Origin of the sequence: Sphingobium sp. B10D7B, from assembly GCF_025961955.1 — a bacterium.
In the GTDB taxonomy this organism is placed as follows: Bacteria; Pseudomonadota; Alphaproteobacteria; order Sphingomonadales; family Sphingomonadaceae; genus Sphingobium.
Genome location: NZ_JAOQOQ010000001.1, coordinates 2720641 through 2835983 on the forward strand (window position 1 = coordinate 2720641; position 115343 = coordinate 2835983).

82 protein-coding genes and 1 riboswitch (2 of these 83 only partly in view) are annotated in these 115343 nt (G+C 64.7%); of the genes, 49 read left to right on the forward strand and 33 right to left on the reverse strand.

The window, feature by feature from the left end:
- The 6 genes from M2331_RS12930 to M2331_RS12955 all read left to right on the forward strand — a co-directional run.
- Window positions 1-395: the 3' portion of a spinster family MFS transporter gene (locus tag M2331_RS12930; RefSeq protein WP_181560652.1), read on the forward strand. The gene continues 940 nt to the left of window position 1, outside the view; 395 of the gene's 1335 nt are visible here — the last part of the coding sequence; the start codon falls outside the window, past its left edge; it ends in the stop codon at window positions 393-395.
- Window positions 396-559: 164 nt separating this feature from the next.
- The gene (locus M2331_RS12935; RefSeq protein ID WP_181560653.1) at window positions 560-2947 is read left to right on the forward strand and encodes a DUF1592 domain-containing protein; all 2388 of its coding nucleotides are present in this window, start codon (window positions 560-562) and stop codon (window positions 2945-2947) included.
- Window positions 2947-3804, forward strand: coding sequence for a VOC family protein (locus M2331_RS12940; RefSeq protein WP_181560654.1), 858 nt, complete (start codon window positions 2947-2949; stop codon window positions 3802-3804). The genes M2331_RS12935 and M2331_RS12940 overlap by 1 nt, the downstream gene beginning before the upstream one ends.
- A 52-nt stretch (window positions 3805-3856) precedes the next feature.
- Window positions 3857-5179 (forward strand): DUF1552 domain-containing protein, encoded by a 1323-nt coding sequence (locus M2331_RS12945; RefSeq protein WP_181560655.1) that lies wholly within the window; start codon window positions 3857-3859, stop codon window positions 5177-5179.
- The gene (locus tag M2331_RS12950) at window positions 5179-6783 is read left to right on the forward strand and encodes an ankyrin repeat domain-containing protein (protein ID WP_181560656.1); all 1605 of its coding nucleotides are present in this window, start codon (window positions 5179-5181) and stop codon (window positions 6781-6783) included. The genes M2331_RS12945 and M2331_RS12950 overlap by 1 nt, the downstream gene beginning before the upstream one ends.
- A 42-nt stretch (window positions 6784-6825) precedes the next feature.
- A complete protein-coding gene (locus tag M2331_RS12955; RefSeq protein ID WP_181560657.1) occupies window positions 6826-7668 on the forward strand; it encodes a c-type cytochrome domain-containing protein in 843 nt (280 codons plus the stop codon).
- A 207-nt stretch (window positions 7669-7875) separates the two neighbouring features.
- Here the strand turns inward: M2331_RS12955 and M2331_RS12960 are convergent, their stop codons facing one another.
- Window positions 7876-10317 carry a TonB-dependent receptor gene (locus M2331_RS12960; protein WP_181560658.1) on the reverse strand — a complete coding sequence of 814 codons (2442 nt, stop codon included), beginning with the start codon at window positions 10315-10317 and terminating at the stop codon, window positions 7876-7878.
- Window positions 10318-10624: 307 nt separating this feature from the next.
- A complete protein-coding gene (locus M2331_RS12965) occupies window positions 10625-11605 on the reverse strand; it encodes a MarR family winged helix-turn-helix transcriptional regulator (RefSeq protein ID WP_181560659.1) in 981 nt (326 codons plus the stop codon).
- Between the two features lie 192 nt (window positions 11606-11797).
- On the opposite strand from M2331_RS12965, the gene M2331_RS12970 reads away from it, so the two are divergent.
- From M2331_RS12970 to M2331_RS12990, 5 genes are all read left to right on the forward strand, one after another.
- Window positions 11798-12700 carry a 3-keto-5-aminohexanoate cleavage protein gene (locus M2331_RS12970; RefSeq protein ID WP_181560660.1) on the forward strand — a complete coding sequence of 301 codons (903 nt, stop codon included), beginning with the start codon at window positions 11798-11800 and terminating at the stop codon, window positions 12698-12700.
- Between the two features lie 133 nt (window positions 12701-12833).
- The gene (locus tag M2331_RS12975; protein WP_181560661.1) at window positions 12834-15023 is read left to right on the forward strand and encodes a TonB-dependent receptor; all 2190 of its coding nucleotides are present in this window, start codon (window positions 12834-12836) and stop codon (window positions 15021-15023) included.
- Between the two features lie 68 nt (window positions 15024-15091).
- Window positions 15092-16261: an MFS transporter gene (locus M2331_RS12980; protein WP_181560662.1), complete on the forward strand. Its 1170-nt coding sequence runs from the start codon at window positions 15092-15094 to the stop codon at window positions 16259-16261.
- Window positions 16262-16285: 24 nt separating this feature from the next.
- Window positions 16286-17062, forward strand: a complete 777-nt coding sequence (locus M2331_RS12985; RefSeq protein ID WP_181560663.1) for a helix-turn-helix transcriptional regulator — start codon at window positions 16286-16288, stop codon at window positions 17060-17062.
- An 802-nt stretch (window positions 17063-17864) separates the two neighbouring features.
- Window positions 17865-17940: riboswitch (cyclic di-GMP riboswitch) on the forward strand.
- 484 nt (window positions 17941-18424) lie between these two features.
- The gene (locus M2331_RS12990; RefSeq protein WP_181560664.1) at window positions 18425-24964 is read left to right on the forward strand and encodes an autotransporter-associated beta strand repeat-containing protein; all 6540 of its coding nucleotides are present in this window, start codon (window positions 18425-18427) and stop codon (window positions 24962-24964) included.
- Between the two features lie 726 nt (window positions 24965-25690).
- Here the strand turns inward: M2331_RS12990 and M2331_RS12995 are convergent.
- Both M2331_RS12995 and M2331_RS13000 read right to left on the reverse strand, forming a co-directional pair.
- Window positions 25691-26671, reverse strand: coding sequence for an MBL fold metallo-hydrolase (locus tag M2331_RS12995; protein WP_181561523.1), 981 nt, complete (start codon window positions 26669-26671; stop codon window positions 25691-25693).
- 283 nt (window positions 26672-26954) lie between these two features.
- Window positions 26955-28142, reverse strand: a complete 1188-nt coding sequence (locus tag M2331_RS13000) for a hypothetical protein (RefSeq protein WP_181560665.1) — start codon at window positions 28140-28142, stop codon at window positions 26955-26957.
- Window positions 28143-28385: 243 nt separating this feature from the next.
- Between M2331_RS13000 and M2331_RS13005 the strand changes: the two genes are divergently transcribed.
- Both M2331_RS13005 and M2331_RS13010 read left to right on the forward strand, forming a co-directional pair.
- Entirely contained in the window at window positions 28386-29114 is a 729-nt protein-coding gene (locus M2331_RS13005) for a GntR family transcriptional regulator (protein ID WP_181560666.1), read from the forward strand.
- A gap of 196 nt (window positions 29115-29310) precedes the next feature.
- On the forward strand, window positions 29311-30162 hold the full coding sequence (locus M2331_RS13010; protein WP_264592454.1) for a helix-turn-helix domain-containing protein: 852 nt from the start codon (window positions 29311-29313) through the stop codon (window positions 30160-30162).
- Window positions 30163-30231: 69 nt separating this feature from the next.
- On the opposite strand, the gene M2331_RS13015 is transcribed toward M2331_RS13010, so the two are convergent.
- Genes M2331_RS13015 through M2331_RS13025 form a run of 3 tightly spaced genes read right to left on the reverse strand, consistent with a single transcriptional unit; the run spans window position 30232 to window position 34839 of the window.
- Complete coding sequence (locus M2331_RS13015; RefSeq protein ID WP_181560668.1) at window positions 30232-30978, reverse strand: SDR family oxidoreductase; 747 nt, start codon at window positions 30976-30978, stop codon at window positions 30232-30234.
- 34 nt (window positions 30979-31012) lie between these two features.
- On the reverse strand, window positions 31013-32218 hold the full coding sequence (locus tag M2331_RS13020; RefSeq protein WP_181560669.1) for a cobalamin-independent methionine synthase II family protein: 1206 nt from the start codon (window positions 32216-32218) through the stop codon (window positions 31013-31015).
- Between the two features lie 59 nt (window positions 32219-32277).
- Window positions 32278-34839: a TonB-dependent receptor gene (locus tag M2331_RS13025; protein ID WP_181560670.1), complete on the reverse strand. Its 2562-nt coding sequence runs from the start codon at window positions 34837-34839 to the stop codon at window positions 32278-32280.
- A 197-nt stretch (window positions 34840-35036) separates the two neighbouring features.
- Between M2331_RS13025 and M2331_RS13030 the strand changes: the two genes are divergently transcribed.
- Window positions 35037-36092: a mandelate racemase/muconate lactonizing enzyme family protein gene (locus M2331_RS13030; protein ID WP_181560671.1), complete on the forward strand. Its 1056-nt coding sequence runs from the start codon at window positions 35037-35039 to the stop codon at window positions 36090-36092.
- 15 nt (window positions 36093-36107) lie between these two features.
- Here the strand turns inward: M2331_RS13030 and M2331_RS13035 are convergent, their stop codons facing one another.
- From M2331_RS13035 to M2331_RS13045, 3 genes are all read right to left on the reverse strand, one after another.
- Window positions 36108-36824: a ThuA domain-containing protein gene (locus tag M2331_RS13035; protein ID WP_181560672.1), complete on the reverse strand. Its 717-nt coding sequence runs from the start codon at window positions 36822-36824 to the stop codon at window positions 36108-36110.
- Window positions 36824-37852, reverse strand: coding sequence for a 6-bladed beta-propeller (locus tag M2331_RS13040; RefSeq protein WP_181560673.1), 1029 nt, complete (start codon window positions 37850-37852; stop codon window positions 36824-36826). The genes M2331_RS13035 and M2331_RS13040 overlap by 1 nt, the downstream gene beginning before the upstream one ends.
- A gap of 142 nt (window positions 37853-37994) precedes the next feature.
- Window positions 37995-38294 (reverse strand): antibiotic biosynthesis monooxygenase family protein, encoded by a 300-nt coding sequence (locus tag M2331_RS13045; protein WP_181560674.1) that lies wholly within the window; start codon window positions 38292-38294, stop codon window positions 37995-37997.
- Between the two features lie 240 nt (window positions 38295-38534).
- On the opposite strand from M2331_RS13045, the gene M2331_RS13050 reads away from it, so the two are divergent.
- The 8 genes from M2331_RS13050 to M2331_RS13085 all read left to right on the forward strand — a co-directional run bounded on the left by M2331_RS13050 (window position 38535) and on the right by M2331_RS13085 (window position 47780).
- Window positions 38535-39686 carry an iron-containing alcohol dehydrogenase gene (locus M2331_RS13050; RefSeq protein ID WP_181560675.1) on the forward strand — a complete coding sequence of 384 codons (1152 nt, stop codon included), beginning with the start codon at window positions 38535-38537 and terminating at the stop codon, window positions 39684-39686.
- Between the two features lie 50 nt (window positions 39687-39736).
- Window positions 39737-41134, forward strand: coding sequence for a spinster family MFS transporter (locus M2331_RS13055; RefSeq protein WP_181560676.1), 1398 nt, complete (start codon window positions 39737-39739; stop codon window positions 41132-41134).
- Window positions 41135-41172: 38 nt separating this feature from the next.
- Window positions 41173-42081, forward strand: coding sequence for an amidohydrolase family protein (locus M2331_RS13060; RefSeq protein WP_181560677.1), 909 nt, complete (start codon window positions 41173-41175; stop codon window positions 42079-42081).
- A gap of 4 nt (window positions 42082-42085) precedes the next feature.
- Window positions 42086-43450, forward strand: a complete 1365-nt coding sequence (locus M2331_RS13065; RefSeq protein WP_181560678.1) for a hypothetical protein — start codon at window positions 42086-42088, stop codon at window positions 43448-43450.
- 17 nt (window positions 43451-43467) lie between these two features.
- Window positions 43468-43737 carry a hypothetical protein gene (locus tag M2331_RS13070; RefSeq protein WP_181560679.1) on the forward strand — a complete coding sequence of 90 codons (270 nt, stop codon included), beginning with the start codon at window positions 43468-43470 and terminating at the stop codon, window positions 43735-43737.
- 116 nt (window positions 43738-43853) lie between these two features.
- Window positions 43854-44999, forward strand: a complete 1146-nt coding sequence (locus M2331_RS13075) for an isopenicillin N synthase family dioxygenase (RefSeq protein ID WP_220128561.1) — start codon at window positions 43854-43856, stop codon at window positions 44997-44999.
- Between the two features lie 550 nt (window positions 45000-45549).
- Window positions 45550-47598 (forward strand): carbon starvation CstA family protein, encoded by a 2049-nt coding sequence (locus M2331_RS13080; RefSeq protein WP_181560680.1) that lies wholly within the window; start codon window positions 45550-45552, stop codon window positions 47596-47598.
- Window positions 47595-47780, forward strand: coding sequence for a YbdD/YjiX family protein (locus M2331_RS13085; RefSeq protein ID WP_181560681.1), 186 nt, complete (start codon window positions 47595-47597; stop codon window positions 47778-47780). Before M2331_RS13080 ends, M2331_RS13085 begins: the two co-directional genes overlap by 4 nt.
- A 1-nt stretch (window position 47781) precedes the next feature.
- Here the strand turns inward: M2331_RS13085 and M2331_RS13090 are convergent, their stop codons facing one another.
- The 4 genes from M2331_RS13090 to M2331_RS13105 all read right to left on the reverse strand — a co-directional run bounded on the left by M2331_RS13090 (window position 47782) and on the right by M2331_RS13105 (window position 50773).
- The gene (locus M2331_RS13090) at window positions 47782-47991 is read right to left on the reverse strand and encodes a hypothetical protein (protein ID WP_181560682.1); all 210 of its coding nucleotides are present in this window, start codon (window positions 47989-47991) and stop codon (window positions 47782-47784) included.
- Window positions 47992-48077: 86 nt separating this feature from the next.
- Complete coding sequence (locus M2331_RS13095) at window positions 48078-48428, reverse strand: DUF2200 domain-containing protein (protein ID WP_181560683.1); 351 nt, start codon at window positions 48426-48428, stop codon at window positions 48078-48080.
- Between the two features lie 114 nt (window positions 48429-48542).
- Window positions 48543-49724, reverse strand: coding sequence for an MFS transporter (locus M2331_RS13100; protein ID WP_181560684.1), 1182 nt, complete (start codon window positions 49722-49724; stop codon window positions 48543-48545).
- 14 nt (window positions 49725-49738) lie between these two features.
- Window positions 49739-50773 carry an aldo/keto reductase gene (locus tag M2331_RS13105; protein ID WP_181560685.1) on the reverse strand — a complete coding sequence of 345 codons (1035 nt, stop codon included), beginning with the start codon at window positions 50771-50773 and terminating at the stop codon, window positions 49739-49741.
- A gap of 87 nt (window positions 50774-50860) precedes the next feature.
- Between M2331_RS13105 and M2331_RS13110 the strand changes: the two genes are divergently transcribed.
- Window positions 50861-51766 carry a LysR substrate-binding domain-containing protein gene (locus M2331_RS13110; RefSeq protein ID WP_181560686.1) on the forward strand — a complete coding sequence of 302 codons (906 nt, stop codon included), beginning with the start codon at window positions 50861-50863 and terminating at the stop codon, window positions 51764-51766.
- 145 nt (window positions 51767-51911) lie between these two features.
- Window positions 51912-52145, forward strand: coding sequence for a hypothetical protein (locus M2331_RS13115; RefSeq protein ID WP_181560687.1), 234 nt, complete (start codon window positions 51912-51914; stop codon window positions 52143-52145).
- Between the two features lie 21 nt (window positions 52146-52166).
- Here the strand turns inward: M2331_RS13115 and M2331_RS13120 are convergent, their stop codons facing one another.
- Complete coding sequence (locus M2331_RS13120) at window positions 52167-53174, reverse strand: alcohol dehydrogenase catalytic domain-containing protein (RefSeq protein ID WP_181560688.1); 1008 nt, start codon at window positions 53172-53174, stop codon at window positions 52167-52169.
- 171 nt (window positions 53175-53345) lie between these two features.
- On the opposite strand from M2331_RS13120, the gene M2331_RS13125 reads away from it, so the two are divergent.
- A complete protein-coding gene (locus tag M2331_RS13125) occupies window positions 53346-53969 on the forward strand; it encodes a class I SAM-dependent methyltransferase (protein WP_181560689.1) in 624 nt (207 codons plus the stop codon).
- Between the two features lie 164 nt (window positions 53970-54133).
- Here the strand turns inward: M2331_RS13125 and glf are convergent, their stop codons facing one another.
- Window positions 54134-56395 carry a UDP-galactopyranose mutase gene (gene glf, locus M2331_RS13130; protein WP_264592391.1) on the reverse strand — a complete coding sequence of 754 codons (2262 nt, stop codon included), beginning with the start codon at window positions 56393-56395 and terminating at the stop codon, window positions 54134-54136.
- Window positions 56396-56588: 193 nt separating this feature from the next.
- Between glf and M2331_RS13135 the strand changes: the two genes are divergently transcribed.
- Window positions 56589-58757 carry a sugar nucleotide-binding protein gene (locus M2331_RS13135; RefSeq protein WP_264592392.1) on the forward strand — a complete coding sequence of 723 codons (2169 nt, stop codon included), beginning with the start codon at window positions 56589-56591 and terminating at the stop codon, window positions 58755-58757.
- Window positions 58758-58778: 21 nt separating this feature from the next.
- On the opposite strand, the gene M2331_RS13140 is transcribed toward M2331_RS13135, so the two are convergent.
- The 3 genes from M2331_RS13140 to M2331_RS13150 form a co-directional block, all read right to left on the reverse strand.
- The gene (locus M2331_RS13140) at window positions 58779-61205 is read right to left on the reverse strand and encodes a PAS domain-containing sensor histidine kinase (RefSeq protein WP_181560691.1); all 2427 of its coding nucleotides are present in this window, start codon (window positions 61203-61205) and stop codon (window positions 58779-58781) included.
- Window positions 61205-62698 carry an ATPase domain-containing protein gene (locus M2331_RS13145; protein ID WP_220128562.1) on the reverse strand — a complete coding sequence of 498 codons (1494 nt, stop codon included), beginning with the start codon at window positions 62696-62698 and terminating at the stop codon, window positions 61205-61207. Before M2331_RS13145 ends, M2331_RS13140 begins: the two co-directional genes overlap by 1 nt.
- 196 nt (window positions 62699-62894) lie before the next feature.
- Window positions 62895-64430 carry a right-handed parallel beta-helix repeat-containing protein gene (locus M2331_RS13150; protein ID WP_181560693.1) on the reverse strand — a complete coding sequence of 512 codons (1536 nt, stop codon included), beginning with the start codon at window positions 64428-64430 and terminating at the stop codon, window positions 62895-62897.
- A gap of 270 nt (window positions 64431-64700) precedes the next feature.
- Between M2331_RS13150 and M2331_RS13155 the strand changes: the two genes are divergently transcribed.
- From M2331_RS13155 to M2331_RS13200, 10 genes are all read left to right on the forward strand, one after another.
- The gene (locus M2331_RS13155) at window positions 64701-65825 is read left to right on the forward strand and encodes a DUF47 family protein (protein ID WP_264572309.1); all 1125 of its coding nucleotides are present in this window, start codon (window positions 64701-64703) and stop codon (window positions 65823-65825) included.
- A 12-nt stretch (window positions 65826-65837) separates the two neighbouring features.
- Entirely contained in the window at window positions 65838-66851 is a 1014-nt protein-coding gene (locus M2331_RS13160) for an inorganic phosphate transporter (protein WP_181560695.1), read from the forward strand.
- Between the two features lie 232 nt (window positions 66852-67083).
- A complete protein-coding gene (locus M2331_RS13165) occupies window positions 67084-68316 on the forward strand; it encodes a glucose-1-phosphate adenylyltransferase family protein (protein ID WP_181560696.1) in 1233 nt (410 codons plus the stop codon).
- Window positions 68313-70463: a glycogen debranching protein GlgX gene (gene glgX, locus M2331_RS13170; RefSeq protein WP_264592393.1), complete on the forward strand. Its 2151-nt coding sequence runs from the start codon at window positions 68313-68315 to the stop codon at window positions 70461-70463. Before M2331_RS13165 ends, glgX begins: the two co-directional genes overlap by 4 nt.
- Window positions 70460-72190 carry a malto-oligosyltrehalose trehalohydrolase gene (gene treZ, locus M2331_RS13175; protein WP_181560697.1) on the forward strand — a complete coding sequence of 577 codons (1731 nt, stop codon included), beginning with the start codon at window positions 70460-70462 and terminating at the stop codon, window positions 72188-72190. Before glgX ends, treZ begins: the two co-directional genes overlap by 4 nt.
- Before the next feature lie 2 nt (window positions 72191-72192).
- Window positions 72193-74472: a malto-oligosyltrehalose synthase gene (gene treY / locus M2331_RS13180; RefSeq protein ID WP_181560698.1), complete on the forward strand. Its 2280-nt coding sequence runs from the start codon at window positions 72193-72195 to the stop codon at window positions 74470-74472.
- Entirely contained in the window at window positions 74462-74743 is a 282-nt protein-coding gene (locus tag M2331_RS13185; RefSeq protein WP_181560699.1) for a DUF2934 domain-containing protein, read from the forward strand. The genes treY and M2331_RS13185 overlap by 11 nt, the downstream gene beginning before the upstream one ends.
- A gap of 11 nt (window positions 74744-74754) precedes the next feature.
- Window positions 74755-76725 carry a 4-alpha-glucanotransferase gene (malQ, locus tag M2331_RS13190; RefSeq protein ID WP_264592394.1) on the forward strand — a complete coding sequence of 657 codons (1971 nt, stop codon included), beginning with the start codon at window positions 74755-74757 and terminating at the stop codon, window positions 76723-76725.
- Window positions 76726-76790: 65 nt separating this feature from the next.
- Window positions 76791-77054: a DksA/TraR family C4-type zinc finger protein gene (locus M2331_RS13195; protein WP_181560700.1), complete on the forward strand. Its 264-nt coding sequence runs from the start codon at window positions 76791-76793 to the stop codon at window positions 77052-77054.
- Between the two features lie 16 nt (window positions 77055-77070).
- Window positions 77071-77640, forward strand: coding sequence for an alpha-ketoglutarate-dependent dioxygenase AlkB (locus tag M2331_RS13200; RefSeq protein WP_181561528.1), 570 nt, complete (start codon window positions 77071-77073; stop codon window positions 77638-77640).
- 25 nt (window positions 77641-77665) lie between these two features.
- Here M2331_RS13200 and M2331_RS13205 read toward each other — a convergent pair whose 3' ends face one another.
- Genes M2331_RS13205 through M2331_RS13215 form a run of 3 tightly spaced genes read right to left on the reverse strand, consistent with a single transcriptional unit; the run spans window position 77666 to window position 81869 of the window.
- Entirely contained in the window at window positions 77666-79039 is a 1374-nt protein-coding gene (locus M2331_RS13205; RefSeq protein ID WP_181560701.1) for an efflux transporter outer membrane subunit, read from the reverse strand.
- The gene (locus M2331_RS13210) at window positions 79039-80199 is read right to left on the reverse strand and encodes an HlyD family secretion protein (protein ID WP_181560702.1); all 1161 of its coding nucleotides are present in this window, start codon (window positions 80197-80199) and stop codon (window positions 79039-79041) included. Before M2331_RS13210 ends, M2331_RS13205 begins: the two co-directional genes overlap by 1 nt.
- Entirely contained in the window at window positions 80196-81869 is a 1674-nt protein-coding gene (locus tag M2331_RS13215; protein ID WP_264592395.1) for an MFS transporter, read from the reverse strand. The genes M2331_RS13210 and M2331_RS13215 overlap by 4 nt, the downstream gene beginning before the upstream one ends.
- Before the next feature lie 368 nt (window positions 81870-82237).
- Between M2331_RS13215 and M2331_RS13220 the strand changes: the two genes are divergently transcribed.
- Genes M2331_RS13220 through M2331_RS13245 form a run of 6 tightly spaced genes read left to right on the forward strand, consistent with a single transcriptional unit; the run spans window position 82238 to window position 90104 of the window.
- A complete protein-coding gene (locus M2331_RS13220; RefSeq protein WP_181560703.1) occupies window positions 82238-82327 on the forward strand; it encodes a potassium-transporting ATPase subunit F in 90 nt (29 codons plus the stop codon).
- A gap of 15 nt (window positions 82328-82342) precedes the next feature.
- Complete coding sequence (gene kdpA, locus M2331_RS13225; RefSeq protein ID WP_181560704.1) at window positions 82343-84046, forward strand: potassium-transporting ATPase subunit KdpA; 1704 nt, start codon at window positions 82343-82345, stop codon at window positions 84044-84046.
- Between the two features lie 13 nt (window positions 84047-84059).
- Window positions 84060-86093: a potassium-transporting ATPase subunit KdpB gene (gene kdpB / locus M2331_RS13230; RefSeq protein WP_181560705.1), complete on the forward strand. Its 2034-nt coding sequence runs from the start codon at window positions 84060-84062 to the stop codon at window positions 86091-86093.
- A gap of 11 nt (window positions 86094-86104) precedes the next feature.
- Window positions 86105-86695: a potassium-transporting ATPase subunit KdpC gene (gene kdpC, locus M2331_RS13235; RefSeq protein ID WP_181560706.1), complete on the forward strand. Its 591-nt coding sequence runs from the start codon at window positions 86105-86107 to the stop codon at window positions 86693-86695.
- Window positions 86692-89361 carry a sensor histidine kinase gene (locus tag M2331_RS13240; RefSeq protein WP_181560707.1) on the forward strand — a complete coding sequence of 890 codons (2670 nt, stop codon included), beginning with the start codon at window positions 86692-86694 and terminating at the stop codon, window positions 89359-89361. Before kdpC ends, M2331_RS13240 begins: the two co-directional genes overlap by 4 nt.
- Window positions 89358-90104 carry a response regulator gene (locus M2331_RS13245; RefSeq protein ID WP_181560708.1) on the forward strand — a complete coding sequence of 249 codons (747 nt, stop codon included), beginning with the start codon at window positions 89358-89360 and terminating at the stop codon, window positions 90102-90104. Before M2331_RS13240 ends, M2331_RS13245 begins: the two co-directional genes overlap by 4 nt.
- A gap of 249 nt (window positions 90105-90353) precedes the next feature.
- Here the strand turns inward: M2331_RS13245 and M2331_RS13250 are convergent, their stop codons facing one another.
- The 6 genes from M2331_RS13250 to M2331_RS13275 form a co-directional block, all read right to left on the reverse strand.
- On the reverse strand, window positions 90354-92048 hold the full coding sequence (locus M2331_RS13250) for a tannase/feruloyl esterase family alpha/beta hydrolase (protein ID WP_264592396.1): 1695 nt from the start codon (window positions 92046-92048) through the stop codon (window positions 90354-90356).
- Window positions 92041-93642 carry a carboxylesterase/lipase family protein gene (locus M2331_RS13255; RefSeq protein WP_181560710.1) on the reverse strand — a complete coding sequence of 534 codons (1602 nt, stop codon included), beginning with the start codon at window positions 93640-93642 and terminating at the stop codon, window positions 92041-92043. Before M2331_RS13255 ends, M2331_RS13250 begins: the two co-directional genes overlap by 8 nt.
- 59 nt (window positions 93643-93701) lie before the next feature.
- Window positions 93702-96551, reverse strand: a complete 2850-nt coding sequence (locus tag M2331_RS13260; RefSeq protein WP_181560711.1) for a TonB-dependent receptor domain-containing protein — start codon at window positions 96549-96551, stop codon at window positions 93702-93704.
- Window positions 96552-96916: 365 nt separating this feature from the next.
- Window positions 96917-98497, reverse strand: coding sequence for a glutamine-hydrolyzing GMP synthase (gene guaA / locus M2331_RS13265; RefSeq protein WP_181560712.1), 1581 nt, complete (start codon window positions 98495-98497; stop codon window positions 96917-96919).
- A gap of 53 nt (window positions 98498-98550) precedes the next feature.
- Window positions 98551-99126, reverse strand: a complete 576-nt coding sequence (locus M2331_RS13270) for a hypothetical protein (protein ID WP_181560713.1) — start codon at window positions 99124-99126, stop codon at window positions 98551-98553.
- 50 nt (window positions 99127-99176) lie between these two features.
- Window positions 99177-101516, reverse strand: a complete 2340-nt coding sequence (locus tag M2331_RS13275) for a prolyl oligopeptidase family serine peptidase (RefSeq protein WP_181560714.1) — start codon at window positions 101514-101516, stop codon at window positions 99177-99179.
- Window positions 101517-101653: 137 nt separating this feature from the next.
- Between M2331_RS13275 and M2331_RS13280 the strand changes: the two genes are divergently transcribed.
- Complete coding sequence (locus tag M2331_RS13280) at window positions 101654-102262, forward strand: flavodoxin family protein (protein ID WP_181560715.1); 609 nt, start codon at window positions 101654-101656, stop codon at window positions 102260-102262.
- Window positions 102263-102383: 121 nt separating this feature from the next.
- Window positions 102384-103964, forward strand: a complete 1581-nt coding sequence (locus M2331_RS13285) for an SLC13 family permease (protein WP_181560716.1) — start codon at window positions 102384-102386, stop codon at window positions 103962-103964.
- Here the strand turns inward: M2331_RS13285 and dinB are convergent.
- A complete protein-coding gene (dinB, locus tag M2331_RS13290) occupies window positions 103961-105058 on the reverse strand; it encodes a DNA polymerase IV (protein WP_181560717.1) in 1098 nt (365 codons plus the stop codon). The two genes, M2331_RS13285 and dinB, sit on opposite strands and share 4 nt — an antisense overlap.
- A gap of 48 nt (window positions 105059-105106) precedes the next feature.
- On the opposite strand from dinB, the gene M2331_RS13295 reads away from it, so the two are divergent.
- A complete protein-coding gene (locus tag M2331_RS13295) occupies window positions 105107-105535 on the forward strand; it encodes a GFA family protein (protein WP_181560718.1) in 429 nt (142 codons plus the stop codon).
- Window positions 105536-105628: 93 nt separating this feature from the next.
- On the opposite strand, the gene M2331_RS13300 is transcribed toward M2331_RS13295, so the two are convergent.
- The 3 genes from M2331_RS13300 to M2331_RS13310 all read right to left on the reverse strand — a co-directional run bounded on the left by M2331_RS13300 (window position 105629) and on the right by M2331_RS13310 (window position 107272).
- A complete protein-coding gene (locus M2331_RS13300; protein ID WP_181560719.1) occupies window positions 105629-106084 on the reverse strand; it encodes a GNAT family N-acetyltransferase in 456 nt (151 codons plus the stop codon).
- Window positions 106085-106200: 116 nt separating this feature from the next.
- A complete protein-coding gene (locus M2331_RS13305; RefSeq protein WP_264592397.1) occupies window positions 106201-106752 on the reverse strand; it encodes a YceD family protein in 552 nt (183 codons plus the stop codon).
- 4 nt (window positions 106753-106756) lie between these two features.
- Complete coding sequence (locus M2331_RS13310) at window positions 106757-107272, reverse strand: ubiquinol-cytochrome C chaperone family protein (protein ID WP_181560721.1); 516 nt, start codon at window positions 107270-107272, stop codon at window positions 106757-106759.
- A 178-nt stretch (window positions 107273-107450) separates the two neighbouring features.
- On the opposite strand from M2331_RS13310, the gene M2331_RS13315 reads away from it, so the two are divergent.
- Together M2331_RS13315 and M2331_RS13320 are read left to right on the forward strand one after the other, a co-directional pair.
- On the forward strand, window positions 107451-107927 hold the full coding sequence (locus tag M2331_RS13315; RefSeq protein ID WP_181560722.1) for an outer membrane protein assembly factor BamE: 477 nt from the start codon (window positions 107451-107453) through the stop codon (window positions 107925-107927).
- 113 nt (window positions 107928-108040) lie between these two features.
- Window positions 108041-108808: a hypothetical protein gene (locus tag M2331_RS13320; RefSeq protein ID WP_181560723.1), complete on the forward strand. Its 768-nt coding sequence runs from the start codon at window positions 108041-108043 to the stop codon at window positions 108806-108808.
- A 60-nt stretch (window positions 108809-108868) separates the two neighbouring features.
- Here the strand turns inward: M2331_RS13320 and M2331_RS13325 are convergent, their stop codons facing one another.
- Window positions 108869-111130 (reverse strand): NADP-dependent malic enzyme, encoded by a 2262-nt coding sequence (locus M2331_RS13325; protein ID WP_181560724.1) that lies wholly within the window; start codon window positions 111128-111130, stop codon window positions 108869-108871.
- 195 nt (window positions 111131-111325) lie between these two features.
- Here M2331_RS13325 and mutS point away from each other — a divergent pair, with 195 nt between their 5' ends.
- Both mutS and M2331_RS13335 read left to right on the forward strand, forming a co-directional pair.
- Entirely contained in the window at window positions 111326-113911 is a 2586-nt protein-coding gene (mutS, locus tag M2331_RS13330; protein ID WP_181561530.1) for a DNA mismatch repair protein MutS, read from the forward strand.
- A 60-nt stretch (window positions 113912-113971) separates the two neighbouring features.
- Window positions 113972-115343 carry the 5' portion of a [protein-PII] uridylyltransferase gene (locus M2331_RS13335; protein WP_181560725.1) on the forward strand. Its footprint extends 1415 nt past the window's final position, so 1372 of the gene's 2787 nt are visible here — the first part of the coding sequence; its start codon is at window positions 113972-113974; its stop codon lies off the right edge, out of view.

Here is a 115343-nt window from a genome sequence, read left to right on the forward strand (position 1 = left end):
GGGTCGGCATTCCGGCGCTCGCCTGCCTGGCGATCGGCCCCGCGGAACTGCTGTTTCTGCTCGGCGAGGAGACCGCGATCTGGGTGCTGGGCTTTGCCGGCGCCAGCTTCTTCACTCTGCTGCATCAGGGGCCGATCTACGCCGCCGTCGTCAATGTGGTGGCGCCCGACCAGCGCGCGCTGGCCATCGCGATGCTGCTGCTGGGCGGCGGTCTCGTCGGCAACATCATTGGCCCGACGGCGGTCGGCATTTTGAACGATGTGCTGGCCGCGGACTTCGGCCAGTCCGCCATCCGCTATTCCCTGCTGCTCATCGCGATCACGCCGCTCTGTGCCGGCGCCTGCTTCTGGCAAGCCTCGCGCCTCTACGTGCGCACCGCGAATGAGGAGGGTTAAGCAGCACCGCGCCACGAGTTGATTTCGAAAATGATTTTTGCTGCTCTATGCCGCCGCGCCATCCTTCCATATATCAGAAATCCTGCCTTCATCGCGTGACAAAAGAAAATTGATTTTGTATACCGAGAATCATGAAGGGGATTTCTGAAACGGCGCGCAAGAGAATGAGCGCGATGGCAGGAGAGGCAGCCCGGTTCGGCGGATCACGCCAGGGCGCTGCTGTGATTCTTGCGGCGGGCGCAGTCTATCTGGCCGCGCTCGGCGCTGCCTTCCCTGTGCAGGGCGACGAGCCGACTGCCGTGGCGGAGAATGCACCGCACCCGATGATCGGCAAATACTGCATGTCCTGCCATGATTCGGAGGAGCGGGTCGCCGGCCTCTCCTTCGAGGGCATGGACTTCGACCATACCGGCAAGAATGCGGCCATTTGGGAAAAAGTGGTGCGCAAGGTGAGCGCGGGCGCCATGCCGCCGCTCAACAGCCCTCGGCCCGAGGCGGGCGAACTGGCCTCCTTTCTGGGCGAACTGACCGACCGGCTCGATTCCACGCCCGCGCCACTCCCCTCGGCCAACCTGCGCCGCCTGAACAGAACCGAATATGCCAATGCCGTGCGCGATCTCATCGGGCTGGAGATCAATCCGGCGGACTTCCTGCCACCCGATGCCGCGACCGGCGGGTTCGACAATATCTCCAGCGTGTTGACCACCTCCCCGGCGCTCATCCAGGGCTATCTCAATGCCGGACTCAAGATCAGCAGCATCGCCACAGGCGCTTCAACGCTCGAACTGACGCGGACTGTTTACAACGCGCCCGGCAAACTCGTGCAGACCAAGCATCTGGAAGGGCTGCCGCTCGGCACGCGGGGCGGGATGCGGGTCAACCATTTCTTCCCGGTGGACGGCACATACGAGATCAGCGTGCGCACCAGCACGGGCGGGTTCATCGCCGGACGCCGGGCGCCGGCCCCCATGCCGGCCGTCAACCTCACCATCGATGGCCGCCGGGTCGCGCTGGGCAAGGGCGACAAGGTCCGCGTGAAGCTGGGCGCCGGGCGGCGCACGATCACGGCGGCGCTGCTCGACGAGGTCGCCGGTGCAGGCGTGAACGACATCTATGCCAATTATCTGACCAAGGGCCTCGTCCTCAACGTCGCGGTCAACGGGCCGTTCACGACACAGGGGCCGGGCCGCAGCGCGCCCCGCGCCACGGTCTTCTCCTGCCGCCCCAAGAGCTGGATGGAGGAAAAGCCCTGCGCCCGCGCGATCCTGACGCGCCTCGGCAGCCTTGCCTTCCGCCGCCCGCTCAAACCGATGGGCGGCGAGGTGGACGCGATCATGAAGATGTATGATGCGGGCCGGGCGCAAGGCACGTTCGAGGACGGTGTCCGCGCCGGCCTCTCCTACATTCTCGTCGATCCCCGCTTCATTTACCGGTTCGAGCAGCCGGTCGCGCAGGACAAGTTCGCGATCAGCGATCTCGACCTCGCCTCGCGCCTCTCCTTCTTCCTGTGGAGCAGCATCCCCGACCAGCAATTGCTCGATCTGGCGGCGCAGAACAAGCTCAGCGACCCGGCCGTGCTGGACCAGCAGGTCAACCGCATGCTCTCCGACCCCAGGGCGGAAGCGCTGGTCGACAATTTCGCGACCCAGTGGCTGCATCTGCGCGAATTGCGTTCGGTCCAGCGCGAGAGCCCGGCGTTTGACGACAATCTGCGCGTCGCCTTCGAGAATGAGACCAAGGGCCTCGTTCGCTATGTGATGCTGCAGAACCGCCCGATCCGCGATCTGCTCGATGCCGACTACACGTTCGTCAACGAGCGGCTGGCCCAGCATTATGGCATTAGCGGCGTGCGGGGCGACTATTTCCGCAAGGTCAGCCTGCCCAAGGACAGCGTGCGCCGTGGCCTGCTCGGGCAAGGTGCGATCCTCACCGTCACCTCCGTCGCTAACAGGACCTCGCCGGTCATTCGCGGTGCGTGGGTACTGGAGAACATCCTCGGCGTGAAGCCGCCGCCGCCGCCGCCCGGCGTCGAGACCAATCTCGACGCGAATGCCGAGGCGACGAGCCTGCGCCAGCGCCTTGCCGTGCATCGCGAGAACAAGGTGTGCGCCTCCTGCCATAATATGATGGACCCCATCGGCCTGGCGTTGGAGAATTACGATCTCGTCGGCCAGTGGCGCACCAAGGACGGCGCCTTCCCGGTCGATGCCTCCGGCGTGATGTCCGACGGCACCAAGATCAATGGCCCGCGCGATCTGCGCAACGCCATCCTCGCCCGCTCGGACGCCTTCACCCACACCTTCATCGAGAAGCTGATGACCTTCGCCATCGGCCGCGAACTTACCTTTGCCGACATGCCGGAAGTACGCCGGATCGCCCGGACCAGCGCCGGCAATGGCGATCGTTTCCAGACGATCCTGCGCGGCGTCGTCACCAGTCGGCAGTTCAGGATGCCGGCGGGCAGCCAGAAGGATCGGCTGCGCGTGTCGCCCAGCCAGTTGACCTGGAATACCAGCCGGCAGCCGCCCGCCATGATTGGGAGAAAGAAGTGATGAACGGCGATGATTTTTCAGGCGATGGCGCGGGCATATTCGACCGGCGCAGCGTGATCGCAGCCGGCTCGCTGCTTTCGCTGGCTCTCTCGTCGGGTGTGGCGATGGCCGCGGAAGCCCTGCGTGGTGACGAACTGCCGCTGCGCACCACGGGTCTGGAACATATCGGCATGCTGGTGCCAGACGTGACGAAGGCCGCGCAATTCTATGGCCGGCTGTTCAATCCGGCGGTCCACAAGGAGGCCGATCCGCCGCTGCGTTATTATGTCGTGCTGGGCAAGGGCTATATCGCTCTGGGATCGCGCGCCACCGCGCCCGATCCGGCGATCGACCATTATTGCGTGCTGCTCGAGAAATACGACCGCAAGGCCATGGATGCGCGCCTCGAGCGCGAAGGGCTGGCCCCTGCCATGCGCGGCATCGTCTACGATCCCGATCACATTGGCCTGCAATTGCTGGAAGAGCCGGCCGGCCTCGCCAGCACGACGGTGCCTGCCGGAAACATCGTGGAGGGCGCGCCCCTCGTCACCCCGCTCAAGATGGAAAGCATCCTGCTGCGCGTCAGCGATCTGGCTGCCACCAGCAAGTTCATGTCGCTCTTCTTCAAGGAGATGCGCGCGCCGGTGCCGGGCCAGCGCTGGTTTGCCGCGGCGAACACGCCCATCGCCATCCGCCAGACGGTCGGCCGGGAAAAGCCGGCCGTGGATGACTGGACGGTGAGTTGCCGCCGCTTCGACAGTGGCAAGGTCGCCGCCGCGCTCGCGCAGATGGGGGCAGTGATCCTGCCTTCCGCGCCCGGCACGCTGCGCCTGCTCGATCCCAATGGTTTGCCGCTCACGATGAAGATGGCCCGCTGATGCGCCGGCCTGCCCCGCCTTTTCCGCTTGGCTCTGAGGTCTGGAGACGTCGATGACCTACCTTACCCGCAAATCGCTTTCGCGCCGGACTGTGCTTCGCGGGGCCGGCGCCTGTCTTGCGCTCCCCTTCCTGGAATCGATGATACCCGCAGCATCATCCGGGCTGCCACCGGCGCGGACGCGGCTCGGCTTCTTCTATGTGCCCCATGGCGCGGTGATGGACAGGTTCCGGCCGGCGACGCTGGGCGCCGGCTTCGAGCTGTCGCCCACGCTGCGCCCGCTTGCGGCCTTTCACGACAAGATCAACGTCATCAGCGATCTGACGCTGCCGCTCGCCTACACACAGGATGCCTCGGCTGCGGCCAATCACAGCAGCTCCTCCGCCGTCTACCTCTCCGGCACGGCGATGACCAAGAATGTGAACAAGCTCGGCATGACCGCGGACCAGGTCGCCGCCAAGCATCTCGGCCAGGATACGCCGCTGCCCTCGCTCGAACTCGGTATTGAGGAGCCCTCGGCAATCTGCGGCGAAGGGTGGAGCTGCGCCTATCGCGATACGATCAGCTGGCAGGACGCCAACACACCGCTGCCGATCCAGCGCAACCCGCAACTGCTGTTCGAGCGCCTGTTCGGCGCCGGTGGCACGCCGGAGGAACGCGCCGCGATCTGGAGTGAATCGCGCAGCATGCTGGATACGGTGACCGACCAGACGCGCAAGCTCTCAGCCGATCTGCCGGCCGAGGACCGGCGGCGGCTCGACCAGTATCTGACCGACGTGCGCGAGGTCGAACGGCGACTGGAACTGACTCAGGCACAGACCAGCCACGATATCGTGGTGCCGGAAAAGCCAATCGGCATTCCCGAGGATTTCGAGACGCACATCAAGATGATGTTCGATCTGCAGGTGCTGGCGTGGCAGACGGAACTGACCCGCATTTCCACATTGATGCTGGCCGTCGAGAACAGCAACCGCATCTACCCGGGCAGCGGCGTGATGGAGAGCTTCCATCCGCTCTCGCACCACAGCAACGTGCCGGCCAACAAGGACCGGCTGGCGCAGCTCAACGCCTATCACGTCTCCATGTTCGGCTATCTGCTCGACAAGATGGCCAGCACGCCCGATGGCAATGGCTCGCTGCTCGACAACAGCATCCTGATGTGGGGCAGTGGGATGAGCGATTCCAACGTCCATAATCACGGCCCCCTGCCGATCGTCCTCGCGGGCGGCGGCTCGGGCAAGATCGCCGGCAAGCGCCACATCAGCGGCGGCGTCGGCAAGGATCGTCCGCTCTCCAACCTGCTGCTCTCCATCCTGCAAAAGGCGGGCGCACCGGTGGAAAGCTTCGGCGACAGCGACGGCACGATCGACATCTGATGCCCGCCACAAGCAAACGCATCGCGCTGGCAGGCCTGGCGCTCCTGGCGCTCGCCCTTGTCGCCTTCCTGCTGCTGCGTCCGCAGCGCCCCGTGCTGCCGCCGGCCAAGGCGCAGGAGCTGGGCGTGCAGATGGCCTCGGCGGCGCGCGACAATCAGCTAAAGCGCATGTACGAGCTGGTCGATAGCGGCGCTAATCTCGATGCCCGCTCGCCCGACGGCACGCCCGCGCTGCACTGGCTGGCGCGGCGCAACCTCGCGGACGATGTCGACCGCCTGCTTGATCTTGGCGCCAATGCGGGGCTCGCGAACGAATATGGCCTGACGCCCTTGCATGTGGCCGCCGAGTTCGGCGCGTCCGCAGTGCTGCGCCGCCTGCTCAAGGCCGGCGCGCCTGTGGATACCCTCTCCCACACCGGCCAGACCGCGCTCATGATCGCCGCGGGCGAAGGGGACGGCGCCAACGTCAAGGCGCTGCTTGCGGCCGGTGCGAACCCGAATTTCACCGACAAGGCCTATGGCCAGACCCCGCTGATGCTCGCGGTGCGCGGCGGCAGCGTGGAGGCAGTGCAGGCGCTCATCGAGGCCGGCGCCAACGTCAATGCGGCCACGAAGCTGGGCAGGAAGCCGGAGTTCCGCGCGCCGGGCGAAGGCGGCGGCTCACATGGCGACGGCATCGTGCGCGGCGGCGTGCCGCCCGAGGGCTCGCGCGCCGAGTGGCCCGGCAAGATCACCCCGCTCCACCTCGCCGCGCGCGAGGGCACGGTCGAGATGGCCAAGGCGCTGGTCGAGGCCGGCGCGAAGATCGAGCAGCCCGAGGCCAATGATGCGCGCCCGCTGCTCGTGGCGGTGCTCAATGACAATGTGCCGGTCGCCCAATATCTGCTCGACAAGGGCGCCGACCCCAACGCCGCAGACTGGTACGGCCGCACGCCGCTCTGGGCCGCTGTCGACGTCCGCAACATGGAGCTGGATACCGACACCGCCAAACAGAAGGGCGTGGATCGTCCCCGTGCGCTCAAGTTCGTCAGCGCGCTGCTCAACAAGGGCGCCAACCCCAATGCGCGGGTGATGCGCTATCCGCCGACCCGCTTCTGGCTGCTGACGGCTGGCTCCCTGTCCTGGGTCGATTTCACCGGGCAGACAGCGTTTCTGCGTGCAGCCCTTTCCGGCGATGTGGACGCCATGAAGCTGCTCGCCAGCAAGGGCGCCGACCCCAATATCACGACGAACAACGGCACCACGCCGCTCATGGCCGCCGCCGGCATCAACTGGGTGTTCTTCCAGACCTTCGACGAGGGCGAGGACAAGCTGCTCGACGCCGTGAGGCTTTGCCACGAGCGGTTCGGGCAGGATCTGAATGCGACGAATGCCATGGGGCTGGCCGCTGTTCATGGGGCTGCCAATCGCGGATCGAACAAGATCCTGGCCTATCTGGCGAGCAAGGGCGCGCGCTTCGATGTTCGGGATGCCGAGGGCCGCACGCCCTACACCTGGGCGAAGGGCGTGTTCCTGGCGACGACCGCCGCAGAACCGAAGCCGGAGTCCATGAAGCTGATCGAGCAGGTCTGCACGCGTACCGGGCAATCCTGCGGCATCAACTGACATCGTCCGGACACAGCGGACCGCATCATTCGGGGGATTTTCGTGCAGGACTTCATCTTCTTCCTCGGTCGCTTCCACGTTCTCGTGCTGCACCTGCCGATCGGCATTCTGATGCTGGCGATCGGGCTGGAGATCGCGACGCGCTGGCCGCGCTTCGCCGCCCTGCGTCCCGCGGTATCCGCGACATGGCTGATCGGCGCGCTCTGCGCCTTCCTCACGGTGACATTGGGCTATATGCACGCAAGCGAGCCCGGCTTCACCGGCGAGGCGGTCAACTGGCACCGCTGGAGCGGCGTGCTGCTGGCAGCCAGCGCGCTGCTAGTCTGGGCCTGGCAGCGCGAATTCCCGAACATCTATGACCGAGGCTGGCCGCTTGCCTGCCTTGTCACGGGCGGGCTGCTCGTGGCCACCGGCCATTTCGGCGGCAATCTGACGCACGGCCCGACCTACCTCACCGAATTCGCGCCCGGCCCACTGCGCTCCGGCCCTGGTGGCCGGCCTCCGGTGACCAATGTTGCCGATGCGGATATCTTCCTCGATGTGGTCCACCCCACCCTGCAGACGCGCTGCGCCTCCTGCCACAATGATGACAAGCGCCGCGGCGCCCTCTCCATGGCGACCTACAAGAGCCTGATGGAAGGCGGCGAGAGCGGCGCGGTGATCGATCCCGGTGAAAAGCAGCGCAGCGACCTGTATCGCCGCATCACCCTGCCCGCCGATCATAAGGACTTCATGCCCAAGAACGGCCGCACGCCGCTCACCCCGGATGAAGTTGCGGTCATCGGCTGGTGGATCGAGGCCGGCGCCCTGCCGGAAGGCACGGTGGGCAAGCTGAACGCGCCTGAGGACATCCGCGCCAAGATCGCCAAGGTGCTCGGCCTTTAACCGCAAGCGGCCAGGCGAGACCCGCCGGGCTTGTCTTCAAAATCTCACAACGATCCCGCTGGCGGATGTGGGCCCCTGCCGATCCACGCCCCGCCGCTCGTGCAATGGCCCAGCCGTTCCAAGCCCAGCCTCATAAAAAACGGGCGGATCGATTACCCGATCCGCCCGCCGCAATGTTGTTAGCGGGTGCCGGGGCACCCGCCCCCGTCAGAAGTCGTAACGGATCGACGCGCCGATCATGCGTGGCTTTCCGCGCACCACCGAGAGCATGTTGCGCGGCGGCGCGCCCACGCCGGTGGGCGTGAAGCTGTCGAAATACGCGCCGCCGAAGCGGGTGGCGCCCGTCGCATAAGTCTTGTCGAACAGATTGTTCGCGAAGACCGAGATCACCACCGGCACGTTCTTCGGCATGAAGCGAACGCGGGCGTTGACGAGGCTATAGGCCGGAAGCTGATACTTCGAATCTGGGTTGTCGAGGTTCAGCGTGGCCTGATCGTCGGTGTAGCTCCAGTTCATGTTGACCGTGAACTCGCCGAATTCGGCTGGCACATTGAGCGTTCCGCCGAGGCTCAATTGCTTGCGCGGGATATCCGGGAAGAGGAAGGGCCCGCCATTACGAACCGGATCGAGCTTGACGCCGGTCAGCGAGCCGCTGGCATCGAGCGAGAAGTTCCGCGAGAGGCGCAGGCGGCTATCCAGTTCAAGTCCGTAAACGTCGATGTCGCCGGCGTCGACAACCTGAAGGTTGAACCCCAGCGGGCAGGACGGCCCCGTCGTGCAGGTCACGCGACGCGCTGACTGCCGGTTGCCCCATTGCATGTAGAAGACGGTCGGATTGACGATGAACGCCCGGTTGAAGAGCGCCATACGCAGGCCGACTTCATAGTTACGGACGGTCTCGGGCGGCACGGTCGGCACGCCGTCGCCGCTCTGCGCCGGGCCGGGAATGTTGTCGGCGATCGAGAAGCTGTAGAGGCCCGCCTTGTACGCCTTGGAAATCGTCGCATAAGCGAGGATATCCGGCGTGATCTTGTAATCGATGGTCGCGCGATAATCGACCTGCTGCCAATGTCGCGAACTGTCCACGAAGGTCGATGTTGTGCCGGGCGCCGGCGTGAAGTCCGACGAGGCATATTCGATCGATTCGATCCGCTTGCGATCATACGCATAGCGCAGGCCGCCCGTGAAATTGAGCCGGTCGGTCATATGCCAGGTCGCACTGACGAAGGCACCGAAAGAGTTGGCCACCTGCGTCGTGTCGGCGTCCTGCCGGCGGACCAGACCGCCATCGGCATTGCCGTTAGTGCTGTTCGGATAGACGCTGGTGCCCTTGCGGGTAATGGTCAGGCCCTGCTCGTCCGACTTTTCGTAGAAATAATTGAGGCCACCGACGACATCGAGCGCGCCACCGAACGGCGCCGCGTTGAGCTGCAGTTCCTGATAGAAAACCCTCGACCCGGTATCGAGCTTGCGATTTTCCGTGCCCAACTGCTGATAATCGATCACCCCGTTGAAATCGAGCTTCGACAAGCCCGAGGTCGAGGACAGGGTCACATCATCGGACAGCTCGTAGGACATTCGCAGATCGGCCTGCCAATAGACCGACGTGTTCCGCTGCACGCACTCTTCGCCGAAGTCGGGATTGAAATCATCGAGCAGGCAGATGTCGTGCTGGCGATATTTGTCGCCGGTCACCACGCGCGGATCGTTATAAGGCGCAATCGGCGCCTGACCGACGGACTTGAAGGCATCGTTGAGCCAGTCGCCATAATTGCCCTGAATGCCGACAAAGCCCGGGGCGGGCTCGATGCCCGGTCGCAGATCGAGCTCCTCGGTGACGATCGGCGACCCGTTGGCGCGGGAATCGGTGTAGAGAAAACCCAGCGTGGCACTGAAGCGGTCATTGGGTTCGTACAACGCCTGCACGCGCCCGACATAGTCCGTGGACGCGCCGTTCTTCTCGGTACCGCGCTGCACCCATCCGCCCTGATGCAGATAGGCGCCCTGCGCGCGCACGGCCAGCGTATCGCCGATGGGAATATTGATCGCGCCGACGATATCCGCCCGGTCATAATTGCCGGCCGTCACCTGCGCATAGCCTTCCGTCTCGCCGAGGCGCGGCTGCTTGGTGAAGTAACGCACCGCACCGCCCGTGGAGTTGCGGCCGAACAGCGTGCCCTGCGGGCCGCGCAGCACCTCGATCCGGTCGATATCGATCACTTTGAGAACCGAGCCGGCGGTGCGCGGCATGTAGATGCCGTCGATATACAGGCCCACGCCGCGCTCGCCGAGTGCGCCACCGCCGCCGCCGATGCCGCGGATCGTGAAGGAGGGGGTGGATGTGCTGCCGCCGCGCTGCGGGGCGATGCTGAGATTGGGTGTCTGGTTGGCCAGATCCTCCAGATCCTCGATGCCGCGGGCTTCCACCATTTCTTCGTTCACGGCGACGATCGAGAGCGGGGTATCCTGCAGGTTCATCGCGCGCCGCTCGGCGGTGACGACGATGTCATGGATGACGGAGGTCTTGTCCTCATCGTCATTATCAACGTCTTGCGCGGAAACCGGAGAGACGCCGCCCGCCCCCATCAACGCGGCGCCAGCCAATAGCAATCCATTGCGCCGCAAGGGCGCCCGTCGAACGATCTGCATGTAACCTCCCCTAGATGGAAACCTCTGGCTTCCGGCCCCGCACCTTGTCGGTGACCGAAGCAGGGAGGGGTATTGCAGGCCAATTATCGATGCACAAGAGTTTTGTTGATTTTGATAACGAAAGGGATCATCCGTTCAGGCAGATAACTTGAAGAGGTGCCGAACAGCCAGAACAGTTCCCCGAAAACAACCGGAATTACGGCCAGAAATCCCACGTCGCACACATATGCGCGGCGCGTTTCTGCCTAAATGCCGTTGTTGATTTGAATACCGCCGAATGATCGCCGGGGACCGGTTGATCGATCGATCAGCCGCGCGCCATCGCGCGGGCATTTTCCATCAGCAAAGTGAGGACGGCGCGATAGCGGGCCTCTTCTCCGGGCTCCAGAACCCCCAGCAACCGCGCGTCGCGATCAGCCTCTGCGGTGGTCAGCAGGCGCCACAAACCCCGCCCCTCCACCGAAAGATCGAGCAGGATATCGCGGCGGCCAGGCACTCTCGTGCGGTTGACCAGCCCGATGCTCTCGATGCGCGTCAACGCGCGCACGATCTGGCTCTTGCTGGCACCCGTCGTGCGCGTCAGGCTGAGCTGGGTCATCGGCTCGTTCTTGCCGATCAGCACCAGCATATCCGCTTCGAAAGACGAAATCGCTCCGACCCGCTTGGCCAGCAGGGTGGCGGTGCGGTTGAGATAGGAGGCCAGCGTCGTCAGCGGCGGCAGAACCATCACATGGACGCGCGCATCGGCAATGCCCGGCTCGTTCCGCTCATTGGGGCGCCGCTCCGACTTGCGCTCGGCTCCCAGCTCCTGTGTCCCGCCGGACAGCTGGATTTCCGCGTCGAGCATCGCCGCCGCCTCGTCGATCATGAAGCGGGTCGCGCGGATGAAAAAGTCCCGCGTCGGCGCGTCGAGCCCGCCGCAGACCTCCACATTGCGAGCAATGGCAACCGCGAGGATCTCCTCGTAGACCGCCCGGCCCTTTTCGGTGAACTCCGCCTTGGAGCGCACGTCGGGGCGGTGGACGAGGCCCTTGGCGGTCAGGTGTGCCAGCGACCGACTGATCTGCGCGCGCTGAATGCCCGAGAGCCGCGCGATCTGCGTGAAGGTCACCTTGCCACGTCGACCGATCAAGGACAGCAACCGCCGATCGAGATTGGCCAGATCCAGCTCGGCATCGATCTGCCGCGCGCTGGACATCTGCGCGGTCGCCAGAAGACTGTTGATCAGCCTGCCAAAAGGCGTGCGCTCGGGCGCCTTGCCAGCGGATAATTCCGGTTCTCGCGACATGATGCGCGTTATGCAATGAAACGCGCCAAAGCCAACCGGAAATCGCGAGCGCGGGGAGATCAGGCGGGACACTGGGGTAGCGAACGTACTGGTTGGTCCCGGCTCATCGCCCTGATCCTGTCCTTCATCCGAAGGACAGACGGCGCGGCGGCGCTTCCATATTGCTCCAGACATCATCTGGAGAAGAGCGGAATGCTGGCTGACAACAAGGTCATAATTACAGTCGCGATCAACGGCGGAATGCAGCAGGACCGCGACGGAGCGGTGGTGCCCAAGCAGCCGGTCGAGATTGGCGAGGCGGCCGCGCGTTGCTATGAGGCAGGCGCGGCGATGGTCCATTTCCACGCACGCGGCCCCGATGGCATGAACAGCGGTGATCCCGCGATCTATGCCGAGGCAATCCGTGAAATTCGCGCCCGTTCGCCGATCCTTGTGCAGACCACTAACGGCATTGGCGTTCGCCGAGACAAGCTAACCGGGCAGTTGCACTGGCCATCGGACAAGGAGCGGCTCGGTATTCTCGCCATTGAGCCGTCGCAGGACTTGTTCGGCATTGCCGCGGGCTCGGCGGATTTCTACAATCCGGGCGGCAATTATCCGGGCGAAACGCCCTATGTGAATTCGCCCGAACTGCTCAAGAGCACGATCAAGGCGGTCTATGAACGCGGCTCGGCACTTGAATATGAAGTGGTGGAAGCCAGCGCCCTCCATCGCCTGTTGCGCTATGCCAATGAGGGCATTTTCGATCGTGATCGGGACAATATGTGGCTGCTCCATGGCGGTGGCTTCGGGGCAACGCCGGCCATCGCCCGCAATGTGATCTTCTCGATCGATGAGGGCCTGCGGCTTTTCCCCAAGGCCATCGTCGGCGTCACCGCCACCGGGCAGGACATGTTCCGCTTCGTCACCTTGGGCATCGCCATGGGGTGCGATCTCGTGCGCGTCGGCCTGGAAGACAGCCTGTACATGCCGGACGGCTCGATCGCGCGGGACAATACCGACATGGTGCGCGCCGCCGCGCAGATCGCGGCGCTCTATGGCGCAAAGCCCGCGACGGTCGAGGAAGCCCGGGCAAGGTTCGGCCTCAAATCATGAGGCCGCCTGTCCTTCGGATGAAGGACATATTTCCGCCCGCGGAGCCGCTACGTCGCAAGAATAAACAGAAACAAAGGGAGATTGTATGTCGAGCCGGCTAATCGCGCTGTTATCGGGCACAGCCCTGAGTATCATGCCCACATTCGCGCACGCGCAAACCGTCACTGCTGATCGAGCGATTGCCTCGTCCGCCCGGCAGGACGCTGCGACGGGCCTGGAGGATATCGTCGTCACGGCGCAGCGGCGGGAAGAGAATCTGCAGCGCGCGGCCGTCTCTGTCACCGTCCTTTCCGGTGAAAATCTGACGACGCGAGGCGTGACCACGGCAGCGGCGCTGACCCAGGTGGCTCCTGCGCTGCAGGTAACGGCAGGAACCGGACCCTATACCGTCCTGACGGTCCGGGGCGTCAGCAACTTTGGCGGCAATGCCTTTTCCGACCCGGCCATCGCCGTCAATTTCTCAGGCGTATATCTTGCCAGTCCCACGGCGGTGCAGGGCCTGTTCTATGATCTTGAGCGCGTCGAGGTGCTGAAAGGCCCGCAGGGCACATTATATGGCCGCAACGCGACGGGCGGCGCCATCAACATCCTGCCGCAGCACGCCCGCATCGGTGAACGTGGCGCGCAACTCAATTTTGAAGTCGGCAATTATGCGCGGGTTGCCGCGTCCGGCGCTGTCAACCTCCCGGTCGGCGAGAACAGCGCCTTCCGCGCCGCGTTCCAAATCCTGCAACGCGATGGCTTCTTCTCGGACGGGCTCGACGATGAGCGCGGTCAGGCCGTCCGTCTCTCCTACCGGCTCCAACCGAGCAGCGCCGTCACCATCGACATCGTCGGGGATTATACCCATCAGGGCGGCCGCGGGGGCGGCTCGACGGTGCGCAAGCGCTGCGGGCCGGACATCTGCTATTTCGGCGACCCACGCACCAGCCTTTCCCAGCAGGATGCGGCATTCGCCCCCCTCGCGCGGCAGACCGACAATTCGTTCATCGACAGCGACTATTATGGGCTGCTCGCCAATGTGAATGTCGAGACCGATGCCGGCACGCTGACGCTGATCCCCGCTTATCGAACATCCAGGCTGAGCTACAACAGCGCCCAGACCGGCTTCCAGATCATCGAGCAGCAGCAGCCCGAGCAGATTTCGATGGAAGCGCGGTTCGCCTCGCCATCGGGCAATCGCTTTGGCTGGCTGATCGGGGCCTACTATCTCGACACGCATGTCACCGCCCGCTCGAACACGGAAAGCGCGGCCGCCCTCACCTACAGCGATCAGATCATCGACACATCGGGCAAGACCGCTGCCGGCTTCGGCCAATTGACCTTTGCGATCGTGCCCGCATTCCGCGTGACCGGGGGCTTGCGCTACACCTGGGAACGCAAGACCAGCGACAGCGAGCGATACACCATCCGCAATGCCCCCGGACCAGACCCGGTCATTCCGCTCGTCCCGGTCGGCGCGCCGGCATTTGTCGTCGACCGATCGCTGACGTTCGAAGCCGTCACCTGGCGCGCCGGCCTCGAGTTTGACGCGGGACCGCGCTCGCTGGTCTACGCCAACGTCGGCACCGGTTTCAAAGCGGGCGGCTTCTTCCTCGGTCCACCGGGCGCCAACAGCTTCGAGCCGGAAAAGGTGACCGCCTATACCATCGGCACGAAGAACCGCTTCCTCGACAACCGCCTGCAACTCAACGTGGAGGCGTTCCTGCTGGATTATAAGGATCAGCAGCTCGGCTATGTGAAGCTCATTCCCCCGGCCGTGGTTCTGGTGACGGAGAATATCGGCCAGGTTCGCACCAAGGGCGTGGAGGCCGAAGCAGAACTGCTGGTCACTCCGTCCACCCGGATCGGGCTGCAGGCCCAATGGCTGGATGCCCGGGTGAAACAGCTCGTCTATAATTCGGTTTCGACCCCCGGCCCGACCTCACAATGCCGCACCTCCGGCACGACGGTCGATTGCAGCGGGCTTCGCGCGCTCAAGTCGCCTGAGTGGGTGGTCGCCGCCTCGCTGGAACAGAGCTTTACGGTCGGATCGGGCGACCGCATCATCGCGAACATCTTCAGCCGCTATGAAGGGCCGCGCGAGCTGGATCTGGCCTACACGCCGGAAACGCGCGTTGGCGGATCGACCCGGACGGATGCAGTTCTGACCTATGCGTTCGAGGGCAAGGGCCTGAGCATCAGCGCATTCGTCAACAACATCGAGGATGACGTCGTCGTCAACAATGTGGCGCCAAACCCGGCCTATTCGACCATTGGTGTGGTCGCGACGTCGCTGCGCCCGCCACGGACCTACGGCGTGCGACTGTCGGGAACCTTTTGATTTCACCCGCATCACTCCAACGGCCAAATGCGAAAGCCTCGACGCTTCTGATCGTGTCGATCTGTGCGATGGTCTATTTTCTGGACGGGCTGGTCCACACGATCATGGGGCCGCTCGCTCCCGAATTCGCGCCGATGCTCGGCCTTGGTGATGCCGATCTCGGTCCGATCTTTTCGGCCAACCTGATCGGCCAGTGCATCGGCCTGATTGCGTTTCCTCCGCTGGCCGCGAGATTTGGCGACCGGTGGACGGTGGGGCTGACCCTCGCCGGCTTTGGCGCCGCTCAGGCCTTGACGGGTCTGGCGAACAGTGGCGAGCAGTTGTTCTGGATGCGGCTGATAACCGGCGTCCTGTTGGGTGGCTGTCTGCCGAGTTGCCTTGCAATCGTCACCGCAGCCGCCCCCGTTCAACGCCGCGGCCTGGCGATCACCTTCCTGTTCACCGGCTACGGCCTCGGCGCCACCATCGCGGGCATCGTCGCCATCGCCTTTACCGGACTAGGCGGCTGGCGCGTAGCGATGGGCGCGGTGGGACTGCTCTGCCTCGCGACATCCGTCATCACCATCATGGTTCTGCGGGATGCCGAGGACACAGCATCGCAAAGCCACGCGCCCCAACCCAGGGCCAACCCCTTGAACCTTCTGGCGCCCGACTATCGGCTGGGCACGCTGATGCTGTGGCTCGTCTTTATTGCCATGCTGACCATCAGCTACTGCCTCAGCTCGTGGCTGCCGGTTCTGCTCGTCCGGCTCGGCTATGCGCCGGCCTTCGCAGCCATGGCGCTCTCCATCTTTTCCTTCGGCGGCATCGCTGCGGCGCTATGCATGGGGCTTTTGATCGACCGTTACGGCGCCTGTCGCGTTCTCGTCTCGTCCCTGCTCATCGCCGCAGCGTTCTTCTTCGTGGCCGGCCAGATTGTGGGCGCGTCCTCGGCCTTGGTCCTTCAACTCGTTCTGGCAGCCTGCGGCTTCTTTGCCCTCGGCGCTTATGGCGGCGTAAATGTCATCCTCGCCAGCTTCTACCCACCGCACCTGCGATCGACTGGCATCGGATGGGCCAAGAGCGTCGGCCGCATCGGGACGGTCGCGGCGCCGGTGCTGATTGGCGCGCAGCTTGAGGCGGGCATTGCGGAGACCACCATTCTGGCCTCCTTTGCGGTGCCGGCTATCGCGGCAGCGATTGCGTTGACGGCCATGAAGGTGTTCAAGAGGCGTGGAGTCGCGACTGAGGGGCTATAATCCCAGAGGCGGCAGGAGAGCTGAATGTCCTACATCCGCAAGATCGAGGAATGGCGCGCCCCCGTCTCCATGGGTGCCATCTATGAACGCTTGCTGGAAACCGCCGGGACCGACCAGTTCGGCACCGCCGTCCATGATTCGGTGATGACGGTCACCGGTGGGGCGCGCAGAATTTACCTGTTCGAGGCGACGGGCAGAGAAACCAGCGAACTGCAATATTTCTTCGGCGAACCACGCGTGGAAGCAATGCTGCCAGCCTACAGCCAGCATTATCACAATATCGACCCGGTGTGCGACGCCTATAGCGCAGCGCCGTGCGTGAGCGACCTTGCCATCCAGCGCATCCGGCCGCCGGACATCAGCTCCGATGAGTTTCGCAGGCGCTTCTTCGATCAGGCCGGTATCGTTGAGCGCGTCTCGATCATCCAGCGCGGACCACAGGCCTGGCGCGTCATCAATGTCGCGCGCCATCGCTCCACCGGCCTGTTTACGGACGGCGAGCTGGACGCTTTGGTCGGCCTGGCTCGGCTGGCGCTGCCGATGCTGCCCCTCAACCGCCGGCGCGCCCTTTCCTGCTTCTCCTCCGCCCAGCACATCGAAAGCCGACTGCGGCACTTGTTCCCAAATCTGACCCGGCGCGAGCGGCAAGTCTGCGCCCGGGCGACCGCCGGCATGTCGGTCGAGGCAACAGCGCTGGATCTGGGTATCGCGAAAACGAGCGTCATGACCTATCGAAAGCGCGCCTATCAGCGACTGGGGATCAGCAGCGTGCCGGAATTGTGTGCGCTGGCAGCGCACTGATCTGGTGAGGAAAGGCGCTGCGAAAGGCTGGCGGAGAATTACGCGGACGTCTGTTATCGCGCTAATACTAAACCTTCCGGGAGCATATATAAGCCTCAAAGATGAATGACGAAGCCGGCGTCGGCTATTTAATGATAATATATCAAATACCTACATTATATCTAATGATGGCAATCATGCCCCCACACTTGCAATTATATTGCCCATGCGAGACGCCAGCCCTGGCGCCCGAACATTCGGTACGTCTCGCTTCCCACTACTGGGTTCAAGTGGCGGATGCCCCCCGCAGCTTCGATGCTGAAAATTATAAGTTAGCCAACTTCAAGTTGTGCGACCTGCGCCGCTCTGTCGCCTTTCAGTGCCCTCGCAATTACCGTCCTGATCACCAACTCGATCGCCGATAAAGTGGCGCCGCTCACCGTAAGTGGCTTTGACCAAGCATCTGCGACGACGGCCGTCTTTTGGCCCAGGCCAACGAGAAATTGGGACGCCCATCTTGCTCTGGCGACAGCGGGTGAACAAGCCACCCGCCGTTTAGGGGCCGTTCTTTAAAAATGGGGCACGCGGCCGCACGGCCATTTCAGCCCGAAGATTGCGCTGATGGAACGACCATCCTTTTTTGTCGCGTTCAAAATGTCAATGCCACGTTAGCGCGAGCGGCCGTTTCCTTAACAATCAACGCGGTACCGCAGCGCATTAACCATCTCTTTTTCCTACGAGATGATTTTATTGCTGTTAATTTTCGTAAATTGCATCTAAGGGCCGGTTAATGCGAGTCTTCTTGAAAGAAAATCAGCATTAAACCCGACAATGGCAAACCATCGGCGACGATGGGACGCAAAGCTTCCGGTCTCGAAAGAGATAGCGGGGATGCCGAAGGAACAAAAAGTGCCCGACATATCTTGTCGTGTAGTTGCGCCATCTCTCTCTAGACTTCAGCGCCCTGCTCTACAAAAATATGAGTTCAGCCTTTCCTGCATATTTTCGTGCAGCGGGCAGCGCGATACTATATACGCCGTGCCTTCTAAGGTAGGCGTGACAAGCGCCAATGCCTCAGCCACATATCTCGGCCACAGTCCGCTCGCCCACCGCGCCCTGCATCGCTCGGCCCCGCCTGCGATCGCGCTGAGCACCCAAGTCTTTCCGCGGAGGGAGACTGGCCTTTCTGTCACAGCGGATTGGGCAACCACGCAGCCAACTGGAACGCGGCGGGCAGCCTCAGCGGGGGCGCTGAGGCCAAAGCCTTGGCCAATCGACCACAGCACTCGCTGAAAAACCAACGGGGCAGAAGCGGCGCTCTACGCCCTGCTGCTGCCGCGCGCAACGATTACATCTAGATTTTTCAATACTTTGGGGGAAATCATGAATAAGCAAGCCAAGTTTCTCGTGTCGGCCGGTGTCACGGCCTTGTTGGTGGCGGCTTCATCCGCCGCGTCTGCCCAGAGCAGTGATCCGATCATCGTCGATGGGCAGAACGGCACCGGAAAAGTGGTCTCCGGCAACGCGGCGCTGTCCGGCAATAGCAACGTGGTCGGGAACAGCGTCGCTGTCGGAGAGGCTGATCGCCAGACGGTTTACACCAACTTCCGCACCGAAGGCGGCGCCGGCTCGGGCGGTGGTGCCGGTCTTGGCGGCGTGTTCTTCATTGATAGCGGCGCAACCCTAACGCTGAATAATGTGAGCTTTGCGAACAATCACGTCAAAGGCGGCGAAGGCGGTGGAATTGCCACGTCGTCGGTCGCGCCGATCGCGGTTTCAGTCGTCGGCGCCTCGGCAGATGCGTCCGCTGCCAGCATTCTGCAGCCGACATTGAGCGACGTGACTTACAATGGAAACGGGCAGTTCGTCGTCAACAAGATCATTTCTATCGGAGACAATACGCTCATTCAGGCCGGCGCAGGTATTGCCCAAAAGCTCGGTGACGGCTCGGTCGGCCAGGTGAACGCGACGATCACGGAGATCAATCCCGCGGGCAGCAACGCTTATGGGACGCTTAATGAAATAAGTCTGTCAGGCGGCATCGCGATCGATTCCTCCAACGTCGTCAGCGGCCTGCTGAGCGGCGGCAACACCGTCACTCTGAACGCCCCGGTGGCGGCTGCCGATGTGATGAGGGGCCAGACGGTCTATTACAAGGACACCAATAACGTCACGCGGACTGCTACGGTCAGTCAGGTCAACTATAACAGTGACAACAAAGTCACTTCCTATGTGCTCAATGAGTCGATTTCCGCGAACGGCCCGATCGACACGCCGGCTGTATCGGCCTTCGCGGTAACACGTTTCCAGTCGGCCTCCAGCTCGACGCTTTCGAACACGATTACGCCAACCGGACCGCTAGGCGGCTTTGCCGTGGGCATGACCGTCCAGGGCGCTGGCGTTCCGGCCAACACCGTCGTTACGGCTGTCGATCTGAACAGCGGTGTCGTCACCCTTTCGAACGCGATCGACCTCCAGCAGGTGACGTCGCTGAAGGCATCTTTCAGCCCCCTGATCTCGAACGGGAGCGGCAGCGCGACCATCCAGGTGGGCTCCATCGCGGGCTTCGCGGTGGGTCAGACCGTTTCGGGAACCGGCATTCCAGCCGGTACGACGATCACCGGGATCGACCCCGATACCAAGCAGGTGACGCTGAGCAACGTCATTGGCGCCAACGGCGTCTCGGCGATCACCGCCGGCAAGTTCGTGCTCACCAGCGATCCGGTGCTGAGCGTAAATAGCGGGGCAAAGACCATCCGCCTCGCCTCGGTTTCCGGCCTCACCGTTGGCAGCTTGCTGGTCGGGGATTCGGCTATTCCGGCCAACGCGGTGATTACCGCGATCGACACCGCAACCAATACCGTCTCCTACCGGATCGATCCGGAGGCAGCCAATCTCAACAAGGGCGGTGCCATGAACGGCCTGACCGCCTCGGCGCCCGCGGGCTCCAACGGTGGCAACGGTCAGTCGGGCAGTTCCTTCAACTCCATCCTCGTCGATGGCGAAGGGTCCGCCGGAACCAATGGCTATAACGGGGGCGCAAGTGCCAACGGTGCCGGCGGCGATGGCGGCAAAGGTGGCAGTGGCAGCAGTGGCAAGCCCTTCAACACCAGCCTCATCAATGCGGTTGCACAGGACGGCATCAACCTGGGGCTGAAGATTGCGCAAGGGGCCGCGGCTCTTGCCAACTTTCCGCCTGCAGCAGCGCTGTCGGCGTCATTCTACGTCGAGGTCGCCGCAGTCGGCGTGCAGCTTGCGCTTAACACCGCCAATCTCGTCACCTGGAATATCGACCTCGCGCAAGGCAAGGTCGGCCATGGCGGCAGTGGCGGCCAGGGCGGGAAAGGCGGCAACGGCGGCACCTTCTTCGGCGGTGGGGCCGGCGGCTCGGGCGGCTCGGGCGGTGCCGGCGCGACCGGGATCACGGACGGCGGCGAAGGCGGTTCCGGCGGCAACGGCGGCACGGGAGGCTTCGGCGCAGGCGGTGGTTCCGGCGGCGCGGGTGGCGCTGGCGGCCAGAACGGCCAGAGCATCGAAGGATCTGATGGCGATGGCGGCACGGGCGGGTTCGGCGCCGGCAATGGCTCGTCGGCTGGTGTTGGCGGCGGCGGCGGTTCCGGCTTCGGCGGTGCCATTTTCGTCCGCGAGGGCGGCACGCTGTTCATTCAGGGTAACTCGATCTTCGAGAACAATTCGTCTGTGGGCGGCTCAAGCACCAATGGTGGTGCGGCAGGCCAGTCCGCGGGTGGCGCGCTCTTCATGATGCGCGGTTCCTCCGTCACGCTGTCCCCCGGTGTCGGAAACACCATCACTTTCCGGGACTCGATTGCGGACGACAGCGCCACCAGCATCTCCGGAACCAGCCTTGCGGCCGGGAACGGCGCAGGCATCCGCATTGCGGGTGGCGGTCTGGTTCAGTTCCAGGCGGCAAACACCTATAGCGGCACCACCGACATCAATGGCGGCACATTGCGGGCCGACGATGGCGTGGGCATCCACGCATCGAGCCACATCCTGTTCAGCGGTGCCGGCACGATCGGCGCGTCGGGGCAGAATGACCTCAGCCTCACGAACGCCGGCGTGCTCCTCACCTCGGGCAATTTCATCCGCTCGGTCGGGTTCAACCCGAGCCAGATCTCATGGACAGACTCGACGGGTGCGACCAAGGGCAGCGGCGGTTTTGCCGCAACCGCGGAGGGCCTGACCGTCAACCTGGGTTCGCTGAACTCCGGCGTTGGCCCGACCCTGTACTGGAACGCGGGCGGGTTCCTCGCGAACGGCCAAACACTCATGTTCGGCTCCGATGCGGCCGAGGCAACCGGCATCGTCACCTTCCGCAACAGCATCAACATGAATGGCGGGACCGGCAAAATTGCCGTCTATGACAATGTCGCGAACAGCGATTATGCTGTCATGAACGGTGTCCTCTCCAACGGCGCGCTCGACGTGAACAGCGATGGCTTCACAGGCGCCCTTTATCTGACCGCCACCAACACGCTCAGCGGCATCACCGTTGGCGGCGGCACAGTTTCGACCAAGCTCAACGGCAAGGTCGGTCGCTTGATGAACGCCAGCACTGGCGGATCGGTTACCGTCAACGCCGGCTCACTGCTGCTCGCAGGCGACGAGACGCTGACCACCGTTCAGGTCTCGGCCGATGGCACCATGACGGCGCAGGGTGCCGTGACCAGCGGCGCGATCACCAACGCCGGACGATTGCTGCTGGCCGGCGGCGCCACAACGGGCGCCATCGCCAACAGCGGCACGCTCATGATGTCGAACGACGTCAATGCAGCCAGTGTGGACAACAGCAGCGTCCTTGCAATGCAGGCCGACCTCACTACGGCGGGCACGTTGAACAACGATGGGCTGCTCTTCGTGGTGGGCTCAACGCCCGAAGCCACGGAAGGCGCGGTGACCCGCAAGATCGTCACGGCAGGCCTGACCGGCGGCGATGAGAGCGTGATCCAGCTCGGCGGCCTGACCGGCACGGTCGGTAATGTGCTGATCCTCGATCAATCCGGAAACAGCAGCCACGCCGGCGCCATCACCGGCGCGGGCGCGCTGACCAAGCAGGGTGCGGGGAAGCTTGCCCTGACCGGCGTGAGCGACTTCACTGGTCCGCTCACCATTGAGGCCGGCGAAATCGACACCACCGGGGGCGGCACTCTTGCCAACACGCTGGCGGTATCTGTGAGTGAGAATGCCACCTTCACCCTCGGCACCGACGATGTCATCACGTCGATCAGCAACGCCGGGACGCTCACCGCCAATGCAACGATCGGCCTGAACACGATCGACAACAGCGGCAGCGCCACGATCAATGCGCTTCTCATCGCCAATGGCGATGTCAGCAACAGCGCCCAAGGAAGCTTTACCGTCTCCGCAGGCGCGAATGCCGGTATTGCCGGCAAGCTCTCCAATAGCGGTAGCTTCTCGAGCAGCGGCAATTTGCAGGTGGATGGCGATGTCAGCAACCAGGCCGGCGGCACCATGACGTTTGATGGCGCCGGATCGACCCTGTTGGCCAGCCTCGACAATGCCGGCGCCGTGACGGCTTCATCGCCGCTCGCAGTGACTGGTCTCGTCGCCAACAATGCTGGCGGCCTGATCACGCTGAACGCCGGCTCCACGCCTCAGTTCGGCAGCCTCCGCAACGCAGGCACCGTTAACGCCAACGCCAATCTGGTGGTGGCCGGCAGCTACCAGCAGAACGCCGGCAGCCTCACGGCCTTGCACGGCCTCTCGGTCGGCTCGCTTTCGGGCGAAGGTGGGCAGATCGAAATCGGCGCAAGCGGGATGACGATCAACCAGACCCAGGATGGCACCTATGCCGGCTCCATCTTTGGTTCGGGCACGGTCACCAAGACCGGTGCGGCAACGCTGACGCTCGCGGGCGGTGTCGACACGTTTGCACCGATCATGCTCAGCATCGAGCAGGGCGGCCTGACCGTCCAGAACGCAGGCATCCTCGACAATGCACTGACCGTGGACATCGCCGCGATTGCCACGCTTACCCTGAAGGCTGACCAGACCATCCACAACCTCACTGGGTCGGGCCTGCTTGACCTGGGTGCCAACTATCTCACCCTGGCGACGGGCGGCACCTTCTTTGGCCAGATGAAGGGCACCGGCAATATCCGGCTGGCCAGCGGCGCGCTCACCATCGAGGGCGCAGTGAACTCAACGGATGGCTCCTTCGTCGTGGAACCGGACAGCACGCTCAATGTTGCGGCCACCGGTTCGGTGACGACGACCGACCTCCAGATCACCGAGAGCCGCTTGAACCTGGAAGGAACCGCAACGGCCAAAACGGTGACGGCCAGCGGTGGCGCCGTCGTCCATCTGGGCAATGGCCTCGCCATGGGCGCGGGCGGTACAGGCGGCACGCTGACCGGTCAGGTCATTTACGTCAATGGCGGCAGCCAGTTGACCGGGAATGGTACGATCAACGGTCAAACCATCATCGGTGGAGCCAGCGCGGGAATTCTCTCCCCCGGCAACTCCCCGGGCGTCATGACCTTTAGCGACCTCACGCTGGCCAACAACTCGTCCACCTTGATGGAGGTCGACGGTCTGGCCGGCGCGGGCGTCGCTGGCGGCCACGATGAACTCATCGTGCGCGGCAAACTAACCATTCAGGGCAGCGCAGCGATGGTCGTCGGAAACTCGGGCGGGTCGGACGACTTTGTCCTTCCTCTTGGCAAGGGTGTCCGTCTGTTCAGCTTTGCGCCGGGCAGCGTGAGCGGCCAGTTCGGTTCGGTCACCAGCCTCGATGCAAATGAGAATCTGATGTTCAACCTGTCGAACGGCACGCTCTACGGCCTTGGCAGCTATACCCCTGCCAGCTTCGCCGCAGCCGTTTCTGCCAGCCCTGTCGGGCAGGCAGCAATGGAAGGCATCCTTGTCAGCAACAATGGCGGCGTGTCCCAATATTATGGCGGCAATCTGCTCGGATCGCTGACGTCTGCCCTGGCGACCGGCGGAACAGCTGCCCTGGAAGCCGTGCTGACCCGCTGGTCGCCCGGCGGCTATGGCGGCATTGCCGACGCGATGAAGGTGGCGGCTCTTAATAATCTGCCTGAACTGGGCGATTATGATCGACTGTCACCCGGCAAGACGATCGCCACGGGGTCGGTCCAGCATCAGAGCCTCAAGGGTACGACAGCTGCAGGATACCAGCGCAACAGCTTCAACGACACGGCGTTCAACATCGGCTTTGCCCGCGACCTGCCCTTTGCCCAGCTGAGCCTGTGGTACGGCCACAACACGGGCGGCTTCCAGAACGAAACGATCAACGCGGACTTGGACGGCAACCAGTTCGGCCTCGGCGTATCGCTGCCTCTGGACGGCGACCAGTCGTTCCGCGTTCTGGGTCGGTTCGTCTATGGTGACTTCAAGACCAAGGGCGACCGGTCGATCCTGGGCGGCAGCGCAGCCTTCTCGTCGGTTGGCGGTTCGGTGATGATGTATGGCGGTGGCGTCCAGTACGTGACGACCCAAGGCCGCATTAGCTTCGATGCAACGGCCGAGGTGCTGGGCCTGCGGCAGCTGCGCGACGCGTTTTCCGAGCGGGTGTCGACTGCGGGCCTGGATCAATTCAACATCCGGCGGATGAAACGCCACGATGCTGTGGCAAAGCTGGACGCGAAGCTGGGTTATGCGTTCGCATCGGCGCTCACCGGCTACGCAAAGGTTGGCTACGTCCACGACTTTGGCGACGACTTCACCAAGGTGGTCGCTGATGGCGCGTTCGACCCGATCGTCGTATCCGTGGGCACGCCGGGCCTGGCGCAGGACCGCGTCTTCGGCGGCCTGGGTCTCCAGATGCGGCTGAGCCAGAAGGTCCAGCTGAACCTGGACGGCAATGCCGGTTCGCAAAGCAGCTACCGCGTAAACGGCGGCGTCCGCGTCCAATTCTGAAGACGACAGGCGGTCCGCTTACGCGGGCCGCCTGCAACATAGGGGCGGGACAAGAGTGCAACGTCATAGCCGCGGCTGTACGGCTCGAGAGTCTGCCCGACAAATAGCGCAACTTTTTAGCGGTCATTGCAGGAAGCCTGACCGGGTCAATCCATTGCCGGCGAACGGAGGCTCAGCCACAATCCGAGGCCCGACATCGCCTGCTCGCAAGACAAGCTCATCCATCGATTTGGGGACACAGGAAGGCGTCGAATTGCAGACGGGTGGCGGGGGCAAATCTGGGCGGCAAGCTGTCGGGCTGCGATCATATCCGGTCGACCATGTTCAGGGACCCGCAATCCGCATTCGAGCGGGGTACGGCCAAGCTCGGCTCGGCAAGGCTCCCTTAGGACCCGAGGCATGGTTTCCACCCAACGAATGACCACTATGGGGGCGTGATCGACCCATAGGTCCATAGACTGCGGGTGGCTCACGCCAGCAGTCGAACTGTCCAACGTGCGGTCACGCTCAAAGCTCTCAGGTCAATACTCCTTACGGCGTCGTTGACGAATTGAACTCCGCATTCGCCTTGCATGTTGAGGTCTACAGGCCGAGCGCTGAGTAGCGCTTGGTGAATCGCGCAGGCCTCAGCAATTGGCGAAACGTGTAGCTTTCTGACTCCGCCCACGGCCTGATATCAGCACCCCCAAGGACAGGGCGTGTGCTGTAGCGTTCGACAGCCCCCCATCACAGGTCTCGAGTCTCCCCCGGCCAGAGCGCCGGAAACCGGGCGGGATCGATCCCTCTCGCGACCAGGCCGGCCTGCAGGCGCGTCCGGGGTTCGTCCCATGGTTCGTCGGTGAGCTTGAAGGCACCCCAGTGCATGCCGATGGCGGCTCGTGCTTCAAGGTCCAGCATGATCTGGATCGCTTCCTCCGGATCGGTGTGCTGGGCGGCCATGAACCAGCGCGGATCATAGGCGCCGATTGGAATGATCGCGAGGTCCATGGCGCCAAAACGGTCGCGCATTCGCCGAAAGATGCCGCCGGTGCCATAGCCGGTATCCCCGGCGAAGTAGACGAGCCTGCCGGCCGCCTCGATCACAAAGCCCGCCCACAAGGCCATGCGCCGGTCGCGCCAGCCGCGCGACGACCAGTGGAGTGCGGGCACGATGTGGACCTTGAGGCCCGGCGCAACCTCGATGCTGTCGCCCCAATCTCCCACGCCGAAGCGGGCAGCCGGAATGTGCTTGCGGACGATATCGTCGTTGCCCAGCGGCGTGACGATCAGCGGATGGTGACGACTGTGGATCGCTTCGAGCGTCGCGATGTCGAGATGATCGTAGTGATTGTGGGAGAGCAACACGGCGTCGAGCGGGGGAAGGTCCGCCAGCGCAACACCGGGCGCGCAGATGCGCCGAGGCCCGGCGAACGAAAGCGGACTGGCGCGATCGGACCAAACGGGGTCTGTAACGAGATTGTAGCCCCCGATCTGGATCAACAGCGTGGCATGGCCAATCATCGTCACACGCAGGCCATCGACTCTTTCGTCCGGCACGACAGGCTTCACCGCGACCGACTTGGGCCAGGGGTTATCGGGGACGTTGCGCTTCCAGCGCATCACGTCCCGCAGTGAGCGGTCCGTCTCTGGTTCGTCGCGCAAATTGTGAAAGCGGAGACCGTCGAAATGATCGGTGACGGGGCCGTTATAGTAGCGGTTCTTCGGCATGTGGTTCACCGACTCCCTATCCGGCGCCACTCAAATGGCGTTTCACTGTGGCAGATCAAGTCCGGTCAGGAGAGGGCGACCGCCCGGCGTCGGGTTGCTCAGCGTTGAGATCGTCAGAGCGAGACGCCAGCGCTCAGGGCAGGAGATCTGACGTTCTATAGTGACCAGCCAGCTGTCCTGTCAGACGTGATTGGTTGCGATTTGGCCCTATCCGTGCGTCTGCATTTCTGACGAAAACGGCAGGGTCAACCCGCCACACCGCAGCGACAAGCATCATCCCCCGTCACTCGACCCGCTCGATGACCAGACACTCGTCCCGGAACCACAAGCGCCCGTGCTTTGCCAGAACCTCCCGGGTGGCAGCCAGATAGCCAGGTCCTGTCATTTGCTCGGCCACGCGCTCATTCTCGATTTGCGCCACATAGGTTGCGGCGATCCAGGCGGAATAAAGCGCAGACGTACCGATGAGCGTGGCATCCCGGTCGCCTTCGCTGCCCAGCACGTGCATTTCGAAGCGAATCGACGCGGCTTCATCGGAAAGCGTGTCGAAGGCATAATGGGCGGTGCCGCCGGACAAGGCTGCTTGCGTGGCCCGGATCAGGTCCTGCCGGCCGTAGGGAAAGGGCTGCTCCTCCGGCCAGACCTTGCGAATGATCTCCATGGCCGGATCGTCGCCGGCGGATTGCACCACGATCAGTCGGCCGCCGGGGCGCAAGGCCCGCGCCAACGGCGCCAGCACGCGCTCAGCCTTGAACTGCACGTCGGCCTTGAGGCGAAAGGGCTGGCTCGCCAGGACCAAATCGAAATCGGCCCGTGTCGCGGCCGGGCGAGGAATGACCCGGTCGAGGATGAACCGATAGGCTTCACGATAGAGCAGCAGCACGGTCGGCGTTTCTGGCGACAATGCGCCCGTCGCGGGGTTGGCCTTCATCCGCCAATGGTCCGCGAGAAACGGCATGAGAGACTGGATCTGCTGCTCCATGTCGGCAGAGGTCTCGCCGTGCAATGCGACGTCCTTCCAGACCAGCGCCTTCTGCGCCTGCGGACGGGCGCGGCGCAGCCAGGGCGCCTCGGCATAGGAGATGTTGGTGAGTGCCACGACCGTTTCGGGATGCTCGACGAAGCGATCCGGCAGCTTGTCGAGCGCGAGGCGCAAATCCTCGAGACTAATCTCCTTGCCGACCATATAGAAGGGCAGGCGCGGGAAGCGCCGGTGCATGGCGCGCAGTAGGCGCGACATCACGGTGCCGTCGCCAACGCCGGCATCGAAGAACCTCAGTGCGGGCTGCTGCGGATCGAGATGCTCAAGCTCCTGCGCGACGCGGTCGGCGATCACCAGCTTCTCGGTACAACTGTGCACGAACATCAGGTAATTCTGGCGACTGTCGTAGAAGCGTGGCTTCGGCCCGGAGGGTTGGGGCGCTTCATCCTCCGGCACGCGGTCGGGCCGGTTTCTATTCGTCAGTTGCATATCTGCTCCCCTATCGCCTCGCGACCTTTGCCTGCCGTTCGCAGGCGGAGCGAATTGTCCATCCACGGATGGCCGGGTAAACCACATTGCATCCCACTCGTCCGAGAAGCGCGGTTTGCGGGCCTTTCCAACCTGCCTCAGGCGGAACTTCCGCTTCGCCAATCCGGCATGGACGCGCGATAGCATCTGCGGCGTGCCGTTCTGCCGGACAGCGCCGGCCCGGCACGCTATAAACGCCCGACGATGACCCTGCCCCCTGACTTCCCTGCCGATGAAGGCGCCGCCGACACCCGACCGTCCCGCTCGTCCGTGCGTGCCCGGCGCAAACTCCAGCGCAGGCACGGCCTGGTCGAAGACGTGTTCCAGATCATTCGCGCGGACATCATGGCTCTGCGCATTCCGCCAGACTCGCGGATCTCGATCGACAAGTTGGCCCGCGAACTCGGCATTTCGCAAACGCCGATCCGCGAGGCCTTGAGCATGCTGGAAGCGATCGGCCTGGTCGTGCGGCGCCTCTATGCCGGGTATTGGTGCGCGCCGCAGCTTTCCAGGACGCAGATCGACGATCTCTTCGCCGTCCGATTGCTGCTGGAGCCGCACGCCGCCCGACATGCGGCGCTAAACATGACCGACGCGGATATGCGCGCGTTGACACGCCATGTCGCGCTGATGGACCCGCAGACCCATGTTTTCGGCTATGATGACTACGCCGATCGCGATGCGGAATTGCACGAGATGATCGCGCGCGGCAGCGGCAATACGATCATTCAGGAGACGCTGGGACGGCTGCACGCGCACCTCCACATTTTTCGCCTGAAATCGAATACCGAGGTCGCGATCGAAGCCAGCCGCGAGCATGGGCTCATCGCGCAAGCGCTGAGCCGTCGGGACGCGGACGGGGCCGAAGCCGCCATGCGGCTACACATCGGCAACTCCTATGAACGGCTGATCGGAGAGCCGCAGCAAAGCTAGGCTTGTGGCGGACCGTCTTGCGCAGGTCCATTGACTGCCAGCGCAACTAGGATATCGTATAGGAAATACGAAAAAACGGTGGAGAGGACCGTCTTTTATGCGTCGAGCAAGAGCCATCGAGCCCAGTCAGGCACCGCCCGTGGTCTGGAAAGGCGGGCGGGCACAGGTGACGGTGCACAGCCGCATCCCAAACTCCATGCTTTTGGCCGAACAACTCGGGCCGCTGTTACTGATCCAGATGCGGTGCGGCTCCGTGACAATTTCCCGGCCGGAAGGCGCATTGACCCCCGCCGATCGTCAATCGACCTTCATCCTCGTCCTGTCCGGCGGGGCCAGCCTGCGCCATTATGGCCGGCAGATCGAACTATATCCCGGTGACATCACCATGTACGATCACAGCGCCGAATACACGCTGCACTTCGGGCAGCCGACCCAGGTGATCATGATCCGGGTGAACTCAACCGCCATCCGACAGATTTTTCCGGTGCCCGACAGCTTCTATGGCCAGCGGATTCCTGGCGATGTGGGGCTGACATCCACCGCGCTGGCAATGGCGAAGGATCTCTCCGCCAAGCTCGAAACAAGGCCCGGTCTCCACTTCAACGAGCGCGTGGCCACGCATCTGCTCGATGTGCTCGCCACGGCCTATGCGGAAGTCATGGACGAGCCGTCATCTGCGACATCGCTAATGGAGCGTCGCTTCTGGAAAGTCCGCCTCTTCATCGAGGAAAATCTGCGCGACCCGTCGCTCTCTCCCTCGCTCGTGGCGGAACGGCTTAAACTATCGGACCGCTATCTTCGCATGATCTTCGCCGTAAGCGATGAGTCCCCCTCGGCCTATATCCTTCGTCGGCGGTTGGAGGAATGCGCGCGGCAGTTCAGCGACGAGCGCTGGCGGGGCCGATCCATTACGGAGATTGCGTTCAGCTGGGGATTCAACAGCGCCCCGCATTTCACGCGCACGTTTCGCCAGCATTTTGGCATGGCGCCCAGCCAGTATCGCCTAAAACACGCGACGGAGCGCGCCGAACCGGCCCTGTTGCAGTAAATCTTAGAAAAGCGCCCCCCGGAGGGGCGCGCATAAGCCCCACTCCGGAATGACGGATTTAAGCGCTCGTCACCGCGCGCCGGCCACGGCGATATTGGCCCCGGCCACATAAGAGGCCGCGTCGGAAACCAGGAACATGACGGCGGCGGAGACTTCCTCGGGCTGACCGGCCCGGCGCATCGGCAAGGCCGAGGCGATCCGGTCCAGTTTCCCCGGGACATGAATTTCGGTGTCGATCGGCCCGGGCGACACCGCGTTGACACGAATGCCCTGCGGAGCGACTTCGCGCGCGAGCCCCAGTACGAGGCTGTCCACTCCGCCCTTGGTGGCCGCGTACCAGACATGCTCGCCGGGCGCCCCATAGAGCGCAGCGCGCGACGAGATCAGCACAATCGAGCCTCCTCCCCCGCCGTTCGCGGTGGACATGCGACGCACGGCCTCGCGCGCACACAGCAAGGCGCCGGTGAGATTGACATCCACCACCTTGGCCAGCAGGTCGTCGCTCGCGTCCACAAGTGCCGAGGATTCACCGACGATGCCGCCATTATAGACCAGCGCCGCCAGCGGGCCGACCTGATCGACGGCCGCAAAGAGCGTGGTGATGTCGCCGGCAACACCAGTATCCGCCTGGACCGCCTGCGCCCTTCCACCTTCCGCCCGAATGGCATCCACCACGGCCGCTGCCATGTCCGTTCGGCCGGCATAGGTGAGCAACACATGGTAGCCCGCCTTGGCGGCGTCTCGTGCGATGGCAGCTCCAATGCCCCGGCTTCCGCCGGTCACCAGAAATACGCTGCGATCGCCTTGATCCACCATGTTTGATCCTCGTGACTCGGCATCCATACGCAAATCAGGATTTCAGGCGCTTGCTGGCGATGCGGCAGCCTTCCGCCATGGCCGACAGCTTAGCCCAGACGATCTCCTCATGCCCCACGCGCGACCCGATGCCACAATCGGTGCCGGCGTGGAGATTCTCCATGCCGATCAACTTGGCGAAGTTGACCAGCCGCTCCGCGACCAGTTCGGGATGCTCGACCAGATCGGTATAATGCCCCACCACTCCCGGCGCGAGAATCTTGCCATCGGGCAGTTTGAGGGTTTCGAACACGCGATATTCGTGAGCATGGCGCGGATTGCTCGCCTCGAACGTGTAGGTCTGCGCGTTGATCATCAGCATCAGGTCGGCGATGTGCTCAAAGCCGATATCGTGCACATGCGGACGGTGGCCACTGCCCCAGCACATGTGGAAACGGACCTGCTCCTCGGGCAATCCTTCCAGCGCGTGATTGATGACCTCCACGCAGAAGCGCAGATAATCGCGATATTCCTCGACGCTCCAGTCGGGGTGGAACATCCACGCCGTCGCGAACTCCGGCTCGTCGATCTGAACGATCAGGCCCGCGTCGGTGATCGCCTTATATTCCTCGCGCATGGTCGCCGCGACCGCCATCATATAGTCGCGCTCGTCCCGATAATGCAGGTTGCGGGTGCCGGCGCCGAGGCTGAGCGGGCCGAGCGCCGCGATGAAGCCGTCCGCGCCATCCTTGCCGACCAGCGCCTTTTTGAGCGCCGCAATATCCTTCTGGATTGCTTCCTGACCGATATAGGTGACCGGCCCATCGCAGATCGCTTCCGTCTTCGAGGGCTGGGGCACGACGCCGGGCTTGGAAAAGCCGGGACGCACCGGGCCGCCCGAGCCGGCGAACCACAGGCCGGATTCATAGAAGCCGGGGAAATCGCGGCGATCCCGCTCGGCCACAAATGCGCGTTTGGGTGCGAGGCCTTCGGGCCGTTCGCGTTGTCCAAAGCCGGTGATGCGAGCCTGAATATAGCCCACATAATGGCCCATATTGGCGGCTTTGACATATTCGCCATCGTTGACGATATCGACACCGCACGCGATCTGCTTGTCCACCACCCACTGCACCGCCAGCGGCAGTTGCTCGTCGATCTCGGCGCGATGATCGTCGGCCTTCGCCAGCAGCACGTCCAGCTTGGCGGGCCGGGGCAAGTTGCCGCCGTGGCTGCTCAGAATGTGGTCGGTAGAACGTCTCATATCAAATCAATCTCCATGGCGGTCCTCGCCAGCGCTGCCGGCGAGGACTGGGCGTTGAATTAGAAAGTCTTGCTGACCTTGAGGTACCACTCCCGCGGCGCGGCAGGCTGGCCTTGGCTGCTGGCGAAACCGATGCTGCTGTAGATGAAGTAGTTGCGATAATAGGCCTTGTTGGTGAGGTTCGTCGCACCCAGCGAGACGGACAGGCCAAGATCGTCATTCTGGTACGTCAGGCGTCCGTTGAAGGTCGAATAGGCCTTCTGGAAATAGGCGGGATCGACCGCATCAAACGGAATGCTGCCGGTGTAGAACCAGTCCAGTCGCGGGGTGACCGAGCCGGCCAGCGACGCGACGGGCACGCGGTATTCGATCCCCGCATTGGCCGTCCATTCGGGAATGCCGATCCCCACTGCGGTCAGGCGATTGGTGATGCGACCCGGCGCATTCAGATCCGGCGATGTGAACTGCGAATAGCCAAGCGACCCGTTGATCAGCAGGCCCTCGACCGGCCTCGCCTCGAGTTCCAGCTCGAAGCCCTTGGCCTTGCCCGGCAGGTTCACGAAGAACGTCCGGCCAATGCACTGCACACCCTGACCGGCTGAAGCCTCCGCAGGGGTGCGGGCACGACAGGTGGTAATGCCATTGCCATTAGCGACATCGGGAATGACGATCTGTGTGCCCGGCAATGGGCCACCGTTGGTGCCGATCTGCGCTTCCTGACCGCTTAGGCCGAAGATGCGCGTCTTGTAATCGGTGTAGAAGGCCACCGCGTTCAGGCGCACCCGTCGGTCGAGAAACTCGGTCTTGATGCCGAGTTCATAGGCCTGCGTGCGATCGCCGGGATATTGCTGATTCTGCGAAGGCTGCAGCGGCCGCCCATTGAAGCCAGGGGCTTGCGAGCCGGTGGCCGCCGACACATACGCGATGGTCTGGGCATTGAGTTCATAGGTCAGCCCGGCCTTCCAGTCGAAGCGGCTCTCCTCGGGTTTGACATTGAACGTCAGGTTCTGGGAGAAGTTGGAGTTGCCGGGATCGCGATCGTCCAGATTGGAATAATGGACCTCCTTCGCATCCTTCGAGTAGCGGCCGCCCAACACGACGGACAGGCGCTCGAACGGACGCACAGTGACATTTGCGAACACCGCCTTGCTGGTGGGCTCGTAGGTCGTGTTCTGATATTTGAGGAAACCGTTCCACGGTGAGTAGGTGACGGCCCGATTGCGGCCATCGGCATCGAACAGGAAGACACCGGCAACCCAATCCAGCCACTGGTGGCGCCCGGAAAGCCGGGCTTCCGCACTGATATATCGGGAGGTGATCGTCGCCAGCGTGTGTTCCTGCACCAACGGCGAGCCATCGGTATCGAACGCATGCGTGTCGCTGAAATTGCGATAGCCAAGGATGCCGGTGAATTCGATATCGCTCGTCAGGTCGATGGACAGCTTGCCGGAAACGCCCCAGTTCACGACATCCACGCGCGGGCTGTAGCAGACCCCGCCATGATTGGGATTGCCGTTGTAGAAGGTGCTGCCGGCAACCACCGTACCGGCGCCAACCGGATCGCAATAGGTCGCATAAGTGGAGAAGCGGTTGCCGGTCAGAAACCTGTTATCATAGGCCACGCCCAGCAGGTTGGCCTGCCCGACCCAGGACGCGCGCGTCGCGGCGCGAGAGGCATTGGTCGCGATCAGAGTATCGGCGACATTCTCCGACTGATCCTGAATATAATCGGCGGACAGAGTGAAGCGGATGCCGTCGCTCGGCTGGAATTTCAACGCGCCTCGCACCGCGCGCACGTCTTCGCCACCCAGCGTCCCGACCTGACAATCATCGGGCCGGTTGTTGGGAGAAGAGGCCAGCGTCTGGTCGACATAGGGGATGCGTCCCGCCAGCTGCGGCGTGCCATTGGCCTCCATCTGACACCGGAAATCAAGCCGCTTCACAAATCCGTCGCGCTTCTTGGAGAGAACGGAGAGCGACATGCCGAGCTTGTCCGCCACGATCGGCAGGTTGATCCCGGCGCGGAAATCGCGGCGCTTGTAAGCGCCGACCGTGACGTCCACGAAGCCGGAGGCCTCGGTAAGGCTGGGCTGCTTGCTGACGAGAACGACGCCACCGGCGAGCGCGTTGCGCCCGAACAGCGTGCCCTGCGGGCCGCGCAACACCTCGACATGCTCCAGATCGAGCAAGTCGAAATTGGCGCCGAGCAGAAGCGGATAGTAGATGTCGTCGATATAGAAAGCGACGGCGGCCTCACCGGCCAGGCTCGTATCGCGCGAACCGATGCCGCGAATATAGGTCGTTACCCCCGGGCCGAAGGCACCCTGCGCCCGCGAGAAGGTGGCGTTGGGCACGACCTGCGAAATCTCCGCTGCCGACTGGATACCGCGTGTGGCGAGCGTGTCGCCCGTGACGGCAGTGATCGCAATCGGCGTATCCTGCACATTGGTCTGCTGCCGGGTGGCGGTCACGACGATATCGGAAAGGCCATTCCCCGCCGTGCTGGCCCGATCGGTTGTGCCTTGGGTCTGCTGCGCCTGCGCCGCTGCGCCGGCGCTCACCGTCGCAAGCAACATGCCGGTCAACATCATCCCCGCCTTCTTGCTAATAGCCTTCCGCATTTCACCCTCCTGAACCCCGCTTTTCTTTGCCTCGGGACCTAAACCATATGAGGTGGGCCTGCGCGCACTTATCCGTTTCGGAAGTTTGCCTTGCGGATTGGCCGGGACAGTCGGCTCTTTATTGCCCGCGCCCCACCGGCGATGCAGACAGGCGCCCGAACTCTGGGCACGGTGCCGGGGTCGAACGGGAGAGCGGCATGAAGATCACCGGCGGCAAGGTGATGGGTGCGACGGTCAATTTCGAAGGCGTGATGGCGGGAACGCACATCGTGGTGCGCCTGATGACCGACCAAGGCATCGAGGGCATCGGCTCTGTCAGCCGGGTGAACCCGCGCACGCTCAAGCCCCTCATTCTGCTGATCGAAGCGATGGTCGAGAGCCTCATAGGGCATGAGGCGGAGGTCGAACCCATTCACGACCGGCTCACACGCCCCCTCCTCGGCGCGCCGGTCAGCGGGCTGGAGTTGCGCGCCGCCAGCGCAATCGATGTCGCCCTTTGGGACATCAAGGGAAAGGCGGTCGGTCAGCCGGTCTGGAAACTGATGGGCGGGTTTCGCAACCGGTTGCCCGTGTCCGCCAATTGGGGACTGATGCCCGGGCCGCCCAAGGACGCGCTCGCCGCCCACATCGCCGACCTCCTTGGCCGGGGGTTTCGGGCGATCAAATGTCCGGTCGGCTTCGCCCCGCTGGCGACGGCAATCGAGCATGTCCACTTCGTGCGGTCATGCGCCGGGCGGGACGTACGCATCATCGTCGATGGCAATTTTCAGTGGACAGCCAAGCAGGCGCTGCATTTCGCGCGCGAGACGGAGGCGGACGATCTCTATTGGATCGAAGACCCCGTCGCCTATTATGATTATGACGGCATGGCCTTCGTGCGGGCCAACACGAGGCAGGCGATCTGCGCCGGCGAAGTGTTCCAGCACCCCCACGAATTTCGCGCCCTGATGGAGAAGCGCGGCAGCGATTATGTGATGATCGACCAGGACCTCGGGCTCACGGGCTTCCTCAAGGTCGCCCATATGGCGCAGGCCTACGGACTGCCCGTGGTGAACCACCTCGCGCCTGAAACACTCAGCCATGCAATCGCCGCCGTCCCAAATGGATTGATCGTGGGTCTTGTCCCTTGGGCGCAACCGCTGTTCCGCGAGAAGCTGCAGGTCGAGGATGGCGATCTGATCCTGTCCGATCGGCCCGGCCTCGGGCTAAGCTTGGATGAGGACGTACTGGAGCGGAACGGCCCCGGCGCCTGAAGCACCGGCTCTGCTCTAGGCGAAAGGACGCCGCCGCGCGGCCCACTCCACGCCGCGCTGGATCAACGTCTTGAACACGGGGTCCTGCCAAGGGCCGCGATGATCGGGCTGGTCGGGCCGATCCGCAAAGGGTTTGTCATAGGGGCGATTGGCGTGCCCCAGAGCCAGATACAGCAGGCCACCCTCGCCGACATGGCGCCGATACATCAACGGCCAATTCTTGGTTTCCATCATGCGCCCGCCAAAGGCCTCGCCGCCCCAGTGGCATTGCAACAGAACCTCGATATCATCGCGCACCGTCTCGACGCAGTAGAGCTCGTCGTCGATCTCGAAGGGCGCAATCCCCTCGAGCAGCGGGTCTTCCGGACGAGCGGTGTCTACCCGGAACCGCTGAAAGGGCGGGTGCGTTATGAACCGCGTGCCCATGATCTGCGGCACAGTCTGATTGTCCCCCACCGAATTGCTGGCATGGAGCGCGAACCAGCGTCCACCGCGCTCCAGAAAGGCCCGCATGGCGCTCGACGCCGCTTCCGAGACCGGCACTTGCGAGGTGTAGCTGACAACCATGTCGCAGCGCGCCCATGCATCCACATTCTCATAATCGATGAAGCAATCTGTGCGAATGCCGCCGGCATCATACAGCGCCTGCGCCAGGTTGATCCGGGCGTAATCAAAGTCGTGATTGCGATGGGGGCTTCCGCAAACCAGGTTTGCGAGCAGCGGCAGCGCCATCAGCGATCGACCCTGCGGAACTTCTGGATCTGGTGATCGATGCACGCCTCGCGCGCGATGCGATTGAAGCCGGAGCCAAAGGAGACCGAAACCTCGGCCACATAGAGGCTGCCTTGCGAATCCAGCGCCAGGGCGTGCGGCGCGATAAAGTTGCCCGGGGCCGAGCGGGCGTTGGAATCGGCACCCCATCGCGCGACGATATTGCCCTGCGGCGCAAACACCGTCACGCGGCCGGGCAGATCCCTGTCCGCAAAGCCATGCGTGAAAGACCCTTGGCCGGCTTCCATCGGCCGCCAGAGTTCGGAGACGTAAATCAGCCCCTCGTCGTCCACCACGACGTCCGTCGGGCGCAGCACGTCATCCCAGATGGCGATGAACTTGCCGGAGCGGTCGAAGAACTGCAGGCGGTCGTTCTCGCGGTCGCAGACGATCACATTTTCCTGACGATCGAGCGCGATGCCATGGGGGAGATGAAATTCGCCCGGGCCGGTCCCCACCTCGCCCCAACTGTTGAGCAGTTCGCCTTTGGGCGAGAAATGATGGATGCGCGCATTGCCATATCCGTCCGCGACGAACATGTCCTTATTCTGCGCGATGCACACATTGCAGCAGCAGTTGAAGCCATCCGCAGAGCGCTCCACATACTCATTGTGATGGATCTGCGGCTTCCGGCCTTTGATCGATCCATAGCCGGTATCGCTGACCTTGCGCGGTTCGCCCAGCATCCACTGGAAATTCCCCTCTAGGTCGAACACCCGCACCACGCTGTCCTGATCGTCGGTGCAGTAGACCAGGTCGTCATGGATGGTGATGCCATGGGCGCGATTGAACACGCCATCGCCCCATTTGTAGAGGAAGTTGCCGTCTGAATCATACACCATCACCCGCTCTCCCTTGCGGGTGTGGAGGAAGACCCTGTCCCGGGAATCGCAAGCGACGCCGGCTACGTCCTCATGGCTGAATTCATCACCGGCAGGACATTTTTCCCAATTGGGCACGACTTCGAATGTGATTGAGCCAGTGGACATGGTTTCTTCCTGTGTGGGCCGTCCGCACGGAACAAGGCGGCCTGAAAGGGGGAGGACAGGACCGCAACCTAGGAAGCCCTCCCCGGAGCCACTTGCCCGGGCCGGAAAATGATGCTGCCCCTCGCGGTATGCGGCGGCGCGATCAGAAAAAGCGGCCGACCGTCTGGCTATGCTCCACAAAGGGCGGTTCGACGAAATAAGGGCCGGCGAGCGCCCGCCACTGGAGGAAGCCGTCGGACTCCCGGAAGCCGACCATATGGTCTTCGACGCTGTCCCATTCCACGCGCAGGCGATAACGGGCCGGGTCTTCGATCACCCGCTCAAGTGTCATGCTGTGTGAGCCCTTGGCGGCCCGCAAAATAGCCGCCGCCTGTGCCACGGCCAGCTCGAAAGCCTCCGCCTTCGCCGGATCGATGGTGAGATGTGCGATTTCGGTGATCATGATCTTCTCTGTCGACGTTGCTGCCAGCAGCCATGACTGCCCATGGCCACCGGCCCGCGCTTATCCGTCGCGGAAGTTCGCTGTGCCTTTTCTACGCCCGACGCCTGGTTTGCAGGAGGCCCACAGGCGGGGCGCCAGACATACCGCGACGGGCATCTGCAACTTCCGGCCAGGGTAAGTGCCGCCCGGCAGGCCATGTCATCCCGATCCTGCAAAATCACCGTCAGGAACGCGCCGACCATGAGTCCCCAGCAGATCAGCATGAAACAGGTGGCGCTCCTCCATTTCGGGCCGGATGTGTCGGCGCGGTTGGTCGATGATCTTCTCAAGATCGGTTCGAAGTCTGCCCTTATCGTGACGACGCCACCGGTACGCGACGCCGCGGAGCGGGTCGCCGGCCCCTTGCGGGCGCAAGGCTTGCGCACCGAAATCTGGTGCGACAGCGGCAGCGAGCCATCCGTAAGCGACTTCGAGGCCTTGCTGGCGACAGCCCAAAGTCGGGCCGCAGATGCCGTCATCGGCATCGGCGGCGGCAGCTCGATGGATCTTGGGAAACTCGCCGCCGCCCTGCTGGATGGCCGCCAGACGATCGCGGATGTTCAGCGCGACGGCCTGTCTGGCCCGCGCAGATGCTGGCTCGCGTGCATCCCGACCACCGCCGGCACCGGCAGCGAGGTTTCGCCCATTGCCATCCTGCTGGATGAGAATGACCTGCTCAAGAAGGGCGTGGTGAGCGAGCATCTGGTGCCGGATGCCGCCTATATCGACCCGATGCTCACGATGTCGATGCCGCCCGCCGTCACTGCTGCGACCGGGCTAGACGCGCTGACTCATTGCATCGAAGCTTATGCCAACCGCTTTGCCCACCCGGTGATCGATACCTTCGCGTTGGCGGGCGTGCGGCTGGTCTTCCGCAGTTTGCTCAACGCCGTGCGCAATGGCAGCGATGTGCAAGCGCGGACGGACATGGCGCGGGCCAGCTTCTATGGGGGCCTATGCCTTGGCCCGGTGAACACGGCCGCCGTTCATGCGCTGGCTTATCCGCTCGGCGGTGAGTTCCATGTCGCCCACGGCGTGTCGAACGCCATCCTTCTGCCGCACGTCCTCGCCTTCAACCTGCCAGCAGCGGAGGCACGCTATGCCGACATCGCGATGGCGGCTGGCGCGGATGGCAACGGAACGACGGCCGAGATCGCGCGCGCAGGGCTGCGTTTAATCGAAGGATTGTGCCGCGATTGCGGCGTGCCCATGCGCCTCTCCGACCATGGCGTGCCGGCCGATGCGCTGGACCGGATGACGGATAGCGCAATGACCGTCACCCGCTTGCTGGACCGCAATGTGCGCCCCGTCGAATGGCGTGACGCGCGCCAAATCTACGGCGCTGCATTCTGAATCGACATGCGGATAGAAGATAGAAAACAACCGGCTTTGGGAGACGATTTTTGACTGTCCATCACGATGCGCATGATCCTGGCGTTTCCCAAGCAACCGCTGGTCCCACGCTTGGCGCGCCGGCAGATGACACGGACATGCCGACCCGCGGGCAAGCGCATTATTCGCTCTTCGTGCTGACGGTCGTCGTCCTGTTCACGGTCGTGGATCGTCAGGTTCTCGCATTGCTGATCCTGCCCGTGCAGCGCGATTTCGGCATTTCCGATACGCAGGCGGCTCTGTTGCTGGGCGCGGCCTTTTCGCTGACCTATGCAATCGCCGGCCTGCCCATCGCCCGCATCGCGGACACCCGCAACCGCCGCAACATCGTCGCCGCCTGCATCGCTTTCTGGAGCGGTGCCACGATGCTGTGCGGTCTGGCTCAAAACTACACGCATCTCTTCCTCGCGCGCATGGGCATCGGCGCCGGCGAGTCGGGCTATGGCCCGGCGACCTGGTCGATCGTGACGGACTCCTACCCACGGGAAAAGGTGGCCTTTGGAACCGGTGTGCTTTCCATCGGCGCGACGGTGGGCACGGGCCTTGCCCTCTTCATGGGCGGCGCGGTGCTCGCGATGGTCGAACACTTCCCGACCGTCAGCCTGCCCTTCGGCGGCACGATCCGCCCCTGGCAGTGGGCCTTCATCATCGTCGGCGCGCCGGGCCTCATCTGGGCGCTCGTCGTGCTGACCACCAAGGAACCAGCGCGGCGTGGACTGAAAGGCCGTAAGCTGAAAAGCGTCCCGGTGAAGGATGTCGCCCGCTTCATGCGCGATGACTGGCGCGTCTATCTCGCTGCGATCGGCGGCCTCGCCATGAAGCTGCTGATGGTTATGGGGATCTCGCAATGGATGCCAACGCTCTACCACCGCGAATTCGGCTGGGAGCTGTCCGATGTCGGCATGATCACGGGCGGGATCGCCATGGTCCTCTCGCCCATCGCCCTGCTGCTCGGCGCGCGCGTCTCGGAACGCTGGATGAAGCAGGGGCGCTCCGACGCTAATCTGCGCATCGTCTTCTACGGCCTGTGCGTGTCGGTGCCCTGCTACATCGTCGCGCCGCTGCTGCCCAATCCCTGGATAGTGCTGACGCTTCAATCGGTCGCCGTGTTCGTTTCCGCCATGGGCGCCGGCCCTGCTATCGCCGCCTTCCAGCTTGTCACGCCCAACAGCATGCGCGCGCAGGTCAGTTCGGTGAGCCAGTTCTGCACCAATGTTCTGGCCTTTGCGGTGGGCCCGCTCCTCGTCGCGATCCTGACGGACTATCTCTTCCGCGATCCGCAACTGCTCAACTACTCCATCTCGCTCAGCACTGCCCTGCTTGGCCCATTGACACTTTTGATCACCTGGCAGGGCCTCAAGCCATTCGCCCGCAGCGTCGACCGGATGGCGCTGGAGGCCGGGCAATGAGCGCGCAAGGTCAGACCCACGGAGGAGACCCCGACTGCATGGCCCCGATCGACACGCTCGAAATCATCGACGCGCAAATCCATGAGCCTTTTCCTGCAGTTCGGCTGGACGGGGCAGACATGCACCTGTTGACAAGGATGCAGATCGAACTCGCGCGCGAAGCGATGGACGCGATCGGCGTCGACCGGGCGCTCGCCGTCACCGACGACGCGTTTATCGAACTCGCCAGCACCCTCTTCCCGGGGCGCTTTCCGGGGGTCCATACCTTCTTCCCGATCGTCGACGACTTCGGCCCTGCTGTCCGCAAGGTCGCAGCCAATCCCGCCATGGTGGCAGGGCGCGCATTGGTCGGAAACTTCGCGACAGCGGAAATGCGCCCAGAGTTCGATACCGGAAAGTTCGATACCCTTTATGCGGCGGCAGAAGAGGTCGGCCTGCCCATCTTCAACTCCACCCACGGCGGATGCGCGCGCATGGCGGAGATTGCCGAACGGCATCCCACCTTGACGCTGATCATCGACCATATCGGCGTCGCGCAGCACCCCGTGTCGCCGCCCGAGACGATGTCCTGGGCGACCTTCCCCGACCTGCTCGACCTTGCCCGCTACTCCAACATTGCCGTGAAGCTCTGCGGCGCCCCGCTCCTGTCGGAAGAGTCTTACCCGTTCGAGGATCTGTGGCCGCGGCTCGACCAGTTGATTGCCGCGTTCGGCGCGGAGCGGATCATGTGGGCCAGCGATTATACGCGCTTGCGCACGGCCGATCTTCCCCGCGGTGCCCGCCCACGGCGCCGCGGACTGACCTATGCCGAGAGCCTCAACTTTCTGCTGCGGAGCGACCGGCTGAGCCTTGCGGACAAGCGCCTGATTTTCGGCGGCACTGCAACCCGCCTGCTGCGCCTGCCGCCCATCGGCACGGACTGGCCAGTGCCCGAGATGCGATGGTAGCGGCATGACCGATGCCGAGACCCTGCTGGCTCAGGTCGAAGAAGCCTGCAAGCGGCTGAAGATCGCCCAGACGACATTCGGGCGGCAGGCTGTCAACGACGGCAAGTTCGTCAGCCGCCTGCAGCAGGGCGGCCGCGTGACGCTCCAGACGGTAGAACGGGTCCACCGCTTCATCGCCGAGCAGGGCGGGCCATCGGCAGCGACGTTGCGATCGGCCATTATCGGTCGCGCCGAGATGAGCGTCGAGCACAGCTTCCGCTTCTACGACAACCGCCAGAAATATCTGATGTTCGTGAACACCTCATCGGAAAAGCAGGTGATCGCCGACCGCGCGTTGCAGCAATTGGCCCTTGCCCAGCCCCGTCCGCCCGCGATCCGCTTGTTCGATGGGGGCGCCGGCGATGGAACCGCACTTACCCGGCTTCTGCGCGGCGCGCACCGCCGTTACGCTTGGCTACCTTTCTACATCGTCGCGAAGGAAATCAGCCTCGAAAACGTTCGACTGATGCTGGAGAAAATGCCCGACAGGTTTCAGGAGCATCCGGCGACGGTGCTGGTCGTCACCAACCTGCCCTATACCGAGGCCCCTTGGCTCAACCCGCGCAATCCTGTGGACGCCAGCCGGATGGTCTGGGAAGAAGTGCCGCTCGATGGCACCACCGCCGGCGATTTCGAGGAGGCGATCGCCGAGCTTCAGCCATTTCTGGAACGCAACTGGCGCGTGCGCCGCAGTGCCGCCACAGGGCGCCCGCTGCATGAAGTCCCCGCCGTCCTCATCCTGTACCGCCGCGACCATCGGTTCGCGCTCGACGCGGTCATTCCACGTCGGGGCCGGGCCAGTGCCGATTTCGACTTCGTACTACTGTCCCAACCCTATAGCGCGCGGGCAGAGCTGTCCTTCAAGGCGGAGAAGATCGTCGCGCCGCTCGCCCGCGCGTTGCGCCTGAGCGGGCAGCTGATGGGCGTGCATTCCTTTGGTGACGATCCGGGCATGGAGTTGATTCAGACCATTTGGCCGGACGAAGCCCCCTTCGTCCACAAGCGGCAGATACTGATGGCCGCTGTCCAGGCCGAACTCGGCCGTGACGCGCGCAAATTCCAGCTTCACGATCTACCCGATGAGCGCTCGGTGTTTCGCTATGGCATCCAGACGCTGGATACCGAAATCGATCAGTCGATCGGCTCCTCCACGCTGCTCGCGGCCTGGAATGCCGCCAGCTACGTGGCGCAGATCGAAGACGACCGGCTGTCCGTGGCGATGAACAGCGATCGCTATCTCGAGGCCACCCGCCAGACGCTGCGCAAATATGGCGGGCTGTGGTTCCAGAACGAAGCCTACATCATCTCCCGTCGCGCAGACCTGGGATAGCCATGGAAAGAAGACATATGGATAATCACGCGACCTGCCCATTCTGCCACGCGCACTGGACACAGGAGATGATTGATCAGCTCGAAAGATTTTCGAGTGCCGGCGGCTGCGCCTGTTGCAGCCTGACGCCAGACCTTGTGGCCCACCAGCCACTGGAGACGCCCAAACGCGACCTGTGCTGCGCGACTTGTGGCAAGGCGATCTACCTCGCGCCAAATCTCTTCCGTCACCATATTGAAGAGATTCAGACGCAGCTCAAATCCGATGTAAATCTCTTCTATTTCTGAATATATTTCCATCACTGGAAATATAGATTCATAATTTTCGAAAGGTGGGATTTATCCCAACGACGGTGGGAACGAATGTGGTTTACCCACCGACACGGTCGTTCAAAATCAACACCATGGATCAGCCAACGCGATCATTGCCCGCCTGGACAATGACTGCACGCTTGGCGACACAAATGGAGAGTATGATGTTGGACGTTCTTTCAGATCTTGCGGCCGAAAAAGCCGGCGTTGACGATCAACCCGCACAGGGTGCCGATCTGCCTGACACCCTGCCGGTCGTGGACATCTCCAGACTGCAAGGCTGCGCGCGAGACCGTGAGATGCTGATCGCACATCTGAGGAGCGTTCTGCACCGTTTCGGCTTCTTCTACCTTAAGGGTCATGGCGTCGACCCCGCGCTGTGCGCCGCAGCCCTCGCCGTCTCCAAGCAGTTCTTCGCATTGCCGGAGGAAGACAAGCTCGCCATTGAAATGATCAGATCGCCGCATTTCCGGGGCTATTGCCGGGCCGGCATGGAACTGACAGGCGGTAAGCCCGACTGGCGCGAGCAGGTGGATTTCGACCGCGAGGAAGCCCCGCTGCCCACTGGCCCCGACACACCCGCCTGGCATCGCGCCATTGGGCCCAACCAGTGGCCCGATGCCCTGCCGGAGATGCGCGGCATCATTCTGGCCTATCAGGCGGAGGTGACGCGGGTCGGGATCGAAGTCCTCCGCGCGATCGCCCTGGCGCTCGGCCAGAACGAAGATGCCTTTGCGCCCATGTACAAGTCGGGCCCACGCCAGCATCTCAAGATCGTGCGCTATCCCGGTCGCGATCAAGCCACGTCGAAACAGGGCGTCGGCGCCCATAAGGATGGCGGGCTGATCACCATCTTACTGCAAGACGTGCTGCCGGGTCTGCAGGTCCAGCATGAGGACGGATCGTGGATCGATGCGCCGCCTGTGCCGGGCACATTCGTCGTGAACACCGGAGAACTGCTTGAACTGGCCACCAACGGCTTCGTCCACGCAGACGTCCATTGCGCCACCTCACCAGAGCCCGGCACGGCGCGCTATTCCATTCCGTTCTTTCTCGGCGCGAGCCACGAAGGCAGCATCCCCCTGATCGAACTGCCCCCCGAACTCCGCGCAGTCGAACGCGGGGTGAGTTCAGACCCCGACAACCCACTGTTTCGCGACGTCGGCATGAACCACCTCAAGGCGCGCTTGAGATCCCACCCTGATGTAGCAGCACGGTTTTACGCCGATTGCGTGTAATTCTGAAGCAGGTTCGTCAGCGCGAAGGCCGGTCATCGCCGGAGGACGGATAAGGCAAGGAATGCGGGCGGAACTCGGCGCTTTGTACTGCAAGTAATTCAGTTTGCCTGATCCCACTCTTATCCGTTGCTCTAAACGCCGCCCGCTGACGTTCAGCCTGCGGTGCCCTTGCTCCTGCCGGCCCATGCACTCTAGCGTCAGCCCGGGGTCAACGAGATAGAATGCCGCCGTGTTGCCATAGGTGCTGTTGGTGCCGACATTTGCGATCGGCGCGCTCACCATTGTCGAACGGGTTCTTGAGGTAGCGTCGCGATCGCTGGCCTCGAAGTCGACTCTGCAACCCCGCTGGGCCAGAAATTGATCGGGGGACACTCATCTCGAGGGAACACCAGCGCCACTGCGCACCAGCCCCTACTCTGTCATAGCCTTTCCGGGGCGCGAGCGAAAGCCGGCGGGGCCGGCTTGGAAAGCGTGTATTTCGCGCTTACGACAAACCATGCGTACAACGGGGCATTGCGGCGAATCCAGGATTGGATATCGAGGGGCGGACATGGTGAAGCATATTTTCTGGATCATCCTCGCGATCATCGGCGCCGTCTGTCTCGGCATCGTCGCCACGGCACGCGGCGAGGCGGTCAACGCGCTGTGGATTGTGATCGCCGCGGTCAGTATCTTCCTCGTCGCCTATCGTTATTATGCGCTCTACATCGCCCGGCACGTCATGCGGCTCGATCCTGCTCGCGCCACGCCCGCCCAGTATCGGGGCGACGGGCTGGATTATGTCCCCACGGATCGCCGCGTCCTCTTTGGCCATCATTTTGCGGCCATTGCCGGCGCCGGCCCCCTGGTCGGCCCGGTGCTCGCGGCGCAGATGGGCTATCTACCCGGCACGCTCTGGATCATCTGCGGCGTCGTGCTGGCCGGCGCGGTGCAGGATTTCATGGTGCTGTTCATCTCGATGCGGCGCGACGGAAAATCGCTCGGTGAACTGGTCCGCATGGAGATGGGGCCGGTCGCCGGCACGATCGCGCTGGCCGGCGCCTTCCTGATCATGGTCATCATCCTCGCAGTGCTCGCCCTCATCGTCGTGCGCGCACTGGCGGAGAGCCCCTGGGGCATGTTCACCGTCGCCGCCACCATTCCCCTCGCCCTTTTGATGGGCATCTACACACGCTGGATCCGCCCCGGTCGCATTGGCGAGGTCTCGCTGCTCGGTTTCGTGGGGCTGATACTCGCCATCGTGTATGGGCAATCGGTTGCCGCTTCCCCCGTTTGGGGGCCGATCTTCACCTTCACGCCCACGCAGCTCTGCTGGATCCTCATCGGCTATGGCGCCGTCGCCTCCATCCTGCCGGTGTGGCTGCTGCTGGCGCCGCGCGATTATCTGTCGACCTTCCTCAAGATCGGCGCAATCGCCGCGCTGGCGATCGGCATTGTCGTCATGGCCCCGCCGCTGCGGATGCCGGCGCTGACCCAGTTCGTCGGCGGGGGCGGTCCGGTCTGGTCGGGTGGCCTCTTCCCCTTCCTGTTTATCACCATCGCCTGCGGCGCCGTCTCAGGCTTCCATGCGCTCATCTCCAGCGGCACGACGCCCAAGCTCATCGCGGCCGAAACCGATGCGCCCTTTATCGGCTATGGCGCGATGCTGATGGAAGCGTTCGTGGCGATCATGGCGCTGGTGGGCGCCTCGATCCTCGATCCGGGCATCTATTTCGCGATGAACAGTCCGGCCGCGATCACCGGCGGCGATCCCGTGAGCGCAGCGGCCGCGGTCACCGCCATGGGCTTTCCGGTCTCAGCCGACACATTGGCCCAGACCGCCCGCGACGTCGGTGAGCACAGCATCGTGTCGCGAACCGGTGGCGCGCCGACCCTCGCCGTCGCCATGGCCGAGATTTTCAGCCATGTCGTCGGCGGGCCGGCAATGAAGGCCTTCTGGTATCATTTCGCCATCCTGTTCGAGGCGCTGTTCATTCTGACGGCCGTCGATGCCGGGACGCGCGCCGGCCGCTTCATGCTGCAGGATCTGATCGGCCTTGCCGTCCCCTCATTCCGCGCGGGCAACGCCCTGCTGCCGGGGGTGATCGCGACCGGTCTGTGCGTGGCCAGCTGGGGCTTCTTCCTCTATCAAGGCGTCACCGATCCGCTTGGCGGCGTGAACACGCTCTGGCCGGTGTTTGGCATCTCGAACCAGATGCTCGCGGCCGTCGCACTGATGCTTTCTACCGTGGTTCTCTTCCGGATGAAGCAGCACCGGTTCGCCTGGGTGACCGTGGTGCCCACACTCTGGCTGCTGGTCTGCACGCTGAGCGCCGGCGCGCTCAAGCTCCTGTCGAGCGATCCGGCCGTCGGCTTCCTCGCACATGCCCGGCGCTTTTCGGACGCCGCCGCGCGGGGCGAAGTTCTGGCCCCGGCGAAATCCATGGCGGAGATGAACGCGATTATCTTCAATGATCGGATCGATGCCGGTCTTTGCGCGCTGTTCGTCGCCGTCGTGCTCTCGCTGCTCTTCTTCACTATCCGGACCTGTCTGGCGAGCCTGCGCAATCCCGCTCCGACGGCACATGAAGCCCCGGCCCAGATGGTGCCGGCGGAATGAGCGGCCTGTGGCATCGGCTGCGCGCCACCGCGCGCTTGATGGTCGGGCAACCGCCTTATGAGGCCTATCTGGCCCATATGGCGCGTCACCATCCCCAGGCGGTACCGATGACGCGGACCGAGTTTTTCCGCAACCGTGAGCAGGCGCGTTATGGAGGCGCTGGCGGAGGCAAGTGCTGCTAGGTTATTCGGCGCCTATCTCGGAGCCAAAACCTGCATCCCGCATCTGCTTTTCGTCGCGCTCGGCCTTTCGCTGGCCATCCTCAATATAATCGCGCTCGCGGCCTTGTGGCTTATCGGTGTTCGGGACGACCGAGGGGTTGGACGGCTCGGGCCTGCCGTCCGGCATAGACCGATCCCGTTCCGGCTTTTGTCGAGGGTTGGGTTCTTCCATGTGTCTTCTCCGTTTCTGTTTTGGAAACGGAGGCCGCAGGAGCCAGTTCCGCGCACGTGTTCAACGGTGCGGCTTTCTCCATCATTCTATCCGCGCAGGATTTTTTCCATGCCCCTGCCCTTCGCGAGTTCGTCGATCAGTTTATCGAGATAGCGGATTTCGCGCATGGTGCCCTCCTCGATCGTCTCGACGCGCACCCCGCAGACTACGCCGGTGATCAGGGAACGCGCGGGATTCATGCAGGGGGCGGTTGCAAAGAAGTCCTCGAATGAGGTGCCGGCGGCCAGCACGCTATCGAGGGACTCTTGGCTGTGCCCCGTCAGCCAGCGCAAGATCTCGTCCACCTCTTCCTTTGTGCGCCCCTTCTTGGCTGCCTTGGCGACATAGAGAGGGTAGACGCTCGCGACGCTGACTGAATAGATACGATGCCCTGCCATCGGCCGCTCCATCACATGATCGTGCCCGAAGCATGAATAGAGGACCGGCGATAAGCAAGTGCTCTGCCGGAATGACCGTTCCGTGGCAGAGAGGTGGTCGCGTCTCAACACCGTTCAAGCATCGCAAATTTTCGGTTCCTGACGTTGAGGGGCCTGCGATGTCCACACCGCGGCCACGACGGCGATCAGGCCGATGACTGCGGCGCCGGCCCCTGCCAGGGCGACAGCGCGATAGCCAAGTCCCGCGGCGATGACAGCGCCACCGATCGCGGCGCCGATCGCGTTGCCGAGGTTGAAGGCGCCGATGTTGACAGCGGACGCCAGATTGGGCGCATCCGCTGCGGCAGCCATCACCCGCACCTGAAGCGGCGGGACGAGCGCGAAACTTGCGACGCCCCAGAGAAAGATCAGGATCGCGGTTGGCGCGGCGAAGGGCATCAGGACCGCGAACGCAACCAGCACCAGCGCCAGCCCGGCGAGCGTCACCATCAATGTGCGATCGACCGAACGATCCGCGAAGATGCCGCCCAGCCAGTTGCCCACCGTGAGCCCGACGCCATAGGTCACCAGCATCGCCGTCACGAACCCGAGCGACGCATGCGTTTCTGCACGGAGGATGGGCGCGATATAGGTGAACACGGTGAACATGCCGCTCGATCCGATCACGGTCAGCGCCAAGGCGGCGAGCACCGGGCCGCGCTTCAGCACGCGCAGCTCGGCAATGGCATTGCCGCCTCGGGGCGCAGGCAAGATCGGCAGGGTCAGCCGCAGCGCGGCGATGGTGGCAACGCCCAGTCCGGCGATCCCCCAGAACGACATCCGCCAGCCCAGATGCTCGCCCGCCCAGGTCGCGAGCGGGACGCCGACGACATTGGCGATCGTCAGCCCCATGAACATTGCCGCGACTGCACCAGCCTTGCGCTCGGGCGGCACGAGGCTTGCGGCCACGATCGCCCCGACGCCGAAAAAGGCGCCGTGGTTGAGCGAGGTGACGAGCCGCGCCGCCAGCAGCATCCCGTATCCGGTCGAGATCGCAGCCAACAGGTTGCCGAGCGTGAAGATGCCGGCGAGCGCAATGAGCAGCGTGCGGCGCGGTACCCGGCCAGTGGTCAGGGTCATCAATGGCGCGCCCAGCATCACGCCGAACGCATAGGCGCTGATGAGCAGGCCCGCGGTTGGGATCGACACGCCAAGATCGCCGGCGATGACCGGGAGCAGACCCATGGGTGCGAACTCGGTCACGCCGATGCCGAACGCGCCGATCGCCAGTGCGATGATGCCGGGATTCAGTTTCAAAAGGTTCACTCCCGTCAGACCATGGGGGGATTGAGCAGGGCAAAGCCGTCCTGCTGGCGGTAGGGCGTATGCGGATAGGGCGGCATGACGGCGCTGGCCGCATCCAGCGCGGCAATCTGTTCAGGCGTCAGAGCCCAGCCGACCGCACGCAGATTTTCACGCAACTGGGCCTCATCCCGGGCGCCGATGATGACGGAGGACACGGTCGGCCGCCCCAGCAGCCAATTGATCGCGACCTGCGGCACGGACCTGCCGGTTTCGGCTGCGACCGCCTCCAGCGCGCCGATCACGCGATAGAGATGGTCCTCCGCAACCGGCGGCGCGAATTGCTCTGTCTCATTCAAACGACTGCCCGGGGGAATCGGTCGGCCACGCCCAATCTTCCCGGTCAGCCGTCCCCAGCCGAGCGGGCTCCACACCAGCGCACCGATGCCCTGGTCGGCGGCGAGCGGCATCAGATCCCACTCATAGGCGCGCCCGATCAGCGAATAATAGACCTGATGGGCGACAAGGCGCGGCCAGCCATGGCGATCCGCCGCGGCCTGCGCCTTCATCACCTGCCAGCCAGGATAGTTGGAGACACCCGCATAGCGCAGCTTGCCCGCCGCAATCAGCCTATCGAGCGTGCCCATGACCTCTTCCGCCGGGGTGGACGCATCGAGCGCATGGAGTTGCAGCAAGTCGATATAATCCGTGCCCAGGCGCCGCAACGCATCCTCCACCGCGCGGATCAGCCGTGCCCGTGAGGCGCCCCAATCCTGCGGCCCTTCGCCCATCGGCAGGCCGGTTTTGGTAGAAATCATCAGGGCGTCGCGCCGCCCCTTGATTGCGGACCCCAGCACCTCTTCCGACGCGCCGTTCGAATAGACGTCGGCGGTGTCGAACAGGGTCACGCCCGCATCGAGACAGATATCGACCAGCCGCCGCGCTTCGGCAGCGTCGCTCTGTCCCCAGGCGCTGAACAACGGCCCCTTGCCGCCGAACGTCCCGGCGCCGAAACTCAGGGCCGATACGCGCAAACCCGAGCGCCCTAGTTGCCGATAATCCATGCTCGATCCTTCGATTGCGATTTCCACTCATAAATGGACCGCAGCGCCCCGCTGTTGTAGTGCGCATTCGAGCCAAGGATCTTTGCTATGGACGCAAAAGTTATTGAGAGTGGCGATCGCGCGCGCGCCATGGAGGTATTCGTCGCGGCGATCGATCGGGGCAGTTTTTCCGCCGCCGGCCGCGCGGTGGGCTTGACACCCTCGGCGGTGAGCCGCGCGGTCGACAGGATCGAAGCGCGACTGGGCGTCAGGCTCCTGCTCCGCTCGACCCGGGCGCTGACCCCGACGGCGGAAGGCCTCGCCTATCTCCAGGCCGCACGGCGCATCCTTGCCGATCTCGACGATAGCGAGCAGCAGATCGCCGATCAGGGCCTGCCGCGCGGACGCCTGCGGATCAGCGCAGCGCTGTCGCACGGGCGGTTGTGCGTGGTGCCGCTGCTCGGCCGCTTCGCGCAGGCTTATCCCCATATTCTGGTCGACATCGCGCTGACTGATGCGCTGGTCGATGTCGCGGCGGGGCAGGCCGATGTTGCGATCCGCTTCGGTCCGCTCGCCGACAGCGGCCTGACTGCGCGCAGGCTGGGTGAAAGCCGCCGCGTCATCATCGCCTCACCCGATTATCTGGCGCGGGCCGGGACCCCGCGCGTGCCGGAGGATCTGCATGGGCACAATTGCCTGAACTTCAACTTTCGCCGCAGTGAGCCAGTCTGGCCCTTCATGCGCGACGGGGAGGCGTTCTCCCTGGCGATGAAGGGGAGCATTGAAGCCAATAATGGCGAAACGCTCGGCCAACTCGCCGCACAGGGCGTCGGCATCGCACGGGTTGGCGCCTTCAGCGTCGCGCAGGAGATCGCCAACGGCACGCTCGTGCCGCTGCTGGAAGACTACAACCCCGGTGACGTCGAGCAGATCAATGCGGTGTTCGTCGGCGGCGCCAACCTTCCGGCCCGCGTGCGCGTCTTTGTCGACTTTCTGGTCGAGCATATGCGTTAGCCGTCGTGGACGAGACGACCGTTGTGCTTGCGCTCATGGCCCGGGGAAGCTGGTCGCCGATGACGCCCATGACGCGGGACAGCGCTGCGGATCAGGTGCTCACTCCTCCCTTGCGCGGGCCGCGCCGCAAGAGATAGGCAGCGCCATGACCCAATCTCAGCTGGCCGATATTCTTATTGCACGACTGGTCCGTGACCATGGCGGCACTCGCCAACGCTGGCGCAAGGTCGTCGGTCCGATCCGAATTTACGATCTCCGGACCCATCCCCATTGCAACTGGATGGTCGATGCGACCGGTTCGACCTCCGATATCGCAAAGGTCGAGAGCCTGCTCGATGAACTGCGCCAGAACCACCCCATCCTCACGGCTGACCGTTGACGCTGGGTTAGCGCCGAGGGCCTAGACGCCCGGCGCGATCAGCACCTTGCACTGCTCGCCGCGCTGTTTGAGGGCCTCGAAGACCGTGGGCGTATCGGCGAGCGCAATGGTGCTGGTGACCATCAGCCGGGGCGCGATGGCGCCTTGCTCCAGCGCGGCCAGGGCGGCCTCATATTCCTGCACGGTGAAGAAGGCACTGGTAACGAGGCGCACTTCCTTGCCGAGCATGGCGAAGGAGTTGAACGTGTCCGGCTTGGTGCACAGGCCCAGCAGCAGGATCGTGCCGCGCGGACGCACCTGGTCCACGGCTTGCGCGATCAGGCCGGGCACACCCACGCATTCGAAGACGATGTCGGCCATGCCGCCCAGACCCTGCACGGCACTTTCGACCGGGTTCTGCGGGTCCACCACGAACACGTCCGCGCCCATATCGTGCGCGCGCTGCTGCTGCGCGGTGGAGATATCCTGCACGGCCACCTTGGCGGCCCCAAGCCGCTTGGCCCAGAAGGCCACTGCAAGCCCGATCGGCCCTGCGCCCAACACCAGTACCTTGTCACCGGTTTTCAGGCCCGACAGGTTCACGCCGTGCAGGGCCACGGCCAACGGCTCGATAATGGCGCCATCCGCCAGCGTCAGCCCCGCAGGCAAGGGCACGCACTGGTTCGGGCGGGTGACGGCATAATCGGCATAGCCGCCGCCCTGCAGACCGAATGACGGGCACCACTGCACTTCGCCCTTGCGACAATGCTCGCAGTCGCCGCAGCTTTTGAGCGGGATGACCGAGACGAGCTCGCCCACCTTGCGCCCCTCCGTGTTCCGACCCAGCGCCACCACTTCGCCGGCGAACTCATGGCCCAGAACGTCGCCATGCTTGCATCCATAAGCGGCATCCTGCGTCATATGCAGATCACTGCCGCAAATGCCGCAGCGCCCGACCTTGACCACCAGTTCGCCCTCGCCGGGCGTGGGATCAGGAATGTCCTCGAACGCCAGCGGCGTGTGGAGCGCCTGAAAAATAATGGCTTTCACAGATTGCCCTTTCCTCTCTCGCCGAGGCCCGTGCCCGATGGGGACATCTCTATCTTATCCGCCTCAATGCTGACACGGCCTAACCGACTGCTCGCATCCAATAAAATGCCAAGCCCGGAACGGACAGCGCTCGATCACATTGTTCTTGAAGATTTCGGGAGGATATATGCCATGGCGAGCACGTCGCAGGACGGGAATGGTGGCTCACCGCATTGGACGACATTCCTCAAGGAGTTCGCCAAGGCACCCCTTTCAGTCGGCTCGCCCATTGCCACCTCGGCGGGTACCATCAAGCGCCAGCTAGCAGGGGTCGACTGGGCCAAAACGCGCCTGTTCGTCGAATATGGTCCCGGCACAGGTGAGTTTACCCGCTATATTCTTGCGCACCTGCCACGCGACGCCAAGCTGATCGCGATCGAAAGTGAGGACGGGCTTGCCGACCATCTTCGCCACACGATCGATGATCCTCGCTTTACGGTCCATACAGGATCGGCTCTCCAAGCTCGGGCCATCCTTGGGTACGACGTGGTCGGGCGGGTAGACTATATTCTCTCTGGCCTCCCCTTCTCCGCGTTGGATAAGTCCGACAGGGCGAGAATCGTGGAAGATGCCGCGCGCCTTCTCAACGATGACGGTGAGTTCCTCGCTTATCAGGTGCGTCGGACGATCGAACCATCACTCCGCGAAGTCTTCACACGAGTGAAACGGCGCCGGCGTTGGCTCAACATGCCGCCTTATCATCTCTATTGGTGTCGAGAGCCGAAGCGATCTCGCCCTTCGAACCGGGTGGACTGATCCGGGCGTCGCTCCCCACCACAATTGTTGGATCTCAGCGTGAGAGGCTCGGGTCTGGCTGTGCAATGGCCAAGGCCGCAGCATCTGTCTCACTGAAGTCCCCTGTCCTATCGCCCCGCAGCGGGCCATCAGATACTCCATGATCGCGCTTGCGCGGGACGCTCCTATTCAGCAGCGATCGCGTCGATATCATGGGCCGGCTTTGCCGTCCTCAGTTGCATCATGTGCCGCCGATAGGTCGCGAGCGCCTGGCCGACCACCTGATCCATATTATAATAGCGGTAGGTGGCGAGCCGTCCGACGAACAGGACATCGGGCGTGCCCAAAGCGAGCGCTTCATAGCGTTTGAACAGGGCGGCATTTTCCGGGCGCGGGATGGGGTAATAGGGGTCACCCTCGGCGCTGGGATATTCGTAGGTGATGCTCGTGCCGGCCGCGCTCTGGCCGGTCAGATGCTTATACTCGGTGATGCGCGTATAGGGTACCGCTTCGGACGGATAGTTGATGACGGCGACCGGCTGCAGCCATTCGGTGGCGCGGGTCTCGTGCCGAAACTCAAGCGACCGATAGGGCAGCTTGCCGTAGCGATGGCCGAAATATTCATCGATCGGCCCAGTAAAGACCAGCCGGTCATACCGCACGCGGGCAGCAACCTCCTCGAAGGTGACGCCAAGCTCCACGTCAATCAGCGGATGGTCGAGCATGGCCGCGAACATCGCCGTATAGCCCTCGGCCGGCATCGCCTGGAAGCTGTCGGTGAAATAGCGGTCATCCGTGTTTGTCCGCGTCGGCACGCGGGCCGTCACCGATTTGTCGAGTTCGGACGGGTCCATGCCCCATTGCTTGCGGGTATAGCCTTGGAAGAAAGTCTCATAGAGATGGCGCCCCACCTTGGAGATGACCACGTCGGCCGATGTGCGGATCGTCTCGACCGGCTCCGCCTGGCTCTCAAGAAAGGCCTCCGCCTCTGCCTCGTCCGCCAATGCCAGCCCGTAGAGGCTGTTCAATGTGTCGCGGTTGATCGGCATCGGCACCTGCAGCCCATCGACGTCCGCCAGGACGCGATGCTCATAGGGGTGCCAGCGCGTGAAGCGTGAGAGATAGTCGACGATGTCTTGACTGTTCGTGTGAAAAATATGGGGACCGTAGCGATGGACCAGAATGCCGGCCTCGTCATAATGGTCATAGGCATTTCCGGCGATATGGTCGCGTCGATCGATGACAAGGACGCGCTTGCCGCCGTCCGCCGCGAGGCGTTCCGCCATCACCGCGCCCGCAAAACCCGCGCCGACGACCAGATAGTCGTAATGGCGGGTGGGGAGCGGCGTCATCACCTCCGCGATGAGCGCCGACATGGCATCGACCACCTTGTCCCAGGAGAGGTCGGCGAGACACGCGTCTGCGCTCGCCCCCCACGGGGCATCGGCAGGCTCACGGGCGCGAGAGAGCGCCCGCTCGCACGCAGCCACGAATGCCTCGGGATTACCGGCGATCTCGACCGCGTCGAGCATGCCATAATGGCGCACGACATCGATGATCGGGGTGGAGACCACCGGCAGGCCGGCTGCCAGATATTCCGGCGTCTTGGTGGGAGAAATGAACTGCGTGGACGGATTGATGGCAAAGGGCATCAACGCGACGTCCCAGCCCCGCGCATAGTGCGGGAGCTCGCCATAGGCTTTGCTTCCCAGATAGGCGATGTTGGGCCGCTGCGGCAGATCGGCGGGATCGATCTTGACGACGGGGCCAACCAGCACCAGCGACCAATCGGGATGCGCATCGGCGACGGCGGCGAGCAGGGCGAGGTCCATCCGTTCGTCAATGACGCCGTAGAAGCCGAACCGCGGCCGCGCGAGAGCGGCCTGGTCGGAAGGATCCTCCCCCGGCAGGCGCGCCGCGGCAAAATGCGCGGCGTCGACGCTGGAAGGGAAAGCATGGACCGCAGGGTGGCGCGCGCGCTTCGCCTCGTAGAGACTGTAGCCGCCAGTGAAAACCAGATCGGCTCTCTCGAACAGCTCGGCTTCAAGTTCCGCCAGCTGGGGGGGCGCAAACCGGAAATTCGCCAGCTCATCCATACAGTCATAGATCGTGCAGACCGCTTGGAGATGCCGCGAGAAGGGCAGCATCATCGGCGTATAGTACCATGTCACCAGCGGCTCGGCATGATCGCTCAGATGGGCGTCGAGCAGGTGCCGCAGGGTGACCTGGCTTTCCGCATCCGTCAGGCCTTCCGGGAGGTGCGGTGTCGCGACCGTGATGTGCGGGGCGGGCGTCCTCAGCTCCAGCCAGGCATCAGCGGTCTCGCCGCTGACGAGCGGTTCCTCCCAGAAGGTGACCGGCTGACGATATGCGAAACGCGACATAAGATGTTGCGGGCGCTGGAACACGAAGTCCCAGCGCAGATGCGAGAAGCACATCAGCGTCATTATTGGTGGCTTTCGAGGCTAGAGCGGAATGAACCTGTATCGGCAACAATGCGCGCACAGCATCCTTGCTCCCGCTTATTTACCACGATTGATCGATATCAATACGATAGTGCCAGCACGACTTTGATTGGAGGCGAACGGGGGGCCGGGTTGGTATATGCTCGGTGCACGGCCATCGCCGTATGAGGTTCCCTTGGACGCCGTATCGACCCAGCTTGCCCCTCTCGCCCTGTGGGGCGGGTGCGAATGCACGATCAATCGCGTCGGGGATGATTATCTCGATCAGTCGACGCGGAGCGGGCACAGCAATCGACCCGAAGATCTGGATCGCTTGGCCGGACTGGGCGTGACGGCGCTTCGCTACCCCTTGCTTTGGGAGAGCTTTGCCCAAAGCGACCAGCGCGAGGCGCTTTGGGCGTGGCACGCCGACCGGCTGGGGCGCCTGCGCGCGCTTGGCATCCGCCCGATCCTTGGCCTGATCCATCATGGCAGCGGTCCCGCCCCCACCCACTTGCTGGATCCGGCATTTGCGGCGGGTCTTGCCGATCACGCGCGGGAGGCGGCGGAGCGGTTCCCCTGGGTCCAGGATTGGACGCCGGTCAACGAGCCGCTCACCACCGCGCGCTTTTCCGCCCTTTATGGTCATTGGTATCCCCATCTTCGCGACGAGACGGCTTTCTGGACCGCGCTCCTCAACCAGGTCGATGCCATCCGCGGGGCGATGGACGCGATCCGCAAAATCATTCCCGCGGCGCGCCTCGTTCAAACAGAGGATCTGGGGCACACGGACGCGACACCGCAGCGGGCCGCTCAGGCAGGCTTCGACAATCATCGCCGCTGGGCGACCTGGGATTTGCTGACCGGCCGCCTGATAGCGGGGCACGCGCTTTGGGATCATCTCGAGGGTCTGGGACTGTCGGATCGTCTGCGCGACATCGCTTCCGCGCCATGCCCGCCAGCCATCATCGGCCTCAATCACTACCTCACCAGCGACCGCTTCCTCGACCACCGGCTGGAGCGCCACCCCCCGGCCAGCCATGGCGCTTGTGCCATCGGGCCGGTTGCCGATGTCGAAGCGGTCAGAGCCATAGCTCACCCGCCGGGCCTTGAAGGCGCCGTTCGCGCTGCCTGGGAACGCTATGGGGTGCCCATCGTGCTCACCGAGGTGCACAATGGCTGCACGCGCGAGGAGCAGATGCGCTGGCTCGACGAAGCCTGGACAACGGCCACGGCGCTCCGCGCGGACGGCCTCTGCATCGACGCGGTGACGGTCTGGAGCCTGTTCGGCGCGTTCGACTGGGACAGCCTGCTCACCCAAAAGGCCGGCCATTATGAGAGCGGCGTGTTCGACGTGCGGGGCGCCCAGCCGCGAGAGACCGCTTTGGCGCCGATGATGCGCGCACTGGCAGGAGGCGCAAGGCCGGCTCATCCCGTCCTGCATGGACAGGGATGGTGGCGTCGACCCGGGCGCCTCACCGGGGCTGCGACAGAGCCACGCGCGATCGATGTACCGCCGGCTCCAGAAGCGCGCCCGCTCTTGATCTTGGGTGCAACCGGAACCTTGGGCCAGGCCTTTGCGGGGGCCTGTTCGCTCCGTGATATCGATCATCGGCTGGTCGGACGAGACGTCATCGACCTGCACGATGCCGCCACGATTGCCGACGCGCTGGATCGGTTGCGGCCCTGGGCCGTCATCAACTGCGCAGGCTGGGTGCGGGTGGATGAAGCAGAGGGCAGCGCCGATGCCTGCCTTGCAACCAATTTCACAGGCTGCGTCGCCCTTGCAGCCGCCTGCGCGCAACGCGACATCCATTATAGCTGCTTCTCCAGCGACCTCGTCTTCGATGGCCATGGCCGGCGCGCTTATGTGGAAAGCGACGCGCCAGCGCCGCTCAACGTCTACGGAGAGAGCAAGGCACGCGCTGAGGCGGGTGTTCTGGCGGCTGGCGGGCGCGCGCTGGTCATCAGGACCGCATCCTTCTTCTCACCCTATGATCCGCACAATTTCGCCATGCATCTGGTGGCGGCGCTGCGGACCGAACGCGTATTTCACGCCGTGGGGGACTGCATCACCTCGCCCACTTATGTGCCCGATCTCGTCCGCGCCACGCTCGACCTCGTGATCGACGACGAGTGCGGCATCTGGCACCTCACCAGCGACGGCGCTTTCTCTTGGGCGCAGTTTGCGCATGCCGTGGGCGAAAGGATGGACCTGCCAACCGATCTGATCGAAACGGTCTCCATCGACGCGATGAACTGGCCGGCGCGGCGGCCCCGCCATGCGCCGATGAGCAGCGAGCGCGGCCTGATCATGCCCAGCCTGGCTTCGGCAATCGACCGGTTTGCCCTGCACCTTGGCTGAGCCCAGGTTCGCCGCCCCAGCCTAGGCCTTTTCGAGAACGGCCCGGATCTTGGCCGCGAGCTGCTCGACCGTGAAGGGCTTGCCGAGAAGCTCCACACCGGGATCGACAACGCCGTTGTGGACAACGGCGTTGCGCGTATAGCCGCTGGTATAGAGCACCTTCAGGTCCGGCCGGCGGCGGCACGCTTCATCGGCGAGTTTCCGTCCGTTGATGTCCGGCATGATGATGTCCGTGAACAAGAGCGTGATCTCCGGATGCTCGTCCAGCACGCGGAGCGCCGCATGTCCGCCATCCGCTTCCAGCACGCGATAGCCCAGTTCGACCAGCGCATCGACGCTGAAGCGGCGGACGGCGGCCTCGTCCTCAACCACCAGAATGACCTCCTGCTCATCGCCCCTCGGCAGGTCGGCCCGTACCTGTTCGATCTCTCCGGCGACCTCGCCATAGAAGCGCGGGAGATAGATCTTGATCGTCGTCCCTTCGCCCGGCTCGGAATAGATTTTGATATGCCCGCCCGACTGCCGGACAAATCCGTACACCTGGCTCAGCCCCAGACCGGTGCCCTTGCCCACCGCCTTGGTGGTGAAGAAGGGATCGAACGCCTTGGCGATGACGTCGTCCGGCATGCCCGTGCCGGTGTCGGTCACGGCGATCATCACATATTGGCCCGCCGGAACGCCGAAATTCTCCGCGGCATAGCGATCATCGGCGTGCGTGTTTTGCGTTTCAATCGTCAGGTGTCCGCCATCTGGCATGGCATCGCGGGCATTGACCGCGAGATTGACGATCGCGTTTTCAAGCTGATTGCGGTCGGCATGGGTGCGCCACACGCCCGCCGCAAGAACCGTCTCCAGCCGGACATCGCCGCCCAGCGAATGCAGCAGGAGCTCGGACATGCCCGAGACGAGCTTGTTGGGATCGAGCACCTCGGGATTGAGCGGCTGCTGGCGCGAGAATGCCAGGAGGCGATGGGTCAGGGTGGCAGCGCGTTCCGCGCCGTCGATCGCGGCGTCGATATAGCGTTTCGCGCGCTCGTCATCGGGCATGACGCGCCGGCTCAACAGGTCGAGTGAGCCGATCACCACGGCCAGCATATTGTTGAAGTCATGCGCGATGCCGCCGGTCAATTGGCCGACAGCTTCCATTTTCTGCGCCTGGCGGAGGGCTGCCTGCGCCTGCTCGCGCACGGCCACCTCCTCGGTCACGCGACGCTCGAGATGCTCGTTGAGCTCCCGCAGTTCCGCCTCGGCCCGCTTGCGCGCCGTCACGTCAATCGCCGTGCCGACGACGCGCAGGCACCGCCCGGCCTCGTCGAAGACGCCGCGTCCCTTGGCGGCGACCCAGCGCACCAGCCCATCTTCCTTGCCGATCGTCCGATATTCGACGTCATAGATCGCGCGGACATTCGGGTCTGCGGCCGCCAGATAGGCTTCGGTGGTATGCGCGCGATCGTCGGGATGGAGGCCTTCGTAAAAATCCTGCATCGACACTTCGACATCGGGCGAGATGCCGAACACCCCTTTCACGATGGGTGGCCAGATCAGAACATCGTTGACCACGTCGACGTCCCAGAAGCCGACCTCGGCGGCATCCGTCGCCAGCCGCAGCCGCTCCTCGCTGATGGCGAGCTCGGCCCGGACGCGCATCCGCTCGGATAGATCGAGCATCGCCCCGATCATGCGCAAGGCCTGCCCCTGCGCATCCCGGATGATGTGGCCGCGATCGAAGACGTGGGCGTAGCTCCCGTCGCCCCGCCTGAACCGATATTCTCCGCTCCAGCTGTCCGACGAGCCGTCAATCGCTGCGTGGATGGTCCTGTCGACCTCGTCCCGGTCGTCAGGGTGGATCTGCGCGATCCACCATTCTCCGCTATTCTCGATCTGGTCGGCCGGGTGGCCATAAGCGATGGAGAGCGCGTCGTTCCAGGTCACATAGTCGGTGACGAAATCCCAATCCCAGATGGCGTCGTTCGTCGCCTTGCTCGCCAGGCGGTAGCGTTCCTCGACCGCGCGAATATCCTCAAGCCGGGTTCGCGCTTCATATTGCCGCCGGCGCGCCCGCAGCGCAGCCGTGGCGACGCTGACCAATGTGGTCGGGTGAAAGGGGCGTTCGAGAAAGGTCACGTTGCCGAGCAATTCGAGATGGCGGCCGGCGGCAGGATTGCGCTCGACGCCGCCGCCGCGCTGGGTGAGCAGGACGAAGGGCAGATCGGACCATTCCTGTTGCGCGGCGATGAGCTCCACCAGCGGCCTCAGATCGGCCGCCTTGACCGCTTCATCGGTCATCATCACGAACCCAAGACCCTGTGCGAGGCGCGCGACCAGCGCATCGAGCGACGGGACAATCTCGGTTTCGATGCCGGCCTGGTTGAGGATGGCGGCGGCGATCTCTGCATCCCGACCGTGAGGGGCGAGGATGACGGCACGCTCCGAAAAAGTGCGGTTCATCAGCCGCGCTTGTCCTGGCCGAGGTCCATCAGATTGCCGGCACCGACCATCGTGGGGATGCCACGCAACACACCCTGAAAATGCGTCAGCGGCTCGCCGATGGTGATGCCTTGTGCGTCGATACGATATTCGCGGATCGTATTCTCATGGACGCCCGAGCGCTTCTTGACGATCGAGATGGCCCGCCGGACATGGCCCACCGCCTCGAAATAGCGCAGCAGCACGACCGTATCGGCCAGATAGGTGATGTCCACCGGCGCCTGCATGTCTCCCACCACGCCATGCTGCGTGACGGTGAGGAACGTGCTCGCGCCGCGCCGATTGAGATATTGCAACAGCTCGTGAATGTGGAGGACAAGCGCGCTCTCCTCGGGCATCGCCGCGCGATATCCGTTCAGGCTGTCGATCACGACGGTGCGGATGCCATGCTCCTCGACGGTCGCGCGCACCCGATGAGCAAACTCGCCGGGCGACATTTCGGCTGCATCGACCTGCTCGATGATGAGCTTGCCGTCCGCGACCAGCCGGCTCACATCGATGCCAAGCCCCTTGGCCCGATCGGCCAGCAAGCCGAGTTCCTCATCGAAGACGAACATGGCTGCCGTCTCTCCGCGCGCAATGCACCCTTTTATGAGATTGAGCGCCAGGAGGGATTTGCCCGTTCCCGTCGGGCCGAGGATCAGCGTGCTGGTGCCGGAGTCAAAGCCCCCGCCGAGCAGGGCATTGAGTTCGGCGCTTTCCGTCGGCGCGGTGGCCCGCACGAAATCGGATTTATGCTCCAGCGACACCAGTCTGGGGAAAACCCGCACACCGCCGGTATTGATCACGAAATCATGATAGCCGCCGCGGTAGCGCTGGCCGCGATATTTGAGCATCCGCAGCCGGCGGCGTTCCGAGCCGTAGAGCGGTGCCAGTTCCTCAAGCCGCAGCACACCATGAGCGACGCTGTGCACCGTCTTGTCATTGGTGTCGGAGGTCAGATCGTCGAGCATCAGCACGGTTGCATTATGCTTGGCGAAATAGTGCTTCAGCGCCAGAATCTGGCGACGGTAGCGCAGCGAGCTTTGCGCGAGCAGCCGGATTTCCGAGAGACTGTCGATCACCATCCGCTGCGGCTTGACCCGCTCGATCGCCTCGAGGATGCGCTTTGTGGTTTCGCCCAGTTCGAGGTCGGAGGAGTAGAGCAGGCTCTGCTGCTGATTCTCGTCCAGCAGCGTCTCGGGCGGTACGAGTTCGAAAATGTGGAAATGCTCGTTCAGCGCCCAGCAGTGCGAGGCAGCGGTCTCACGCAGTTCCTCCTCGGTTTCGGACAGGGTGATATACAGCCCCCGCTCCCCCGCCTCTGCGCCGTTCATGAGGAACTGGCTTGCGATGGTCGTCTTGCCGGTACCGGGATCGCCCTCGACGAGGAACAGCCTGCCGCAGGCAAAGCCGCCCGCCGTCACATCATCAAGCCCCTCAATCCCACTCGACGCCTTCGCCGTCCGATCCATCCGCATATCTCCCTTCGCAAACGCCGGACCGTCTCCGCACGTCCACCGCTCCCGAAAAGAGCAAGCTGAAAACCCACGATAGAGGATTGCGATCCCTCCGTCTCTCAGGATTGCGCGGGCGCAACGCTTTAATTTGAAATTGCGATGTTGGCCCTGCCCGCTGGGAATGCGCTAAGAACCCGAAAGCTGAAGCCCCCTACCGTCGCGCCTCGAAGACCGACGCGCGGCGGGGCGTGAGCAGCTTTACCGGCGCGCCCAGTTCTCGCTCCAGCATGGCGAGCATCCACTGGCGGTGGCGCGCGAGATAATCCGCGAAGCCGTCCGGCTTGGCCGGGTCGAATGTCGGCACCGCCCAATCGAGCGAGGGGGCCTTATAGTCAGCCTTCATCAGGCCGACCTCGTCGCGGGGCGGATCGACATGAGCGCCGAGATAGTCGTTGCCCGTGAAGCGAATGAACTGAGCCGGAGAGAAGCCGGCCGAGATCAGATAATCCGGCCCCTGACGGCCGACCTCGCTGCCATAACGCGCCGTGCCCGCCACCGCGAAGCGATTGTTGCGGAAGCGGACGTCGCTCGCCCAGCCCTGCCACTCGGTGGCGACCACCATCTGGACGTCCTTGCCCTTGGCGACGTGGATCACATTCTTCTCGATCAAGGCGTCCGAAATCGTGCCTGACAACTGGAAGATGCGCGTCCCGTCATTCTGGCTGACATTGTGACGCACCACTGTGCCGCGATTGCCGATATTGTCCTTGTCATTGGCTTTAGGCGAGCAGATCAGCAGAAAGCCGCCGGCATTATCGTGACTGTAATTGTACGCGATGGTCGTCCGGCGCGAGTTGAAGTCGGAATCGAAACCCTGACCGTCATAGCGCGTGCGGGTGTAGGCAGCTTCATTGAGCTGGATGAGGCTGTGATCCGTGCTCCACTGCCAGATTCCGGCGCTGTATCCGGGCGCCCGGCCGGCGGCATAGCGGACGATATTATGCTCGATCAGCGCGCCATCGGTGCCACGCGGCACGATGCCGTCGCCGCCAACGTCTTCCAGATAATTGTCCCGGATCACGATATCATAGCTTGGATACCAGCGCGCGGCGGTGACCTGATCGCTGATCCCGGCAATGCCGGAGCGGTCGACACGCCAGATGATGTTGCGCTCGATCGCAAGGTCATCGAAACGGGTCGGAAAGCGCGGGCCGAGCGCCTGAAAGACGATGCCGCCATTGTCCTTGCGATCGTTCGTGCCGCGCACATCATGGATGTACATGTCGCTGATGCGGATGCCGCGGACGACGCCGACATTTTCGGCCGACACGAGCACGCCATAGCGCGAGCCGGCAGGCGGGCCGTCATTGGTCAGTTCAAGGCCGCTCACCGTCACATAGCTTGCGTTCAGGATCGCCACCGCATGAGGTGAGACGCCGCCAGCGTCGATGCGGGGGCGCGCGCCCGAGCCGGTTGCGCCGACCACAATGGGCGCCCCTCTACTGCCCGATTGGGTGATGGTGAGCGGTTCTTTCCAGACCGACCCTGCGGCCAGCAGAACCCTGTCGCCCGGCTTGAGTTTCACGTTGCCCAACCGGGCGAGCGACCGAAACGGCTGCGTTGCAACCCGACCGTCGAAACGATCGTCGCCCGTGATCGCGTTCACATGATAGGTCTCTGCTCTGGCATGGGCAGCGGTGAGGCTGAGCGCCACCGCGATGAGCTTGAGGCCTCTGCCGGAGCGCATGAAACGCAGGGCTCGGCCTTGCGGGCCAGCGCCGGGATTGCTGAGGTCTGGCGAAGGCCGGGGAACATGGGCGGAGTAGAGGGTCGGAAGCAGCGTGCTGAACATAGTGCGGCAGAGGGCCTTGAAGATCGAACGGTCCTCGCTCTAGCGGCAAGGGCATGAATGTCGAATGACCCGCTGCTCTTCAGGGCACATCGCGCGCGGTTGACTGTTGCAACTGACATAAAACTGTCACAATGGGCGCCACGCGCTCTGCTGAGGGGACAAACAATCAAACAGATTGCGGCACTACCCTATCGGGCTGAAGGCGATGCGCTGGATGCACCGATCCGGATTCTGCTCATCACCTCGCGCGAGACGAAGCGCTGGGTGATTCCCAAGGGCAATGGGTCAGCGGGCAAGCTCCCGCATCAGGCGGCCGCGGCCGAAGCCGAGGAAGAAGCCGGCATCGTCGGGGCCGTCTGCCCGACGCCGTTGGGGACCTACCGCTACCGCAAAAGGCGGCGTAACGGCGCCAATTTGATGGTGGACGTCGAGGTGTTCCCGCTGGCGGTCAATCGGGAACTCACAGACTGGAAAGAGCAGCACGAACGCGAGCGGCGGTGGTTCAGCCTCAGCGAGGCGGCCGATGCCGTCGACGAGCCCGATCTAAGCGATCTGATCCGATCTTTCGCAGCATCCGAGTTCAAGGCGGCGACACGGCGCCAATCGGTGATGGACACCGTTGCGCATACTTCAGGGATAAGCAGGATGTTTGGTTGGTTTCAGCGCCTTTTGCCCAAGCAGGGCAATTTCTTCGATCTGTTCGAAGCGCATGTCCAGACCGTGGTCGCCGGCGCCGACGCGCTGACCCGGCTGCTGCATGACGGGGACAGCCGCGATGACCATATTCGCGAGGTGATCGAGCGGGAAACCGATGCCGACGAGATCATCCGCGAGGTGCTTCACCTCGTCCGCAAGACGTTCCTCACGCCGTTCGACCGCAGCGCGATTATCAGTCTCGTGAGTTCGACCGACGATGCGATCGATGAGATGCAGTCGGCAGTGGCGGCCATCGACATCTATGACGTGCACGACTTCGATCAGGAAATGAAGGACATGGCAGCGATCATCGTCGACAGCACGCGCGTGCTGGCGGAAGCCATGCCGCTGCTGCGCAATGTCGCACAAAACGGCAAGCGCCTGCATGAACTGACCGAGCGGCTGGTGCGGATGGAAGGCCATGCCGACGCCATCCACAGCGAGGGGCTGAAGCAGGCCTATCGAAAGTTCCGGACGGCCGATCCCATGGCGTTCATCGTCCGGCGCGAGATCTACAAGCATCTGGAGCGGATCGTCGACGCGCTCGAGGATGTCGCGAATGCGATTGACGGCATCGTGATCGACCATAGCTGAGCGCACAGGGTCATGCACAACCTCGCTTTTCCGCTGCTGGTCGGCCTGATCGTCATCGCGCTCGCATTCGATTATCTCAATGGCTTGCACGATGCCGCCAACTCGATCGCGACCGTGGTGGCGACGCGCCTGCTCGGCCCGGTCGCGGCGGTGGTCTTCGCGGCCTTCTTCAATTTCGCGGCCTATTTTCTCATGCTGGCCTTCCCCAGCCTGCACAAGGTCGCCGAGACCATCGGCGCCGGCCTCGTCAGTCAGGATCTGATTACGCCGGCCGTCATCTTCGGCGCGCTGATCGGCGCCATGTTCTGGAATGTGGTGACGTGGCTCAAGGGCATTCCCTCCTCCAGCAGCCATGCCCTGATCGGCGGCCTCATCGGCGCGGGGATGGCCCATGCCGGCATCTCCGGCATCCAGTGGAGCGGCCTCAACAAGACGCTGATCGCCATCGTGCTCTCGCCCACGCTGGGCATGCTGCTCTCCATGCTGATCATGCTGGCGACGAGCTGGGTGTTCCGCCGGGCCACCGCTCGTGGCGCCGAGCATGCGTTTCGCTATCTGCACCTGTTGTCCTCGGCCGCCTATTCCGTCAGCCACGGCCTCAATGACGCGCAGAAGACCATGGGCATCATCACGGTGCTGCTCTATTCGACCGGCTATCTCACCGGCGAATTCGCGGTGCCGCACTGGGTGGCGATTGCCTGCTATATCGCGATCGCGCTGGGCACGCTGACGGGCGGCTGGAAGATCATCGAGACGATGGGCTCGCGGATCACCAAGCTCTCGCAGCACCAGGGATTCAGCGCCTCGCTTGGCGGCTCGATCATGGTGTTCACGGCCTCGCTGATGGGCATCCCCGTCTCGACCACCCACACGATTACCGGCTGCGTGATCGGGGCGGGCACCGCGCGACGGGCCTCCGCCGTGCGGTGGGGCGTGGCGCAGAGCGTCATGATCGCCTGGATCATCACCATCCCGGCGTCAGCGGTCGTCGGCGCAGCCTTCTATTTTCTGGCCCGGCTGTTCTGATCTTGCGCCCCTCGTGAGGGGCTAGCCAAACACCGACGTTGCGGCCGGCTTGGCGGCTGGCACAGTGGCGCCTCTATTGCCGGTATCGGCGCGGCTTCGTCCGCCGCACGCTCCGGGCCATGTCACTCCCCAAGGGGCGGCAACAAAAATCGCTTAACATATGTAAAGACAGGGAACAGTGCGCGTTGCCGTTGGTTAATCAGGCGAAGATTTCCTTTGACCTGAGGTAGATATGAGCCAATCGAATGCCCGGCATGCGACTTCTGCGGCGCTGGCTCTTGTCTTGGCAGGCGGTCGGGGCAGTCGCCTTCATGATCTGACCAGCGCGCTCGCCAAACCTGCTCTGCCGGTTGGCGATGTGGGCAGACTCATCGATTTCACGCTGGCGAACGTCGCCAATTCCGGCATCCCCCGCGCACTGGTGCTCACGCAATATGAGCCCGACGAGCTGCATCGCCATTTGAGCCAGACATGGCAGCGCTTTGGCGGCATCGAGCTGGACGTGCTCGACGGCAATGAATGCGGCCCCTTCAACGGAACGGCGGACGCGGTCGTCAAGATCAGCGACCAGATCGACCAGGAAGCGCCGGATCATGTCGTAGTTCTCGCGGGCGATCACCTTTATCAGATGGACTACCGGCCGTTCATCGAACGCCACATGCTGAGCAACGCGAAAGTGACGGTCGGCGCGGTGCACGTCCCGCTGGCCGACGCCGACCAATTCGGTGTCATGACGGCTGGCGCGGATGGCCTGATCACCGATTTCGCGGAGAAGCCGGCCTCGCCTGCGGAAGCGCCGGACCGTCCCGGTCATGCCTTTGCATCGATGGGCATCTATGTCTTCACCTGGCAGCTGCTGCGGCAGGTGCTGGCCGAACTGGCTCCGCTCCATGAGGATCTGGATTTCGGCAAGCATGTCCTGCCCCGGCTGGTGGCCGAGCGAGGCGCCTATGTCTACGCGCTGCCCGGGCGTGGGCAGGCCGCGCCCCTGTGGCGCGATCTTGGCACGGTGGATGCCTATCATGGCATTCATGCCGATATCGCCAGCGGCCGGGTCGCGCTCGATCCCTCTTGGCCGGTTGCCGGGCGGCGCGCCATTGGCCTGCCGGTGCGGTCGGCCCCGGTTTCCGACCGTCCGGCCTGGCCGGGCCATATGATCGGCCAGGGTGCCAGCGTCGGCGAGCGAGCCCAGCTTCGCAACGTCGTGGTGATGCCCGGCGCGCGCGTCGGCTCGGATGTGCGCATCGACAATGCGATCGTCACCGGCGATGCCGTCATTCCCGACGGCTTCGATCTCTCCGCAGCGCTCAGGCAGTGCGGCGACAGCTGTCTCGTCTCGGAAGGCGGCATTCGCCTCCTGTCCGCGCAGGCGATGAGCCGGCTCGCCGGCGCGAAACGATCCGCCAAGCCCCGTTATGCCTCGGCAGATGAGGGCGCCCGGAGAATGCTGGCGCCCGGACTTTGACCCAGGCAGACGATATCGGCCTGGAGCCAGACGCGACGCCTTTGGCCTTCGCAAAGCCGGACAGGCTGCACCATGAACTGGGCGCCGAATATACCGGTGACGGCGTTCATTTTGCGGTCTTTTCCGAAAACGCCGAGGCCATCGAACTCTCGCTCTTCTCGGACGATGGGGAACAAGAGGTTCAGCGGCTCGAACTGCCCCGACGCGAAGGCTCGATCCACTCGGGCTTTCTCCCCGGCCTCAAGCCCGGTCAACTCTATGGCTATCGCGCGCACGGCCCCTATGAGCCCGAGCAGGGCCATCGCTTCAACCCCAACAAGCTGCTGCTCGACCCCTATGCGCGGGAAGTATCCGGCACGCTCAGATGGGACGATGCGCTGTGGGGCTATGATCTCCTGAGTGGCGACGATCTGACGTTCGACACCCGGGATTCGGCCCCGTTCATGGTCAAGAGCGTGGTGCAGAACCCCGATTTCGATTGGGAAGGAGACGCGGCGCTGCGTCTCCCATGGACCGAGACGATCATCTACGAAGCGCATGTGCGCGGCCTCACCATGACGCACCCCGATGTACCGGAGGAACTGCGCGGCACCTATGCCGGCATGGTGTGCGAGCCGATTCTCGACCATCTTCGCAAGCTTGGCGTCTCCGCCATCGAGCTGTTGCCCTGCCAGTTCTTCCTCGATGATCGCAGCCTGCTGGAGCGCGGGCTCTCCAATTATTGGGGCTATCAGACGCTCGGCTATTTCGCCCCGGAAACCCGCTTCCTCCAGCAGGGCGAGGGCGTCCCCGGTGCCATTCGCCAGTTCAAGGAGATGGTGAAGCGCTTCCACCGGGTCGGCATCGAAGTGATCATGGATGTGGTCTACAACCACACCGCCGAAGGATCGGAACGCGGCCCGACGCTCTGCTTCCGCGGCCTCGACAATGCGGCTTATTATGTCCTGTCGCCGGACCATCCGCGATACTCGTTCGACCAGACCGGCACGGGGAACACGCTCTCTGTGGCGCACCCCATGGTGCTGCGGATGGTGCTCGATTCACTGCGCTACTGGGTGCAGGTCATGCATGTCGACGGGTTCCGTTTCGATCTCGCCTCGACATTGGGGCGGCAGGCGGCGGGGTTCGATCGCGAAGGGACGTTCTTCGGCGCGATCCGGCAGGACCCCATCCTCGCCGGTGTGAAGCTGATCGCCGAGCCTTGGGACGTGGGGGAAGGCGGCTATCAGGTCGGCGGCTTTCCTGCGCCGTTCCGCGAATGGAACGACAAGTTCCGCGATACCGTGCGCGGGTTCTGGCGCGGCGATGGCAGTCTGATCGGCGATGTGGCCGGGAGCCTGCTGGGCTCACCCGAACAGTTCAACCATTCGGACCGGAGCCCCACCTCCTCGGTGAATTTCCTCGCCGCTCATGATGGCTTCACGCTGATGGACTGCGTGTCGTTCAACGACAAACATAACGAGGCCAATGGCGAGAATGGCGCGGACGGCCATGATCACAATCTGTCCGCCAATATGGGCACCGAAGGCGCAACCGACGACGGCGATATCCGCGCGGCACGCAGCCAGCGCCGCCGGAACATGATCGCGACGATGCTGCTCAGTCAAGGCGTGCCGATGATCCTGAGCGGGGACGAAATCGGCAACAGCCAGCAGGGCAATAACAACGTCTACTGCCAGGACAATGAGACGGCGTGGATCTCATGGGCCGAGCGGGACGATGCGTTTCTCGATTTCGTGCAGCGGATGGTCCGCTTCCGCCTCGATCATCCGGTCCTTGCGCAGGAGACATTCCTGCTCGGCGATGCGGGGGACGATGGGCGAACGGAAGTCGCCTGGTATCAGCCCGACGGGCGCGAGATGGACGAAGCGGTGTGGGCAGAAACGGAGTTACGCGTCCTTGGTCTGTTCATCGACCATTCCGCGCGAGCGGCCTTCCTTGACGATGAGAATATCGGTGCGCTCTTCATCATCGTGAACGCAGGCGACGCGCTCGACTTCACCCTGCCCCACCCCAATGGCATCGCGCACTGGACGCGCATTTTGGATACCGCCAGCGCCGATCCCTTCAGCGAAGAGCCGTGCGAGGGCGATGTTCTCGCCATCCCGGCCAACAGCGTGTGCGTCTACGCGCCGACCGCACGATGACCGGCCATCATTTCCGCAAGGGCTGGGGCGCAGAGCCCGAGGAAGACGGGCAATGGCGCTTCTCGCTCTGGTCGCCGGATCGCGAAGCGGTGGCAGTCGAGATCGACGGCGTGTCGACCGCTTTGGCGCAGGGCGAAGATGGCTGGTTCTTCGGCACCGCTGCGGCTCGACCGGGAGCCTCCTACGGCTTTCGCATCGGGGACAGGCTCTATCCCGATCCGGCAGCGCGGGCACAGATGGGCGATGTTCACGGCCCCTCGCGCCTGGTCGACCCTCGCGCCTTCCAATGGTCCGCCGACTGGGCGGGTCTCCCTTGGCATCAGGCGGTCATCTATGAGCTTCATCTCGGAACGTTCACGCCCGAGGGCACATTTGCTGCCGCGCAAAGGGCATTGCCGCGCCTGAAAAGCCTCGGCGTGACGGTCGTCGAGCTGATGCCGGTCGCCCAGTTCGAGGGCACGCACGGCTGGGGATATGATGGTGTGCTGCTCTATGCGCCCCATCCTTGCTATGGCGGTGCGGACGGCCTCAAGCAGTTCGTGGATGCGGCCCACAAGCTCGGCATCGCGGTAATGCTCGATGTGGTCTATAATCATTTCGGTCCCTCGGGCAATTATCTGCCCGTCTGGTGCCCGTCCTTCTTCCACGCCTCGGCCCGCACCCCCTGGGGGGACGGCATTGCCTTCGATGTGCCCGCCGTTCGCGCCTTCTTTCTCGACAACGCCCTGTTCTGGCTGGAGGAATATCAGCTCGACGGGCTGCGCCTGGACGCCGTTCAAGCCATTGCCGACCAGACCACCGAGGACTTTCTGGCGGATCTCGGCAAGGCTGTTCGCGCGCGCGACTGGGGACGCCCGATCCATCTGGTGACCGAGGATGAGCGCAACCTCGTCGACTATCTCGCGCCGGATGCGCCCTTCAATGCCAGCTGGAACGATGACTGGCACCACGCGATCCACTGCCTGCTGACCGGGGAAGACGAGAGCTATTACGCCCCCTTCGCCGTCGATCCGCTGGCGGACATCGAGCTAGCGCTGCGCGATGGATATGTCGAGCAGGGGCAGGAGCGCCCCCCGCATGATCATTTGCGCGGCGAGCCATCCGCCCTGCTGCCCCGCACAGCGTTCATCAATTTTCTGGGCAATCACGATCAGGTCGGCAATCGCGCGCAGGGCGAGCGGTTGCACCATCTGGTGGCGGACCGCGCCGCGCTGCGGGTGGTGACGGCCCTGACGCTGCTGACGCCCTTCACGCCGATGCTGTTCATGGGCGATGAGTTCCTGACCGAAGCGCCGTTCCTGTTCTTCACGGATTTCACGGGCGATCTGGCGGAAGCGGTGCGCACCGGCCGCGCGCGGGAGTTTGAGAAATTCACGTCCTTCGCCGGCACCGTGCCCGACCCCAATGATCCGCAGACGGCCGCCCGCTCGATGATCGGGCATGCCGCAACCGATGCGCAGCGCGAGCATGAAGCCTTTGTGCGCGATCTTCTTGCACTGCGAGCCTTCCATATCACGCCGCTCCTCGCGCAGACGGAACGGCCCAAGGCAGCCGTCACGCGCGAGGGCGCGGCGTTCGATGCGCGATGGGAGTTTGAAACGGCGGCCCTGCACGTCCGTTTGCTGCTTGGCGGCGAGGATGTTTCCACGCCCACCGACCCCTTCTTCGTGGAGGCTGCGCAAGGAAGCGGCTTCGCTTTCGCCGCCGCCGTTCGAAAGGACCAATGACCATGCGCCATCCCAGCGCCCCCGGCCTCGTCGCGACGTACAGGATCCAGCTGCGGAACGGCGTCGATCTGGAGGCGGTGCGCGCGCGCATTCCCTGGCTGCAGGCGCTGGGCATCAGCCATATCTACCTCTCGCCGCTGTTCAGCGCCGCGAAGGGTTCCACCCATGGCTATGACGTGACCGATCCCAATCGGGTCGATCCGGTGCTCGGCGGTGACGAGGCCTTTCGCGCGCTGAGCGACGCGGCGCGCGCCGCGGGGCTGGGCATCGTTCTGGATATCGTCCCCAATCATATGGCGTTCACGCCGGAAAATCCCTTCATCGCCGACATCATGCGGCATGGGCAGGAAAGCCGCTTTGCGCCCCTGTTCGATATCGACTGGGACCGTGGCCCGCTGCAGTTCCCGGTTCTGGACGGGACGCCGGCCGATCTTCTAGACGCAGCGCAGCTGGCCTTCTCGCTCGTCGGCAATGATCCGACCCTGCGCGTCTACGACAAGCATTACCCCCTGCGCGCGACACCGCTGACCGAGCGGCTGGCGGGCGGGGAGACGTTGGACGAAGGCCTGCTGGCGCAGCTGCTCGATGAACAGCATTGGCAGATCGGCCATTGGCAGGAGGATGGCGGCGACATCGTCCACCGGCGCTTCTTCAACGTCACCGATCTGATCGGGGTGCGACAGGAAGACCCCGAGGTCTTCGAGTTCACTCATCGCTGGATTGTGGAGCAGGTTCGGGCCGGGCGCGTCCAGGGCGTCCGCGTCGACCATATCGATGGGTTGGCCCGCCCGCTCAGCTACCTCCGCCGGCTGCGGGAGGCGGTGGGGTTCATCCCCATCTGGGTGGAGAAGATCGTCAAGGAGGGCGAGCCGCTGGCGCCGGGCTGGCCGGTCGAGGGGATGAGCGGCTATGAGTTCATGGCGCCGGTGACCCAATTGCTGACCCCGTCGGAAGGTCTGAATGCCTTGGCGGCCGCAGCGCGCGCGCATGTGCCGACGGACTATGCCCTTGAAGTGCGCGGCGTTCGCCGGACGATGCTGTACACCGTCTTCACCCCCGAGCTCGACCGGGTGACCGATGCGGCCATCATGGCGCTGGCCGGATCGCCCGTCGCAGCGCCGGAAGTGCGCGCGGCCATCGTGCAGCTTGCGATGCACTGGCCGGTCTATCGCTCCTACGCCGCCGACGTAATGCCGCCGGGCGACTTATGCGCGCAGGCTCTGGCGGGTGCGCGGGGCGATCCACACCCAAGCGGGATGCTGGGGCCCGTGTTCAGTCTGTTGTCCGCCCCAGATGACCCGCTGGCGCGCGCCTTCGCGGCCCGGTTCGAACAACTGACCGGCGCGCTCACCGCCAAGTCCGAGGAGGATACCGTCTTCTATCGGTCCATCGCTTATCTGCCATTTTGCGAGGTGGGCGCCGCTCCGGACCTCCAGCCGATCGACCTTGAGCGCTTTGCGGTGCGCATGAACGAGCGTGCGTCGGAGACGCCCTGCGCGCTCAATGCCCTCTCCACCCATGACACCAAGCGCTCGGCCGATGCCCGGGCCGCGATCATTGCCCTGGCCGCCTTCCCGGAGCTTGGCGCGCGCCTCTATGGAGAGGCACTGGCACGAGCGCAGGACTGCGCATTGCCGCCGCGCTGGGGCATCTATGCCATCCAATGCGCGGTGATGATGCTCGACCAGCCGGATGCCGCGCAACGCATTGCGGACCACATGGCCAAGGCCATGCGTGAGGCGAAGCTCGAATCCAGCTATGAGGCGCCAGCGCTTGAGATTGAAAACGGCGTGACCGAGCTTGCGCTGTCCATGATCGCCTCCCTTGAAGACGGCGCGCTGTGGTCGGCCGACGAGCGAGAGGCGTTCCTGCAGACATGGGAAGCGCTCATGATGGCGCAGACCGCCCTGCAGATCACCGCGCCCGGGGTGCCGGACATCTATCAGGGCACGGAAATCGTCGCGATTGCCCTGACCGACCCGGACAATCGCCGAGCCGTGGACTGGGACGCGATCGCCTCCGGCCCCGCCGGGCGCGATGCCCGCAAGCTCAGGCTGACACAGGACCTGCTGGCGCGCCGCCGGGAGGATGCGGAACTGTTCGCCATGGGCAGCTATCGGCTGGAGCGAACCCCGGAGGGGCTACGCGTGACCCGGGCATGGCAAAACCGCGCGGTCACCATCGACATTCCCCTGCCCGACCTGATCGCCGGCCCCGATGCGGCGGCGCGAGGCGCGCATGATCAACCCCACGAAACGCAAGGAACCCAATATGGACGATGACCAGTATCAGACGATCAGCAAGCGGGCCTATGAGCTGTGGGAAGCCGAAGGCCGCCCTCACGGGCGTGACCGCGAGCATTGGCAGCAGGTCGAACAGGAAGTCCTGAGCCAGCAACAACAGCAGGCTGCCTCCGCTCCCGAGGACGCTGACCTATCCCTGCCGCAGGAGCAGAGCGAAACGATGGCTGCCGCCAGTTCCCCGGCTTCGACGGCGCTGCCGGCCAAAAAGGCATCGGCAGTTGGCCGCGCGAAGAAAGCCAAAACGCCCTGAGGCCGGGCGCTGTGCCTGACGATGAGATTCTAGCCCTGGCGCACGCGGCAGGGCTCGCGATCCATTGGAAGGATGCCGACGGCCTCGCGCATAGCGTGTCGCAGGACACGCTTCGAGCGGTCCTGCAGGCACTGGGCTATGCCGCCGAGACGGATGCGCAGCGGGCGCAGGCTTGGGCTAAGCTGACTGAAGAGGCCGCGCGGAATCCCGACTTCTTGAGTGCGGATGCCGGCCAGCCCGTCCCTCTGCCGGATCGTCTCGCGGCTGAAGCCTTTGCAGAGGTCACCTCTGAGGATGGCAGCGCAGGGCGTGTCGCCATCCACGCCGGGCAACTGCCGGCCTTCACCGCAATCGGCTATCATCGGGTCGACATCGCAGGCCATGTCTTTACCTTGGCGGTGGCGCCGCCCCGGTGCTGCGAGCTGGCAGATCCCGCCATTTGGGGGCCAGCGATCCAGATCCCCTCGCTGCGCAGCGAGAGGATGTATGGCACCTTCGACGACCTGCGCGTGGCGGGCTTCGGCTTTGCAGAGGAAGGCGCCGATCTGCTGGCGATCAGCCCAGTCCATGCACTGGTGCCCGGTTCCGCTCGCCATTTCAGCCCCTATGCGCCGTCCAGCCGCACCTATCTCAACACCCTGCTGGCCGATGCGCCTGCTTCGCCGCCTGATCATGCCGATGATGATCTGATCGACTGGACCGCAGCCAGGGATGCGGCGCTTCTCAAGCAGCGCGCCACCTTCGCGGCGCTCGACGAGGAGGCCCAGCGCGCCGTCTGGAACGACGCGCAATCCGATCCGGCCCTGATCCGCCACGCGCTGTTCGACGCGCTCTCCATCGAGTTTCGCGGCCGCCCCTGGCAGCGTTGGCCAGCCACGTTCCAGAACCCGCAAAGCCCGGCCGTCGACCATTTCGCCCGGAGCCACTGGCAGGAGGTTGCGGTTCACATTCTGGCGCAGACCCAGACCGACCGGATGCTGGGCAAAGTGCAGGCCTCGGCGCGCCAGGCGGGGATGCGCATCGGCCTGATCGCCGACCTCGCCGTGGGGGTCGATCCCGGAGGGAGCGACGTCTGGAGCGATCCGGATGGCTTTCTGCGCGGCCTCACCATCGGCGCCCCACCCGATCCGCTCGGCCCCGAGGGGCAGAATTGGGGCCTCACCACCTATTCGCCGCACGCCCTGCGCGCGCAGGGCTTCCGCCCATGGATCCGGATGATCCGGGCGGCCCTGCGCCATGCCGGCGGCCTTCGCATCGATCACGCGTTCGGACTGCGCCGCTTGTGGGTCATCCCCGAGGGCGCGCCCAGCACGGAGGGCGTCTATCTCGACTATCCGTTCGCCGATCTGCTGCGGATCCTGGCCATCGAAAGTCATCGCAGTCAGGCGCTCATCATTGCCGAAGATCTTGGGACCGCGCCCGAGAGCTTCATGGAGGTCATGGCCGCGCGGGGCATATTGGGCATGAGCGTGCTGTGGTTCGAGCGGGACGCCCACGGCAAATTCGCCGCCGCCTCGGCCTATCGCCCGCACAGCGTCGCGATGACCGGCACCCACGACACGCCCACCGTCGCCGGCTGGTGGCGCGCGCGCGATCTGGAATGGCGGCAGAGCCTGCAGCCCGAGACGCCCGCAGACCATGACCGGCGCGCGGAGGAGCGCGAGCATTTATGGAACCTGCTGGCGGGCGCGCCCGAGGCGCTTGCCAGCGTCTCGACCGACAGCGTGGTCGACGCAGCCCTCGCCCACATCGCCCAGGCGCCTACGCCGGTGAAGATCATCTCGATCGAGGATCTGCTGGGCCTTGAGGAGCAGCCCAACCTCCCCGGCACGCTCGACGAGCACCCCAATTGGCGTCGCCGCCTGCCCGCGCCCATCGACGTCCTGCTGCGGCGACCGGAGGTCGCGCGCCGCACGAAGATGCTGCGCGATCTTTGCGGGCGCAAGGCGGACGCGTCCGTCGATGTCCGCATGTCGACCTGATGAAATTGGGGAATAGCGACCCCATATAGGACTTATCGCAGACACAGATGCGGGAGCAGGCGAGCATGGCCAATGGCTGGGCGCCCGACGGCGCCGTTCAGGATCAGATCGACGACAGCGTGAAAGACGCTCTGGCAACCGCCCGGGCCCGGATGCCATCGGGCCCCGGTACCCTGGCGTGCGAGGAATGCGGCGAGGAAATCCCCGAGGCGCGCAGAAAGGCGCTGCCCGGCGCGCGGACCTGCGTCGCCTGCCAGTCGGCACGCGACAAGCGCCCGTCGTTTTCCGCCATCAACCGGCGCGGCAGCAAGGACAGCCAGTTGCGGTGAGGCCGCCTGCATGACGATGCTCGACCTGTTCGATACGCCCCTTGTGCCCGGCCTGAACGCACGCGCCGACATCATCGATGGCCGGGAGGAAGCCGCGCTGATCGAGCGGATCGACGCACTGGGCCTGGCGCCTTTCCGGTTCCAGCAGTGGACCGGCAAGCGCCTCACCCACTCCTTTGGATGGCGCTACGATTTCGAGACCGGCAGCTTCGGGACGACCGACCCCATACCCGACTGGCTGCTCCCGCTCAGAGCCCGCGCCGCCCGCTTCGCGGGGCTCGCTGCTGACGATCTCGTCCAGTCGCTGCTGACCCGCTATGACGCGGGGGCCGGCATCGGCTGGCACAGGGATCGGCCGGTGTTCGAGCATGTCGTGGGCATCTCGCTCGGCAGCGATGCGGTGCTGCGGCTGCGCCGGCGCCATTCGGGCGGCTTCGAACGCGCGAAGCTCGAACTGGCCCCGCGGTCGGTCTACCATCTGTCCGGCGAGGTCCGCCACGACTGGGAACACAGCATCGCGCCGATGACCCAGCCGCGCTGGTCGATCACCTTCCGCAGCCTATCCGACAAAGGGCGTAGGGGCTGAGCCAGCCTCCCAAAGCTAATGCAGGTCAACGCGCGTCGCTCTCCCAGCCGCCGCCCAGCACCTGATACAGAGTGACCAGGGCGTTGAGCTGATCGGAGCGCAGTTGCACCAGCGCGAGGTCGGCGGAGAGCAGGGCGCGCTGTGCATCGAGTTCTTCAAGATAGCTGCTGTAGCCCGCACGATAGCGATTGGTCGCATGACGCAATGCGTCGGCAATGGCTGCCCTTTGCGCCTCGGCGCTCGCGCGCTGCTGGCGAAGGCTGGAGACGTTGCCCAGAGCGTTCTCCACCTCACCAAATGCCGTCAGGGCCGTCTTGCGATAGGCAAAGGCGGCCTGATCGCGGCGGGCGGCGGCCGTTTCCACGCCGGCGCGCAAGCGCCCGCCCTCGAACAAGGGCGCCAGCACGCTGCCGCCGACGGACCAGATCGTCACCGGGTTCGCCAGCGCGCTGCTGAAGATGGCGCCCGCCGCAGCAGACAGGCGAAGACTCGGCAGGAACTGCTTGCGCGCGGCTGACAGGGTGGAATCCGATGCGGCCAGAGCGAACTCTGCCTGCGCGATGTCGGGCCGGCGGCGCAGCAGCTCGGACGGCAACCCCTGATCCGGTACCGGCGGCGCGACGAGGGCGTCGAGCGATCCCCCGCGCTGGATCACCCCCGGCCCATCCCCGGTCAACAGGCGCAGGGCATTCTCCTGCCGCAGGATCGCCAGATCGACCTGCGGGAGGATGATGGCTGCGGCCTGATATTCCGCCTCGGCCTGGCGCAGCTCCAGCTGGGAGGTGTAGCCGGCCTCGGCGCGGGAGCGGGCGATGCGAAGGCTTTCGGCCCGCGCCGCGATCGTCCGGCGGACCACGTCGCGACGCGCATCGAGGGCCAGCAGCGTGATGTAGCCCGATGCCGTGGCCGCACTGACCGAAAGCGCCGTCGCGTCGCGCGCGGCCTGACTGGCCAGCCAGGCCGATCTCGCTGCCGACGTCTGATCGTCGATCCTGCCGAACAGATCGAGTTCATAAGCCACCTGCAGCGCAGGCTGGGCGCTGGTGCCCTCGGTCGCCTGGCCAAACGGGTTGAGCGATCGGCCGTGGGAGCCGGCGGCGGTCGCATCCAGCGTGGGGAAAAGCTGGGCGCGCGCCAGCCGCTCCTGCGCCCGCGCTTCGCGGACCCGCGCGGCAGCGATAGCAATGTCGACATTGTTGGCGATCGCGGTCTCGACCAGTTGCGTCAGCGCGGGATCATTGAATGCCCGCCACCAGCCGGCATTGACTGCTCCCTCCCCCGCCAGGGCGTTTTGCCAGCCGGCAGGCGGCGTGACCGCAGCCGACGGGGGCAGCGGCGTCGGCGGCGCCATGCAGCCGGACAGGCACGCGACGCCCAGCAAGGCGATGGCCGGCCGCATCACCTGTGCCCTGCCGTATCGACCCTGGCCTGGACGGACATGCCCGGCCTCAGCCGCGCATAGAGGGGGTCCTTGGCATCCGGCGCGATCCGCACCGTGATCCGTTGCGGCACCTTCACAAAATTGCCGGTGGCATTGTCGGATCGGATGACCTGAAACTCATTGCCGGCGGCGGGCGCCAGCCGCTCGACCCTGCCGTGGATGACAGCCCCGTCCAGTGCGTCGACCCGCAGCCGCACGGTCTGGCCCGGCGCCATATGGGCCGTCTGCGCTTCCTTGAAGTTCGCCGCCACCCAGACGAAGGGCGGCACGAGGAATGTCAGCTGCGAGCCGGCCGTGACATATTGCCCCAGCCGCACGCCCACCTCACCCAGCCGCCCATCCTGCGGGGCGCGAATGATCGTGTTGGCGAGATCGATCTGCGCGAGGCGCAGCGCCGCTTGCGCCGCATCGACATTGGCGCGCAGGCCACCGCGCCCGACCGTCACCGTGCGGACCTGCTCGCTCGCCACCTGCTGCTGCGCCTGCGCCTGCAGCACGGCGGCTTCTGCCTGCCGCAACGCCGCCAGAGTCTGGTCCCGCTCGCGCAGGGAGACGGAGCCCTGGCTGACGAGATCGTTCACCCGGCGCATGTCGGCCTGCGCGCGGGCCAGTTGCGCCTTGGCGTTGGCCACGCTGGCAGCTTGCCCCGCAAGCTGAGCCTGGCTGGACGCTTCGCTCTGGCTGCTGTTGGAAAGGTTAGCGCGCTGCGTGGCGAGTTGGGCCTGCGCCTGCGCCACTCTCTGGCGATAGATCCGGTCGTCGATCCGCGCGAGGACCTGCCCCTTGCGGACCTGCTCATAATCCTGAACCTGCACCTCCACGACATAGCCGTTCACCTGTGGCGCGATGACCGTGGTCTGGCCGCGCACATAGGCATTGTCCGTCGTCTGAACATCCGACGAGAAAGGCGGCAGGCCCCAGGCGTAAAACACGATGAGAATGCCGACGACGATGAACAGGACGGCCAGCAGCGTCACCCTTCGGCCGGCTTGCGGGGGCGCCCAGCCGCGCTTCGGCGCGCTGGCCACGGGGGTGGTGTCATTGGGCACTTCCACCGGATCTTCCAGACGGTCGGTCCGGTTCGATGGGCGCGGATGTTCGGCGGAGGTGTCACTCATGATTGGGCCCTGGTCCTCATTGCCGCCAAGGCCGCAAGCTCTTCGGCCAGGGGGGTAATGCCTTTGCGACGATAATAGATCCACCGCGCGCCGAGATACACAAAGGCGAGCGTGGCCAGCGCACCGACCAGCATGAACACATCGTTGAATGCCAGGATATTGGCTTCCCGCGCGACCTGCTGGGAGAGGAGGATGCTGCCCTCCGCCTGACGCAAGGCCGGATCGCCCAGCGTCCGCGCATAGGCGCCGCCGAGCTGCTGGATGCGCTGCGCCACCTGCGGATCGGTGCCGACGAGCGACTGGACGAGCATTTCGGAATGGAAGCGCTCGCGAATGATCTGGAAGCTGCCCAGCAGGGCCGCCCCGCCGATGCCGCCCAATTGCTGCGAAATACCGAACACGGCCGAAAAGCTGACGATATGGCTCGGCCCCTTGGCCAGTGCCTGCAGGATGCCCGCCATGAGCGTCGGCCCCATGAAGTAGATCGCGGCGAAGGAAATCATCGCCTGGGTCACATAAAGCTGCGCCGGGCGCGTGAGATTGCTGGACTGGGTGTCGAAGAACGCGGCGAGGGCGATGAGTGCACAGGAGATGATCACGGGTTTAAGCAGGTCCGTCGGCTTGAGCGTTTTCAGGCTCACCGCCAGCCCGAATATGGTCGCCAGCGTGACCACCGTGTAGAAAGCGATCAGCTGGTCCTGCCCCATGCCGAGCACGGTCAGCAGGCCGCTGGCGCCGACATTCTGCTCGCCGAGCAACACGCGCATGCTGGCGGCGATGACGGCGAAGCGGATGATCGCCGCGCTGCCCATCCAACGCGTGTTGAGCAGCGGATTGGCGCGGTTGTGCTCCACGATCACCGCCGCGCCGATCAGCAGGATCGCGCCGGCCAGCGCATAGCCCAGCCACTGGGTCGACCACCAGACGATGCGCCCCTGCACGAGCACGGCGGAAAGCAGGGCTATGCCGGGGGCGAACAAGGCGAAGGTCAGGAAATCCAGCGGCTCGAAGGCGTCGATGCGCTCGCTGGGCGGCAGGCGCAGCAGCCACACCCCGGCGAGGCAGAGCAATGTGAGGCCGAACTCGAACAGATACAGGTTCTGCACATCGCCATGGATGAGCAATGCCGGGGAGATCACCCGAGCGAGCGGGGTCGCGATCTGCGAGACGCCGACGCCCAGCACCAGCCCGCCCAGCCGCGCCTCCGCCTTCATCGACTGCATGATGTAGAACAGCGCCATCGTGGACAGGCCGCTTGCAACGATGCCGCTGCCCGCGCGCACGAAGAGTTCCAGACCATAGCTGTGCACGAACAGTTGCAGCGTGTTGAGGACGAGAAAGCCGATCAGCACGATCCGCACAAAGCGCTGGATGCCGAATTGCTGGCGGAACTTGATGAGCAGCAGGCTCATGCAGACATTGGTCATCGTATAGGCAGCAGTCAGCCAGCCGGCTTCCACGCTGGTCAGCCCGAGCGCCCCCTGGATCTGGGGCAGGTTCGCCATCAGCAGCCCGTTGATGAAGCCACCCGTGAGGCCGAGCAGCACGCCGATCAGCAAATATCCCAGACGGCGCCGGCCTGGATGGTAGGGCGTCGCCGGAGACCCCGGCATCATCGGCCGCTCGTGCGGCTCGAACTGATATTCCGACTCTTCAGACCGTCTGCTCAACCACGGGCCTTTCCATGCCTGCCTCTATCCTCGGACGGATATCTGAAGACTGCAATGCAAAGTGTTCAGCGCGCGGATCGTTCCAGGGATCGGTGGTCTGTCGGCCAGTCCAGCGCGCTGCGGGCCCCAGACCTGCGCGATTCATATGCAAATACTATGCGGATCGCCTTTCCTGTCTCTCGAATTCAAATGCGGCTCTGCCTTATTTGACCTGCGGCACATGATTCGGCGCCGCATCTCCTGCGGTCTCGGACGTCGTGCAGGAGAACGATCATGCAGGACATGCTCTGGTTGGGGCTCACCCTCGGCTTGCTGGCCACAACGCTCGGTTACGCGGCGCTGTGCGACAAGGCGTGAGGGAGGCGACCATGACTATCGACCATTGGCTGGCCGCTGCGACCGCGGTCGGCCTGCTCTTCTATCTGGTGGCCGTGCTCGCACGCCCCGAACGCTTCTGATCGGGGAGCGACATCATGACAGTTCAGGGATGGATCTTGATCCTCGCCTTTGTCGGCATATTGCTGGCACTGGCCAAGCCCGTCGGCCTGTGGCTCTTCGCGCTCTATGAAGGGCGGCGGACGCCGCTCCATGGCCTGCTCGGACCACTGGAGCGCGGCTTCTACCGGCTGGCGGGCATTGACCCGCAGGAGGAACAAAGCTGGCGCCGCTATGCCGTGCACATGCTCCTGTTCAACACGGCGCTACTGGTCTTCACTTATGCGATCCTGCGCTTGCAGGGCCTGCTGCCCCTCAACCCGCTGGGCCATCCGGGGGTGAGCCAGCCGCTCGCCTTCAATACGGCGATCAGCTTTGCGACCAACACCAACTGGCAAAATTATGGCGGTGAGTCGACCATGTCGGCCCTCAGCCAGATGCTGGGCCTGACGATCCACAATTTCCTGTCGGCAGCGACCGGGATCGCGCTGGCCTTTGCGCTGTTCCGCGGGTTCGCGCGGCGGGAAGCCAAGGGCATCGGCAATTTCTGGGCCGATGTGACGCGGGTGACGCTCTATCTGCTGCTGCCGCTCTGCTGCGTCATCGCGCTCTTCTATATCGCGAGCGGTGTGCCGCAGACGCTGGCGGGGTCGGTCGATGTAACGACGCTGGAAGGTGCGAGCCAGACCCTCGCGCTGGGGCCGATCGCCTCGCAGGAAGCGATCAAGATGCTCGGCACCAATGGCGGCGGCTTTTTCAACGCCAACTCCGCGCATCCGTTGGAGAACCCGACGGCGCTCGTCAACTTCGTCCAGATGCTCTCGATCTTCCTGATCGGGGTGGGTCTCACCTACACCTTCGGCAAGGCTGTCGGGAACAGTCGCCAGGGCTGGGCGATCCTTGCTGCCATGATGCTGCTCTTCCTAGCCGGGACCATGATCACCTACTGGCAGGAGGCTGCGGGCAACCCCATCCTGCACAGCCTCGGCATCGCCGGCGGCAATATGGAGGGCAAGGAAGTCCGCTTCGGCATCGCCGCCTCCGCGCTCTTTTCCGTCGTCACCACGGCGGCCTCCTGCGGCGCGGTCAATGCGATGCATGACAGCTTCACCGCGCTTGGTGGCCTGATCCCGCTCTTCAACATGCAATTGGGTGAGGTCGTTGTCGGTGGCGTCGGCGCCGGCATCTATGGCTTCCTGCTGTTCGCCATCCTCGCAGTGTTCGTCGCGGGGCTGATGGTCGGGCGAACCCCGGAATATGTCGGCAAGAAGATCGAGGCTCGCGAGGTCAAGCTCGCCGTTCTCGCCATCGCGGTGCTGCCGCTCATGATCCTGGGCTTCACGGCCATCGCTTCGGTCACCGAGGCCGGGCTGGCCGGCCCGCTCAACAAGGGACCGCACGGCTTTTCCGAGATTCTCTACGCCTTCACCAGCGCGGTGGCGAACAATGGATCGGCCTTTGCCGGCCTCTCGGCCAACACGCCTTTCTACAATGGCATTCTGGGCGTCGCCATCTGGGTCGGCCGCTTCTTCGTCATCGTGCCCATGCTGGCGATTGCCGGCGGGCTGGCGGCGAAGACCTATACGCCGGAGACGGCGGGCAGTTTTCCGACCACCGGGCCGCTCTGGACCGGCCTGCTGGTGGGAATCGTGCTGATCGTCGGCGGCCTCACCTTCCTGCCCAGCCTCGCCCTTGGTCCCATCGCCGATCATCTTGCGATGATCCGTGGCCAGCTTTTCTGATTGGAGCCCCTCCATGGCACGCCAAGCGTCCCCATCGCTCTTCACGGCCGATCTGATCGTCCCGGCGATCACGGACTCGGTCCGCAAACTGAACCCGCGCCAGCTCATCCGTAACCCGGTGATGTTCACGACCGCCATCGTGGCGGTGCTCCTGACGGCGCTGCTCATCGTCGGTCAGGATGGCCTTGCCGCCAGCTTCAAGCTCCAGCTCGTCATCTGGCTATGGCTGACCGTGCTGTTCGGCACCTTTGCCGAAGCGCTGGCCGAAGGGCGCGGCAAGGCGCAGGCGGCGTCCCTGCGCGCGACCAAGGCGGACCTCACCGCCAAACGCCTGAAGAACGGTCAGGAGCCCGAGACCGTGCCGGCCAGCGCGCTGCGGGTCGGCGACACCGTGCTGGTCGGGACCGGCGATCTCATTCCATCGGATGGCGAGGTCGTCGCGGGCGTCGCCTCGGTCAACGAGGCCGCGATCACCGGGGAGTCCGCGCCGGTCATCCGCGAGGCGGGCGGAGACCGGTCGGCGGTGACGGCGGGCACGCGGGTCATCTCGGACGAGATCCAGGTGCGCGTCACCGTCAATCCCGGCCAGGGATTTCTCGACCGCATGATCGCGCTGGTGGAAGGCGCCGAACGGCAGAAGACGCCCAACGAAATCGCCCTGACGCTGCTGCTGGTCGGCCTGACCATCATCTTCCTGATCGCGGTCGGCACTATTCCCGGTTTCGCCAGCTATGCCGGCGGCGCCATTCCGGTGTCGATCCTCGCGGCCCTTCTCATCACGCTCATTCCGACGACCATCGCCGCTTTGCTCTCGGCGATCGGCATTGCCGGCATGGACCGCCTTGTGCGCTTCAATGTGCTGGCAAAGTCCGGCCGGGCTGTTGAGGCGGCCGGCGATATCGACGTGTTGCTGCTCGACAAGACCGGCACGATCACGGTCGGTGACAGGCAGGCAACGGCATTCCGGCCGGTCGGTGGGGCGACACCGGCCCAGTTGGCGGAAGCGGCCCTGCTGGCCAGTCTGGCGGACGAGACGCCGGAAGGGCGCTCGATCGTGGCGCTTGCGCGCGAGAAATTCGGTCAGGCAGCCCAAGCCCTGCCGACCGATGCGCAGGTGATCCCCTTCACCGCGCAAACCCGGATTTCCGGCGTGGTCACGGGCGACACCACGGTCATCAAGGGCGCTGTCGATGCGGTCCTGAATGCCATGGCAGGCCCGGACAAAAGCCCGGCGGCGGCGGAACTGAGGCGCATCACCGACGAGATCGCCCGCGCCGGCGGCACGCCGCTGGCGGTCGCCAAGGACGGCGAACTGCTGGGAGCAATCTTCCTCAAGGATGTCGTCAAGGCGGGCATCCGCGAGCGCTTCGGCGAACTGCGCAATATGGGCATCCGCACGGTGATGATTACCGGCGACAATTCGCTGACCGCTGCGTCCATCGCAGCCGAGGCGGGGGTCGACGATTTCCTGGCTCAGGCGACACCGGAGGACAAGCTGGCGCTGATCCGCAAGGAGCAGCAAGGCGGCCGGCTCGTCGCCATGTGTGGAGACGGCACCAACGACGCGCCCGCGCTGGCGCAGGCCGATGTCGGCGTCGCCATGAACACCGGCACGCAGGCGGCGCGCGAGGCAGGCAACATGGTCGATCTCGACAGCGACCCCACTAAGCTGATCGAGATCGTCGGCCTCGGCAAGCAGTTGCTGATGACCCGGGGGGCGCTCACCACCTTCTCCGTCGCTAATGATGTCGCCAAATATTTCGCGATCATCCCGGCCATGTTCGTGGTGCTTTATCCGGGGCTGGGCGTGCTCAACGTCATGGGCCTCGCGACGCCGCAGAGCGCCATCCTGTCCGCGATCATCTTCAACGCGCTCATCATCCCGCTGCTGGTGCCCCTCGCGCTCAAGGGGGTGACCTACAAGCCGATCGGCGCCGGACCGCTGCTGGCGCGCAATCTCGCTATCTACGGCCTGGGCGGCCTGATCGCGCCCTTCGCCGGCATCAAGCTCATCGACCTGGCCGTCAACGGCCTTGGCCTCGCCTGAGGAACAGACGCATGAACAAGGACATTCTCACCGCGCTCAGACCGGCTCTGGTCATGACAGCGCTCTTCGCCCTCCTGCTGGGGCTGGCCTATCCGCTCGCGCTCACCGGCATCGGCCAGCTGATCTTTCCATCACAGGCCAATGGCAGCCTGATCGAACATTATGGCAAGCCGGTCGGCTCGCGCCTGATCGGGCAGGCGTTCACGGCGGACCGCTATTTCCACCCCCGCCCCTCGGCGGCGGGCGACGGCTATGATGGCATGGCATCCTCCGGCTCGAACCTCGGCCCGACCAGCCGCGCGCTCATCGACCGGGTGCAGGCGGACATAGCCACGCTGGAACGGACCAATCCCGGCAAGCCGGTGCCGGCCGATCTGGTCACGGCATCCGGCTCCGGTCTCGATCCCCACATCACCCCGCAGGCGGCTTACTATCAGGTGAACCGGATTGCCCGGGCGCGCGGCTGGGACGCAGCCAGGGTCCGGTCCCTCGTCGACCAGAGCATCGAACAACCGCTGCTCGGTGTTCTGGGTGAGCCGCGCGTCAATGTGCTGGAAATCAATCGACGTCTGGACGGAATCGGCGCTACCACGCCGTCATGAGCCATCCAGACCGCCGCGATCCGGAAGCCTTTCTGCGTCAGGCAACGCAGGAAGGTCGCGGCCGTCTCAAGATCTTCCTCGGGGCTGCTCCGGGCGTCGGCAAAACCTACGAGATGCTGACCGACGGCATGCAGCGGCTCAGGGCCGGGATCGACGTCGTGGTCGGCATCGTCGAAACCCATGGCCGCAAGGAGACCGAGGCGCTGCTGATCGGGCATGAGGTCATCCCCCGCCGCGCCGTCGAGCATAAAGGGCACCGGCTCGGCGAGATGGACATCGACGCTATCCTCGCACGCCGCCCCCAGCTCGTGCTGGTGGACGAGCTGGCGCACAGCAATGCGCCGGGCAGCAGGCATCCCAAACGCTATCAGGATGTCGAGGAACTGCTGGATGCGGGCATCGACGTCTATTCCACCGTCAATATCCAGCATGTCGAGAGCCTCAACGACGTCGTCGCCTCCTTCACCCGCGTCCATGTGCGCGAGACCGTGCCCGATTCCATCCTCGAAATGGCCGAGATCGAGGTGGTCGATATTCCGCCGGACGAGCTGATCGAGCGGCTGAAAGAGGGCAAGGTCTATATTCCGCAGGAAGCGAGCCGCGCGCTCAACCATTTCTTCTCGAAGTCCAACCTCGCGGCCCTGCGCGAGATGGCGCTGCGGCGCGCCGCGCAAGCCGTCGATGCCCAGATGCTCGATTATGTTCGCGCCCATGCCCTGGCCGGCAGTTTCGCGGCGGGGGAACGCATTCTGGTCGCGATCAGCGAAGTCACCAGCGCGCAGGGCCTCGTGCGCGCGGCCAAGCGGCTCGCCGATGCGCTCAAGGCGCCGTGGTCCGCCGTCCATATCGAGACCCAGCGCAGCCTCTCCTTCACCCCGAAAGAGCGGGAACAGCTCGCCGATACCATGGCGCTCGCATCCCGCCTCGGCGCCACGACCGCGACCATCCCCGCGACCTCCGTCGTCGAGGGCCTGAAAGATTCTGTGGCTGACGCCCGCGCGACCCAGATCGTGATCGGCAAATCGGCGCGACCCTGGTGGTTCGAGTTGCGCCATGGCTCCGTGGTCGACAAGCTGGTGCGCGAGATCGGGGATGTCGCGGTGCATGTCCTGCCCGGCGACGCCGCCACGCCCGGCCCGCATGCGGTGCGCCAGCGTTTTCGCCAGGGATGGGGCAAACCGTCCCACTATCTCTGGTCGGCGGTGATGATCGCCGCGATGACGGCGCTCGGCAGGCTGCTCATCGAGGCGATCGACCTGAGCAATATCGCGCTCATGTACCTCGTGCCCGTCATGTTCGCCGCCGCCAGCTATGGCCTGCGGGCAGGGCTGGTCTCGGGCCTGCTTTCGAGCCTCGCCTACAACTTTTTCTTCCTGCCGCCGACCGGCACGCTGACGGTCAATAATCCCGAGAATGTCGTCAGCATCCTTGTGCTGCTGGGTGTGGCGATCGTGACCAGCCAGTTCGCCGCGCGCGTCCGCGCCCAGGCGGACCTTGCCCAGTCCAGCGCACGCCAGAACGCGGCGCTCGCAGGGTTTTCGCGCCAGCTCACCGCCTCGGCGAGCCAGGAAGAGCTGATGCACGCCATCTGCGCGGAAGTCGGCCGCCTGCTCCAGCTGCGCACCGTTCTGCTGCTGCCATCGCCGGACGGGCCGCAATTGCGCGCGGCGGTGCCGCCGGAGGATCGGCTCGAACAGATCGAGAAGGCCGCCGCGCAATGGGCGATGGACAATGAGCAGCCGGCCGGGCGCGGATCGTCTACGCTTACCGCCTCGGACTGGCTGTTCCATCCGCTGCGGACCAAGCGCGGCGTGCTCGGCGTGCTGGGTCTGGCCCGGGAAGATGCCGGGCCACCGCTGCGCTCCGATCAGGTTCCGCTTCTGATGAGCCTGCTCGATCAGGCCTCCATCGCCTTCGATCGCATGGCGCTGGAGCAGGAGATGCTGGATGCGCGACAGATCAAGGAGCGCGACCGGCTGCGCGCGGCGCTGCTCTCCTCGGTCAGCCACGATTTACGGACACCGCTGACGACCATCCTCTCCGCCGTGCACGAGCTGAAGCGCCAGCATCCCTCCGATCTGCTCGATACCGTCGATGCCGAGGCGCAAAGGCTCAACCGCTTCGTCGCCAACCTGCTGGACATGGCGCGGGTGGAAGCCGGCGCCTTGCCGCTCAAGGTCGAGCCGACCGACCTCTTTGATGCTGTCGCGGGCGCCGTGCATGATACGCGCCAGTCCTTGCAGGGCCACGCGGTCGAGGTGGAGATCGCGCCCGACATTCCGCTGGTCCGTGTCGACCCGACGCTGCTGCATCACTGCCTCATCAACCTGCTGGATAATGCCGGCCGCTACGCTCATCCCGGAACGCCCGTGATCGTGCGCAGCCAGCGCCTGCCGGGTGCGATCGCCCTGTCGGTGGTCGATGAAGGGCCGGGCATTCCGGCGGGTGCAGAAGCGCGGGTGTTCGACACCTTTACGCGGCTGGAAGGCTCCGACCGGGCGAAGCATGGCACCGGCCTTGGCCTCGCCATCGTGAAGGGCTTTGCCGAGGCCATGGGCCTGACGGTGTCCGCCGCCAACAATGTCGAGCCGCGCGGCGCCGCCTTCACGATCACGATCCCGCAGGCGCTGATCATCTCCGACGTCTCCCATGAGGATCTGCTATGAACGTCCGTCACAAGGTGCTGATCGTCGATGACGAGCCGCATATCCGCAAGCTCATCCACACCGCGCTGACTCGGGCCGATTACGCCGTCGTCGAAGCGGAGAATGCGCGCGAAGCGATGGAGCGGCTGAAGGCGGAGCGACCGGATATCAGCCTCCTCGATCTGGGACTGCCCGACCGCGACGGCCTCGAACTGGTGCCGCTGTTCAAGCAGCAGTCGGACACGACGCTGATCATCGTCTCGGCCCGCGACGCGACGGACCAGAAGGTCGCCGCGCTCGATCTGGGTGCGGACGATTATCTGACCAAGCCGTTCGATACCGACGAGCTGCTGGCGCGCGTTCGGGTGGCGCTGCGCAATCGCATGGCCAAGGATGGCGGCGTGTCCCCGGTCCGGGCGGGCGACGTCGAAATCGATCTTCTCAACAGGGTCGTGCTGAAGGCGGGGAAGGAAGTGCACCTGACGCCCAAGGAATATACCGTGCTCGCCCAGCTCGCCAAATTCCCCGGCCGCGTGATCACGCATCAGCAGATCATGGCCCATGCCTGGCCGCACGAAAAGGCCCATCATGTGGAGTATCTGCGCGTGCTCGTCCGCACGCTGCGCCAGAAGCTGGAAGCCGATCCCCAGCGTCCCCGGATCATCGGCAACGAGCTTGGCATCGGCTATCGCCTGCGCTTCAATGTCGAAGGCGAGACGGAAGAGTTCGCCGCAGGAGACACGGCGGCGAGGTTCGGCGGATAAGGAGCGGGCGAACCGCTGCCGGATCAATCCAGCGCGGCGCCCCCCCGATCTGCGCCAAGGCTGCGGCACGCTTGCGCTCGCTCCCCGGGCACAGCAGCGCATTGCCAATCAGCGGCAGGCGTTCGTCGGGGTGGGAGACGCTCATGACGACCGTGACCATTGTCTCCTCGCGCAGGCCGGCAGCTTATCAGATCGCGGCGGTATCACGCGTTGTGATTCCATCCACCCTTCTGGCCCGCCGCGCGCGGGTCAACGCCCCGTCCGCGGGCGCGCCTTGGCGTGGGAGCCGGGCCAGTCGAAGCCGTCTTGCGGCTCCGTCTTGGGCGTGACGGGCTCGAAGGAGGTCGCGGCATTCACGTCGCCGCCCCGGTAGTGGGTGAGCGTGGGATAGGCATAAAGCGGCCGATGGCGCACCACGCCCGTGTCGAGGCGGGCGCTGGCCACCACGGCATCCGGCGCCTTGCCTTCTTCCACCCAGAGCACCACTGCGCCCAGGAAATCCTGATCATAGGGGATATAGCCGCCCGCGCAGTGATAACCGCCCGGCACGAGGAACATGCGGGCAAAGGCGCGGGCCGCGTCCAGCCCGCCGGCATGGTCGCGCACAGCCTGATAATAGTCCAGCATGCCAAAAGCGCCGGCGGCATTGTCCGCCACGCCCTGCCACATCAGCAGCTTGCCGCCGGCGTCGCGGAAGGCTGAGAGGTCCGGGTTGCCGGCATCGTAGAGTTCGCCCCCCTTGAGCAGCCGCTGCAGGCTTTCACGCGAGAAGGTCCAGTCGCGCCAGGTGAAGTCGGCCGGGAGTTCGCCTTGCAGCAGCAGATATTGTAGGAAGGATTGTGCCGCGAACTTGCCCGTCTGCGTCGGCGCGCCGCGGCCAACCCAGCCCAGTTCGGCGCCATAAGGCGCGCCACCGGGGAAGAGGGACTGCCCATCGGCATCGGTCGGGCCGCGATAATAAGCGCGGGCCGCCACGACCTGATCGGCATTGAGGCAGTTGGCCTGCCCCGCCGCGCCCGGACGGCAGGCGAGCTTTGCCGGATTATATCGGCAACGGCGCGGATCGTCGATCTGGCCGTCGGTGATGCCATCCAGCCCGTCGCAGGCCTTAATGACGGCGGCGTGCAGCAGTTCGACGGCCTGCGGCGTGAAAATCTCGCGCCCATCGGGATAGAGCCCCTGCTGCGCTTCCCACAGGAAGAGCTGCATCGCCGCCGGCATGGCGACCGACGAGCCGGCCACAACGCCATCGAAGTCATCCGGATAACGCTGGACCTCCATCAAGGCTTCCCGCCCGCCGCCCGAGCAGCCGACGAAATAGCTGTAAGCCGGGGGCGCGCCGTAAAATTGCGCGACGATCGCCTTGGAGGCAACGGCGACGGCGTGAGCGGCCTTGTGCGCGAACTGCTCCCGCAATTCCGGCGCGCCGACCGCCCATGTGCCATCGCCGATGCCGGCACTGTGATGGCCGCCATTGTTGAAGGCGACGGCAAAGCTGCCATCGGCGATATGGGCGTTGCTGCAGAGCGGCGTCACCTCGCGGCCGATGACTCCGCACATGCCCCCGCAGCCCCCTTGCAGGAACCGCCCCGCATAGCCGGCCAGCGGTAGGCGCAGCTCAAACTCGGTCTGCGGCGCCGTATAAGCTTTGACGAGGCAGACGCCCGGTGTCGCCGCGCTGGCCCCTTCTACCGTCGCCGAACGCACGCGATAGACGATGTCCTCCGCTTGCTGGGAGACCGGCTTGACGAGGTCGCCGCAGGGCATTTGCGGCGCGCTGGCCGGGCGAGCCGGGAGCGTGAACGGCGTGGCCTCGCTCTTCGGCGCGGCCATGGCATGTGGCGTGCCGACAAGGGCCACCAGCATGAGCAGGAGCAAAGCAAGCACTGTCTGCGTGGCAGGACGAGCGGACGTCACAGCCCGGATGGGGAAGGCCTCAGGCATAGCGGGCAATCAGCGCCTGCTCGGCACCGAGCGGATCGGCGCTGGCGGCATACTCAGTGTCGAACACCATCGTCATCCGCTGGTCCTGTCCATAAGCCGGCCAGAGCGGCAGGCAGTCGCCATTCGGATCGCCGGTCCGCGCGAAATTGGCCCAATAGCGGCTCATGCCGTCGGCCAGATGCTGGGCATTGGCCATGCGCTCACCAACGCTGCCATAGCTTTCCGTCACCATATCGAACACCATCGGCACCTCGATGCCGTGCGGGCTGCGCATCCGCCCGCCCTGCGCCGGGGACTGCCAGTTGACGAGATAGGCATAGGCCGGCTTCGTGGCGCCGGCCGCGCGGGTTTCCGCGACGATGCGGGCATTGCGGCCCATGCCGGCCTCGGTCGTGATGGCGAAGAAGATGTCGCTGGCCGTGGCCTTGGGGTGCAATTTGCGGAACCCCTCGATCAGCGGCGCCGGCGATGCCACGCGGCCCTCCAGCGCGCCCGGCAGGCTCGTCCAGTCGAGATCGAACGCGCCGGGCGGCGGAAACAGCACGGTGGTCTCCGCGCTGGTATGGCCGACCATCACCGGAATGTCGGGCGAGACCGCCGGAAGATCGGGCGCGAACGGTGTCCGCGCCACGACAGTGCCATCGGCGACCAGCCCCGGCCCGCGCACGGGATTGCCGCCAGTGATCTCCTGCAGGCCAGCCAGCAACCGCTCGATGGGGATGGCGCGTAATGCCTCCACGTCCCCGGCCCGCACGCCCACGGCCTTGCACAGAGAGGCAGTGATCCGCTCCGCCTCGTCCGGCGCGACGGTGGTGGTGCCAAAGCCGCTTTGCAGAATTGCGCGGTGGAACAGCCCCTTGGCCGCCGGCATCGCCATCAGCCCCGCAACCTTCAGGCCGCCGCCGGAGTGGCCGAAGATCGTCACATTCTGCGGATCGCCACCGAACGCGGCGATATTGTCGCGCACCCACTGCAGGGCGGCGACCATATCGAGCTGCCCCGGATTGGCGGCGACGCTGCGATCGCGGGTGAGATCGCCGAAATAGAGATAGCCGAACAGGTTGAGCCGGTGATTGACGGCCACGACGACGACATCCTGCCGCGCCGCCAGATTACGCCCGTCGGTAACCGGCGTCGCCCCGGAGCCGACCGCCAGACCGCCACCATGCAGCCATACCATCACCGGGCGCTTCTTCCCGTCCGCAAGGCCGGGAGTCCAGACATTGAGCGCGAGGCAATCCTCGCCGGATGCCTTGGGCTCACGCCATGAGGAGAAGCCCGGCCCGTCCGGCCCATCGGGCAATTGCGGGCTGCGCAGGCCATAGTCGAGCGCATCGCGCACGCCGCTCCAAGCCTGGAGCGGCTGCGGGGCAGTAAAGCGATTCCGGCCCGCCGTCGAGGCGCCATAGGGGATACCGCGGAAGACATTGACGCCATATTCGCACCGCCCGCGCACTTGCCCATGCGTGGTCGTTGCGATCGGTGCCGCTGCGGCCAGTGCGGGACGGGCAAGCAATCCGCCCAGCCCCGCCGCACAGCTTATCGAAAAAGCCCGGCGGCTGATGCCTTTGGCCGGAAAAGCATCCTCGCGCATTGCGCCCTCTCCATAAAAAGCGAAAGCCCCGGCCGAGGTCGGGGCTTTCAGGATTTTGATCAGAAGACGACCCGTGCGCCCATGCGGTAACGACGCCCGACATTGTCGTAGTAGACGGCGTTGTTGTTGCCGTTCCAGTAGGGCGGCGGCATCACGTCGAACAGGTTGTAGACGTTGGCGAACAGCTCAACCTTCTTGCTGCCTTCGCTCATCAGATCGAACGTCACACCGATGTTCGTGTAGAAGCGCGACGGCACGCGGTTGGTGTTGATGCTGTTGGGCAGGGTGATGCTGTAACCGGCATCTTCCGGGCCGATCAGCGTCGCATCATATTTACCGCTCGAGAGATAGCGGCCCTGCAGGTTCACACCCAGGCGACCCATATCGAGGCTCACCATGCCATCAAGGATCCAGGACGGGATACCGGACGCGCTGTTGTCCCCGGCGCGATCGATGCCCGGCAGGGCGCTGTTGGTGAAGTCGATCGTGTGGGTGGCGAGCAGCCGGAAATCGACCGAACGCTCACCGCCGAACGGCAGGTTGTAGCCTGCCTCGAAGTCGACGCCGCGCAGCTGCTGACGATTGAGGTTCAGGAAGAGAACCGAAATCGTGTCCACGAAGTTGTTGGCGTCCCGCTGGACCAGCGAGCAGACATCGGCAGCACCGGTCGTGTTGCAGGTGTTGAGGATGACCTGCGCCGACAGCGTAGCAATCGCGTCGTTGATGCGGATGTTATAATAGTCCGCGGAGAAGCGCAGGCCCTGCAATGCGCCCTGCGGCTGCAGGGTAAAGCCAGCAGTGAACGTATTGGCCGTTTCCGGACGCAGCCGGACATTGCCGCCGGTAAGCACGTTCATGAACTTCTCGGCGCCCTTGACCGTGTCATAGAACACGCCGACCCCGCTGACGGGCGTCGTGAACAGCTCGGACGTGTTGGGCGCACGGAAGTCGCGCGAGTAGGTCGTCCGCAGCATCGCCCAGTTGACCGGCTTGTAGGTCGCGCCGACCTTCCACGTGGTGGCGTTGAACGTGTTGCTGCCTGCGGCGCCTTCATTCTTGTAATGAGCCTGGCGGATCGCACCGTTCAGGTCCAGCGAACCGACGGCGCTCTCGCGCAGCAAGGGCACGCCCAGTTCGACATAGCCTTCGACAACGCTGGTGTTACCGGCCGACGGCGTCTGGTTGAACACGTAGAAGCCGTTGGCGGCCGAAATCGGATCGACCCTGATGTCGAGCGTGTTGCGACGCCCTTCCACACCGACCGCGAAGGCGACCGGGCCGGCCCAGGTCTCAAACGGCGTGCCGTTGATGTTCACAGCGCCAGCAAGCTGGGTGTACTTGTTGTCCTGCCAGGTGGTGCCGAAGGCGTAGTTCTTCGCGGCCTGCGAATATTGGCCCTGACCCAGGATGTTGAGCGCGACGCACGACGGATCGTTATTGTTGGGATTGCTGTCCGCATTGATCCGGCAGATCGGGCCATTGGGGCCGGCCACCGCGTCGACGGCATTGGCGTAGCGCGCATTGATGCGATTGTTGATGGTGTTCTGCTTATAGGCCGTCTCACCATATTGCGCATGGGCATCCCACGACCAGCCGCCGCCCAGATCGCCCTGTGCGCCGCCGACGATGCGATAGGTGTCGCGGATCGACGTGCTGTCCATGCGGCCGAAGTCGACGCCGAGCTTGCCGACGCTGATCGCGGCGATGCCATTGTTCTGCATCGTGGTGCGGATGGCGGCGGGCAGGAAGGGATTGTCGACGGCAATGTTGGAAGCCGCGCGAATTTCCGGGCCCCGCGTGAAGCCATCGACATGGCCGTAGCTGCCTTCGAGGAAGGCGGTGAAGGCTGGCGAGAACTCATATTCCAGATGCGCGAAGGTGTTGTAGCGCGTCACCGGGATGGAAAGGAGCGGATCGTCGAAGAAGGCGTTGAGGCCTTCGCCCGAGCCGCCCTGCTGGAAGAGACCGCTGGCGTTCTGGCCGTAGACGAACTGCGTGGGCGAGCCATTGGGGCCGAACTGAATGCCGTCCAACACACCGCCGCGTGCCGGCGTGGACGTGCCTGCGCCATTGATGGTCGCAGTGATAAGGCCGCCCGGGGTCAGCGTCGCGGTGCGCATGCCGGTGATGATGTTGTGAGCGGGACGACCGCCGAGGCCCGGCACGTTGGTCAGGTCGCCGACTTCATTGCCGCAGAAATCGCGGGTGTAGCAGCCGCCGGTGCCTTCGTCCTTGTTGTACTCGGCGCCGAAGATGAAGCGACCGCGATCATCGGCGAAGCGCTTGCCCGCGCCGATCTGCCAGAAATACTGGTCGCCATCGCCGCGATCGGTCACGCCGTAGCCGGCCGTCGCCTTGAGGCCATCGAGACGGGTGTCGAGACGCAGGTTGATGACGCCCGAGACAGCGTCCGAACCATAAGCAGCCGACGCGCCGCCGGTGACGATTTCCGTGCTGCGGATCAGCAGGGTCGGCATCATGTTGAGGTCGATGCTGCCGGTCGAGGTGCTGGGCGTGAAGCGCCGGCCATCGAGCAGCACCAGCGTGCGCGAGGCACCGAGACCGCGCAGATCCGAGATGCGGGCGCCGGCATTGGCCGGGAAGATGTTCTGCGTGTTCGGCGTGCTGGACGGCCGGAAGGACGGCAGCTGGGCCAGCGCCTCACCGACGGTGGGCGACGAGATCTTTGCGATCCGGTCCGCATCCATCACCGTGACCGGCGTCGGCGCGGTAAAGCCGGTGGCGCTTAGGCGCGTGCCGGTAACCACGATGCTTTCGGCGTCGGCCTCATCGGCCTGGGGCGCGTCCTGCGCCATCGCCGGCACGCTTGCCGCCACCGCACAGATTGCTGCCGTGATCAGCAGAGAATCGCGCAATCCGCGCGTTTTGGCTGAGACTCGCTCGTTCATAACATCCCCTCTTTCGGACAATTGCGCCCGCCTCCCTGGCGAGCATGCTCGATTCAATCGATTGCAGACCATTATCTGCCAAATGTTGTTGAGATGTCAATATATGATGTAGAAACTTCAACAAATAGCCCGCACGCTAGCGGCAGATTTTCGTGCTTTCCGTTGAAATCACGCCAATTTTCCGAGCCGGAATTTTCGGTCAACGGCCATTATTTGTCGGCGTAATTGGAGGCGGGACGGCATCAAGCTGTCACGATCACCGCCGAGCCGCCGGGATCGTTAATTCGCGCGTAGATAAAAGCCAACCCGGAGGCTCGCGGCCTCTGGGAATTTAGCAAGATACCCGTGCGTAGCTTATGCCGATCTCATTCCCACTCGATCGTGCCCGGCGGCTTGCTGGTATAGTCGTACACCACCCGGTTGATACCCTGCACCTCGTTGATGATCCGCGTCGCCACGCGGCTGAGGAAGGCGGCGTCGAAGGGGTAGATGTCGGCCGTCATGCCGTCGGTGGAGGTTACCGCCCGCAGGGCGAGGACATTGTCGTAGGTCCGCCCGTCGCCCATCACGCCGACGCTGCGCACTGGCAGCAGTACTGCGAAAGCCTGCCAGATCGCGTCATAGAGCCCGGCGTTACGGATTTCCTCGAGGTAGATGGCGTCCGCCTTGCGCAGCACGTCGCAGCGCTCTTGGGTCACCTCACCGGGGATGCGGATCGCGAGGCCGGGCCCAGGGAAGGGATGGCGGCCGACGAAGATGTCCGGCAGACCAAGCTCGCGGCCCAGATCGCGCACTTCATCCTTGAAGAGTTCGCGCAGCGGCTCGACCAGCTTCATGTTCATGCGCTCAGGCAGGCCGCCGACATTGTGATGGCTCTTGATCGTCACACTCGGCCCGCCGGTGAACGAGACGCTCTCGATCACGTCCGGGTAGAGCGTGCCCTGCGCGAGGAAATCCGCGCCGCCGATCTTGCGGGCTTCCTCCTCGAACAGGTCGATGAACGCCTTGCCGATGAACTTGCGCTTGGCTTCCGGATCGGTGACGCCGGCGAGGCCGCCGAGGAAGGTCTCGCTCGCATCCACATGCACCAGCGGGATGTTGTAATGCCCCCGGAATAGGCTGACGACCTGCTCGGCCTCGGCGTGGCGCATCAGGCCGTGATCGACGAATACGCAGGTCAGCTGCTCGCCGATCGCCTCATGGATCAGCACCGCGGCAACCGCTGAATCCACGCCGCCGGACAGGCCGCAGATCACCCGGCCCGAGCCGACCTGCTCGCGGATTTCCTTGATCTTTGTCGCGCGGAATTCCGCCATCGTCCAGTCGCCGGCACAGCCGCAGACATGGCGCACGAAATTGGCGATCAGCTTGCCGCCGTCGGGCGTATGCACCACCTCGGGGTGGAACTGGGTGCCATAATAGCGCTTCTCGTCATTGGCGATGAGCGCGAAGGGCGCGCCGTCCGATGTCGCCACGATGCGGAAACCGGGCGCGAACTTGGTCACCTTGTCGCCATGGCTCATCCACACCTGATGGCGCTCGCCCGTCTCCCACAGTCCGTCGAACAGCACGCAGGGCTCGGTGACGGTAAGGAAGGCGCGGCCGAACTCGCCGCCCTCGCCCGTCTCATGGCCGGGCCGCACTTCACCACCGAGCTGGTGGCTCATCACTTGCTGGCCATAGCAGATGCCGAGGATCGGCAGACCGCTCTCGAACAGCTCCTGCGGCGCGCGCGGGCTGCCCTCGTCGCACACGCTGGCGGGCGAACCGGAGAGAATGATGCCGCGCGGCTTCATCCGCTGGAAGGCGGCCAGCGCCTGTGTGAAGGGGGCGATCTCGGAATAGACCCCGGCTTCGCGCACGCGACGCGCAATGAGCTGCGTCACCTGGCTGCCGAAGTCGACGATGAGGATGGAATCGGGGTGAGCTGAGGAATGTGCTGACATGGGCAGCGGATAAGACGGGCAGGCTGGCCTGTCCAGCCTGTCCGCATGCCCCGTCAGCCGAAGGTGACGCAGTCTACCCGGCCATCGTCCCAGATGCAGCGGAAACTGCGCAGGCGGCCTTCGCCGGCCCTGAAGTTCGACCGCATGCTCAGCGTGCCGGTCACATCCCAGCCGGAACCGAACGGCCGCGCGCCGGTGATGTCCCGCACCTCGGCATAATTGCCATCGCGCGAGGCCTGATCGCGCGCCGCGATGGCGCAGGCGTCGACCGCCGCGTCTTCATCGTCCAGCGCCTGACCCGCGGGGCGCCCATCATAGCCGTCGTCATAGCGGTCATTGCGATAGTCGCCGGCGCGATCATCATAGCGCGGGTCATAGCCGCGATCGCCCGGCCGGCGCGTGGGATAGCGGTCCGCATCGCGCTGCCTGGCAGCCGCCGTCGCGATCGCTGCGATCAGCCCGACGCCGATGATCGCGCCGATGACGGCGCCGCTATTGTCATGACCGCGATGATGGCGCGGATACCGATCCCAGCGGCCATCATAGCCGCGCGCAGAGGCGGGCGCCGCAGAGCCCATGACCATCGCCCCGGCCGCAGCGGCCAAGGCAAGTTTGGAGTGAACGTTCATCGGCGGATCGCTTCCTGGCAACACCGGCAACAGCATCGCCGGCGAGAGCGTTATCGCACCGGGCCGATGAGCGCGGGCTGAATAGCGGCCGAGCCCACATTGGCGCTCTCTGTGGGCGCGCTGGAGCGGTCAGGCCGCTGCCGTAGCGTCAGGCCGGTCCAATAGGCCGCGAAGCTGTACATATCCGCATATTCGTCCACGATTTTGTCGGTCGGGCGATTGATGCCGTGGCCTGTGCCGGTATCCACGCGAATCAGCCTTGGCCTTCCGCCGAGCGGCGCCGCCTGCAGGGCTGCGGCATATTTGAAGCTGTGGCCGGGCACCACGCGGTCGTCGCTATCCGCCGTGGTCACGAGAATGGCGGGATAGTCCGCCTCACTGCGGATATTGTGATAGGGCGAGTAAGCAAGCAGCGTGCGGAAATCCGCCTCCCGGTCGGGCCGGCCATAATCGTCCACCCAAAAGGCGCCAGCCGTGAACTGGTCGAACCGCAGCATGTCCATCACGCCGACACCGGGCAGGGCGGCGGCGAACAGGTCGGGCCGCTGATTGACCACGGCCCCCACCAGCAGACCGCCATTGGAGCGCCCCTCGATGGCCAGCTGGTTGGCGCCGGTATAGCCCTGGGCTTTGAGATATTCGGCCGCTGCGATGAAATCATCGAAGGTCGTCTGCTTGTTGGCGCCCCGCCCGGCATCGTACCAGGCCTTGCCGAACTCCCCGCCGCCCCGCACGCCGGCAATGGCGAGCACGCCGCCCTGCTCGACCCAGGCAAAGCGGGTGGGCGAGAAGCTGGGCGTTTGCGCGACATTGAAGCCACCATAGCCATAGAGCAGCGTCGGCGCCGGCATGCCCGCGCGGGCGAGATCGCGCCGCCGCACGATGAACATCGGCACCGCCGTCCCATCGCGCGCGGGGTAGAAGACCTGCTCCGTCACATAATCCGCCGGATCGAAGCCGAGCGCGGAGCGGGCGAAGATGCTGGTTTCGCCGGTTTCGACATTGAAGCGGTAGATCGTCGGCGGCTGGGTAAAGCTGGAGAAGGCGTAGAAAGTTTCCGGATCACCGGGCCGGCCGCTGAAGCCGGCGGCTGCGCCCAGCCCGGGCAGCGGCACATCGCCCTGACGCTTGCCGGCGAGATCCGTGATTTCCGCGACGATCCGCCCATCCACGATGTAGGCGAGCACGAGCCGGCCCCCGATCATCGAGCCACCGGCCAGCGTCTGCGCCCGCTCCGCGACGACCTCGACCGGGCGGCGGCGCGGATGGCCGGCATCGATGGTCACGATCCGTCCGTTGGGCGCCTTTGCATCCGTGCGGAAATAGAGCCGATCGCCAAGCTGGCCGATCATCTGCCACGCATTGCGCAGTCCCCGCACCAGCGTCACGGGCCGGGCGTCCGGCACGGTCAGCGGGATCAGCACCAGTTCGGCGGTCTGTTCGGTCCCCATCTTCGAGCTGATCAGCAGCCAGCGACCGTCCGCCGTCACCTCGGCGCGGTGAAGCAGCCGGGGCCGATCCGGCCTGGCATAGACCAGCCGGTCCTGCGCCTGCTCGGTGCCCAGCGCGTGGAACCAGACCTGCTGGTTCTCGAACGAGGGATCACGCCCGCCCTCAGTCGGCGCGGCAAAGCGCGCATAATAAAAGCCGTTGCCCTCGTGATTCCAGGCCAGCGCCGAATAGCGCACCCAGGCCACCTGGTCAGGCATCAGCGCGCCGCTCTCGACATCCAGCACCCGCACGGTCCGCCAGTCGCTGCCCCGCTCCTGAAGCGCCAGCAGCAGCGCCCGCCCGTCCCGCGAAGGCAGCCACTCGGCGAGCGCAACCGCGCCATCGGTGGAGAGCCTGTTGGGGTCGATCAGCAGACGCTCCGCCCCATTCACGCCCTCGCGCATATAGATGGGCGAAAAATTCTCGCCCTTGCTGCGCGTATAGAAATAGCGCTCGCCGGCCTTGCGGGGATTCCCGAAGCGCTCAAAGCCATGCAGCGTGGCCATGCGGGCACGCAACGCCTCCCGGCCCGGCAAGGATTCGAGGTAGCGGAAGGTCGTCTCATTCTCCGCCGCAATCCACGCCTGCACATCGGCATCGTGGCGCGGGTCGCCCTCCAGCCAGCGATAGGGATCGGCAACGGGCACGCCAAAATGCGTCTCGGTCAGGTCGAGGCGGCGGGCTTGCGGGTAGCTAAGCGCCGGCAGGCGGGGGGCGGGGCCGGTCCGCAGCAAGCCCGGCTTAGCGGCAGAATCCACGGCCAGACCCGCGGCTGCGTCCGTCGTGATGACGACGGCGGCGTCCTCGGCCGCAGCAGCGCCCGGCTGCGCCTGCGCAGGCAGCGTCAGGAAAGCCAGCAGCAGGGCGGCAACAGGCAGGCGAAAGGAAACGGCCAACATCCTCAATGCCCTTGGGAAAACGGGCTTGCGGCGCGCGATAGCCCTGCGGCAGCCCGCGTGCAATGGCGGAGCACAGGGCGGTGAACTCTCTGGGGGCTGGGGTGTTGTGTGAGGGGGGACGGACACGGAGCACCAGCATGACCCTGAAGGCCCTCGCCCTCAACTGCACCCTGAAAGCCGATAGCAGCGAACCCTCATCGACGGACGCGATGATCGCGGTTCTGGCGGACGCCTTCGCCGAACATGATGTGACACTGAGCGAAACCGTGCGCGTCGCCGCGCTCAACATTCTCCCCGGCGTCACCTCCGATGAAGGCAAGGGCGATGATTGGCCAGCCCTGCGCGAGAAAATCCTGGCACACGACATCCTGATCTTCGGCGGGCCGATCTGGATGGGGCAGATCTCCAGCATCGCCAAGCGCGTGCTGGAGCGGATGGATGCTTTTCTGAGCGAAACGGACGATGCGGGCCGGATGCCGAGCTATGGCAAAGTCGCCGTCGCCGCCATTGTCGGCAATGAGGATGGCGCCCATTTCTCCAGCGCGCAGCTCTTCCAGGCGATGAACGATGTCGGCTGGACGATCCCCGCCGTCGCCGCCTGCTATTGGGTGGGCGAGGCGATGGGGAGCACGGATTTCAAGGACCTCAAGTCGACACCCAAACCGGTGACCAAGACCGCCGGCATGGTGGCATCCAATGCCGCGCACCTCGCCGGCCTGCTCAAGGACAGCCCCTACCCCGGCTGACCACGACCCCGGCTGACAGGCCGGACGCCAGCCGTCAGCTCGGCCGGCATTTCAGCCGCGAGCGGCTTGCCACGCCGCCGCTCCTGCCGCACATTCGCGCGGGACAGGGAGCGGGGGCAAGGTGGCGACATCATCGCAAGAGAGTGAAGCAACCGGGCAGCACGGCGATGGCGACCCTGCCACGACCGCGCGCTCGCCTCTCAAGATCTGGGCATTGCGCGCGCTCGGCCTGGCCGGCGCAGCGCTGGTCTGGCTCACGCTGGGCGACGCGCAGGGTCTGTCGTCGGAGGGCCGCTGGGTCGCCGCGGTCGCGACGTTGATGGCGCTCTGGTGGATCACCGAGGCCGCGCCGATCGCCGTTACTGCGCTGCTGCCGATCCTGCTCTTCCCCATGGCGAGCGACCGCAGCGTGGCGCAGGTCGCCGCGCCTTACGCCAGCCCGATCATCTTCCTGTTCCTCGGCGGCTTTCTGCTCGCCATCGCCATGCAGAAATGGCAGCTCCACCGCCGCGTCGCGTTGCTCACGCTCCGCCGGGTCGGCACCAGCCCGCGCCAGATCGTGCTGGGCCTGATGCTGACGACGGGCTTTGTCTCCATGTGGGTCTCCAACACGGCGGCAACCCTCATGATGCTGCCGATTGCCTTCTCCGTTCTCACGCTGGTCTGTGATCGCCGCGACGAAACCGGCGCGCTCGCCTGCGATGGCGCATCCGCCGTGGCACCCAGGGAGCTCGCCAATTTCGGCGCCTGCCTGATGCTCGCCATTGCCTGGTCATCCAGCATGGGCGGCGTGGGCACGCTGCTCGGCAGCCCGCCCAATGCCATCGTGGCCGGCTATATCGAGAAGGAACTGGGCCGGCAGGTCGATTTCCTGAACTGGATGCTGGTCGGCGTGCCGATTGCCTTCAGCTTCATTCTCATTGCGTGGGTGCTGATGACGCGGGTCTTCTATCGGTTCACCTTCGGCGAGGTGCCGGGCGGCCGCGCGCTCATTGACCGGGAGCTGGCCGGCCTCGGCCGGTTCAGCCGCAGCGAACTGCTGGTGACCCTCGTCTTCTGTTGCGCGGTCTTCTTCTGGGTCGTGCCCGGCGTGGTCGGCGCCATTCTCGGCAGCAAGGCCGATCTTGGCTGGTTCGGGCGCCTCGATGACAACGCCATTGCACTCGCCGCCGGCCTGGCGCTGTTCCTGCTGCCGGGGGAGGGCCGAGGGCAGATGCTGCTCGACTGGAAGGGTGCCGAAAGCGGCGTGCCCTGGGGCGTGCTGGTGCTGTTCGGCGGCGGCCTGAGCCTTGCCGGGGAGGTTGTCGCCAGCGGGCTCGATGGCTGGCTGGGTGCGCAAGTGAGCGGCCTTGGTATGCTGCCGATCCTGCTCCTCGTCATCGCCGTCGTGACGCTCATCGTCTTCCTCAGCGAAGTGACCAGCAACACGGCCACCGCCGCCACCTTCATTCCCGTGCTGGGCGCCGTCGCGCTCGGCATCGGCGCGGATCAGATGACCTTGCTCATCCCCGCAGCCTTCGCCGCCACGCTCGCCTTCATGCTGCCGGTCGGCACCCCGCCTAATGCCATCGTGTTCGGCACCGGGGCCGTCACCATGGGGCAGATGGTCCGCGGCGGCTTCATCCTGAACCTCGTCGGGATCGTGCTCATCACCTTCTTCTGCTGGCTGCTCGGCGGCGTCGCGCTCGGCCTGCGCTTCTAACCGAAGGCGAGGCTGAGCTGGGGCGTCTCGTCCGGCTCTTCACGTTCGGGATCGATGAGGTTTGAGAGCCCGAGCCCCAGCAACCGCGCGCCGACCGGCAGCGGCAGTTGCGCGCGGAGCAGATCGGCGCCGATCGCGAACAGATCTTCCGCATCGCCCGGTGGCGCGGGCAGCGAGCGTGAGCGGGTGAGGATGCGAAAATCCCCCAGCTTGATCTTGAGCGTAACGGTGCGCCCCAAGGCCCGGCTCGCGGTGACCCGGCTCCACAGGCGCGCGGCGATCTTCTCCAGCTCCGCCAGCAACAGGCCTTCCGCGCCGATGTCGCTGGCGAAGGTATCTTCCACGCTGATCGACTTGCGCGACTCCCGATCGCGCACCGGGCGCTCGTCCAGCCCGCGCGCCGCGCCGAAGTAAAAGGCCGCCGCCTTGCCGAAATGGCGCTGCAGCGCCGGCAGCGGCCACTCTTTGAGGTCCGCGCCGCTGTGAATGCCCAGCGCGGCCATGCGCCGCGCCGTCACCGGGCCGACGCCATGAATGCGCGACACCGGCATCGCCGCCATGAACGCCTCGGCCTCATCGGGCCGCACGACGCACAGGCCATCGGGCTTGTTCTGGTCCGATGCGAGCTTGGCGATCAGCTTGTTGCACGAAACGCCGGCCGAGGCGGTCAGCCCCGTCTCCTCGCGAATCATTCGCCGGATTTCCTGCGCGACATAAGTGGCGGAGGCGACGCCCGGCTTGTTGCGCGTCACATCGAGATAGGCCTCGTCCAGCGAGAGCGGCTGGATGATGTCGGTAAAGCGCTCGAAGATCGCGCGGATTTGCTGGGAGACCGCGCGATAGGCCTCGAAGCGCGGTCGCACGAAGATGAGCTCCGGGCACAGCCGGCGCGCCTTGCCGCCCGGCATCGCCGAGCGCACGCCAAACACGCGCGCCTCATAGCTCGCCGCCGCCACCACGCCGCGCGGCCCGCCGCCGCCGACAGCCACCGGCAAGCCGCGCAGCGCCGGATCGTCGCGCTGCTCGACCGACGCATAAAAGGCGTCCATATCGATATGGATGATCTTGCGATCCTGCTCGGGCGTCTGCGCCATGCTCCCTGTTATGCCATGGCAACCGCGCGAACGAAAGAGGAACGAAGCATGGACCTGAATGTGACTGAGATCGATGGCGCCTGCCATTGCGGCACGGTGCGCTTTCACGTGCGCCTGAAGGACGGCCTGCGCTCGGCGCGCCGCTGCACCTGCTCATATTGCCGGATGCGCGGCGCCATCGCCGTCTCCGCCCGGATCGAAGACCTGCAGGTGACGGCTGGCGAGGAATCGCTGCGCTGCTACACCTTCAACAGCGGGATCGCGCAGCACCATTTCTGCGGAACCTGCGGCATCTACACCCATCACCGGCGCCGCTCGAACCCCCAAGAATATGGCGTCAATGTCGCCTGCCTGTCGGGCATCAGCCCGTTCGACTTTGCCGAGGTGATCGTGAATGACGGGGTGTCGCATCCCTCCGACACCGGCGTCGCGCGGATCGCGGGTGTGTTGCGGTTCATCCCGGCGGACGGGGCCTAGCTCGGCGGCGTGGGCGAACTCCAAGGTTGGTGGAACGGCGGCGCTTGCCCCGTTTTTCCGCAAGCCATCTGTCCGGACCAGACGACATTGCTGTCATCGGAGCACAGTCTGGGGCAGCCTGATCTCGTGCGTTGCGGCCAGAAGGTTCAAAGGCGTGAAACCAATTGCCTCATAAAATGCCGCGCCCCTTGCCGTCTCCGTGCGGAGGCGCACCTCCGTCCAGTTAGCCTCGGCCATTCTAAGGATGTGGGCCAACAATTTACGCCCAACACCGAGGCGGCGATAGTCAGGTGCTACGTAAAGGTGGCGAAGTCGTGCTCGACCAGCTGCCGGCTCATAGGGTTCGTCGTTAAGACCACCTATCGCCGCTAACCTTCCCCCAACAAATCCACCCACGAACAATTCACCGGGAGCATCGAAACGGTTGGTACCGCGCGCCCACTCATCGATGAGTCTATTTATAAATGGGAAGCCCTCGCGCATTGCTTCCTCAGCAAGGTCATCGATATTCGTTTGATCGAGGGAGATGGCGTCGATGCAGATGTCCATGGCAGCACCGTAAATAGTGAGGAGCGGCAGCTTCCGCACTCCCATTCAGCCGTTAGTCGCGTATTCTAGACCGCTTAATAGCGGACAATCCATCCGGGCGATATTCTCTGCGCGTCCTAGGCACCACCGCCGAGCTTCAAGGCCTTCAGCGCCGCGAAGGGGCCGGCGTCTTCCTCGCTCAGCACGCCCAGCGCGCGCAGCTTGGCGTCGGCATCCGGCACGCGGGGATAGGGATCGAGGTTCAGGAACAGCGTCTGCGCAACCGTTTCGCCGAGATCGATTCGCTCGTCCTCCAGCGGGAGGATATCGCAATCCTCCTCGCGCAGTTCGATCTCTTCGGCGTCGCTCTCGCCGTTCTCGTCGAGACCGCGCACGAATCGCACGTCCATCGGCACGTCGAGCTCTGCGGGGACATCCTCGTCGGTTGCGACGCAGGCCTGCACCAGCGAGGCGCGCACGCGCCCGGTCACCCGGCAGCCACCGGCATCCGGCACGACATGCGCCTGCGCCTCCAGCCGATCGAGGCTGCGCAGGCCAAAGCGGCGCGCGAGCGCGGCCCGCTCTGCGGCATCGGCCTCGACGGTGCGGTCCCGCCGCCCGTCGCCCAGTTCGTTGAGGCGCAGAATGCGGGAAAATTCCGGCGCGGCGCCTGACGTCGCTTCGCTCACGGCATCACCCCCGCAACTGGCCGGCCAGCAGCGCGCCGCGGCTGCATGCGTTGATCGTCGCGGCCAGCATGCGTACCTGTGCTTCGACATAGGCCAGCGCATCCGCCGCCGGCGCCTCGCCGCGATAGAGGTTGCGCACCAGCGCCTCGCTCAATGAAGCCTCGCCCTGCAAGCTGGCGCGATAGGCGGCAAGCCGGCCACCGAGCGCGCCGACCATGCGGCCGATCTGCTTGCCCACCACCACATCGCCAAAGCCGATCTGGCGGATCTGCCCATCCATATCGTCGATGAACAGCTCGGTCAGCCGCGCCGAATCGTTGGTGGCCTCCAGCGCCTCGAGTCGCAGCAGCACCAGCGAGAGGACCAGCGCCACCATGTCGAATCGGCCATCCAGCGTGTCCGCCACCTCGCCTTCCATATACCAATGCGGCTCCCGCGCCGTCGCGACGACGGCCTCGTACAGCGGGCGCAGATAGGCGCGATCATCCTTGCGGGAAAACAGAGTGGATAAGAGGCTCATGCTCGGTTCAGCTTTGCGGCGGCACAGGAAAGCGCGGACGGGACCGATCAACCATTGGCCCGCGCCAGCACTTGCATATTGATTGCGGCGGCTGGCAATGCAATGGGCGGGTTGGGCGATGCGACGCTTTTTTGATTGGATGTCCGGTTTTTGACCGCATGATTGGCAGGAGACGAGAATGCAGCGTGGCTTGAGGCGGCCGTTTCTGGTCGTGGGCGCAGCGGCCGTCCTTCTGCTGGCGGGCGGCTGCACGCGCATCCGCGCGCATCAGGGCTTCATGATCGACGATCTGATCGTGAGTTCGGTGCTGCCAGGCGTGGACAACAAGGCGTCCGTCGAAGGCGCGCTGGGTCGTCCGACCTTCGTCTCCCAGTTCGGCCCGGAGCGCTGGTATTATGTGGCGCGCGACACCCGCTCGCTGGCCTTCGCCTCGCCGCGCCCGACCGCGCAGACGCTGGTGACCGTGCAGTTCGATGCCAATGGCAATGTCGCGACGATCGATCGCAATGCAACGCTCGATCAGGTCGCCAATATCTCGCCGACCGGCGCCACGACGCCGACGCTCGGTCGCAAGCGCAGCCTGTTCGACGAAATCTTCGGCAATATCGGCGCGGTTGGCGCCGGCGGGGCCGGAGCGGCAGGGCCGTCTCAGTAATTCAGCCCCGCAGGCCCGTCGTCATCCGGCGCCGGTTCGTGCGCCCGGCGGACTGGTTTAGCTTGCATTAACCGAGTCATCGCTTCAAATCGTCCCATAGCGGGAGCGTGGTCATGCAGCATATTGGCGATCTGCAGCCGCTCGAGCGGACTTACGCGCGACGGACTGAGACAGTCGGCCATTACAAGGCCAGCCGGAGCCGCTGGCGATTCGCCATCGGGTCGCTGGAGATCGGCTTCGACCGCGCGAGCGAGCAGCTTCACGCGCGAAGCGGTGTGGATGCCCGGCCCGGCATTGCCCAAAAGCTCCTGATCGCGGCAGGCATGGTCAGCATCTCATTGCTGGTGATTGCCCTGGCCGGCTGGCTATGGTCGGCACGCGGGCCGATCTGGGGTGGCGAGACGGTATCGGCCGCGATCATCGATCATCCGCCCCGCTCGACCGAAAGCGAAGATGCAGCGCCCGCCGGCCAGCAGCCGACCCTGATTCCCGCCGAACGCCCCGCGCCGTTTCTCTCCGCCGTGATTGAAAAGCGCGCGACGGCCCCCGCTTTTGCACCGGCGAAACAGGCCACCGTGCCGATCGCGCAGGGCCAGGCGATTGCGCCCAAGTCCGATGACGCGCCGACGCTGCCCAGCGCCACCCCGGATGAGGCGATCGTGCAGTCCGGAAACTTCCTGCTGATCCCGGCCGTCGATCGCGCCGTGGGCCTCGCGCTGAAGAGCGGCGATGCGCAGAACTGGATGGCCGGCTCCTATCACGGCATCGTGGTGGTCGGCGACGCCGTGGCCCAGGACGGCAAATCCTGCCGGGACGGCACGATCCTGCTGCGCGACGGCACCATCAAAGGCCGCACCCAGACCTTCCAGCGCTGCCTGTAAGGCCCAGGGAGCGCTGCGCGGCCAGTTCAGCCGGCGGCGCTCACCCGATCCCGATCACGATCAGCGCGCGATTCCGCCAGCAGCCAGAACGGCCAGCGTCACCAACTCAGACGCGGTCGAGGCCATCGTCGCCACCTGCACCGGCTGGTTCAGTCCGAGCAGCACCGGCCCGATGACCGAGTCGCCGCCCAGTTCCCGCAGCAGCTTTGCCGAGAGATTGGCCGACTGCAGGCCGGGCATGATCAGCACATTGGCCGGGCCGGACAGGCGGCAGAACGGATAATTCGCCATGACGCGCCGGTTGAGCGCCACGTCGGGCGCCATCTCGCCTTCATATTCGAAGTCCACCTCCATGCCGTCGAGGATCTGGACCGCGCCGCGAATATTATCGAGCCAGTTGCCGTGCGGATTGCCGAAGGTGGAGTAGGAGAGGAAAGCCACGCGCGGCTCATGACCCATGCGCCGGGCGAGCGCGGCGGATTCGATGGCGATATGCGCCAGCTCTGCGGAATTCGGCCGCTCGTTGACGGTGGTATCCGCCATGAACACGGTGTGGCTGCGCCCGACGAGGATATGCATGCCGAACAACGTGCGGTCCTCGGCGGGGTCGAGCACGCGCCGCAGTTCGCGCATCGTCTGCGCGTAGGTCCGAGTGACGCCGGTGATCATCGCGTCCGCCTCACCCATTTGCAGCAGCAGCGCGCCGAAGATGTTGCGATCGCGGTTGACCATGCGTTCACAATCGCGGCGGAGGTAGCCACGGCGCTGCAGGCGCTCGTACAGCATGTCGACCATGCGCGGCACGAGCGGCGAATTGACGCTGTTATACAGCTCGTAGCTCTCGGGATCGCGCACGCCGAGATCGCGCAGGCGATCATAGACATCCTGCCGGCCGACCAGCACCGGGGTGCCATAGCCGCCATCGCGGAACTGGATCGCGGCGCGCAGCACCACTTCTTCCTCCGCCTCGGCAAAGACGACCCGCTTGGGGCTGGCCTTGGCGCCTTCATAAGCTAGGGTCAGCACGGAGGTGGTGGGATTGAGACGCGCCCGCAGCGACTGGCGATAGGCGTCCATATCCTCAATGGGCCGCTGCGCGACGCCTGACTCCATCGCCGCCTGCGCCACAGCCGCCGGCACCACCTCCATCAGGCGCGGATCGAAGGGGGCAGGAATAATGTAATCGGCGCCGAAGCTGTGCTTGGTGCCATAGGCCAAAGCGACTTCCTCGGGCACCTGCTGGCGGGCGAGCTCGGCAATGGCCTGCGCCGCCGCGATCTTCATCGCCTCGTTGATCGCCGTCGCGCGCACGTCCAGCGCGCCGCGGAAGATGAAGGGGAAGCCCAGGACATTGTTGACCTGATTGGGATAGTCCGAGCGGCCCGTGGCGATGATCGCATCCGGGCGCGCGGCCTTGGCCACCGGCGGCAGGATCTCCGGATCGGGATTGGCCATGGCGAAGAGGATCGGCCGTGGCTTCATCTCGTTGATCCATTCGGGCTTCAGCGCGTCCTTGGCGGAGAGGCCCAGGAAGATATCGGCATCCTTCAGCGCCTCGTGCAGGGTCCGCGCCTCGGTGCGGGCGGCATGGGCGGACTTGAACTGGTCCATGCCATGGGTGCGGCCCTGATAGATCACGCCCTCGCGGTCGCACATGATCACATTGTCATGCGCCACGCCCATCGCCTTGATCAGCTCGGTGCAGGCGATGGCCGCCGCGCCGGCACCATTCACGACGACCTTGGTCTCGCGAATGTCGCGCCCGGTCAGGAAACAGGCGTTGATGAGGCCGGCGGCGCAGATGATCGCGGTGCCATGCTGGTCGTCATGCATGACCGGAATGTTCATGCGCTCCTTGAGCGCCGCCTCGATCATGAAGCATTCGGGCGCCTTGATGTCCTCAAGGTTTATGCCGCCGAAGCTCGGCTCCAGCAGCGCCACCGCATCGATGAACGCCTGCGGGTCTTCGGTGTTCAGCTCCAGATCGATCGCGTCGACATCGGCGAAGCGCTTAAACAGCACCGCCTTGCCTTCCATCACCGGCTTGGAGGCGAGCGCGCCGAGATTGCCCATGCCGAGAATCGCCGTGCCGTTGGAGATGACCGCGACCAGATTGCCCTTGGCGGTATAGTCATAGGCCTTGGCCGCATCGTCAGCGATGGCCTGCACGGGCACCGCGACGCCGGGCGAATAAGCCAGCGCCAGATCGCGCTGCGTCGCCATCGGCTTGGAGGCGATAATCTCGATCTTGCCGGGCCGCCCGAAGGAATGGAAGAGCAGCGCCTCGCGCTCGGAGAATTCGATGGCGGCTTTATCGGTCATCAGCAGGGTTCCTCGGCAATTGGGAACGCCCTAGCGACTTTCCGCCCGGCTCCACAAGAGGCGAGGTACGAACAACCCGTGGATGAAACGCCACCGCGGCTTTTCGAGATCGAAAGCCCCTGCTAACGCAACCGCGTGACCAGTCTGCCAGCCAAATCCTCCAAAGCCAGCGCCGCATCCGGCGGCCCCACGCCGATGATGGCGCAATATCTTGCGCTCAAGGCCGAGGCCGGGGGCGACCTGCTGTTCTATCGCATGGGCGACTTCTTCGAGCTGTTCTTCGAGGACGCCAGGACCGCCGCCGCCGTTCTCGACATCGCGCTCACCACGCGCGGCGAACATGAGGGCGAGCCGATCCCGATGTGCGGGGTGCCGGTGCACAGTGCCGAGGGCTATCTGGCGCGACTCATCAAGGCCGGGCTGCGCGTTGCCATCGCCGAGCAGACCGAGACACCCGAGCAGGCCAAGGCGCGCGGATCGAAGGCGCTGGTCGGCCGCGCCATTGTGCGCTTCGTCACCGCCGGCACGCTGACCGAGGATGCGCTGCTGGACAGCCGCCGCGCCAATCTGCTCGCCGCCGTGGGGGAAGCCGCCGGCCAATATGCCGTCGCCGCCGCCGACATCTCCACCGGCCGGCTGGACGTGGTGGCTGTGGATGCCGGCGGCATCGAGGCGGAACTGGCGCGGATCAACGCGAGCGAAGTCATCGCGCGGCCGGGACTCGCCGATCGGCTGACCGGCGCCCTCCCCTTCGAGAATCGCGGCTTCGATAGCGCCCGGGCGGAAGCGGACATCTGCCGGCAGTTCGGCGTGAAGACGGTGGAGAGCTTCGGCAGCTTCTCGCGCGCGGAGCTCTCCGCGCTGGGGGGCCTGCTCGGCTACCTGGAGCATGTCGGCAAGGGGCGTATGCCCTTCCTCGCCGCGCCGGTGCGGGCCGGCGCGCAGGATCATCTCGCCATCGACCCGGCCACGCGCGAGAGCCTGGAAATTGTGACGACGGCCAGCGGGCAGCGCGCCGGCAGCCTGCTCGCCACCGTGGACCGCACCGTGACGGGCGCCGGCGCGCGCCTGCTTGCGGCAGACCTCTCCGCGCCTTTGATGGACCGCACCAAGGTGGAAGCGCGACTCGATCTGGTGCGCTGGTTCCATGATGACGGGCCGCTGCGCGAGCTGGTCCGCACCCGCCTGCGCGCCTTGCCGGATTTGAGCCGCGCGCTCGGCCGTGTCGCCATCGGCCGGGGCAGCCCGCGCGATCTGGGGCAATTGCGCGATGGCCTCGACGGCGGCCGTGCGCTGCGCGAGCGGCTGGGCGCGCGGCCCGACCGACCGACCCTGCTCGACGATCTGCTGCCATCGCTCGATGGTCATGGCGCTCTCGTCGATCAACTGACGCGCGCCCTCGTACCCGCCCCGCCGACGGAAGCGGCGCATGGCGGCTATATCGCCGATGGTTATGATGCCGCGCTGGACGAGCTGCGCCGCATGGCCGGCGACGGCCGCCGCGCCATTGCCGCGCTCGAAGCGCGCTATCGCGAGCAGACCGGTATCTCCGCGCTGAAGATCCGCCACAATGGCGTGCTCGGCTATCATGTCGAGGTACCCGCCCGTCACGCCGACCAGCTCATGGCCAATGACAGCGGCTTTACCCATCGCCAGACGCTGGCGGGAGTCGTGCGGTTCAACTCGGTGGACCTGCACGAGCAGGCTAGCCGGGTCACGCAGGCCGGCGCCCATGCGCTTGCGGCCGAAGCGGCGCATTTCGAGGAACTGGTGACGCTGGTGATGGACAGCCGCACCGCCATCGCGCGCACGGCGGACGCCCTCGCCCGCATCGACGTGGCGGCGGCTCTGGCCGAGCGCGCCGTCGAAGGTGGCTGGAGCCGGCCGGTCTTCGCCGAAGAACCGTGCATCGCCATCGAGGGCGGGCGCCATCCGGTGGTGGAGGCCGCGCTGGCGAAGGACGGCACCAGCTTCGTCGCCAATGACTGCACGCTCACGCCGGACAATCGGCTGTGGCTGGTGACCGGCCCCAATATGGGCGGTAAATCGACCTTCTTGCGCCAGAACGCGCTGATCGTCATTCTCGCGCAGGCCGGCAGCTTCGTGCCCGCACGCGCCGCCCGCCTCGGGCTGGTGGACCGCCTGTTCAGCCGTGTCGGCGCCTCGGACAATCTGGCCCGCGGGCGCTCGACCTTCATGGTCGAGATGATCGAGACCGCCGCGATCCTTGCGCAGGCGACCGAGCGCAGCTTCGTGATCCTCGATGAAGTGGGGCGCGGCACGTCGACTTATGACGGCCTCGCCATCGCCTGGGCGGTCGTGGAAGCGATCCACGACAGCAATGCCTGCCGCTGCATGTTCGCCACCCATTATCACGAGCTGACGCGCCTGGCCGAGCGCCTCGGCGCCCTTTCGCTCCACCATGTTCGCGCGCGGGAATGGAATGGCGATCTGGTGCTGCTGCACGAGCTGTCCGAAGGCCCGGCCGACCGCAGCTACGGCATCGCGGTGGCACGGCTTGCGGGCTTGCCCGCGCCGGTGTTGGCCCGCGCCAAGGCCGTGCTCGGCAAGCTGGAAGCAGGCAAGGCGCAGACCGGCGGAATCGCGGCGGGGCTCGATGACCTGCCGCTGTTCGCCGCAACGCTCTCCGCCGCACCGGAGGTCGCCACCGACCCGCTGCGCGACCGGCTGGACGCCATCGACGCCGATACGCTCAGTCCGCGCGAGGCGCTCGACCTCATCTACCAGCTCAAGCAGATCGCCACCGCGCCCACCGCCTGAGCCCGTCGATTTGCGCGCCATGCGGAGGTTGCACCTGCAACTGCGGCAAAGCGCGCTTATATGGCACCCATGAACAAGGTGCCCGATTCGCTGCCCGGCCGCCGTGCGATCATCGATCGCCGCCAGATTGCCGATGCGCTCACTGCCCAGCTAACCGAACTGAGCGATACCGCCGCGCGTCGGCAAGTGATCGTCGCGGCGTTGCGCGAGGCGCTTGCTATCGGCCGGGAAGAAGTCTCCCGCCGCCTTGCCCGCAACCCGACACGCGGGCGCGATGCCGTGACGGCGCAGGCCTTCCTGATGGACCAGATCGTCCGCCTGCTCTTCGATGCGACGGTCAAGCACCTCTACCCGATCAGCAACCGCACCGCGTCCGAACGGCTGACCGTGGTTGCGGTGGGCGGCTATGGGCGCGGTGAAATGGCGCCCTATAGCGATGTCGATATCGGCTTCCTCACGCCCTACAAGCCCACCGAATGGACCGAGCAGGTCATCGAGAGCATGCTCTATGCGCTGTGGGATCTGGGCCTCAAGGTCGGGCACAGCAGCCGCTCGATTGACGAGACGGTGCGCATGGCGAAGTCGGACCTCACCATCCGCACCGCCCTGCTGGAATCGCGCTTCGTGTGGGGCGACCGGGGCATCTATGATGAGTGCGTCGCCCGCTTCGACAAGGATGTGATGCAGGGCACCGCCAAGACCTTCGTCACCGAGAAGCTGGCGGAGCGGGATGCCAGGCACAAGCAGATGGGCGACAGCCGCTATGTCGTCGAACCCAACATCAAGGAGGGCAAGGGCGGCCTGCGCGATCTGCACACGCTGTTCTGGATCGGCAAATATGTGAACCGGGTGCGCACCGTCGCGGAGCTGGTCGACGTGGGCCTGCTGACCCGCGCCGAGCTGTCCCAGTTCCAGCGGGCGGAGAATTTCCTCTGGGCCGTGCGGTGCCACATGCACGAAATCTCCCGGCGCGCAGAAGACCGCCTTACCTTCGACCTGCAGATCGAAGTCGCCGAGCGCATGGGCTTCTCGCCCAAGCGCGGCCGGTCCGCCGTCGAGCGGTTCATGCACCTCTATTTTTTGATGGCGAAGACCGTCGGCGACCTGACCGGGGTGTTCCTCGCCCACCTCGATGACAAGATGGCCAGCCGCGGCCGGCGCTACATCCCGGCGATGTTCAACCGCCCGCGCAAGCTGGATGGCTTCGTGCTGGAGCGGGGGCGGATCACCATTCCCGAGGATGATTTCTTCCGCGAGCAGCCGGTGCGGATGATCGAGATCTTCTCGCTGGCGGACAAGCACGGGCTGGAGATCCACCCGGATGCAATGCGCGCGCTCAACCGCGATTCGGTGCTGATTACTCGCAAGGAGCGGGAAGACCCGCAAGCCAATGCGCTGTTCATGAACGTGCTCACCTCGCCGCGCGACCCGG

What these genes read in the sequence shown, in the direction of transcription:
- M2331_RS13185 (WP_181560699.1), top strand. Translation starts at nt 74,462, where the DNA reads ATGGACGATGACCAGTATCAGACGATCAGCAAGCGGGCCTATGAGCTG.
- M2331_RS13015 (WP_181560668.1), bottom strand. Translation starts at nt 30,978, where the DNA reads ATGGTGGATCAAGGCGATCGCAGCGTATTTCTGGTGACCGGCGGAAGC.
- M2331_RS13115 (WP_181560687.1), top strand. Translation starts at nt 51,912, where the DNA reads ATGACCCAATCTCAGCTGGCCGATATTCTTATTGCACGACTGGTCCGT.
- M2331_RS12995 (WP_181561523.1), bottom strand. Translation starts at nt 26,671, where the DNA reads ATGCCGAAGAACCGCTACTATAACGGCCCCGTCACCGATCATTTCGAC.
- treZ (WP_181560697.1), top strand. Translation starts at nt 70,460, where the DNA reads ATGACCGGCCATCATTTCCGCAAGGGCTGGGGCGCAGAGCCCGAGGAA.
- M2331_RS12965 (WP_181560659.1), bottom strand. Translation starts at nt 11,605, where the DNA reads ATGTCGCGAGAACCGGAATTATCCGCTGGCAAGGCGCCCGAGCGCACG.
- M2331_RS12950 (WP_181560656.1), top strand. Translation starts at nt 5,179, where the DNA reads ATGCCCGCCACAAGCAAACGCATCGCGCTGGCAGGCCTGGCGCTCCTG.
- M2331_RS13320 (WP_181560723.1), top strand. Translation starts at nt 108,041, where the DNA reads ATGCAGCATATTGGCGATCTGCAGCCGCTCGAGCGGACTTACGCGCGA.
- M2331_RS13195 (WP_181560700.1), top strand. Translation starts at nt 76,791, where the DNA reads ATGGCCAATGGCTGGGCGCCCGACGGCGCCGTTCAGGATCAGATCGAC.
- kdpB (WP_181560705.1), top strand. Translation starts at nt 84,060, where the DNA reads ATGGCACGCCAAGCGTCCCCATCGCTCTTCACGGCCGATCTGATCGTC.
- M2331_RS13150 (WP_181560693.1), bottom strand. Translation starts at nt 64,430, where the DNA reads ATGCGCTCCGGCAGAGGCCTCAAGCTCATCGCGGTGGCGCTCAGCCTC.
- M2331_RS13005 (WP_181560666.1), top strand. Translation starts at nt 28,386, where the DNA reads ATGACCCTGCCCCCTGACTTCCCTGCCGATGAAGGCGCCGCCGACACC.
- M2331_RS12940 (WP_181560654.1), top strand. Translation starts at nt 2,947, where the DNA reads ATGAACGGCGATGATTTTTCAGGCGATGGCGCGGGCATATTCGACCGG.
- M2331_RS12985 (WP_181560663.1), top strand. Translation starts at nt 16,286, where the DNA reads ATGTCCTACATCCGCAAGATCGAGGAATGGCGCGCCCCCGTCTCCATG.
- dinB (WP_181560717.1), bottom strand. Translation starts at nt 105,058, where the DNA reads ATGGCGCAGACGCCCGAGCAGGATCGCAAGATCATCCATATCGATATG.
- M2331_RS13095 (WP_181560683.1), bottom strand. Translation starts at nt 48,428, where the DNA reads ATGGCAGGGCATCGTATCTATTCAGTCAGCGTCGCGAGCGTCTACCCT.
- M2331_RS12980 (WP_181560662.1), top strand. Translation starts at nt 15,092, where the DNA reads ATGGTCTATTTTCTGGACGGGCTGGTCCACACGATCATGGGGCCGCTC.
- M2331_RS13030 (WP_181560671.1), top strand. Translation starts at nt 35,037, where the DNA reads ATGAAGATCACCGGCGGCAAGGTGATGGGTGCGACGGTCAATTTCGAA.
- M2331_RS13280 (WP_181560715.1), top strand. Translation starts at nt 101,654, where the DNA reads ATGACCCTGAAGGCCCTCGCCCTCAACTGCACCCTGAAAGCCGATAGC.
- M2331_RS13255 (WP_181560710.1), bottom strand. Translation starts at nt 93,642, where the DNA reads ATGCGCGAGGATGCTTTTCCGGCCAAAGGCATCAGCCGCCGGGCTTTT.
- M2331_RS13000 (WP_181560665.1), bottom strand. Translation starts at nt 28,142, where the DNA reads ATGCAACTGACGAATAGAAACCGGCCCGACCGCGTGCCGGAGGATGAA.
- M2331_RS13040 (WP_181560673.1), bottom strand. Translation starts at nt 37,852, where the DNA reads ATGTCCACTGGCTCAATCACATTCGAAGTCGTGCCCAATTGGGAAAAA.
- mutS (WP_181561530.1), top strand. Translation starts at nt 111,326, where the DNA reads ATGATGGCGCAATATCTTGCGCTCAAGGCCGAGGCCGGGGGCGACCTG.
- kdpC (WP_181560706.1), top strand. Translation starts at nt 86,105, where the DNA reads ATGAACAAGGACATTCTCACCGCGCTCAGACCGGCTCTGGTCATGACA.
- M2331_RS13160 (WP_181560695.1), top strand. Translation starts at nt 65,838, where the DNA reads ATGCACAACCTCGCTTTTCCGCTGCTGGTCGGCCTGATCGTCATCGCG.
- M2331_RS13210 (WP_181560702.1), bottom strand. Translation starts at nt 80,199, where the DNA reads ATGAGTGACACCTCCGCCGAACATCCGCGCCCATCGAACCGGACCGAC.
- M2331_RS13140 (WP_181560691.1), bottom strand. Translation starts at nt 61,205, where the DNA reads ATGAACCGCACTTTTTCGGAGCGTGCCGTCATCCTCGCCCCTCACGGT.
- M2331_RS12970 (WP_181560660.1), top strand. Translation starts at nt 11,798, where the DNA reads ATGCTGGCTGACAACAAGGTCATAATTACAGTCGCGATCAACGGCGGA.
- M2331_RS13295 (WP_181560718.1), top strand. Translation starts at nt 105,107, where the DNA reads ATGGACCTGAATGTGACTGAGATCGATGGCGCCTGCCATTGCGGCACG.
- M2331_RS13010 (WP_264592454.1), top strand. Translation starts at nt 29,311, where the DNA reads ATGCTTTTGGCCGAACAACTCGGGCCGCTGTTACTGATCCAGATGCGG.
- M2331_RS13105 (WP_181560685.1), bottom strand. Translation starts at nt 50,773, where the DNA reads ATGGATTATCGGCAACTAGGGCGCTCGGGTTTGCGCGTATCGGCCCTG.
- M2331_RS13075 (WP_220128561.1), top strand. Translation starts at nt 43,854, where the DNA reads ATGGATCAGCCAACGCGATCATTGCCCGCCTGGACAATGACTGCACGC.
- M2331_RS13310 (WP_181560721.1), bottom strand. Translation starts at nt 107,272, where the DNA reads ATGAGCCTCTTATCCACTCTGTTTTCCCGCAAGGATGATCGCGCCTAT.
- M2331_RS12935 (WP_181560653.1), top strand. Translation starts at nt 560, where the DNA reads ATGAGCGCGATGGCAGGAGAGGCAGCCCGGTTCGGCGGATCACGCCAG.
- M2331_RS13250 (WP_264592396.1), bottom strand. Translation starts at nt 92,048, where the DNA reads ATGCCTGAGGCCTTCCCCATCCGGGCTGTGACGTCCGCTCGTCCTGCC.
- M2331_RS13240 (WP_181560707.1), top strand. Translation starts at nt 86,692, where the DNA reads ATGAGCCATCCAGACCGCCGCGATCCGGAAGCCTTTCTGCGTCAGGCA.
- M2331_RS12990 (WP_181560664.1), top strand. Translation starts at nt 18,425, where the DNA reads ATGAATAAGCAAGCCAAGTTTCTCGTGTCGGCCGGTGTCACGGCCTTG.
- M2331_RS13125 (WP_181560689.1), top strand. Translation starts at nt 53,346, where the DNA reads ATGGCGAGCACGTCGCAGGACGGGAATGGTGGCTCACCGCATTGGACG.
- M2331_RS13325 (WP_181560724.1), bottom strand. Translation starts at nt 111,130, where the DNA reads ATGACCGATAAAGCCGCCATCGAATTCTCCGAGCGCGAGGCGCTGCTC.
- M2331_RS13200 (WP_181561528.1), top strand. Translation starts at nt 77,071, where the DNA reads ATGCTCGACCTGTTCGATACGCCCCTTGTGCCCGGCCTGAACGCACGC.
- glf (WP_264592391.1), bottom strand. Translation starts at nt 56,395, where the DNA reads ATGACGCTGATGTGCTTCTCGCATCTGCGCTGGGACTTCGTGTTCCAG.
- M2331_RS13035 (WP_181560672.1), bottom strand. Translation starts at nt 36,824, where the DNA reads ATGGCGCTGCCGCTGCTCGCAAACCTGGTTTGCGGAAGCCCCCATCGC.
- M2331_RS13205 (WP_181560701.1), bottom strand. Translation starts at nt 79,039, where the DNA reads ATGCGGCCGGCCATCGCCTTGCTGGGCGTCGCGTGCCTGTCCGGCTGC.
- M2331_RS12960 (WP_181560658.1), bottom strand. Translation starts at nt 10,317, where the DNA reads ATGCAGATCGTTCGACGGGCGCCCTTGCGGCGCAATGGATTGCTATTG.
- M2331_RS13065 (WP_181560678.1), top strand. Translation starts at nt 42,086, where the DNA reads ATGACCGATGCCGAGACCCTGCTGGCTCAGGTCGAAGAAGCCTGCAAG.
- M2331_RS13300 (WP_181560719.1), bottom strand. Translation starts at nt 106,084, where the DNA reads ATGGACATCTGCATCGACGCCATCTCCCTCGATCAAACGAATATCGAT.
- treY (WP_181560698.1), top strand. Translation starts at nt 72,193, where the DNA reads ATGCGCCATCCCAGCGCCCCCGGCCTCGTCGCGACGTACAGGATCCAG.
- kdpA (WP_181560704.1), top strand. Translation starts at nt 82,343, where the DNA reads ATGACAGTTCAGGGATGGATCTTGATCCTCGCCTTTGTCGGCATATTG.
- M2331_RS13165 (WP_181560696.1), top strand. Translation starts at nt 67,084, where the DNA reads ATGAGCCAATCGAATGCCCGGCATGCGACTTCTGCGGCGCTGGCTCTT.
- M2331_RS13260 (WP_181560711.1), bottom strand. Translation starts at nt 96,551, where the DNA reads ATGAACGAGCGAGTCTCAGCCAAAACGCGCGGATTGCGCGATTCTCTG.
- M2331_RS13085 (WP_181560681.1), top strand. Translation starts at nt 47,595, where the DNA reads ATGAGCGGCCTGTGGCATCGGCTGCGCGCCACCGCGCGCTTGATGGTC.
- M2331_RS13220 (WP_181560703.1), top strand. Translation starts at nt 82,238, where the DNA reads ATGACTATCGACCATTGGCTGGCCGCTGCGACCGCGGTCGGCCTGCTC.
- M2331_RS13080 (WP_181560680.1), top strand. Translation starts at nt 45,550, where the DNA reads ATGGTGAAGCATATTTTCTGGATCATCCTCGCGATCATCGGCGCCGTC.
- M2331_RS13070 (WP_181560679.1), top strand. Translation starts at nt 43,468, where the DNA reads ATGGATAATCACGCGACCTGCCCATTCTGCCACGCGCACTGGACACAG.
- M2331_RS12975 (WP_181560661.1), top strand. Translation starts at nt 12,834, where the DNA reads ATGCCCACATTCGCGCACGCGCAAACCGTCACTGCTGATCGAGCGATT.
- guaA (WP_181560712.1), bottom strand. Translation starts at nt 98,497, where the DNA reads ATGTCAGCACATTCCTCAGCTCACCCCGATTCCATCCTCATCGTCGAC.
- M2331_RS13045 (WP_181560674.1), bottom strand. Translation starts at nt 38,294, where the DNA reads ATGATCACCGAAATCGCACATCTCACCATCGATCCGGCGAAGGCGGAG.
- M2331_RS13315 (WP_181560722.1), top strand. Translation starts at nt 107,451, where the DNA reads ATGCAGCGTGGCTTGAGGCGGCCGTTTCTGGTCGTGGGCGCAGCGGCC.
- M2331_RS13245 (WP_181560708.1), top strand. Translation starts at nt 89,358, where the DNA reads ATGAACGTCCGTCACAAGGTGCTGATCGTCGATGACGAGCCGCATATC.
- M2331_RS12945 (WP_181560655.1), top strand. Translation starts at nt 3,857, where the DNA reads ATGACCTACCTTACCCGCAAATCGCTTTCGCGCCGGACTGTGCTTCGC.
- M2331_RS13060 (WP_181560677.1), top strand. Translation starts at nt 41,173, where the DNA reads ATGGCCCCGATCGACACGCTCGAAATCATCGACGCGCAAATCCATGAG.
- M2331_RS13275 (WP_181560714.1), bottom strand. Translation starts at nt 101,516, where the DNA reads ATGTTGGCCGTTTCCTTTCGCCTGCCTGTTGCCGCCCTGCTGCTGGCT.
- M2331_RS13090 (WP_181560682.1), bottom strand. Translation starts at nt 47,991, where the DNA reads ATGGAAGAACCCAACCCTCGACAAAAGCCGGAACGGGATCGGTCTATG.
- M2331_RS13025 (WP_181560670.1), bottom strand. Translation starts at nt 34,839, where the DNA reads ATGCGGAAGGCTATTAGCAAGAAGGCGGGGATGATGTTGACCGGCATG.
- M2331_RS13110 (WP_181560686.1), top strand. Translation starts at nt 50,861, where the DNA reads ATGGACGCAAAAGTTATTGAGAGTGGCGATCGCGCGCGCGCCATGGAG.
- M2331_RS13050 (WP_181560675.1), top strand. Translation starts at nt 38,535, where the DNA reads ATGAGTCCCCAGCAGATCAGCATGAAACAGGTGGCGCTCCTCCATTTC.
- M2331_RS13020 (WP_181560669.1), bottom strand. Translation starts at nt 32,218, where the DNA reads ATGAGACGTTCTACCGACCACATTCTGAGCAGCCACGGCGGCAACTTG.
- M2331_RS13270 (WP_181560713.1), bottom strand. Translation starts at nt 99,126, where the DNA reads ATGAACGTTCACTCCAAACTTGCCTTGGCCGCTGCGGCCGGGGCGATG.
- M2331_RS13145 (WP_220128562.1), bottom strand. Translation starts at nt 62,698, where the DNA reads ATGGATCGGACGGCGAAGGCGTCGAGTGGGATTGAGGGGCTTGATGAT.